Here is a 114,014-nt window from a genome sequence, read left to right on the forward strand (position 1 = left end):
TACAGGGTGTACCGTAACCTGTAGGAGCAACCCATGGCCGCGATGGAGATTCCGCCCCATGCACATCCGCCCCTTCCAGCCCGCCGACACCGAGGCCGTGGTCAACCTCTGGCAGTCCTGCGGTCTGACCCGCCCCTGGAACGATCCCTACCGCGACATCCAGCGCAAGCTTGCCGAGCAACCCGAGTTGTTCCTGGTGGGCGAGGTGGACGGCATCCTCATGGCCAGCGTCATGGTCGGCACCGACGGCCATCGTGGCTGGCTCTATTACCTGGCGGTGGCACCGGAGCATCAGCGGCGTGGCCACGCCCGGCGGCTGGTGGCGACTGCCGAACAGCTGCTGAGCGAACGCGGCTGCCCCAAGCTGCAGCTGATGGTGCGGCGGGACAATGCGGCGATCATCGGCTTCTATGCGGCCTTAGGTTATGTAGAAGCCGAGGTCATCACCCTGGGCAAGCGGCTGATCGCCGACGATTAGGGTGGAAGGTGGCGAAGCCCTGTTCGCTGGCGATACTCGACGCCCAGTGGAAAACGCCCAGCGGTTATCCACGCTATCGACTGACAGCGTCCGTAGGGTGGGTAACGGCGCAGCCTTACCCCCGCGGAGTCGAACCTGCTGTGGAAATCCCTGGACGGTTTTCACCGCGTGTAGCCGGTGTAGAGTGGATGGACAGGGAAGACCCTGTGAGGAGACGGGCTTCCGTCTTCCCTGTCAGCGAGGCCGTCAGGTCCCTGTCACCTCGCTGTCAGGCTGCTGTCGGGTTGTCGTCGTGTCGGACAGAAGGCCTTGCGGCTAGGCTTTTGCTCGTCCACCACCGCTGGAGAAACCGAGATGCAACTGCCCAACAAAATCAAGGAACACCGCCTGGCCCGAGCGTGGTCGCAAGAGCAGCTGGCTGAACTCGCGGGCATCAGCACCCGTACGGTGCAACGCATCGAAAATGGCGAGCAGGCCAGTCTGGAGACCCTGAGCGCCCTGGCTGCCGTTCTGGAAATCAGCGTTGCCGACCTGACAGGTCAAGCCACTCAAGCAGTGGGATCCGCTGCAGACGAGCGAATCGCGAATGCCCGTGAACAGGTCGCCGCCGAGATCGGCTTCTATTGGCAGGTGCTGCGCGGCCTGGTCATCTGGGTCTTTCTCTATGTGCTCAATCGCGCGACCTCGCCTGAGAGCCACTGGTCCCTGTGGGTCGCCGCCATCTGGGGAACTCTGTTGCTGGGTCGTGGCATCCAGACCTTCTTCCTGCGCGACAGGATCGCCCTCTGGCAGCACGCCCGGCTGCAAAAGCTCTTGCGGAAGTAGGAAAGGCCACCGATCGGCACCAGCGTTAGGCGCAGCTGAACCGCCTAGCTGGTCATGGCGCTGCTACTGCGCAGCCAGACCTTCGAGGCAGGCGGCGCTGTTGGGCTTCGCTGCGCTCAGCGCCAACCTACGGGTGTGTCATCAAACCGCCGTAGGTTGGGCCGAGACGGTTCCTGCGTCGAAGCCCGACATGTCCGCGCCGGGTAGAGGAGCGTTAGGCTTCGCTGCGCTCAGCGCCAACCTACGTCAGCGGGGCAGGAGGTCCGCCAATGGCCCTGGATGCTGGCGCACCTCGGCGTAGGGCACCAGGGTGCCACCGGGTTCGTCGCAGCTGCGGGCGGCGCGGAAGAAGGTCGGGCCCAGGTAGAGGCCCTTGGGCGTCAGATACCAGGGCGCGAATTGCCAGACGTCGGCGCTGCGATAGTCGCAGCCATCACCGTCGGCCGGCGCCTGCATCAGCTCCGGATACAGCCGGGTGAACAACCGCACCACCCAGGGCGCCAGGGTTTTTTCCCGATAGTCCGCCAGGGCCTGGGAATAGCGATCCTCCGGCGCCGGACGAAGCGGCTGGCCATGGCCCAGCCAGAGGAAGTCTTCCAGCGCCAGCTCCTGGCCGGTCTGCAGATCCAGGGTCAGGGGCGCGCTGCCGAAATCCGGATGGGCCGCGCCGCTGCAGCTGTATTGGCTGAACAGATTGACGCTGAGCACCCGCTCGCTGAGCAGTTGCGGAGTCACCTGCAGGCTGTGCTCGCCGTCAGGGCCGATACAGCTCAGATGGGCGTCCACCTCCGCCCAGAGTCGGTCGCGCAGCACGGCATTGGCCGCCTCGCTGGCGCCCGCCACGGTGAACAGCCGCATGCCCGACACCGGCTCGCGCCACCAATGCAGCTCACGACCCATGAAGGTCTGGCGCTCACCTTGCTCCAGGGTCAGCCCCTGCAGGCGGCGGAATTCGTAGGGATCGTCCTGGCGCAGTGTCTGGCGATAGCGATCCGCCGCCGCGGACTGTTCCAGCTGCAGCGGCGCCAGGGCGAGCGGCAAGGTCTTGCCGGCACCGCTCCAGGTACCGCTCCAGCGACCGTCCTTGCCGCGCGTCAGCGACCAGCTGGCCTTGGGGCCGTCCTGCCAGGGCGCACCCTCCTCCAACCTGAGCTGGTCGCCCGATTGCGCCGGACCGCTCAGGCGCAGATCGCGGCGATAGCGGTCATAGAAGTAGCGGCCAGAGGCTTCGTCATTGGCGGTGGGATCCACCTCCACCACCACCCGGGACTGGCCGAGAGTGCCTTCCAGCAGCAGCTTTTCGGCATGGGCGGCGCTGGTGATCATCAGCAGGGTCAGCAACGGTCCGGACAGGCGAAATTTCATCAGGGCTCCAGCGGCCAGCGTGTCGGTGATGGGCCCAGAGTAGAGCAGTAGCGCCGGACTGTCGCGCAGAGACCAGCGGACAAGACACTGACGCGCCCTGGTCCCGCCATGGGACAATGACGTTTTGCCAATCCCTGGACGCCCATGGACCTTCCTGCCCTGCTCACCCGCCTGCACGCCATCCGCGATGCCAACGCCTGGCGGCGCTATCACAACCCCAAGAATCTGGCGATGGCGGCCAGCGTCGAGATGGCCGAGCTGGTGGAGATCTTCCAGTGGAAAAGCGATGCCGAGGCCCGCGAGCTGAGCGCCGCCGAGCGCGAACACGCCGGCCAGGAAATCGCCGACGTGCTGCTCTATCTCCTGCAACTGGGCAGCGAACTGGAGCTGGACGTGGAGCAGGCGGTGCTGGCCAAGCTGGCCGACAACGAGAGGCGCTTCCTGCCGTGAGCGATACCTTCTTCGACGACCGCGCCACCCGTTTCGCCGCCAACATCTATGGCGGCACCAAGGGCGCCATCCGCCTGGCGGTGCTGCAGGCGGATCTCGCCGAGGTACTGCCCGGGCGTCCCCTGCGGGTGCTGGACATCGGTGCCGGCCTGGGCCACATGAGTCTCTGGCTGGCCCAGCAGGGCCATGCCGTGACCCTGGCCGAGCCGTCGGCGCCCATGCTGGCCGGCGCCCAGGAGGCCTTTGCCGCGGCCGGGGTCAGCGCCGCCTGGCTGGCGCTGCCCTGGCAGGAATTGCCCGCCTTCGCCGAGCCCTTCGACCTGGTGCTCTGCCACGCGGTGCTGGAATGGCTGGAGACGCCCACGGCGATCCTGCCGACGCTAGAGCGCTGCCTGGCCGCGGACGGCTGGCTGTCCCTGGCCTTCTACAACCGCGACGCCCTGATCTATCGCAACCTGCTCAAGGGGCATTTCCGCAAACTCAGGCAGGGCGATTACGCGGGCGCCGGCCAACGGGGCCTCACCCCGCAACGGCCCCTCGATCCGCGCGAAGTCGAGGCCTGGCTGGCGCCGGACTGGCGGATCCAGGCGCGCAGCGGCGTACGGGTCTTTCACGACTACATGCCGCCGGAGTTCCAGGCTCGCGCCAACGGCGAGGAGCTGGTGGCCATGGAGTTGGCCCACCGGCGGCACCCGGCTTTCGCGGGCCTGGGGCGCTATCTGCATTGGCTCTGCCAAGCTAAGGCAGGATAACGCCGGGCGCAGTATGCTCTGGCCAGCATTCCTTCGAGGAACGGTCATGCGTCGCCCCCTGCTCTGCCTGTCGCTCGCGCTGCTCGCCCTGGCCGGTTGCCAGACGCCCAATCCCTATGTCGCCGGCAGCCTCCCGGAGGCCGCGGTGCCGGTACTGCCGCAGCAGGATCCGGCGGCCTATCCGCCAGCGCCCCGCGACTGGAGTCGCTATCGCACCTGGAGTTGGGCACCGGGTGCCGCGGTGGTCAGCGGTGGCCTGGATGGCCAGACCGTGCAGCAGGCGGTGGCCGATGGCCTCGACCAGCGCGGCTTGCGACCGGCCATCGGCGGTGCCCGCGCCGATCTCCAGGTGCGTGCCCGCCTCACCCAGCAGCAGCGCAGCGAGCAGTACACCGACTACTACGACACCAGCTACGGCTACGGCGGCTACGGGCCCTATGGCTATGGCCCCGGCTATGGCGCCACGGTCGGCCAGGCGCGGACCCGCACCCGGACCTTTGTGGTCGATGTGCTGGAGGTGGAATTGCTCGATCCCGCCACGGGGCGCGTGCTCTGGCATTCGGCCGCCGAGCAGGCCACCGGCGGCAACAGCGGCGAACGCGCACGCACCCTGAGAGACACCACCCGCCGCCTGCTGGCCAACTATCCGCCGAGCTGAGGGGATAAGTGGCCCTCAAGCCAGTCCAAGCAGACTACTACCCTCACCGCCGAGGATCGCCCATGAAACGTTGCCTCCTGCTGCTTGCGGTCCTCCTGCTGACGGCCTGCGCCGAACGCGGCCCGCGCAATCTGGACTATGACGCCAGCCGCGACTTCGCCGCCTATCGCAGCTGGAGCTGGGCCGATCCAGCCATCGAGTACCGACCCAACGATCCCCGGGTGCGCAGCGATCTTACCGAGCAGCGCCTGCGCGACTCGGTCAGCGGCGGCCTCGACCAGCGTGGGCTGCGCCCCGCCGCGACAGGCACGCGGCCAGACCTCAGGATCAAGCTCTATGTGATCCTCGATCAGCGCCAGCAGAGCTACAGCTATGCCGACCCCTACTGGGGTCCGGGCTGGGGTGGCCCCTGGGGCTCCGCCTGGGGCCCGGGCCCCTGGGGACCGAGCTATGTGCGCACCCAGACCGTCACCTACCCAGTGATGACGGTGCAGCTCGACATGCTCGACGGCCGCGATGGCAAGCTGGTCTGGCGTGCCAGCGAAGAACGGCTGCTGGACGACCAGAACGCCACGCCCGCCCAACGCAGTGCCGGCTTTGGCCGCCTGATCAACGAACTGCTGATCGGCTATCCGCCGCGTCCTTGAGCGGTCGACCGTCCGGGCAGCTCAGCGCTGCCCCTGGTCCGATGATGAGCAGACGTCTGTTAGCCAGTCACCGATAATGGCACCTGGCCAGATATTCCTCGCGCCGTCTTTGGCCACCGCGCAGGAAACCTGACCGTCGTCCAGCGCCGCCCAGGTCCCTCATGTCGTCAACCCCCATCGCCACCCGTCGCAGCCACGCCCTGTTGCTGCGCCTGTTTCCGGTCATTTGCGCCCTGCCGATCCTGCTCGGCATCGGCTGCTACCTGCTGATCAAGACCGCCTCCAGCCAGGACGCCGATGTCCAGCAGCGGGCGCGGACCTATATCACCCGCACCCTGGAGCAGGTGGAAAACGAGATCGGCCATAACATCATCAACTATGCCAAGTGGGGCGAGGCCTACAAGCACCTGCACCTGAAGGTCGATCGCTTCTGGGCCAACGAGGAGCGTAACGTTGGCGACATTCCCTATGAGCTCTATGGCTACAACGGCGTCTTCGTGCTGGATCCCCAGGACCGTACCGTCTATGCCGTGATCGACGGCCAGCCAACGGAGCGCACGGCCGCGCAATGGCTGGAAGGGGATCTCACTGCCCTGCTGGCGGCGACTCGCAAGCGACCTGGAGAAACCGAAAGCCTGGTGCGGATCCTGAGTGTCGGCGGTGTCCCTGCGCTGGTCGCCGCCGCCACCATCACGCCGGGCGCGAGCTATGGCGTCACGCCGGGCGCCGGCGAGCCCTCGGTGATGCTGTTCGTCAATGTGCTCGACTCCGCGACCCTGGCTCATCTCAGCGACACCTACGGGCTGCCGACGCTGCAGGCCTCCCGGCTGCCTCTGCCCGATCATGAATCCCTGCGCCCGCTGGATTCACCGCTGTTGCTCAACTGGCAACCCCCACGGCCCGGCGCCCAGTTGCTGCGCCGGACGCTACCGGTGTTCCTGGCCGGGGTGCTGTTGCTCGGCCTGGTGCTGGCGCTGCTGATCCGCCATGCGCTGAATTCGGCCCGGCAGCTCGACCAGCAGTTCGATGCCCTGGTCGCCAGCCAGACGGAGCTGAGTCGCAGCGAACGCCGCTTTCGCGAGCTCGCCGAGGCGGCCTCCGACTGGCTCTGGGAAAGCGATGCCGAAGGCCGCATCGCCTATCTGTCCGAACGCTTCGCCCGCATCACCGGGCATGCGCCTGGCAGCTGGCTCGGTCGGCCGCTCGCGGAGCTGTTCAGCAGCGAGACGACCCGCCTGGCTGACTGGCTCCTGGACAAGGCTCGCCAGCTCGACGAGCGCCAGGTGCTGCGCTGCCATTATCGTGACCGTCTCGGCCATTCCCGGGTCTGCGAGATCACCGCGCGGCCCCTGCCCAAGGACGCCGGCTTCCGCGGGACCGCCAGCGACATCACCGCCGCGGTCAACGCCCAGGCCGAGATCGAGCACCTGTCGCAACACGACAGCCTGACCGGCCTGGCCAACCGGTTGCAGTTGCAGCACTACCTGGCCGCTCAACTGGCGCAACCCAGCACGCCGCTCACCCTGCTCAGTCTGGACCTGGATCGCTTCAAACCGATCAACGACAGCCTCGGCCACGCCGCCGGTGATCGGGTGCTGCAGGAAATCGCCCGGCGTCTGCAAGCCAGCCTGAGGCCCGGCGGCCTAGTGGCGCGCCTAGGGGGCGACGAATTCATCGTGGTGCTGCTCGGCCACCTGGATGTGGCGACGGTCGACCAGATCTGTGCGCGCCTGGTAAGCGCCATCGGCCGGCCGATTCCCCTGGAGGAGCAGACCGTCAGCGTCGGCACCAGCATTGGCATCGCCCAGGCACCGGAGCAGGCCAGCCAGGTCGAGGACTTGCTGCGCCTGGCCGACATCGCGCTCTACCAGGCCAAGGCCGCGGGCCGCAACGGCTGGTGCTTTCATGCACCGGCCATGGACGCCCAGCTCAGCCAGCGTCGTGACCTGGAACAGGAACTGCGCCAGGCCTTGGCGCGCGACCAGGTGCGCCTGGCCTACCTCCCCCGCCGGCGCACGGCAGACGGCACCCTGAGTGGCGTCGAAGCCCAGCTGCACTGGGCCCATCCGATACGCGGAACGTTACCGCCAGAGGCCTTCTTGCCCCTGGCCGAAGAGACCGGACTCAGCGCTCCCCTGGGGCTCTGGCTGTTGGACAGCGCCTGTCGCGCCGCAGCGGCCTGGCCCGCGCCGCTGCGGCTGGTCATTAGCGTGTCGCCTCGCCAGTTCGACGATGCCAAGGCCCTGGTGGAGGTAGTCGCCCAGGCCTTGCAGACCAGTGGCCTGGCAGCGGAACGCCTGGAGCTGCAGCTGCCCGAGGCGCTGCTGCGGGTAGACGGTGATCCGCCGCTCCCTCAACTCCAGGCGCTCAACGCCCTGGGCGTGCGCCTGAGCCTGGCCGATTTCGGCAAAGGCCTCGGCGCCTTCGATGCACTGCGCCAGCCCCTGCTGGAGGGCATCAGCCTCGATAGCCAGCTCATCGCTCACCTGGACCAGCGGCAGGCCGATGCCGCCATCGCCCAGGCGCTGATCGGTCTGGGACGCACCCTGGGGCTCCGGGTGGCAGCGACGGGCGTCGAGACATCAGGCCAGTTGGCGTGGCTAAAGGCGCAGCACTGCGCCGAAGTCCAGGGCCCGCTGTTCGGCCACGCCCTGTCCGACCGCGAACTGGCGGCGCTGCTGGATACTGACCTACGGGCTGGGTGAGGACCTAGAGTCGCTCCAGCCACCCCAGGTCGCCGCCACGGGCCGGTACCGGATAGCAGCCATAGGGCGCATAGCCGTGGCTACAGACCGGATCGGCGCGCAAGGCGGGTTCGCCCACCGGTTGCGCGCGCCAGCCTTCCAGCAGGGCGATGGCGGCCAGGGCCAGCAGCAGGGCGATGAACAGCGCGGAGCGAAGGGTTCTTGTCAGGCGCATGATGACCTCCCGCAGGGCGACTGCCAGGATCGGCAGACAGCGTCCCCGCTCCTTGAGTATCGCCCCGACCAAGAGTTTTCGCCTGCCTGGACCAGCACCCATCGCGCAACGCTGCACTACGGTGGGTGCAACAGTCAGCCGCATAGGCGCGGTGATCACCCGGGCAAGGCGGCGCCGTTGTCCAACTACGTGAATAGCTCCGCGCCACACCGTACCGCCCCCTCTCCCTCCGGGAGAAGAATGGGGTGAGAGAAGGCCAGACGCGAAAGCCTCAGGCGATCTCCACCCGCTCCCCGTTCAGCCGTACCGCCCAAGTGGGCAGCGCCTGCTCGGGGTATTCCAGGCAGCCACCGTCCGCCAGGCGGAAATGCTGCTTGTACAGCGGTGAGGCGATCACCAGGTCCTGGCCCAGTTGGCCGACGATGCCGCGACCGATGACATTGGCACCGGACTTGGGATCGCGATTGCCCACGGCGAAGACCTTCTGCTCGGTCTCGGGTAGATAGAACAGCGCCACCTGCTCGCCCTCGTACAGGGCCACCACACCGGACTGGGGCACCAGATCGGTCAGGTGGCACAGGGGTTGCCAGCGGGGCTCCAGGGCGCGAGCGGTATTGGTCTGGGTCATGGTCAAGCCTCCTCGGTGACGGCGATGAGCTGAAGTTCGTGGTGACGCGCCGGCCGGCGCTGGCCGCGCTCCTTGACGAAGTGGATGTCCGGGTCGTTGCCGCGCTGGTTGACGAAGGTCCGGAAGCGCTTGAGCTTGTCGGGATCGTTCAGGGCATTGGCCCATTCGCATTCGTAGCGATCCACCACCAGCTGCATCTGGGCTTCCAGCTCGGCACTCAGGCCCAGGCTGTCTTCGATGATCACCTGCTTGAGGTAGTCGAGGCCGCCCTCCAGCGACTCGCGCCACACCGAGGTGCGCTGCAGGCGGTCGGCAGTGCGGATGTAGAACATCAACAGGCGGTCGATGTAGCAGATCAGGGTCTCGTCATCCAGGTCGGTGGCGAACAGCTCGGCATGGCGTGGCCGCATGCCGCCGTTGCCGCAGACATAGAGATTCCAGCCGTTCTCGGTGGCGATCACGCCGATGTCCTTGCTCTGGGCCTCGGCGCACTCGCGGGTGCAGCCGCTGACAGCGAACTTGAGCTTGTGCGGCGCGCGCAGGCCCTTGTAGCGGTGCTCGATGTCCAGCGCCATCTTGACGCTGTCCTGCACCCCGTAGCGGCACCAGGTGCTGCCGACGCAGCTTTTCACCGTGCGGGTCGACTTGCCGTAGGCATGGCCGGTCTCGAAGCCGGCGGCGATCAGCTCGCCCCAGATGTCCGGCAATTCGTGCAGCTGGGCGCCGAAGAGATCGATGCGCTGGCCGCCGGTGATCTTGGTGTAGAGGTCGTACTTCTTCGCCACCTGGCCGATGGCGATCAGGCCTTCCGGGCTGATCTCGCCACCCGGAATGCGTGGCACCACCGAATAGGTGCCGTTCTTCTGCATGTTGGCCATGAAGGTGTCGTTGGTGTCCTGCAGCGGCACCAGGTGCGGATCGGTGATAGGCGCGTTCCAGCAGGAGGCCAGGACGTTGGCCACCGCCGGCTTGCAGATGTCGCAGCCATGGTGGCCGCGACCGTGACGCGCCAGTAGCTCGTCGAAGCTCTGGATGCCTTCCACCCGTACTAGGTGATAGAGCTCCTGGCGCGTGTGGGCGAAGTGCTCGCAAAGGCTCTTGTCGACCTCGACGCCCCGGGCGATCAGCTCGTGCTCGAAGACCTGCTTGACCAGCGCCGCGCAGCCGCCGCAACCGGTGGCGGCCTTGGTGCAGCTCTTGATGCCGGCGAGATCGGTGCAGCCGGCGTCGATGGCGGCGCAGACCGCGCCCTTGGTGACGTTGTGGCAGGAGCAGAGGGTGGCGGTGGCCGGCAGGGCATCGGCGCCCAGGGTCGGGGCGCCCTCGCCCACCGGCATGATCAGGCTGGCAGGATCCTGGGGCAGCGGGATGCCGTTCTGGGCGTATTGCAGCAGGGTGTCGTAGTAGCTGTTGTCGCCCACCAGCACGGCGCCGAGCACGTGCTTGCCGTCGGCGGAGACCACCAGGCGGCGATAGCTGGCGCTGGCTTCGTCGATGTAGCGATAGCTACGCGCGCCGGGGGTGGCGCCATGGGCGTCGCCGATAGAGCCCACGTCCACGCCCAGCAGCTTGAGCTTGGTGGACATGTCGGCGCCGGTGAAGGGCGTGCCCTGGCCGTGGCAGAGGGTGGCGGACACCAGGCGCGCCATCTGGTAGCCCGGCGCGACCAGGCCGAAGACGCTGCCATTCCAGGCGGCGCACTCGCCGATGGCGTGGATGAAGGGATCGCTGGTCAGGCAGCCATTGTCCACCGCCACCCCGCCGCGAGGGCCGAGCTCCAGGCCGCAGCTGCGGGCCAGGGCGTCCTGGGGACGGATGCCAGCGGAAAACAGGATCAGGTCGGTCTCGAGGAAATCCTCGCCGGCGAAGTTCATGCGGTAGCGGTACTCGCTGCCGGCGGTGATGTTCTGGGTGGCCTTGGACAGGTGCACGCCCACGCCCAGGTCTTCAATGCGCTGGCGCAGGGCGGCACCGCCCAGGTCGTCCAGCTGCACCGGCATCAAGCGCGGGGCGAATTCCACCACATGGGCTTCCAGACCCAGGGATTTCAACGCATTGGCCGCTTCCAGGCCGAGCAGGCCGCCCCCCACCACTACGCCGCGGCGCGCCTTGGCGGCGGCCAGGCGGATGGTATCCAGGTCGTCCAGGGTGCGATAGACCAGGCGTGAGTCGCCTTCGGCGCCCTCGATGGGCGGCACGAAGGGATAGGAGCCGGTGGCCAGCACCAGGCGGTCGTAGCCGAAGGCGCCGGCGGCCGTCAGCACCTCGCGCTGTTCGCGGTCGATGGCGGTCACCGCGCAGCCCAGGTGCAGCACCAGGCCGGGCACGGCATAGAGGTCGGCTGCGCTCATCGCCAGGGATTCGGCGTCACGGCCGGCGAAGTATTCCGAGAGATGCACCCGGTCGTAGGCGCGCTGACGCTCTTCGCCGAAGACGTGGATCTCGTAGTGGTCCAGGGCGCCGGCCGCCAGCAGCTGCTCGACGAGGTGATGGCCGACCATGCCGTTGCCGACGACGATCAGGCGTTCTTTGCGGGTCACGATGCTGTTCATGGAGGCTATCCCCCGGCCGAGGCCAATCAGGTTGAGTCGCGGCAAATAAAAAGGCGCCTGAAACCTTGCGGTCTCAGGCGCCTTTGCCTGTTCTATGTAGGGAGGAGCCCTGGGCTCTGCTCCGTGCCCGTCGCCTGCAGTGGCTGTCGATCGCCGTTGATCGACCGGGCGACCCGAAAATGCGGGTCTATCAGGGCTTTTGCATCGGCTGTGCCAGTTCTGCCTGATCGCCTGGAGATCCGCCACTGGCGCGGCCTGCAGCCAGCAGAGGGCATCGCCGACTCGCCACTAGCTACCCGCCAGCCGGAACCACAACGGTGCAAGGCAAGGCCTGCCTGCCCCGTCACGGCGCACATCACCCGTGGTTGCCATGACGTCGAGCAGGACTGCCGCCCCTCCGCCGGACCAGTAGTCATGCGCTCCCTGAGCCCGTCGGACCAAGCTGGCGCGGGCCTTGCTAAATACCCAGCATGGAGCGGTCAACGCCGATCGCTCCCTTTCACGACAAAGGCGCCGTGTTCGTCTCCCTCCGGGGAGCACGACCGGCGCCTTTTCGCTTTCTGGTTCTCGAAGGATCCTTGCCATGGCCACTACCCACATCAAGAGCGTCTGCCCCTACTGCGGCGTCGGCTGCGGGATCGTCATGCAGGTGGAAGACGGCCGGGTCACCAAGGTCAGCGGTGACCGCGACCACCCCGCCAATCGCGGCCGCCTCTGCACCAAGGGCAGCACCAGCCACCAGGCGCTGGTGGACAGCGGGCGCATGGCGCAAGCCTACGTCCGCCACGACCGCTCCCACGAACCGGTGCAGACCGCGCTGGACCAGGCCGTCGCTGCCACCGCCGAGCGGTTGCGTGCCATCCTCGACCGCCACGGGCCGGACGCCATCGCCTTCTATGTGTCCGGCCAGCTGTCGCTGGAGGCCCAGTACCTGGTAAGCAAGCTGGCGCGGGGCTTCATCGGCACCAACCAGCTCGAATCCAATTCCCGGCTGTGCATGGCCAGCGCCGGCACCGGCTACAAGCTGTCCCTTGGCGCCGACGGCCCGCCCGGCTCCTACGACGACCTCGACCACGCCGATCTCTTCCTGGTCAGCGGCGCCAATATGGCCGACTGTCACCCCATCCTCTTCCTGCGCCTGCTGGATCGGGTCAAGCGCGGCGCCCGGCTGATCGTCATCGATCCGCGGCGCACCGCCACCGCCGAGAAGGCCGATCTCTTCCTGCAACTGCGCCCGGGCACCGATCTGCTGCTACTCAATGGCCTGCTGCACCTGTTGCACGCCGAGGGCCATCTGGACGAAGCCTTCATCGCCGCCCATACCGAAGGTTGGGCGGCCATGCCCGATTTTCTCGCCGACTACAGTCCCGCGCGCGTGGCCGCCGGGACGGGGCTGGCCGAGGCGGACATCCGCACCGCCGCGCGCTGGATCGGCGAAGCCGGCGAATGGACCAGCCTCTGGACCATGGGCCTGAATCAGAGCACCCATGGCACCTGGAGCACCAACGCCCTGTGCAACCTGCACCTGGCCACCGGCAAGATCTGCCGCCCCGGCAGCGGCCCCTTCTCCCTCACCGGCCAGCCCAACGCCATGGGCGGGCGCGAGATGGGCTACATGGGCGCCGGCCTGCCCGGCCAACGCAGCCTGCTGTCGGCCGCCGACCGCACCTTCGTCGAGCGGGCCTGGGACATTCCCGAGGGCACCCTGCACACCCGTCTTGGCCAGGGCACCGTCGCCCTGTTCGAGGAGCTGGCCGCCGGCACCGTGAAGGCCTGCTGGATCATCTGCACCAACCCGGTGGCCAGCGTGGCCAATCGCGAGACGGTCATCCGCGGCCTGCAGGCCGCCGAACTGGTGATCACCCAGGACGCCTTTCTCGACACCGAGACCAATCCGTACGCCGACATCCTCCTGCCCGGCGCGCTCTGGGCCGAGGCCGACGGGGTGATGATCAACTCCGAGCGCAACCTGACCCTGGCGCCCCAGGCCGTCAATCCGCCCGGCGAGGCCCGCGCCGACTGGCGGATCATCGCCGACGTCGCCTGTGCGATGGGTTATGGCGAGCACTTCAGCTACGCCTCGGCCGCTGAGGTGTTCGACGAGATCCGGCAATTCCACAACCCCCAGACCGGCTACGACCTCCGCGGTGCCAGCCATGCCCGGCTGCGCCAGACGCCGCTGCAATGGCCCTGCCCCAGCCAAGAGAGTGATCCGCGCCAACCGATCCGCTATCGCAACGACGGTCGTAGCCAGACCCTGCGCCTGGGTGAGACCGGCGAACCGACCGCCCTCAACTTCGCCACCGCCAGCGGCAAGGCGCAATTCTTCGCCCGTCCCCACCTGGATCCGGCGGAATTACCCGATGCCGACTACCCCTTCGTGCTCAACACCGGCCGCCTGCAGCACCAGTGGCACACCCTGACCAAGACCGGCAAGATCGCCGCCCTCAATCGCCTCAATCCGGCGCCCTTCGTCGAAGTGCATCCCCAGGATGCCAAGGCCCTGGGCCTGGCGGCGGGCGACCGGCTGGAGATCACCTCGCGCCGCGGCCGTGCCGTGTTGCCGGTGACCCTCAGCGACCGGGTCCAGCCCGGCAACTGCTTCGCGCCCTTTCACTGGGCCGACGTCCAGGGCAACGACCTGGCCATCAATGCCGTCACCAGCGACGCCGTCGATCCGCTCTCGCTGCAACCGGAACTCAAGGTCTGCGCCGTGCGCCTGACCCGCGTCGCCACCATTCCCCACCGCCAATTGCCGGCCGACGAGCCCGTCGCAGAGAGCGCTCAGTTGCCCGCCCTGGCGCGCCTGGCCGAGCTCACCGGGGTCGCGACCGCGGTACGGCCACAGCTCAGCGCGGCCGAACGCACCTACCTGGCCGGCTTCATGGACGGCCTGCGCGATGGCGGGGCCCAGGGCGTGCCCTGCCTGCCGGCCCAGGCGCCGCTGGCCGCCGACACCCGCCTCTGGCTCGACGGCCTGCTCGCCGGGTTGTTCAGCCGCCTGCCGGAAAGCCAGGCCGCCAGCCTGGCCATGGCCGCTACCGCCCCCGCCGATCTGGTGGTGCTCTGGGCGTCCCAGACCGGCAACGCCGAAGCCCTGGCCGAGCGCTGCGTCGCCCGCCTGTGCCAGACCGGTCTCAGCGTGGAATTGCACGACATGGCCGCCTATGCCGTGGAACGCCTGACCGGTGCCCGCCGCGTCCTGCTGGTCAGCAGCACCTTTGGCGATGGCGAAGCCCCGGACAATGGCCAGGCCTTCTGGCAGGGCCTCGATCGGCTCGACGCCTCCCTGGCCGAACTGGACTACGCCGTGCTGGCCCTGGGCGATTCCACCTACGACCAATTCTGCGGCCACGGCCAGCGCCTCGACGCCCGCCTGGCCGAACTCGGCGCCCGCCGCCTCTGCCCGCGCCTGGACTGCGACGTTGATGGCCTCGATGGCGCCGATGCTTGGCTGGCCGCCCTGCAAGGGCAGCTGGCCCCCCAGGCCACCAGCGTGCCCCTGGCGACTGCGGCCACCACCCATCGCCCGAGCACGGTGCCGGCGCGGCTGGTTATCAACCAGAGACTCAACAGCGCCGGATCCAACAAGGAGGTGCGGCTGTTCGGCCTCGCGTCCGAGCAACCCCTGGCCTACCAGGCCGGCGACGCCCTGAGCGTGAAGGCGCGCAACTGTCCGGAGCTGGTCGAGGAAGTCCTCGCCCTCGCCGGACTGAACGGCGAACAACCGGTCGCCGTCCCCAAGGTCGGCGAGCTGTCGCTGCGCCAGGCGCTGGGCGAACACTACGAGATCGCCCGCCCCAACCCCGAGACCCTGGCGCTGATCGCCGAGCGCAGTGGCAATGCCGATTGCCACGCCCTGCTGGGCGACCGCGACGAACTCAAGCGCTGGCTCTGGGGCCGGCAACTGGCCGATGTGCTGGCCCGCTTTCCCGCCCGCCATGACGCCAGTGAGTTGCTCAGCAGCCTCAAGCGCCTGCAGCCGCGGCTCTATTCCATCGCTTCCAGCCCCCTGGCCCATGCCGGCCAGGTGCACCTCACCGTCTCGGCGGTGCGCTACGGTAAGCGCAAGGGCGTGGCCTCCACCTTTCTTGCCGACCGCCTGCAGGACGCCACCACCGAGGTGCATATCCAGTCCTCGCGCCATTTCCGCCTGCCAGACCAGGGCGACGTCCCGCTGATCATGATCGGCCCCGGCACCGGTATCGCGCCCTTCCGCGGCTTTCTCCACGAACGCCGCGCCCGGGGCGACCAGGGCCGCAACTGGCTGTTCTTTGGCGAGCAGCACGCCGCCCATGACTTCTACTACCGTGACGAACTGGAAGCCTTCCAGCGCGATGGCCTGCTGAGCGAACTGAGCCTGGCCTTCTCCCGCGACCAGGCCGAGAAGGTCTATGTGCAGGATCGGCTGCGCGAACGCGGCGCCGAGGTCTGGCGCTGGCTGCAGGACGGCGCCCGCGTCTATGTCTGCGGCGACGCCAGCCGCATGGCCCGGGATGTCGACCAGGCCCTACGCCAGGTGGTGGCGACCCACGGCCACCTCAGCGACGAGGCCGCCAGCGAGTACCTGCGTGGGATGAGCGAGCAGAAGCGCTATCTGAAGGACGTCTACTAGCGCCGCCGGCTACAGCACCGCGCGCGCCAGGCGGGTGAAGGCCTCGATGGCCTCGCGCTCGCCCAGCGCCCCGCGCACCACGGCCGCGGCCAGGGCCTCGCCGGCGCCGACCAGACCAATGCAGCACACCTGCAACTCCGCGGCGGGTCTTTTGCTGTGCGGCGTGAGCACCGCCGCCACCATCTGGGTGCCATGTTCCAGCAACTCCTGGTACACCGCCGTCTTTTCCTCACTCCCCGCCAGCGCCGCCGCCACTACGCCGACTTCACCCTGCATGTCGGTCACGCAGCGGATGTAGCCCTCGGCCAGCGCCGCGCTGGCCTCTTCGGCGCTCTGCTGTCGGGCGGTCATGGCCTGGCGAAAGGCATCCATCTGCGCCAGATCGAGCCAGCGATAGAGCTCGATGAGCAGCCCCGAGCGAGTACCGAAATGCTCGTAGACGACCGGTTTGGAGACGCCCGCCTGCACGGCCAGATAGCCCAGGGTCAGGCGATCCGCGCCTTCTTCCCGAACGATGACCCGTGCCGTTTCCAGCAATTGCTGACGCCGGGCTGCCTTTGAGAGACGCCGTCCGGTCCCTTCGGAGACCGGTTTTTCAGGGATGGATTGCTCTGCCATTGGTCAAGTCTTCTTGCAAACCTACTAAAGGTAGGTTAATTCTGAACTGGAACCTACTCCTGGTAGGTTAATGCGGAGTACAGCCCCTTGCAATCGGCTGTGCGGTCTCCGGAACCTCAGCACTGCAACGAAGAGGACAGCATCATGCCACTGCAACCCATACTCTTTGCCGGCGGTTCGGGCACGGTAGGCCGCCAGGCCATCCACTGGTTTCGCCAGCGCCAGCCTGACTGGCCGCTGCTGGTCGGCGGCCGCAACCTCGCCACGGCCGAGGATGTCGCCCAGGCCGCCGGCCAGGCCTGGGCGGTGCGCCTGGATCTCGACCAGCCGGGGCTGGGATTGGATCCCGCTCTCACCCCGGCAGCCATGATCATGCTGGCACCGGATCAGGCCCTGCACGGCTTGCGCCTCGCCCAGCACCTGGGCATCCCCTATCTCAATGCCAACACCGGCGTCACCGAACTGGGGCCGGAGGTCGCCCAGTTCATGCACCGCCCCAACGCGCATGCCCTGGTGCTGTCCAGCCACTGGGCTTCGGGTGCCGCCCTGGCGCTGGCACTCGATCTCGCCCGCCGCTTCACCCGGGTCGCGGCCATCGGTATAGAGGTTTTGCTGGATGAGGCGGACCCGGCCGGTCCCCTGGCCTGGGAGGACATGGAGCGGGTGCACAGCACGGCGCCCGCTGCCCTGGCATTCCATCATGGACGCCGCGCCTGGCTGAGCGGTGCCGACCTGCAGGGCAGCGTCACCGCGCTGGACGGTCGCACGCTGACCGCCACGGCCTTCGGCTCAATCGATCTGCTCAGTCTCTGGACCACCACCGCCGCCCCGGAGCTCCGCTTCGACATCGCCATGGGCGAGTCCTCCAGCCGGCGGCGGGGCGCGGAAACGGCGGCCGAGATCGCGGTCAGGGTGACCGGTGAAAGGGACGGCCAGACCACCCGTGCACGCGCCGTGCTGGAATTCAACCAGGGGCAGGCCTCGCTGACCGCCCTAGGGCTGGTGCTGTCGCTGGAGCGAGTGCTGGGCCTGGCGGGCGGTGAACGCCTGCCGGCGGGTCTCTATATGCCCGAACACCTCTGGGAGGCCGAGTGGTTTCTGCAGGAGTTGCAACGGGAGGGCGCGGTGATCCATCACCAGACGGATGGGCACTGACGGCGAAAAATGGCGGAAGGCAGTGGGAGTCGAACCCACCCGGGAACGGCTGCCGTCCCCAACCGGGTTTGAAGCCCGGCCACGCCACCGGGCGTGATTGCCTTCCTCTGTTGCGCTAGGCCTCGGCGGCGCGGGCCCAGGCACTGTCCGGGCGGACCCGGCGCTCGTCACCGAAGCGACGGGTGAAACCGATGCGATCCAGGCATTCGAGGATCTGGATGCTGCGCTTGCGACCAATGCCGAGAGCATCGCGGAAGGCCGCGGCGCGAATGATCCCTGCTTCGCGCTCCAGGCGCAATGCCTCGCCGGCCGCGGCTTCCAGGCTGGCCTGGGGATAGAAGAGATCTCTGACCACCTGGGTCAGTTCCCCCAGTCGGGCCAGTTTGCGCAGCAACAGGCGCACCTCGGCCTCGGGCTGACCCAGGCTCTTGGCGAGATCGCGGGTCCAGGGCGGATCGAAGCGCTGGGCCGTGAGCAGCGGCCAGAGCCTGGCCTTGAGCCCCTCCTCTGCCGCGGTGAGGCGTACCCGGTGATCGGGCAGGTGCAACCAGGGACCGCTGCTCTGCAGTCGTCCCTCGGCCAGGGCCGTCTCCAGCAGGGCCAGATAGACAGCCCGCTCCAGTTCCGGCGCGGCGATGCGGCGGAGGCGATCCCGATCCGGCCCCAGCTCGTCGGGTTGTTCCTGGTGAAAGGTGGCGAGCGCTTCGCTCAGGCGCTCGAGCGCTGCCTGCCACAAAGAGGCTGCAAACAACCGCGGGCCGACCCGCGTCTCCACCCTCAGGGTGTCGGCGGGCAGTTGCCAGTCGCCTTCGGGTCGGTTGAACTGGCGCGCCAGCAGCCGTGGATCGAGACCGCCGTCGGCCTGGGCCAGGAGTTCAGGCAGCGCCTCCTCCAGACCGCCCCGACGCAGTGCCTGGAGTTGTGCCAGTCGCTGCGGCGTGCGGCGATGGCGCGCCGGGGCGAAGGGATCGAGCAGCCGGGCCCCGCCCAGGGTGCGCTGGGCGGACTGATCACGTAGCACCAGGCGATCGCCATGCACCCCGTGCAGCGGCGCATTGAGTACCAGCTGTGCCAGGGCCATGGCGCCGGGGGCCAGGCTGTCGCCTTCCAGCAGGGCGACGCGCCCGGTGAGATCCTGGGCGCCCAGGTGCACGTGCACTGGCGTCCAGTGCGCCAGGTTGCGCGCCTCGCCAGGCAGCAGCCGTAGCTCCACATCGATCCGGGTGGTGGGCGCATGCAGCGCCTCGGCCACCAGCCAGTCACCGCGGGCGATACTGTCGGTGCTCAGCCGCTCGCCGGCGAGATTGAGCGACACCCGCTGACCGGCCTGAGCGCTTTCCGCCGCGCGATTCTGGGCGTGCAATCCTCGCACCCGCAGGCGCTGGCCACGCGGGGTGAGGATGAGTTCGTCGCCGACGGCCACTTGACCGGCGAAGGCGGTGCCGGTGACCACCACGCCGGCCCCGGCCACACTGAATACCCGGTCCACGGCCAGGCGAAAGCCGCCGCGGGTATTGCGCTGGCGCACCTGGTCCAGCGCGGCGAGCAAGGCGGCGCGCAACGCGGGGATGCCCGCGCCGCTAGGGCTGGCCACCGGATACAGCGGCGTCCCGGCGAAGGGGCCGCCGGCCAGCAGCGCACTGACGTCCTGACGCACCTGGGCCAGTCGCTCGGCATCCACCCGATCGGCCTTGGTCAGGGCCACCAGCAGCCGGGGAATGCCGAGCAATTCGAGGATCGCCAGGTGCTCGCGGGTCTGCGGCATGACGCCGTCGTCGGCCGCCACCACCAGCAGGGCCAGATCCAGGCCGCTGGCGCCCGCCAGCATGTTGTGCACGAAGCGCTCGTGACCGGGGACGTCGATGAAACCGGTGAGACCGCCGTCGCCCAGATCAGCATAGACATAACCCAGGTCGATGGTGATGCCCCGCGCCTGCTCTTCGCGGCGGCGGTCACCGGCGACCCCGGTGAGGGCCTGGATCAGGGCGGTTTTGCCATGGTCGATGTGGCCGGCGGTGCCGATGATCATGGGGACGGTACCAGGCGGGAAAACAGGGACGTCATGGCGGCTCCAAGCGGCGGACTGGACCTCAGGGTAGCGGCGCCCCGCGTGATCGCCTAGCCGTGACGCTCGCGCAAGAAGGCCACGAAGGCCCGCAGCGGGGCCGGTAGTTGGCGGCGATCCGCATAGTAGAGCCGCGGCCCCGGAAAGGCCGTGGACCAGTCCGCCAGCACTTCCACCAGGCGACCGTCGGCCAGTGGCTCGGCCAGATAGTCGGCGAAGGAATAGATCAGGCCGACGCCGTCGAGGGCGGCCTGCAGTTCCAGGTCGAGCGCCGAGGCCAGCAGGCGACTGCCCGGCGCGACATTGAGGACCTCGCTGCCACGCTCGAAGCTCCACTGCGCCACCAGGCCGCTGGCGAAGCGATGGCCGATGCAGGAATGCCGGACCAGGTCGGCGGGGTGTGCCGGTACGCCGTGTCGTTCCAGGTAGGCAGGGGTTCCAGCCACGGCGAATCTTTGGGTGACCGGGCCCAGCCGTACGCTGATCATGTCGGCCTCCAGGTGCTCGTCGTAGCGCACCCCGGCATCGAAACCCGCGGCGAGCACGTCGATCAGCCGGTCTTCGGCCACCACTTCCAGGCGTATGCCGGGATGCCTGGCCAGAAAGGGCCCGATCAGCGGCGGCAACAGTACCCGAGCGACGATGGTGGGCACATTGAGTCTCAGGCTGCCGACCGGGCTCTCGCCCTCGGCATTGATGGCGTCCAGCGCGCCGCGCACCTCGCGCAGCGCGGGAGTGAGGCGCTCCAGCAGACGCTGGCCGGCCGCGGTGGGGGTCACGCTACGGGTGGTGCGGTGCAGCAGCCGGACATCCAGTTCCCGTTCCAGCCGGCGCACGGCATCGCTCAGGGAAGACGCCGCCACGCCGCGCACATAGGCGGCGCCGCGAAAGCTGCGGGCCTCGGCCACGGCGGCGAAGGCCGCCAGGTCATCCAGATTCAAGGCGCCTCCATTGTACGGCTGAGCGAACAGGTCGTTGTGTCGAGAGCGGATTATCGCACAGCGTCATCCTGGCTAGAGTGAAGCCTCATCCATCTGACGAGGAATCCCTCATGCAACAGCGTCGCTTGGGCCAGCAGGGCCCCTTGGTATCGAGCCTTGGTCTGGGCTGCATGGGCATGTCCGATCTTTATGGCGCCGCCGACCGTGGCGAGGCCATCGCCACCGTCCAGGCCGCCCTTGAACGTGGCGTCATCCTGTTCGACACCGGTGACTTCTATGGCATGGGCCACAACGAACTGCTGCTGGGCGAAGCCCTGCGCGGTCAGCGCGATCAGGCGCTGATCAGCGTCAAGTTCGGCGCCCTGCGCGGTCCGGGCGGCGAGTGGCTGGGCTACGACACCCGGCCAGCGGCGATCAAGAATTTCGTCGCCTACAGCCTCAAGCGTCTGGGTGTGGACCACATCGACATCTATCGTCCGGCGCGGCTGGATCGCCAGGTGCCCATCGAGGACACCATGGGCGCCCTCGCCGAATTGGTGCAGGCCGGCTACATCCGCCATATCGGCCTTTCGGAGGTGGGTGCGGAGACCCTGCGGCGAGCAGCGGCCGTGCATCCGGTCTGCGACCTGCAGATCGAGTATTCGCTGGTCTCGCGCGGTATCGAGGCGGAGATCCTGCCGACCTGCCGTGACCTGGGCATCGGCATCACCGCCTATGGCGTGCTCTCCCGGGGTCTGCTCAGCGGCCACTGGCGCCAGCCCGCCGGCAGCGGTGACTTCCGGGCCCACAGTCCGCGCTTTCAGCCGGGCAACGTGGAGCGCAACCTGGCGTTGGTGGAAGGTCTGCAACAATTCGCCGAACGCCGGGGCACCACCCCTGCCCGGCTGGCGGTCGCCTGGGTCGCCGCCCAGGGCGACGACATCGTGCCCCTGGTCGGTGCCCGCCGCCGCGATCAGCTGGACGAATCCCTCGGTGCGCTGGCGGTGACCCTGAGCGCCGCGGACCGTGCCGAGCTGGAACGGCTGCTGCCGCCAGGCGCGGTGGCCGGCGATCGCTACGGCGAACACCAGCTCCGCGATCTCGACAGCGAACGCTGAGTCACGCCCGCCAGCCAACGGCCCGCCTTGCGCGGGCCTTTGCGTTTCAGCGCTCGGCCGGACGCTCCTGCATCAGCACCCAGGGCGCGACCACCACCGCCCACAGGGCCACCGCCGGCGCTTCCAGTCGGCGGCGCGCCCGGTCTTCGTCGACCTTGGCCAGCTGGCCCTGCTGCAGCCACAGCCCCACCTGGGCGGCATCGTCCTGGGTCACGGCGATGGCCGCCTCGATGAGGTCCAGCTCCGGTGCCACTTCCAGCAGCACGCCCCGCGCAAAATGCGGTTGCAATTCTTCCCAGCCGATGGCGGCAGTCTGCCCGAGCAGGGTGGCGTAGCGCGTTGCGTGATCGGTCATGGTGCGGGCCTCGTGAAAAGGGCGGATTCTACCGGCGCCCTCTTCGCTTGCCGAGCGCCCGGACGCGCGGTCGACAAGTCCGACAAGTTGTCGTCGCCAGCTTTCCAAGACGAACAGACGGTGATTAAACTGCGCAGCGCGTCATATAGAACAAAATCGGCACACTTTCGCTTCCAACTGCCTCATTAATAAAAGCATTCCGAGTGGAGCACTCATGAAAAAGGCAACTCTGCGTTTCTCCCGTCTGATCGCGGCCCTGGCCCTGGCCGGCATGGCCAGCCACACCCTGGCAGCCGACACCCTGAAGATCGGTCTGGCCGGCCCCAAGACCGGTCCGGTCGCCCAGTACGGTGACATGGAGTTCATTGGTGCTCAGATGGCCATCGAGCAGATCAACAAGGCCGGCGGCGTCAAGGGCAAGCAGCTCGAAGGCGTGATCTACGACGACGCCTGCGATCCCAAGCAAGCCGTGGCCGTAGCCAACAAGATCGTCAACGATGGCGTCAAGTTCGTCGTCGGTCACCTCTGCTCCAGCTCGACCCAGCCCGCCTCCGACATCTATGAAGACGAAGGCATCCTGATGGTGACTCCGGCGGCCACCAGCCCCGACATCACCAACCGTGGCTACAAGCTGATCTTCCGCACCATCGGCCTGGACAACATGCAGGGCCCGACCGCCGGCAAGTTCATCGTCGAGCACGTCAAGCCCAAGGTCGTCGCCGTCATCCACGACAAGCAGCAGTACGGCGAAGGCATCGCCACCGCGGTCAAGCAGACCCTGGACAAGGCGGGCATCAAGGTCGCCATGTTCGAAGGCATCAACTCCGGCGACAAGGACTTCTCCTCGCTGATCGCCAAGCTCAAGCAGGCCAACGTCGACTTCGTCTACTACGGCGGCTACCACCCTGAGCTGGGTCTGATCCTGCGCCAGGCGGCCGAGAAGGGCCTGACCGCCAAGTTCATGGGTCCGGAAGGCGTGGGCAACAGCTCCATCTCCGCCATCGCCGGCAAGGCCTCCGAAGGTCTGCTGGTCACCCTGCCGCGCTCCTTCGACCAGGATCCCAAGAACCAGGCTCTGGTACAGGCGTTCAAGGACAAGAAGCAGGATGCGAGCGGTCCCTTCGTGTTCCCCTCCTACGCCGCCGTGCAGGTCATCGCCCAGGGCATCGAGAAGGCGGGCGACGAGAAGCCCGAGGACGTGGCCAAGGCACTGCGCAGCAACACCTTCAACACCCCCACCGGTGAGTTGGCGTTCGACGAGAAAGGCGACCTGAAGAACTTCGAGTTCGTGGTCTACGAATGGCACGCCGACGGCTCCAAGACCGAAGCCAAGTAAGCCCTGCCTGTAACACCGAAGCCCACCGCCAACGGCGGTGGGCTTCGTTTATCCGCCTCCATCCGAGGCCTGGGACCCGCACCAGAAGTGCACTTGGGTCCCCTGGAGACACCCATGCCCGAGTTCTACCATTACCTGCAACAGCTGGTGAACGGCCTCACGGTCGGCAGCACCTATGCCCTGATCGCCATCGGCTACACCATGGTCTACGGCATCATCGGCATGATCAACTTCGCCCATGGCGAGGTGTACATGATCGGCTCCTACGTGGCCTTCATCGCCATTGCGGGCCTCGCCATGCTGGGCATCCACAGCCTGCCCATCGTCATGCTCGCCGCCTTCGCCGCCAGCATCGTCATCGCCAGTGCCTATGGCTACAGCATCGAACGCATCGCCTATCGCCCCCTGCGTGGCGGTAACCGGCTGATCCCGCTGATCTCGGCGATCGGCATGTCGATCTTCCTGCAGAACTGGGTGCTGCTGGCCCAGGATTCCAAGGACAAGTCGATCCCCAACCTGCTGCCGGGCAACTTCATCATCGGCACCGACGCCATGAATGGCGTGGTGATCTCCTATGTACAGGTGCTGATCTTCATCGTCACCCTGCTCACCATGTTCGGCTTGACCTGGTTCATCTCCCGCTCCCGCCTGGGCCGCGCCTGCCGCGCCTGCGCCGAGGACATCAAGATGGCCAACCTGCTGGGCATCAACACCAATGGCATCATCGCCCTGACCTTCGTCATCGGCGCCACGCTGGCCGCCGTGGCTGCGGTGCTACTGGGCATCCAGTACGGCGTGATCAACCCGAGCCTCGGCTTCCTGGCCGGCATCAAGGCCTTTACCGCCGCCGTGCTCGGCGGCATCGGCAGCATCCCCGGCGCCATGCTCGGCGGCCTGGTGCTGGGCGTGGCCGAAGCCTTCGGTGCCGACGTCTTCGGTGACCAGTACAAGGACGTGGTGGCCTTCAGCCTGCTGGTGCTGGTGCTGCTGTTCCGCCCCACCGGCATCCTCGGTCGCCCGGAGGTGGAAAAGGTATGAGTGCCCGTCTGCGAACCGCCTTCTTCAGCGCCCTGCTGGTGCTGGCCGTCGCCTATCCCATCCTCGGCCTCAAGCTGGAAACGGTCGGCGTCAACCTCGAAGTGCACGGCGCCACGCCGCGTACCCTCTGGATCGTGGCCCTGGCCGCGGTGCTGATGTTCGTCTGGCAACTGGTGCGTGATCCGCTCACCGCCGGCTGGCGTAACCGCGGCGGCCTGCAGCTGCCGGTTACCGGCCTGGGCACCAAGCTCACCGAACCCAAGACCCAGCGTTGGGTGATCCTGGCCCTGGTGCTGGTCGCCCTGGCGTGGCCCTTCTACGGCTCGCGCGGCGCGGTGGACATCGCCACCCTGATCCTCATCTACGTGATGCTTGGCCTCGGCCTGAACATCGTGGTGGGCCTGGCCGGTCTGCTCGACCTGGGCTACGTCGGCTTCTATGCCGTCGGCGCCTACACCTACGCCATGCTCTCCCACTACTACGGCCTCGGCTTCTGGGTCTGCCTGCCGCTGGCGGGGCTGATGGCGGCGCTGTTCGGCTTCCTGCTCGGCTTCCCGGTGCTGCGCCTGCGCGGCGACTACCTGGCCATCGTCACCCTGGGCTTCGGCGAGATCATCCGCATCCTCCTGCGCAATCTCACCGAATGGACCGGCGGCCCCAACGGCATCAGCGGCATCGACAAGCCGACCCTGTTCGGCCTTACCTTCGAGCGCCGGGCACCCGAGGGCATGACGCCCTTCCACGAGTATTTCGGCATCCCCTACAACTCCGAGTACAAGGTGATCTTCCTTTATTTGATCGCCCTGCTGCTGGTGCTGCTGACCCTGTTCGTGATCAACCGGCTCTTGCGCATGCCCATCGGCCGCGCCTGGGAAGCCCTGCGCGAAGACGAGATCGCCTGCCGCGCCCTGGGTCTGAATCCCACGCTGATCAAGCTCTCGGCCTTTACCCTGGGCGCCTGCTTCGCCGGATTCGCCGGCAGCTTCTTCGCCGCCCGCCAGGGCCTGGTGTCGCCGGAGTCCTTCACCTTCATCGAATCGGCCATCATCCTGGCCATCGTGGTGCTGGGCGGCATGGGTTCCCAGCTCGGCGTGATCCTCGCGGCCATCGTGATGATCCTGCTGCCGGAGCTGATGCGCGAATTCAGCGAATACCGCATGTTGATGTTCGGCCTGCTGATGGTCGTGATGATGATCTGGCGTCCGCAAGGCCTGCTCCCGATGCAACGCCCGCACCTGGAGTTGCGCAAATGAGCCAAGCCCTTCTCGATGTTTCCGGCCTGTCCATGAGGTTTGGCGGCCTGCTGGCCGTCAACGGCGTCAACATTCGCGTGGAGCAGGGCCAGGTGGTCTCGCTGATCGGCCCCAACGGCGCCGGCAAGACCACCGTGTTCAACTGCCTGACCGGCTTCTACCGTCCCAGCGGCGGGGAGATCCTGCTCAACGGCGAGGCCATCCAGGGCCTGCCTGGGCACAGGATCGCCCGCAAGGGCGTGGTGCGCACCTTCCAGAACGTCCGCCTGTTCAAGGAAATGACCGCGGTGGAGAACCTGCTGGTCGCTCAGCATCGCCACCTCAACACCGGCTTCCTGGCCGGCCTGTTCAAGACCCCGGCCTTTCGCAAGAGCGAGGCCGAGGCCATGGACTACGCGCGCTTCTGGCTGAAGCAGGTCAACCTCACCGAATTCGCCAACCGCAACGCCGGCAACCTCGCCTACGGCCAGCAGCGCCGCCTGGAAATCGCCCGCTGCATGATGACCCGCCCGCAAATCCTCATGCTCGACGAGCCGGCCGCCGGTCTCAACCCGCGCGAGACCGAGGACCTCAAGGCGCTCATCGCCCTGCTGCGCGCCGAGCACGGCGTGACCGTGCTCTTGATCGAGCACGACATGCACCTGGTGATGAGCATTTCCGACCACATCGTGGTGATCAACCAGGGCACGCCCCTGGCCGACGGGACGCCGGAGCAGATCCGCAACAATCCCGACGTGATCAAGGCCTACCTGGGCGAATCCTGATGGAGACCTCCATGCTGCAGTTCGACAACGTCTCCACCTTCTACGGCAAGATCCAGGCGCTGCATGGCGTCAGCGTGCAGGTCAACCGGGGCGAGATCGTTACCCTGATCGGCGCCAACGGGGCCGGCAAGTCCACCCTGCTGATGACCCTCTGCGGCACGCCGCGCGCCCATGGCGGCAGCATCCGCTACGAAGGCGAGGAACTGGTCGGCCAGGAAACCGCGCAGATCATGCGCAAGGGCATCGCCGTGGTGCCGGAAGGCCGCCGAGTGTTCGCCCGCCTGACCGTGGAAGAGAATCTGGCCATGGGCGGCTTCTTCACCGACAAGCACGCCTACGACCGCCAGCTGGAGAAGGTCCTTGGCCTCTTCCCACGGCTCAAGGAGCGCTATGCCCAGCGCGCCGGCACCATGTCCGGTGGCGAACAGCAGATGCTCGCCATCGGCCGGGCGATGATGAGCGAGCCGCGCCTGCTGCTGCTGGACGAACCCTCGCTGGGCCTGGCGCCCATCATCATCCAGCAGATCTTCGAGATCATCGAACAGCTGCGCCAGGATGGGGTGACGGTGTTCCTGGTCGAGCAGAACGCCAACCAGGCGCTCAAGCTGGCCGACCGCGGCTACGTGCTGGAGAACGGCCGCATCGTCATGCAGGACAGCGGCGCCGAGCTGCTGGCCAACCCGGACGTGCGCAAGGCCTATCTGGGCGGTTGAGTCCTTCTCCAATCGCGGCCATGGCGGTCCGCTGATGCGACCGCTCTTGCTGTGGATCTCATCGCGGCCATGGGCCGCTCCTACGGTTGCCTGTAGGAGCGGCCCATGGCCGCGATAGCACGTAGGTTGGGTTGAGACGGCTCCCTCGTCGAAGCCCAACGATGCCTGCTCGAATTCCGGCTCTGTTGGGCTTCGTTGCGCTCAAGCCAACCTACGACACGTCGACCGTAGGTTGAGTTGAGACGGCTCCACCGTCGAAGCCCAACGGTGCCAGCTCGAAGCCATTGTTTGTTGGGCTTCGCTGCGCTCAACCCAACCTACGAGGGTAAGCCGGCGCTGGCGTGACAACCCCCTACCCCAACGCCTCCAACCGCTGCCGACTGCGCTCGAACCAGTCGCTCAGAGCTTCTGCCACTACCCGCGTTCGCTTGGGCAGGCCGCCCTGGTAGGGGTGCACCAGAAACAGCGGCTGGCTGGGCGTGCGCCAGTCCCTGAGCAGCCAGACCAGGGCGCCACTGGCCAGCTCTTCGTGCACCATGAACGAGGGCAGCCGGGCGATACCCTGCCCGGCCAGGGCCGCCTGCTTGAGCAGGCTGTAGTGATTGCAGGCCAGGCTGGGCGCCACCTGGACACGACCGAGGCGGTGATCGCGGTGATAGAGCCAGACCTCGCCCTCGGCATAGTGATTGTTCACCAGGCAACGGTGATCGAGCAGCTCCTCGGGCACCTGCGGCAACTCATGCGCGGCCAGGTAGGCGGGCGCGGCGCAGGTCACCTCCTGCATGGCGAACAGTGGGCGGGCGACCAGGCGCTCGTCCGGCTCCACACGCGCACGGATCGCCAGGTCGAAGCCCTCGGCCACCAGGTCGCGGTAGCCATTGTCCAGCACCAGGTCCAACTGGATGGCGGGATGGGCGGCGCGGCAGGCCAGCAGCACCTCGAAAAAGGTGTAGCCCAGGGACACCGGCACGGTCAGGCGTACCGGACCGACGGCCTCCTCCTGCAGCCGGGCCACGCTCTGCAGGGCCCGCTCACGCTGGCGCACCAGGGCCTGGGCCTCGGGCAGCAGGGTGCGCCCGGCGGCGGTGGGATCGAGGCGGCGGGTGGTGCGGTGCAGCAGGCGGGTCTCCAGCCGTACCTCCAGCGCGCGGATGCGCTTCGACAGCTGCCCCTTGCTGCAGCCCAGGCGCTCGGCGGCACGGGTGAAGCTGCCGCTTTCACAGAGGATGGCGAAGGCGGCGAGATCGGCGAAGTCGTCCTGCATCGTTTCCTCCAGGAAACACTGGATTGCCATTCCGGTGATTTATCAAGGCAATGCGCCATTCTAGGCTGAGGACTCCTTTCCCTTCACGGAGTCGTCCCATGAAAATCATCCTCGTCGGTGCCAGCGGTACCCTGGGCAACGCCATCGCCGAACGCCTCGGTAGGCGCCACGATTTGGTGCGGGTCGGTCGCCACTCGGGCGATCTCCAGGCGGACATCACCCAGCCGGACTCCATCCGTGCCCTGTTCGCCAAGGTCGGCCGCTTCGATGCCCTGGTCAGTGCTACCGGCGCCCTCGCCTTCGCACCTGTGACCGAATTGACCCAGGCCGACTTCCAAGTCGGCCTGAGCAGTAAACTCATGGGCCAGGTCAACCTGGTGTTGCTGGGCCAGGCCCAGGCGTCCGACGGTGCCTCCTTTACCCTCACCAGCGGCATCGTGAGCGAACATCCCATCCACCAGGGCAGCGCGGCGGCCATGGTCAACGCGGGGCTGGAAGGTTTCGCCCGAGGTGCCGCCATCGAGCTACCACGCGGCCAGCGCCTGAATGTGGTCAGCCCCACCGTGGTAGAAGAGTCCCTGGCGCACTATGGCGACTTCTTCCTCGGCTTCAAGGCCATTCCCGTCGCCGAAGCCGCCCGCGCCTACGAACGCAGCGTAGAAGGACGAGAAACCGGCAAGACTTATCGCGTCTGGTAAGTCCTTGAGCTCCCGACGTTGTCTGAGTAACGTGTGCCCACCTCAGTCGGGAGTCCCGCGATGCCAGCGCCGCGTTCCATCTTTCCCCTTGCCCTGCTCGGCCTCCTCGGCGGTTGCAGTCTGTTCCAGAGCGACGACACCCCGCGTGCACCGGGCGGCGAACGCCTGCAGGGCGATCTGCGCTGGAGCGGTGACCAGCTGCTGTTCCGCCCCTGCCAGGAACAGCGCTTCTTCGACGTCACCGACGCCAACAACACCGCCATCCTGCGTGATGCCCACGAACTGGCCGCCGACAGTGGTGCCGCGTCGCTGTTCGCCGATCTGCGCGGCAAGCTCAAGTCCGGCGGTCGCGATGGCGCCCAGGGTGTGTTCGCCGTCACCGACGTCTATCGCGTGCAGTACAGCGGTCCGGGTTGCAGCGATCCCAACTTCAAGCGCACCGCCATGAACGCCGGTGGCCATGGACCGGACTGGAGCGTCCAGGTCAGCAATCAGGGCATGCTGGTCAGCACCGCCGGCCAGCAGCGCCGCGCCCTGCCCTTCGTGCAGGAAGAATTGCCCGGCGGCATGCGCGCCCTGTCCACCGAGGCCAATGGCGAGAAGGTCGAGCTGTGGATCAATCCCCGGCGCTGCGTGGATGGCCGGACCGGCACCGTGCAATCGCTGCAGGCCGAATTGCGCATCAATGGCCAGACCTGGCAGGGCTGCGCCTTCTACGGCGGTGCCGGCAACCCCACCTAGCCCGGGTGTTCGCGCGTTGCTTAGCGCGATCCCCTTGGCATCTCGCGCTTTACGTTTAGCGTCGCGCGCCCTCAGGGGCTAGTCTAGCGACGGCAAGGATTCACCCGCTTCGCTTGGCCGCCCCCGGGTCCGATCAGGCGAAGGCACAGGAACGCTCATCTAGCCAGGGTCCAGGCATGCCTACCTCTCCAGCGTCCCGTAGCGCCTCTCCGCGCCGACGGGGCCATACCGTCCTCCTGCGGCTGTTCCCAGCGCTTTGCGTACTGCTCCTGGGCCTTATCGGCCTGGGCTGCTACCTGCTGGTCGACAATGCCGTGCGCCAGGATGCCACCGTCGCCCAGCACACCGAGCGTGCCGTCGGCCGCACCTTCACCCGGCTCGACGAAGAGGTGGCCCGCAACCTGATCGACTACAGCAAATGGGACGAGGCCTATCGCCGCCTTCACCTGGAGCTGGACCACGACTGGGCCTACGACCAGGGCAATCTCGGCGAATCGCTGTATCGGGTCTATGGCTACGAAGGGGTGCTGGTGTTCGACAGCCAGGATCGGCCCCGCTATCGCCTGCTCGAAGGGCAACTGGCCGATCCCGCTACGCCCTGGCTGCAGGGCGACATCGCTGGTCTGCTGGCGGCGGCGCGCAGCGTCGATGCCCGCGCCGGCAGCGTGTCTGGCGTCCTCAACGTGGCCGGCACGCCAGCGCTGGTGGCCGCCGCGGCCATCACCCCAGGCGACCAGCCCGGCATCCGTTCCCTGGATGCGCCGGCTTCGGTACTGGTCTTCGTCAATGTGTTGAGTCCCGCCCGGCTGGCGACCCTGAGCGAAGCCAACAACCTGCCACCGCTCGGCATCACCACCGATCCGGTCGGGAGTCGCGCCAGCTGGCAACTGCCCGGCTCCAGCTATCAGTTGACCTGGCGTCCGCCGCGTCCAGGGCTGTGGCTGATGCAGCAGACCCTGCCGCTGTTCGGCGGCGGGGTGTTGATCCTGCTGCTGGGACTGATCTGGCTGTTTCGCCAGGCGCTGCTGTCGATGCGCCAGCTGGATACCCAGTACGATGACCTGCTGGCCAGTCGCAGCGAACTGGCCATTGGCGAGCGACGCTTCCGCGACATCGCCGAGGCCACCTCGGACTGGCTGTGGGAGGTCGATGCCGGTCTGCGCCTGGTCTATGTCTCGGAGCGCTTCGCCGAGGTCACCGGGGAAGCCGCCGACCGCTGGCTGGGACGGCCGCTCAACGAACTCCTGACGCCCCACGCCGATACCCTGGCGCACTGGCTGGCCGGCCATGCCCACGACCGCAAGGCGAGACCGCCGCTGGTCTGCCACTACCTGGACGGTAGCGGCCGCGAGCGCACCTGCCGGGTGGCCGCCCGGGCCATTCCCGAGGGTGGCTATCGTGGCACCGTCACCGACCTCACCGACGAGATCGAGGCCCTGGCCCAGGTCCAGCACCTGTCCTGGCACGATCCCCTCACCGGCCTGCCCAATCGCCACCGCCTGCACCAGTTTCTCGCCACCCACCTGGAGGGCCCGGAGCCCCGCCCCCTGGCCCTGCTCAGTCTCGACCTGGATAGGTTCAAGACGGTCAACGACGCCCTCGGCCATGCCGCCGGCGATCAGGTCCTGCAGGAGGCGGCGCAACGTCTGCGGCAGAACGTGACCGCCACCGACCTGGTGGCCCGTCTGGGCGGCGATGAATTCTGCGTGGTGCTCAGTGGCGAACGCGAGCCGGGCGCCATCGCCGACCTCTGTCGGCGCCTGGTGGAGCAGTTGCGCCAGCCCTTCCGCCTCGGCGAGCAGCGCATCTTCATCGGCAGCAGCCTGGGCGTGGCCCTGGCACCGCGGGATACCGGCATCCCGGCCGAGTTGTTGCGCCTGGCCGACATCGCCCTCTACCAGGCCAAGGCCGCTGGCCGTGGCACCTGGCGCTTCCACGAACCGGCCATGAACGAACAGGTGCTGTTGCGCCGGCAACTGGAACAGGACCTGCGCCAGGCCCTGCGCGACGACCGTCTCAGTCTCTACTACCAGCCGCGGCGCAGCCTCGCCGACGGCAGCCTGCGCGGCTTCGAGGCGCTGGTGCGCTGGGAACATCCGACCCAGGGCTTGTTGGAGCCGCTGGACTTTTTGGCCTTGGCCGAAGACGCCGGACTCGCCCAGCGCCTCGGCCGCTGGGTGCTGGAGACCGCCTGCCACGACGCCCAGGGCTGGCCGGAACGGCTCTCGGTGTCGGTCAACCTGTCGCCGCAGCAATTCCACGCCAACGAGGATCCGGTGCAGACCGTGGCCGAGGCGCTCTACCAGAGTGGCCTGGCCGCCCCGCGCCTGGAGCTGGAACTCACCGAACGCACCCTGCTGGACCCCGCGGCCGATGTGGCCAATACCCTGAGCGCGCTCAAGGGCCTGGGCGTACGGCTATGCCTGGACGACTTCGGTTCCGGCCTCTGCTCCCTGGCCTATCTGCGCCGCTATCCGCTGGACGGCATCCGCCTGGATCGCAGCCTGATCGCCCGGCGCAACCACGCGCCGGAAGACAGTGCCCTGGTCCGCGCCATGATCGATCTCGGCCGCTCGCTGGGGCTGACGGTGACCCTCAAGGGCGTGGAAGACGCCGAGCACCTGCGCCAGCTGCAGCACCTGCCGGCGGACGAGATCCAGGGCTTCCATTGCGGCGCGCCCTTGCCGGCCGATCGGCTGGGCGCCTGGCTGGACGAAGGGGTGGCCGAGCCGCTGTGAGCTGAAGGGGGTGCGCCGGGCGCCTAGCGCTCGGCCACCATGCTGCCCTCGCCCGCCGCGCCACGGCGCTGGTTGCGGTCGTCGCGGGGGGTGACGCCAAAGAAGTTGCGATAGGCGCTGGAGAAATGCGGTCCCGACGAGAAGCCGCAGGACAGGCCGATCTGGATGATGGACTTGCTGGTCTGGGTGAGCATCTTGCGCGCCCGGTTCAGGCGCAATTCCAGGTAGTACTGGCTGGGCACCCGCGCCAGGTATTGCTTGAAGATCCGCTCCAGTTGCCGACGGGACACGCAGACGTGCTGGGCGATCTCGTCGGTGGTGAGGGGCTCTTCGATGTTGGCCTCCATCAGCATCACCGCCTGGGTCAGCTTGGGATGACTCGACCCCAGCCGGTTCTTCAGCGGAATGCGCTGCCGCTCGCTGCCTTCGCGCAGGCGCTCGACGATCAGCTCCTCGGCGATGGTGCCAGCCTGCTCCGCGTCGCGATCGCGGCCGATCATCGCCAGCAGCAGATCGAGAATGGCCAGGCCGCCACAGGCGGTCAGGCGATCGCGGTCCCACTCATAGAGGTGGTGAGTGGCGATGACCTTGGGGAACTGCTCGCTGAATTCCTCCAGCCAGCGCCAGTGCACGGCGGCGCGATGACCGTCGAGCAGGCCGAGCTGGGCGAGGATGTGCACCCCGGCGGAAAAGCCTCCCAGCACCACTCCGGCCCGGGCGGTCTGACGCAGAGCCGCGGCCAGGGGTGGCGGCAGCGTCGGCGAAGGTTCGTCGGCCAGCACGAAAAGGCGATCCAGGCGCTCCAGCTGCCCTTCCCAATGGCCACCCGGCAGCCGCGGCTGCAACTCGCTGCCGGCCTGCAGAAAGCGCACCTCGTAGGGTGTATCGCTCGAATGGCGAGAGGCGAGTTCCAGCGCTTCCTCGACCAGGCCCACGGTCAGCGGACGAACGTCGGGCCACAGCAGAAAGGCGATGCGGATGGTCATCTAACGTCTGGCTTCCTGTCGAGAGCGGCGGGGGCGGACCGATCCGGGACCGCGCGCCATGAAACCCTTGTGGGGTGGCACGCATGGTACGCCGGAGTACTGCCCCTGTCCCAGCCTTTGCCCGGGTAGCGGACCGATGCGCCCTCCGGTCCGCCGGCTGGCGCGATTCTAGCCCCGCCTGGCTGACCAGGGCTTCTGCCCTGGCGACAAGTCTTTACAGGGATGCCAAAAACGAACCGCCCGCGACCGGAGGCGGACGCGGGCGGCTGCTGGTGGAAGATGATCAGGCGACGGCCTGGCTCATCTGCTGGTGGGTCCCGACCAGATGCTGCACCACCCCCGGATCGGCCAGGGTGGAGATGTCGCCGAGGGAGTCGTATTCACCCACGGCGATCTTGCGCAGGATGCGTCTCATGATCTTGCCGGAACGGGTCTTGGGCAGCCCCGGCGCCCACTGGATGACGTCGGGGGTGGCGATGGGGCCGATCTCCTTGCGCACCCACTGCTTGAGCTCCTGGCGCAGGGCCTCGTTGCCCTCCTCGCCCTGATTGAGGGTGACGTAGACATAGATGCCCTGGCCCTTGAGGTCATGGGGCATGCCCACCACCGCGGCTTCAGCGACCTTGGGATGGGCCACCAGGGCGCTCTCGATCTCGGCGGTGCCCATACGATGGCCGGAGACGTTGAGCACGTCATCGACGCGGCCGGTAATCCAGTAGTAGCCGTCTTCGTCGCGGCGGGCGCCGTCACCGGTGAAGTACATGCCCTTGAAGGTCTTGAAGTAGGTGTCGACGAAGCGGTCGTGGTCGCCATAGATGGAACGCGACTGGCCCGGCCAGGAATCGAGGATCACCAGGTTGCCTTCCACGGCGCCGTCGAGCAGGTTGCCTTCGTTGTCCACCAGCGCCGGCTGGATGCCAAAGAAGGGACGGGTCGCCGAGCCGGGCTTCTGGCCGATGGCGCCGGGCAGCGGGCTGATGAGGATGCCGCCGGTCTCGGTCTGCCACCAGGTGTCGACGATGGGGCAGCGTTCCTGGCCCACGGTCTTGTAGTACCAGTGCCAGGCCTCGGGATTGATGGGCTCGCCCACCGAACCGAGCAGGCGCAGGCTGCTGCCGTCGACGCCCTGCATGGCGGCATCGCCCTGGGCCATCATGGCGCGGATGGCGGTGGGCGCGGTGTAGAGGACGTTGACCTGGTGCTTGTCCACCACCTGGCCCATGCGGGTGACGTCCGGGTAGTTGGGCACGCCCTCGAACAGCAGGGTGGTGGCGCCATTGGCCAGGGGGCCGTAGACGATATAGCTGTGACCGGTGATCCAGCCGACGTCGGCCGTGCACCAGTAGACCTCGCCGGGGCGATAGTCGAAGACCCGCTCGTGGGTCAGGGCGGCATAGGTCAGGTAGCCACCGGTGGTGTGCAGGATGCCCTTGGGCTTGCCGGTGGAGCCGGAGGTATAGAGGATGAACAGCGGCGCCTCGGCGGACATCTCCTTGGGCTCGCAGTGTTCCGGGGCCACCGAGGTGATCTCTTCGTACCAGACGTCGCGGTGGCGGTGCCAGGCGATGTCGGCACCGGTGCGCTTGCAGACGATCACCTTGTGCACCGAATGGGTGGCCGGATTGGTCAGGGCTTCGTCGACATTGGCCTTGAGCGGGATCTTGCGACCGCCGCGCACGCCTTCGTCGGCGGTGATCACCAGCTTGGACTGGCAGTCGCTGATGCGGCCGGCCAGGGATTCGGGGGAGAAGCCGCCGAACACCACCGAGTGCACCGCGCCGATGCGCGCGCAGGCCAGCATGGCGACCACGGCCTCGGGGATCATCGGCATGTAGATGGTCACCACGTCGCCGCGGTGGATGTCCTGGCCGCGCAGGGCGTTGGCCAGCTGGCAGACCTCGCGATGCAGTTCGCGGTAGGTGATGTGACGGCTGTCGGCCGGATCGTCGCCTTCCCAGATGATGGCGGTCTGGTCGCCACGGGTTTCCAGGTGGCGATCCAGGCAGTTGTAGGAGGCGTTCAGGGTGCCGTCGGCAAACCACTGGATGTCGACGCGATGATCGTCGAAGGAGGTCTGCTTGACCCGGCTGAAGGGCTTGATCCAGTCCAGGCGTTGGGCCTGTTCGCGCCAGAAGCCATCGGGGTTGAGGATGGACTGCTGGTACAGGCGACGATAGGTGACTTCATCGGTCAGGGTCCGGGAAGCGACTTCCGCGCGGACCGGGTAGAAGGCGGCACTCATGGGACGATCTCCTCGGCGGGAAACTGTTGTTCTTGTTGCCTTCCGTTGTACGGCGCGCACCGATTTCGGACCATTCGACCATGGTCGGACGGGGCGCCGGGAGCTGACCGACGGGTCTGTTACCCTTGCCCCTTCATGACTTTCTTCCCCCAAGGAGCGCCCCATGGCCGATCTTGCCCACTCCCATTGCGTCCCCTGCCGCTCCAGCGAGCCGGCCCTGAGCGCGGCCGCCAGCAGTGAATTGCTCAAGGCCGTGCCGGGGTGGACGCTGGTGGAACGCGAGGGGATTGCGCGCCTGGAACGCCGCTATGCCTTCGGCAACTTTCTCGAAGCTCTGGACTTCACCAACCGAGTCGGTCGGGAAGCCCAGGACGAAGACCATCACCCGGCCCTGCTCACCGAGTGGGGCGGCGTGACGGTGAGCTGGTGGACCCACAACATCGGCGGCCTGCACCGCAACGACTTCATCATGGCGGCGCGCACCGATGCCGTCGCCCTGGCGGCCAACGTCTGAGCGAGGGACTGCCGGATCGCCGGATCGCACGCTAGTCGCAGGCGGCGGCGAGCCCCCCGGCATGCACGAAACACAGCTTGTTGCCTTCCGGATCCCGGCAATAGGCGGCATAGAAGTCCGCACCGTAGCCAGGGCGCACCCCGGGTGCGCCTTCGTCGCTACCGCCCGATTGCAATGCCCGGTGCCAGGCGGCCTCCACGGCCTGGCGCGACGGCGCGGCGAAGCTCACCTGCACGCCATTGCCCCAGGACGCGGGCAGGCCGTTGAAGGGAATCTGCACATAGAATTGCGGCCAGGGGCGACCCTGCCGCTGCCAGCCGCAGCCAGGAGGACCGCCATCGTCCTCGACGGGCATCCGCACGAAACCGAATTCACGCAGAACGGCATCGTAAAAATCGACCAAGCGTTCCAGGTCGCGTGCACCCAGCTGGATGTGACTGAACATGAGCGGTACCCGTTGACTTCCCATCCGCCAACACCATACCGCTCTTGCGAGTCCGTCAAGCTACGGCGATCAAGCGCTCACCTTGAACCTGTTGGCGAGCCGCTCCAGTGTGCACACTGCCCCACCGGTCAACTGCGCACTCTGATGCGCCGCGGTACTGGACTGATGAACACTGGCCGCCAGGCTGCCCATGACCCTGAATCGCTGCCCGTTCTCCAGAGTTCCAGCGGTGAGCTTGTCGATGGTGATGAACAGTTGTTGCAACACCTGTTGAACCTCCTGCCTGTCTTCTGCAGCGGCCAAGGCCAATTGCAGGCCCGATTTCAGCTGTTCAATGCTGCTGTCCATGATGGCCACGGCGTCCTCGGTTCGACGCTGCATGTTGCTGATCATGTCGGCGATCTCTCCCGTGGAACGTGAGGTGCGATCGGCCAATTGCCGGACTTCATCGGCAACCACGGCGAAGCCCCGGCCACTTTCGCCCGCACGCGCCGCCTCGATGGCGGCGTTGAGGGCAAGCAGGTTGGTCTGATTGGCGATGGCGTTGATTACCGTCACGACCCGGCCGACTTCACTGGCGCTGTCTTTCACCTGCTTGATGGTGACGGTGGCCTCCTGTACCGAACGCTGGATATCGCTGCTGCTGCTCTGGACCTCCTGAAACTGCTTACGCGCCTCCTGTGCAGCGGTTCGTACCTGGGCGCGCATGACCTCCACCTCCGTCCCCGCCTCTTCCAATTCCTTCACCTGACTGCCGAGCGTCTGCATGCCCAACTCAAGTAACGAGCGCAGCCGCTGAGACTCATTCAATGAACGCTGGCTGGTTCCCTGCAGCTGGCTGTTGGCCTGTTCGATGTCACTACTGGTCATGACCACCTGCCCCACCATTTGGCCAAGGCTGTCGATCAGGCTGTTGATCCACTGGGCCACCAACGAGATTTCGTCGGGCCGCTCGTTTTGGGCCGGCAACCGCTCGGTGAGATCGCCGCCGCCTTCGGCGATGGTTCGCAGCATTTGGCTGGTCTTCCTGAGTCTGCTTATCAGCGGTCTGCTGACGCGCGCACTGAACAGGACCGTACCCGCCATCGCGCTCGTGACTACGGCTGCACACTGCGCGACCAGCCCCAGGTTCAGTTTGGAACAAGCCAGCAGCGGTAGCAGACTGCAGCAGAGCGAGGTCACCAAGAAGTGCAGGTTGAGGCGGTATCTCAGGCTGTGATAGCGAAAGACTTCCTCCAGATCCGCTTCGCACATCATGCCCCAACGATCAGGCGATCCTGGCAGTGAAAAGGTGATGCCTCGTCCGACCACGGGCACATGACGGTAATCGGCATACCCCGGATAGTCGACGAAGAGGTTTTCACCGTGGCGGATGGTCTCGCGAATGCCGGGATGGAGCTGACCCGTGGCGGGATCGTTGAAGACGATCTCGAATTCGGTATGGTTGCGGATCCGGACGTCACCGAAGGCAGTGCGGACCCCACTCTTCAGATTTTCCCCCTTGGAAAAGGTCGAATCCTCGAACCGCGAACGCGACAAGGCGATACCCGGCTTCAGGTTAGGATCGAACCGCGATTCGACCATGAAGAGATAGTTGTCGCCTGAATCCTGATAGATATGCCCCGCTTCGCGCTGGATCAGATCACCGAGCACATCATTGGGAATACGCACGATCAATGCACCCTGCTGATCTCCACAGCGGGCCGGCTCGTAGAACATTAGGGTGACCGCATCGTGAAACTTCGAGGACGTCCGCCCTAACGCCTCCGTCACCGGATCCACATAAGGGCCATGGAGGAACCGCTGGGTCAGTCCGTTGCGCACCGCATCCTTGTGCAGATCGCAACTACCAATGCGGCTGGTCTTGGTGGAAATTATCACCTCGCCTTGGGCATCGATGAACGCTATCTCGCTCGCGTCCCGGATAACCTGTTGCTTGGCCGCCAGCAGGGCGGGTACCTCTTCCACAGACAGGTCTGTGATGGCCGCCTTCAAGGTCCGTAAATGTTCCCAGATGCTTTCCGCCCAGGTCTGCAGTAGATCGCGACGAGTGTTGGCGAAGCTGACGAATGTGGCCTCCAATTCAGATTGGCGATCCCGGTTCAAGCAAGCGGCCCACCTGCGCACAAGCTTGCTATTGGTACCCAGCCAGGGCAACCAGGCGCGCTCCTCGGGTGTCAGCGCCATGGGTTTGGAATATTGCGTGGAGCTATGCATACAGACACCTCCTCGAGTGGGACATCATCGCGAGATGCAGTGCAATCAAAAGGCCATCAATCGAAACCGCCTGTCTCCTGTTTGAATCCGCTCAGCCTGGATGTGTAGGATCCGCAAGGCGTCTTGGGTGCCAAAGTGGTGCGAATCGAGATTTCCACGGTGAAATGAGACCTACATCGATGCACAAAAAACCTCTTAAACCCTTGATATAGAGCCTTTCTAAGCCTGAACGGCCACTACTGGAGTCCTCCTCTCCGTGATGGATAAAAAGCTAAGTCGCCTGACCAAGATAGGTCTGGTCTTCTTCATCCTCGGCCTGCTGGGCGTGGCCTTCGCCCTTTACGGTCTCTACCAGGGGCCCCGCCCTGCCGACCCCGGCGCGATCCGCAGCCTGCTGTTCGCAGCGGGGCTGCAGTTGACCGGCTACGTGCTGCTCAATCGCAATCGCTTCCGCTTCATGTTCGGCCGGCGCAAGGACTGAGCATGGCCATCCAGTGGATCTGCCGCGCCGCCCCGGCGCTGACTACCGCCGAGCTCTACGCCGCCCTGGTCCTGCGCGCCCGGGTCTTCGTGGTGGAGCAGCAGTGCGTCTATCCCGATCCCGACGGCCTGGATCTGTCGGACGACGTCTGGCACCTGTTCGGTTGGCGCGACGAGCAGTTGCACGCCTACCTGCGCCTGCTGGGCTCCGTACGCGATGAAGTGGTGATCGGCCGGGTGATCGTCGCCCCCGAGGGCCGCGGCAGCGGTCTGGGCCATCTATTGCTGGCGGAAGCCTTGCGCGTCTGCGCCGAGCGCTGGCCCGGACGTTCGTTGTTCCTCTCCGCCCAGGCTCATCTGCAGGCCTACTATGGCCGCTATGGCTTCACGCCCTGTTCAGGGGTGTACGACGAGGACGGCATCCCCCATGTCGACATGCATCGCGCGGCGGACTAACGGCGACGGCGCAGCGGATCGAGCAGCGGCTTGAGGCCGTTGTGGTCGATCTCCTGCATCAGCGCCAGCAGCCGGCCCAGTTCACCGGGCGGAAAGCCGCTGCGGGCGAACCAGTTGAGGTAGTGGCCCGGCAGGTCGACCAGCAGGCGGCCGGCGTACTTGCCATAGGGCATGGTCCAGGTCACCAGGGCTTCCAGGTCAGCGGGTTGCATCGCTTGTCTCCTCCAGACGGCCTGGCGATTATGCCATGCCGTCAGGGGTCAACCGTCGGCCGCGGGGAGCACCAGCTCTCCGCGACGATCCCAGCTACACCAGGTCTGCAGAGGATTTCCGCATGAGCAATGTTACCCGGCCCCTGGCCGCCGTCACCGGTGCCTCCAGTGGCATCGGCTTCGAACTGGCCAAGCAGCTGGCCCGCCATGGCCACGATCTGCTGCTGGTCTCCCGCGGTGATGGGCTGGACGCCGCCGAGCGCGAATTGCGTGCCCTGGGGGTCAAGGTCTGGAGCCATGCGGCCGATCTGCGCACCGCCGTAGGCGTGGAAGAGACCTATAGATTCCTGCGCCGCCAGGGCCGTCCGCTGGACGTCGTGGTGCTCAACGCCGGCGTCGGCCTGGGTGGCGCCTTCGTTGGCCAGACGCGGCTGGAAGACGAGATGGCGCTGATTCAGCTCAATGTGATGTCCACCGTGCACCTGGCCAAGCTGGTGTTGCCGGACATGGTCGCCGCCGGTCGCGGCCGGGTGCTCTTCACCTCGTCCATCTCGGCCACCGCGCCGATTCCCTTCGAGGCCGTCTACGGCGCTTCCAAGGCCTTCATCAATTCCTTCGCCTTCGCCCTGCGCAACGAACTCAAGGACAGCGGCGTGACCCTCACGGTGCTCATGCCCGGCCAGACCGATACCAACTTCTTCCACCGCGCCGGCGAGGACGACACCAGTGTGGGTGCCGGGCCCAAGAACGATCCGGTCCAGGTGGCCGCCCAGGGCTACGCCGCCCTGATGCAGGGCCTCGACCATGTCTATGGCGGCGGCCCAGAGGTGCAGCACGAGGGCGAGGTGCTCAATCGGGTGGAAAGCGAAGCCCAGAAGGCCGAGCGTCATCGCGCCTGGTCGGAGCCGGGCTCGGCGGAAAAGGACTAGCGGCCCTCATGCCAGGCGCTGGCAGACGCCGCTGGTGACGTCAGGCGAGGCGTCACGGCCAAGGCCCCGCCTGACATCCAGATAGCCGCCTCTAGTTGACCGGCGTGGCCCCAGGTGTGCCGCACTTGGCGAACCTGCCCTGGCTGTCCTTGCATTGCGCCGCCTTGGTCTTGGCTGTGTCGCATTTGACGAACTTGCCGTGAGCGTCGCGGCAGGGCGCCGCCTGGACGCTGGCGGCGGCGAAGAGGGTCAGGGCTACCGCGGTGAGCAACGCTTTGAGCATGACGATCACCTTCAGGGCCGGGAGTGGCCCCTTGAAGCGTAGCGGAAGCCAGTGCAGTCGCCACCTGCCCGGCCAAAGCCGCGGCCAGGACCACTGTATGCCTAGATCCGGTCGCGACTGCGTCTCTTCAGAGGCCCTGCCTGCCAGGCAAGATAAGCCCTCGCGAATAACGGGAGACACGCCATGCGCACCCTTGGCCTGCTGGGCGGCATGAGCTGGGAAAGCTCGGCTCACTACTATCGCATCCTCAATGAAGAAGTCCGGCGCCGGCTGGGCGGCAGTCATTCGGCAGCCTGCCTGCTGCTGTCGGTGGATTTCGCCGAGATCGCCGCGCTGCAGCATGCCGGCGACTGGACGGCGCTTGGTCAGCGTCTACAAGGCCATGCGCGGCAACTGGCTGCCGGCGGCGCCGAGGCGCTGGTGCTCTGTACCAACACCATGCACTGCCTGGCAACGGAGATCGAGGCAGCCACGGCGCTGCCGTTGCTGCACATTGCCGACCCCACGGGTGCGGCGATCCGCGCCCGGGGCCTGCGGACTGTCGGCCTGCTGGGCACCGCCTTCACCATGGAACAGGCCTTCTATCGCGAGCGGCTGACGGCACACTTCGGTCTGGAGGTCCTGGTGCCCGAAGCGACCGCGCGCCAGACCGTGCATCACGTCATCTATGACGAGCTGGTACGTGGCGAGGTGCGCCCCGAGTCGCGGACAGCCTATCGCGCGATCATCGCCGAGCTGGTCGCCCAGGGGGCCGAAGGCATCGTGCTCGGTTGCACCGAGATCATGCTGCTGGTGGATCAGCGCGACAGCGCGGTGCCGCTGTTCGACACCACGCGGCTGCATGCGCAGGCCGCCGTGGACTGGGCGCTGGACTAGCCCTGCAGCCGCTGCGCCACCTCGGCCAGCAGGGGGCGCGCATCAAGATCGGGTTGCTGGCACTCCGCGGCCAGGGCCGCCAACGCCGGATCGACCGGCTCGCTGCACCGCGTCAACCACTCTTCCAGCAGGATGCCGAAGGCACGACTCTCGAAGCGCTGCAGGCGCGCGGCCTGCGCAGCGTCCTCAGGGAGCAGCGAGGCGCCCCCGAAGTCGCCCAGCAGGCAGCGCGCGCCACCGTCCCAGAGGATGTTGTGGGCATAGAAGTCACCGTGGACCAGGCCATGTCCGTGCAGGTGCGCCAGGGCGCTGGCCATGCCGCCGGCCATCTCACGTACGGCGGCGGCGGTAAAGCGGGTGTCTTCCGGATAGACGTCACGGCTGCACGTAGTGAAGCTGGGCGGCCCGGCCAGGTTGCCGAAGGCCGGCTCCACCAGCTCCAGCACCAGGCCACTGCGCTGCTCGGGATGCTCGGCCAGATCGCCGAGGGCGCCGATCAGCCAGGGATGGGTGCCGGCGCTGAGGCTGGCGGCGCTTTCGCTTTCTGGGGTGCCATCGCTGGTCATGCTGCCCTTGAACAGCTTGACGGCGACCTCGCGCGGCCCCGTGGGCGACTGCCAGCGCGCCTGGTGGATGATGCCGGAGGCGCCCTCCCCCAGCCGCTCGCCCAGCGTCAGGTCGCTCCAGGCGATGCGTTGTTGCCGCGCCGCCTGGGTGCGCACCGCGCGCTCGCGCTCGGCCCCCAGGGGATTGTCGCCATAGGCCAGCCAGGTCAGCCGGGGCAGCGCGAGAATGGCCGGGGGCAGCGCCGCGAAGCGATTCGCCGACAGCCGCAGCAGCTCCAGCTGGTGCAGGTCGGCCATGCTCGCCGGCAAAGCCTCCAGCCGGTTGCCGGCCAACATCAGTTTTTGCAGCGCGGGTCGTTCACCCAGGGCGGCGGGTAACTCGGCGATGCGGTTGTCGGTCAGGATCAGCCAGCGCAGGCGCGGTGGCAGGGCCGCAGCACTCACTCGCTCCAGCTGGCAGGCCTTGAAGCCGATCATCTCTAGGTTGGGTAGCGTACCCAGCACCTCGGGCAACTCGGTGAAGGGATTGCCCGAGCAGAAGAGAATGCGCAGCTGGTGCAGCCGGCCCAGGTCGGCGGGCAGGCGGGTCAGCCGATTGCCCGACAGGTCGAGGATTTCCAGGCTGTCGGCCAGGCTATAGAGCTCTTCGGGGAATTCGGTCAGGTCGGCGCGCAGGGTCAGGCGCGTGGCCCCGGCCAGTTCGCCGGCACGCAGCCGGGCTAGGGTATCCGTCATGGCAAAGCGACTCTCACGGTCTGGAAAAACCGGCATCCGGCCGGTGATGGCGCGGACGTTAGCACGCCGGGCCGCTAGCTGCGGTCCTCGTGCACCAGAATGCGCGCCACTGCCTCTTGCAGCGTGCCGGCGGTCACCAGGGGCGGCGCCAGAGGATTGGCCACCTGGTCGGAACGCCGCTGCAGCAGGGCACCCCTGAACCCGGCAGCCTGGGCGCCGGCGATGTCCCAGGCATGGACGGCGATCAGCCACAGGCGCTCGACCGGCTCGCCCAGGTTGGCGGCGGCCTGGCGATAGGTGGCCGTGGCGGGCTTGCTGGCACTGGCGTCCTCGGCCGAGAGGATGTCGGCGAAAGCATCGCTCAGGCCGGCGTATTCCAGCTGCGCCTGGGTGGCGGCGCGGGCGTTGTTGGAGAAGGCGATGCAGCGCACGCCCTGCGCCCGAGCAAAATCGAGGCCCGCGCGGACATCGGCATGGGCGGGCAGCCGTTTGAGCGCATCGGCGACACGTTGCTTGTCCGCTGCGGCCAGCGTACGCCCGAGCCGCGCCGCGATCATGTCCAGCGCCGCCTGGCCCTGGACCTCGAAGGGCGCGTGCCGGCCGCAGAGCTCGGCGGTCATGGCGTTCTGCAGGGTCTGGGCGAACCACAGCGTACGGCTCTGGGGGTCGCCGAACAGCTCGGTGAACAGGCCGTCCAGCGCGGACAGGTCCAGCACGGTCTCGTTGATGTCGAACAGGCAGGTCAGGGTCATGGTCGCTACTCGGCGGAGGTTGTGCGTTCGACCAGGACTCGCGATCGACGTGCAGCCGCGCTAAGGTTTGCAGGACGTGCAGACGCGAGAAACAGCTAAAGTCTTATGATTTGCAGCCGATACCCTCAGTCAGCCCGCCTCTTGTCAGCCGCTCGTCCGGCTCTACTGGCGCTCCGGTCTTCCAAGCTGTGCCTGGGTCTCCTGCCAGGCCTGTCGATTCTCTTGAGCTAGTCCGATGGCCGATCCCTTGAAGTACGAAGATGACCGCCTCAACGCCTTGCATGCCCTGGAGCTGCTCGACTCGGCGCCGGCGGAGGAATTCGACCGCCTCTGCGAACTGGTCGCCAGCAGCTTCAATGTGCCGACCGCGCTGATCAGCCTGGTGGATCGCGATCGCCAGTGGTTCAAGGCCCGCGTCGGCTTCGACCTGGTGCAGATGCCCATCGAGGACGCCTTCTGCGCCCACACCATCCAGGCCGCGGATGGCCGGATGGAGATCAACGATGCCCGCTGCGATACCCGCTTCAGCCACAATCCCCTAGTGGTCAAGGCGCCGCTGGTGCGCTTCTATGCCGGCTCGGCCCTGGTCACCGAGGGCGGCTATGCCATCGGCAGCCTCTGCATCCTCGACAACCAACCACGCGAGCTGACGGCGACGGAACGCAAGCGCCTGGACGATTTCGCCGCCCAGGTGATGAGACTCATCGTCCTGCGTCAGCACCTGCGCCGGCGCGATCCGGTCAGCGGTCTGCCCAATCGGCAGCAGTTCCAAGCCGATGTGGCCCAGTTGACCGAACTCCATCCCGGCGAGGCGCGCCTGCTGGTGCTGGTGGATCCGCTGGAAACCCACTGGAAGGAGCAGCTGGTGCTGGCCCAGGGCATGTGGCCCTTCGAGACCTTTCTGCGCAGCCTGGCCCTGCGCCTGTGCGACGCCCTGAGCGAGCGGGCCAAGGTCTATCACGTGGACACCAAGAGATTCGCCTTTCTGTTGCCCGCGAACTACGACTACCCGCCGCTGCTGGAAGCCCTGATCGCCCAGTTGCGGACCCCGGTCCAGGCCGACCGGATTCCCATCGATCCGCCGGTAAAGGCCGGCGTGGTGCCCTTCGAGCTCAAACCGGGCGAGGTGCGCGATCTGCTGCGCAAGGCCATGGTAGCCGTCAACCAGGCCGCCCTGAGCCCCCGCCACTGGGGACTCTACGAACGCCCCCTGGACGAAGCCTTCCAGCGGATCTTCCAGCTGGTCCGGCAGCTTCCCGAGGCCCTGGAGCGCGGTGACTTCAGCCTGGCCTTCCAGCCGCGCCTGGCCCTGCCTGGGCGCCGGCTGTGCAGCGCCGAAGCCCTGCTGCGCTGGACGCACCCACAACTCGGGCCCATCGCGCCGGGCGACTTCATTCCGGCGATCGAAAAGACCGCGCTGATCCACAGCGTCACCCGGTGGGTGATCCGCACCGCCATCGGCCAACTGGCGCGCTGGGACAGCCGCTACCAGGGACGGCTGTCGCTCAACCTGTCACCGCGGGATTTCGACGAAGGCGATCTGGTCGAGTTGTTGCGCGAGACCTGCCAGCGCCAGGGCGTCGATCCACGACGGCTGGAGGTGGAGATCACCGAAGGCGAATGGCTGAGACGTAATCCGGAGGCCATCGCCCAGCTGCATGCCCTGCGCGAGCTGGGCCTGGAAATCGCCATCGACGACTTCGGCAGTGGCTACAGCAACTTCGCCTACCTCTACGAATTGCCGGTCACCAGCGTCAAGCTCGATCGCTCGCTGATCCACGACCTGCCCGAAGATCCACGCAAGCAGGAGGTGGTCCGGGCGCTGCTGGCACTGATCGGCAAGCTGGGCTATCGCAGCGTCGCCGAAGGGATAGAGACCCCCGAGGTGCTGGCCTTCCTGCAGGAAGCCGGCTGCGATGAGGTCCAGGGCTATCTGCTGGCCCGCCCCATGGCCCTGCCCGCCTTCGAGGCCTGGTACGCCGAACAGGCTTAAGCCATACAGATGAGGTCATTTGACTGACAAATTCATTCCAGGCTCTACACTGGTTCAGGTCGTAGTTTCCCGGGAGTGAGGACATGAGGGAATCAGGTACCGAGTTGTTGGATGTCGTTGGCCTGGATACCGGCACCCTGAGCAGCCAGGGCTGCATCGACAAGGTGCTGCACGCGCTGCGCACCCATCTGGATATGGACGTGGCCTTTCTGGCCGAATTTCGTCAGCAGGATCGGGTCTTTCGCAACGTCGATGCCGCGCCTGATGCACCGATCAAGGCGGGCGACGCCCTGCCGCTCAGCCAGGGCTATTGCCAGCAGGTGGTGACCGGCCATCTGCCTGAACTCATCCCCGACACCCGCGCCGTCGGCGCCACCCGCTTGATTCCGGAAACCCGCGCCGTGCCCATCGGCGCGCACCTGAGCGTGCCCGTCCGGCTCAACGATGGCGAGCTCTATGGCACCTTCTGCTGCTTCAAGTACCAGCCTGATCCAACCTTGAGTCCCCGTGACCTGGAACTGGTGCGGACCTTCGCCGAACTGGTGGCCGATCGCCTCAGCCTGGACGTCTCCAGTCGCCGCGGCCAGGTCGAGATGCGTCAGCGCATCCAGGGCGCGGTAGCTGCGCACCAACCCAGCATCGTCTACCAGCCGATCTATCATCTCGCCGATCTGCGCATCGCTGGCTGGGAGTCGCTGTCGCGTTTCCACTGCCCGCCGCAGCGCAGCCCGGACCTGTGGTTTTCCGAAGCCAGCGCCATCGGTCTGGGCGACGAGCTCGAAGAATGCGCCATGCGCTTTGCCCTGCAGGGGCTGCAGAGTCTGCCCGACGACAGCTACCTGACCATGAATTGTTCACCGCAGACCATCCTGGCCGGCCGCCTGCCCGTGCTGCTGGCGGGCAATCCGCCGGGCCGGCTGGTACTGGAGATCACCGAGCACGCCGAAGTCGACGACTACGACGCCCTCCACGCCCAGCTGCGACCGCTGCGGGCCCAGGGCGTGCGCCTGGCCATCGACGACGCCGGCGCCGGCTATTCGAGCCTGAGGCACATCCTTAGGCTGCGTCCGGACATGATCAAGCTGGACATGAGCCTGGTCCGTGACATCGACAGCGACGCCGAGCGCCGGGCGCTGGCCTCGGCGATCATCGCCTTTGCCCGCGAGACACGTAAGGAAGTGATCGCCGAGGGCGTGGAGACCCTTGCCGAACTGCAGACGCTCAAGGCCCTGCAGGTGGACAAGGTGCAGGGCAACCTGTTGAGCCGCCCGTTGCCGCGCGACGACGCCCTGCGCCTGCCCCGACATCGTCAGCTGGAAGGCCGGCAGGACAGCTGATCCAGAAAGGATCGGCGACCATTCAAGTCGTCGATCCTTTGGCCGATACGCAGAGGCGAATGATCGCTTCATCTGACGCCAGACAAGTTCTCGGCTGATCTTTGTCCTGCAGGAGTTACCGGTGCGCTCCATCCTGGTCATCGAAGACAGCCCCATGGTCCTCAAGATTCTGGCGCACCTCTTTCGTCAGCAGCGCGACTTCGAGCCGGTGTTCTGCGCCACCCTGGCCGAAGCCGAGCTGATGCTGGACACCTCGGCCAATCTGTTCTTTGCCGCCCTGGTGGATCTCAACCTGCCCGATGCGCCCAATGGCGAAAGCGTCGACCTGGTGCTGCGCTATCGCCTGCCCTGCATCGTCCTCAGCGGCTCCTACGACGAACGCCGGCGCGATGACCTGCTGACCAAGGGCGTGGTCGACTACGTGCTCAAGGAAAGTCAGTACTCCTACGAATTCGCCTTCCGCCTGCTGCGCCGGCTGGACAGCAATACCGCGGTGAAGATTCTGATCGCCGAGGACTCCGACGCCACCCGCAACTACATCCGCCACGTGCTGACGCCCCACCGCTACCAGTTGCTGGATGCCTGCGACGGCAACGAAGCCCTGCGCCTGCTGGAGGAGCAGCCGGACATCGACCTGCTGGTGGTGGACCACAGCATGCCCGGCCTGAGCGGTTTCGAACTGGTGCAGCTGCTGCGGCAGAAGCTGCGCCGCCACGACCTCAGCATCATCGGCCTGTCGGCCGACGAAAAGGGCTCGCTCAGCGCCAAGTTCATCAAGCAGGGCGCCGACGACTTCCTGCGCAAGCCCTTCTGCCCCGAGGAGCTCAACTGCCGGGTGGTCTCGACCCTGGAGCGGCGGGATCTCATGCGCGCCCTCACCCATGCCGCCCAGTACGACTCCCTCACCGGGCTGCGCAATCGGCGTGCCTTCCAGGATCAGGCCCAGGAGTGGTTTCGCCAAGCCGAGCGCGAGGGTCACACCCTGAGCGTGGCCATGCTCGACCTGGATCACTTCAAGCGCATCAACGACGAACACGGCCATGCCAGTGGCGACAGCGCCCTGGTGGTCTTCGCCCAGGCGCTGGCCCGCACCCTGCCCCAGGACCTGACCGGGCGCCTGGGCGGCGAGGAATTCGCCCTGGTCAGCCGCATGCCGCCAGAGCAGTTGCTGCAGGCGCTGGACCTGTTGCGACGTTATTGCCAGTCCCAGGCCTATGCCCCGGGCGCGCCGCCGCTGTCGTTCAGCGCGGGGGTCTTCAGCGGCCTCGCCAACGATCTCGAAGGGTTCCTGCACGAAGCCGATCGCCGCCTCTATCAGGCCAAGCGTCAGGGCCGTGGCCGTACCTGCCTGGTGCTGGACGCCGAGTAGCGCGGATCCCGGGTTGGCGCCCTGCGCCACAAGACATATGATGTCAGACGATTGATCTGCTGCCGCAGGTCGATCCGCATAGCCTCGTCTGAACAATAACAATCAAGGACCTGCACCATGCATGACTCTTCCCCGGGGCTCGCCCGGCCGCTGTCGCGTCGTCGTCTGCTTCAGGGCGGCCTGGTCTGCAGCGCGGCCCTCGCGCTACCCACCCTCGCCCGCGCCGCCGAATTCCTGAGCCAACGCTATCCCGATCCGCTCATCGAGATCCTCGACGACCGCTTCCTGGAATTGCGCCTGTTCAACGCCAGCGTCGAGCGCCTGGCCACCGGTCTGCGCTGGGCCGAAGGGCCGGTGTGGATCGGCGACGGCAACTACCTGCTGATGAGCGACATCCCCAATAACCGCATCGTGCGCTGGGATGAAGTCAGCGGCCGGCTGGACACCTATCGCGCCCAGTCGAATTTCTCCAACGGCCTGACCCGCGACCGCCAGGGTCGACTGATCGCCTGCGAAGGCTCCACCACCCACGGTCTCGGTCGGCGGGTCACCCGCACCGAGCACGACGGGCGCCTCACGGTGCTGGCCGATAACTTCGAAGGCAAGCCGTTCAATTCGCCCAATGACGTGGTGGTCAAGCGCGACGGCTCCATCTGGTTCAGCGATCCGCCGTTCCAGGCCAACAGCGACTATGAGGGCCACAGGGTCAAGACCGAGCAGCCCGATGCGGTCTATCGCATCGACGGCGAAAGCCTGGCGGTGACGCGGGTCATTGGCGATCTTAACGGCCCCAATGGCCTGGCCTTCTCACCGGACGAGAAACTGCTCTATGTGGTCGAGGGCCGCGCCAAGCCCAATCGCCTGGTGTGGGCCTATACCGTCAAGGACGACGGTAGCCTGGGCGAACGCCGCAAGCATATCGAGGCGCTGGAGTATGGCGCCCTGGATGGCATCAAGTGCGACGTGGCGGGCAATCTCTGGTGTGGCTGGGGCAGCAGTGGCGCCCCAGCGGCCAAGCCCGAGGTGCTCGATGGCGTGCGGGTGTTCGATCCCAGCGGCAAGGCGCTGGGGCATATCCACCTGCCGGAGCGCTGCCCCAACCTGTGCTTTGGCGGACCTGAGGGTAATCGGCTGTTCATGGCCGGCTCCCACTCGCTGTATAGCCTCTACGTCAATATCCGCGGTGCCGGGCTCTAGCCGCTAGCGGGACTCGGGCGGCGACTGCTCGACCAGGGTGGTCAGGGAGTCGAGCACGCTGTCCAGGGCATAGGCCGCTTCGAAGCGCGCCAGATTCTGGGTGAGGTCGGCCAGGCTGGTAGTGATCCCCAGCCAGTTGCCCAGGCCGATCTGGCGCGCCGCTTCCGGCAGCGAGCAGCCGCCGTCGCGGCGTTCCAGCCAGGCCAGCACCAGTTCGGGCGGGGTATCGGCCTCGAGGCCCAGGGTGCGCAGCAGGCGCAGGGCCTTGGCCTGTTCGCGGGGTGGCAGCCGATGGCGGGCCGAGGGGGTGGGCTGGTCGACGACGAGCGTCAACCGGGAGCCGGGGATATCGGTCATCTGGACCTCTAGGGACTACACCAGAACCGTACGGCACGAGGCCGCTTCATCTCCTCATGGTAGGGCAATAGTCTGGCCAATTGCCATAGGTCGCCCCGGCCCTCATCGTCCGGAAAGCGCCGTTCGGCCCCTGCCCCGCTCAGCGGGCGGCGCGGCCCCGGCAGCGCTGCCAGCGCTCTTCCACTCGCTGGGCGAACCAGGCGGTGGTCAGGGTGCGGGTGATCTTGGGGCTTTCCAGGGTGATGCCCGGCAGCATGGCGCGCGGCAGGCTGCGTCCGGCCTTGCGCTCGGCCAGCGCATAGACCTTGGCATAGAGATCGGTCTTGGCGAAGTCTTCGGACTCCCCCGCCTCCAGGTCATGGCGGATGGCGATGTCGCTCATGCCCAGGGCCGGCGCCAGGCGATTCACCGCCCGCTCGGTCTCGCCTTGGGTGCGCGAGCCGGGCACCACCAGATCGCCGTCCAGCGCCAGCTTCATCCCGGTAGCTCGACTCACCGCACTCTGGAAGGCCGCGTTGCGACTGGCGTACCAGCCAGCGTTGAAATCGGCGAAGCGATACAGCGGCGTGGAATAGTCCGCTGGATAGCCCAGCAGATGCGCGGTGCCGAAATAGAGACCGCCCCGGCGGCTGAACACCTCGTGGCGGATGGACCCGTCGCGGTCATAGGGATAGCCGCGGGCATGGGCTTCGGCGAAGTCGATGCTGACCTGCATGGGGCCGCCGGTGCGTACCGGATTGAAGCGACCGAACAGCTGGCCGCCCAGGGGCACCATGGCGATGAAGTCTTCGAAGATCAGACTCAGCTCGCGCTCGGTACGGGCACTGTCCAGGCGCTGAGCGTAGGTCTTGCCGGTCGGTGAGTCGAGATTGAGCGCGGTACGCACCAGCAGCTGGGGCACATAGGCCCGCGCCGCACGTCTGTCGATCTCCTCCCGAGCGATGCGTCCCAGCCCCGGCACCGGCGGATCGACCTGGTAGGTGGATTCCTGCTCCGCCACCGCCAGCACAGCGCAGAGGTTGTCCGTCGAGGGCTCGAGGCCCTGGGCGCTGAAGGCGATCTGGATGTCACTGGCCCAGCCCTGACGGTCTACCACCTTGGCGGGCAGCAGGCGCAGGAGCTCGGCACGCACCTCGGCTGGCGAGCGGGTGGGTCCCTGGGAGGTGGGCGTCAGGCTGCAACCGGCCAGGACCAGCGCAGCGGCGAGGACGGTCCAGCCGCGTAGTCGCGACAGCCTGGGCAAAACGGGAACGGACAGGGCGACAGCAGCGGACACGGCGACTCCAGAGGATTCCTTTGGCCGCTTTGACCACATCCCAGGGCAAACGGCTGCCCTGAACCATCAATAACTTCTAGCTATATCGATGTAACCTTTTCATTCAACCAGAGCAGGGTAGTCGCTGGGATTCCCCGACAAGTCCTACTAAAATTGTCGGACTTTAGTTCGAATATACCGGAACCCTAATGCAGCAGACTTCCACGCTCTCCTCTCCTCAGCTGCCCTGGGCGGCGCTCTGGGCCACCGGCCTGCTCGCCGTGGGCATGGTCTTTCTTAACCAGGCCGTGGGCGGTCGTCAGGCCCTGCTGCTGCTGCTCGGCGGCGCCCTGGGCCTGACCCTCTATCACGCCGCCTTTGGCTTCACCTCGGCCTGGCGAGTGTTCATCCTCGACCGTCGCGGCGCCGGTCTGCGGGCGCAGATGGTGATGCTGGCCCTGGCGGTGCTGCTGTTCTTTCCCGTCCTCGGTGCCGGCAGCCTGTTCGGTGAGGCGGTCCGTGGCAACGTCTCGCCGCTGTCCACCTCGGTGGTGATCGGCGCCTTCCTGTTCGGCATCGGCATGCAACTGGGCGGTGGCTGCGCCTCCGGCACCCTGTTCACCGCCGGCGGCGGCAATGCGCGGATGCTGGTGACCCTGCTGTTCTTCGTCATCGGTTCGCTGATCGCCACCCAGCACCTGGGCTGGTGGTTCGCCCTGCCCAGCCTGCCACCCACCTCCCTGGTGACCCGCCTGGGCGTGCTGCCCGGCATCCTGGTCAGCCTGGCGCTGTTCGCCCTGATCGCCGCGGCCACGGTGGTGCTGGAGCGCCGTCGCCATGGCAGCCTGGAAGTCACGGTACCCGGTGAACACCAGGGCGCAGCGCGCCTACTACGCGGCAACTGGCCGCTGGTCTGGGGCGCCATCGCCCTGGCCGTGCTCAACTTCGTCACCCTGGCCCTGGCCGGTCGCCCCTGGGGCGTCACCTCGGCCTTCGCCCTCTGGGGTGCCAAGGGTGCCGGCCTGCTCGGGCTGGACGTCTCCGGCTGGGCCTTCTGGCAGCAACCGGCCAATGCCCGAGCCCTGGCCGAGCCCTTCTGGTTCGACGTCACCAGCGTGATGAACCTCGGCATCATGCTGGGCGCCCTGGCCGCGGCGGGCCTCGCCGGGCGCTTCGCCCCGAGCCTGCGCATCCCCACGCGGTCGCTGGTGGCGGCGGTGCTGGGTGGCCTGCTGCTGGGCTATGGCGCGCGGCTGGCCTATGGCTGCAACATCGGCGCCTACTTCAGCGGCATCGCCTCGGGCAGCCTGCATGGCTGGCTATGGCTGGTAGCCGCCTTTTTCGGCAACAGCCTGGGCGTGCGCCTGCGGCCCTTCTTCTTTCCCGGCGAGCGTCGGGTGGAACGCCTGACCGGCTGCTAGACCGGCAAGACCTGGCGACCGGGCGGCAGCGCCCCCGGTCGCTCCGACAGACTCACCACCCCGTACTGGGGCGCGCCGTGGTAGGTCTTCAGCGCCTGCATGACGAAGAGCAGGGCCGCGGTGCCCTGGTATTCGAACAGGCCCTGCAGCGGCCAGATGGTCATGAAGGCGAGAAACACCGCCAGGGTGAATTCCAGGTCACGGCTCAGTTTGCGCGCCACCAGGTAGTGGATCGCCAGGCCGATGGGAATGACCAGGATGGACAGGAAGCCGAAGCGGAACACGGTGCCGAAGATGCCCACGTCGGAGAGGAAGAAGTAGTCGCCGAAGATCGGCTTGAAGCCGTCGTTCCACATCAGGCTCAGGCTGCCGCTGGGCAGGCCGTTGTACAGCTGCAGGTGGTTGATGATCTGGGAAATGGTGTTTTCCCGGACGTTGTCGGTGGGGCCTTCCTGCACCGAGCGTGCATAGAAATCCAGGTTGAAGCCGAGGGTCTCCAGCAGGTGCGGATAGAGGATCAGCGGCGCGATGATGATGGCGCCGAACAGTGCCGGTCCCACCAGGCGCGCGCGCAGGGCGAGGATGGTGAACACCAGGCAGACCACGATCAGCTGGCGGGTCTGCAGCACCACCACGATGGTCGCCAGAAAGAACAGCGCCAGCAGGCCGTGACGCAGCTTGGGCCGCAACTGGCCGTCGATGAAGGAACGCCCGCGACCGGCGAAGTAGATGCAGATGAAGTAGCCGAAGAAGATGGCGCCCGCGCCCGTGGACGCCCGTCCGGGGCGGCTGAGATCCTTCACCTCCTCGCGTAGATCGGGCAGCATCTTGAAGTAGGACAGCCAGCACAGCAGCGCCGAGAGCAGCCCCACCAGGATGATCAGATTCTCGAACTGGGTGGCGTTCAGCCGCTTGGCCAGGTAGAGCACCAGAAAGGCGCTGAAGCAGTAGAGCACGCGCCGCTCCTCGATGAGGCCATAGACCAGCGGCTGCCCCCAGAACAGCTGGGCGAACACCGCCGGGAGGCCGACGAACACCGCCGTGGAAAACAGGCAGAAGCCCATCAGCAGGCGATAGTCGCGCTGGGGCCGGTGCCAGGTGCTCAGGGTGAAGAGCGCGAAGAAGCCCAGGCAGATCGCCAGGTACATTTCGCCCACGTAGCGGATGCCCACCGGATTGGTCGGGCTCTGTTCGAAGACGCCGAACTGCAGGACCATCAGGCCACCCAGGGCCAGAAAACTCAGTCGATTGATCAGCGTACCCGGCATGCCCGGTTTCCTCGCAGCGTGTTCATGGATAAGGCATTCATTGCAGGCGCCAGTCACCCTCGACCTTGGCGTAGGTCAATTGGCGGCCGTCCGCCAGACTCAGGCGGGCGCGGGTGTATTCGGGCAGGTCGACGCGAAAATCCCGGCCTTCCAGATAGAGTCCGCCACAGGCCCCCGGCTCGCCGTGGTAGTCCAACGGCTGGCGCTGCAATTCGTGGATGCTGCGGTGGAACAGCAGGTTGGCGTAGCCGCGCACCGACATGTCGGTGGAGATGAGGGTGCAATCCAATGCGACTTGGCCCTGCACCAGACCGACCAGCGCCTGGTTCTGCCGGTCGATGGCGCTCCAACCGGCATAGCCGGCGAGATCCTGGCGATAGGTCTGGCCATTCTGCAGAGCGGCCGCCACCAGCAGCACCGCAAGCAGGGCGCGCCCCGGAGTCTTGAGGGCAACAAAGGCCAGCCCCAGCAGCAGCGCGGCCGGAAAGATGAACTTTAGGCGGTCGAAGGAAAACTGGGTGGCGTGCTGCAGCAGCAGCAGATTTTCCAGCAGCGGCACGCTGGCGGCCGCCAGCAGCAGGCCGGTGCTGCGTGGCCAGCTCAGGCTCCGGCGCTTCCAGACCAACACCCCCAGGGCAATGGCCACGGCCGCCAGGAACAGGCCGAAGGACAGGCCATAGCCGGCAAGGAAGTCAGTCATATGAGCATTGTTCGGACTGCGGGCGAGAAAACGTCGGGCAAAGGCCTTGAGCGTCGGCAACAGGCCCGCCGCCAGGCTGTAGTGCAGCAGCACCAGCAGCCCGGCCAGCGCCGTGGCGAAGGCCAGGCGCCAGGCCAGGCGCTGGCCTTCCGGCAGCTGCCGGCGCTGCAGCCAGAACAGCGCGACCAGCCCGCCGCCGAAGACATAGCCGGTCCATTCGGTCAGGGCGCCAAAGCACACCAGCCCGGTCAGCAGCCAGCCCAGCCGGCTGCGCTGGCGCGCTGGCGCCTGCAGGTAGTGGAAGAGCGTCAGCAGGCTGGCCAGCAGCAGCACCTGGTAGAAACTCTGCACCCAGTAGAGCAGGCCCTGGGACAACAGCGCCTCGCGGCTGAATATCGCGATCAGGCAGCTCAACACCGCGCCGGTGGCGGCCAGGGCGCGGGTGGCGCCGTGGCTGCGCAGCACCAGATAGAGCAGGCGAAACAACAGCAGCGCCGTCAGGGCGCCGAGGGCGGCGTTGAACAGCGCGAGACTGTGCAGCGAAGGCGCGAGGCCCGCGGCCTTGAGGCCGACATAGGCCGCCAGGAAGCCGTAGCTGCTGAAGCTGGTGTAGACATAGTCGCCGCTATGGGTAGGGATGGTCGCGCCCCAGGACACCTGCCGGTCGTGACTGCCGCCGAGGGTCACCGTGGGCAACCACCAGTGCCGGGCCACGCCGGATTCGTCCAGGGCATTGAGGCTGAGCAGGACGTGGTAGCTGGCTTCGAGATTCTGCGCCCCGGTGCCGTCACGGAAATCCGGCAGGCGCCACAGCAGGGCCAGCAGCAACAGCAGGCCGACCGCTAGACCGCCCAGCCAGAACGGCCACCGTCCCACCCCGACTCCGGGATGGGTAACGTCAGATACCACGCTCATTGTCCTGTCTCCTGACAGCCATGCAGTCGAGAACGCCGTCCAGGGCAGTGAAGAACCAGGCGCCCTCTTCCGCAGGCCTGGTACAACCGGTGCAAGACCGCCCACGCAGACCAAGGAGGCCGCGCGGGCGGGTAACCGGGCTTCAACCGCTGACTACATTCAAGAAGCCGTCAGGAACACGGCGTCGCAAGGGGCGACGCCGCTCAACACGAAGACTGGCTCGACGACCCCGCGTGGGGACGACGAACAGGACCTGCCAGGGTGCGTCGTCGGCAGGCATGACAGGTCGCAAAGAAGACTGCCTTAGCACCTTGACGCTGCCAAGCCGGCATCCGTCGCGTTCTGCACGGGGTGTCACATTTTTGGCTTTTGCTTTCGCTTAGAGTCGACGCAGCACTCCAGCCGACAAGGTGCGGATCCCCGATCCAGCGTCTGGCGTTTCCAGCTGTGCCCAGCCTGGTGTGAAGATCCTGACTCCGGTTCGCCGATCGCTGTCTTTCTGGACAGGCATCGGCCGCGACGGCTGTCCTCTTCCGTACCTGCCCAAGGCCCGCTCCTGCATGGACCAGTCGCATCAGTCTCCACCCGCCGCCGCCCAGGCCGCGGACATCGGTTTCGCCCGCTATTGCGCCGCCCTTTGGCGCCATCGCCGCAGCCTGCTGGCTTGCGTGGCCCTCTGCACCCTGCTCGGTGTGGCCTATACCCAACTCGCCGCGCCGCGTTACCAGGCGGTGGCGACCGTGCAGATCGAATACCAGCGCGGCATCGTGCGCCTGGACGAGTCCGACAATGGCCGCCCCCTGCCGCCGCCGGAAGCCATCACCGAGATGCAGCTGCTCACCTCGCGGCGGGTGGTCGGCGAGGTGGTGGACGCCGAGGGCCTGGACCTGAGCGTCACCCCGCGGCGCCTGCCGCTGCTGGGCGACTGGCTGGCTCGCCGCCACGAAAGGACCAGCGACGCGGTGGCCCCGCCGCGCTTCGGTCTCGCCCGGTTCGGCTGGGGCGGTGAGCAGTTGGCCATCGCCAGCCTGAACGTACCCGCTGCCCTCTATGGCCAGCCGCTGATCCTCACCGCCGAAGCCCCGGATCGCTTCCTGCTGAGCGATGCCCAGGGCAAACGCCTGCTGGAGGGCCGCCTGGGCCAGCCGGCCAGCGCCGGCGAGCTACAGCTGGACATCGCCCAGCTGCACGCCTATCCGGGCACCGAATTCATCCTGGTCAAGCAGCGCCGTGGGGTCGCCATTCAGGCGCTGCAGGAGCGCCTCATGGTCAGCGAACGCGGCAAGCGCTCGGGGATCCTCTCGATCAAGCTGCAGGGTACTGATGCGCAGCAGGCGCAACGTATCCTGCGCGGCATCACCGAGGCCTATGTGCGCCAGGACGTGACCCGTAATGCCGACGAGTCGACCCAGCAACTGGCCTTCCTGCGCCAGGAGCTGCCACGGGTGAACCAGCGCCTGAGTGCCGGTCGCCAGGCCCTGGACGGCTACCAGCGGCAACGGGGCTCCATCGCCATCGGCGCGGAGGGACGCAGCCTGCTGCGTCAGGCGGTGGAGCTCGACGGTCAGCTGTCGGCCCTGGAGATGGAGCGCCTCGGATTGGCGCTGCGCTTCACCACTACTCATCCGCTGTACCAGACCCTGCTGGCGCGCCGCCAGGTGTTGAATCGCGAGCGCCAGGTCCTGCAGCGGCGCCTGGGCCAGCTGCCGCAGACCCAGCAGGAGGTGCTGCGCCTGCAGCGCGAAGTGGAGGCGGCGGACAAGGTCTATGCACTGATCAGCAAGCGCATCCAAGAGTTGTCGGTGGTGCGGGCGGGCACGGTGAGCGACGTGCGCATCATCGACAGCGCCTACACCCAGATTGCGCCGGTCTACCCGAAGAAGCCCCTGCTGATCCTTAGCGCCCTGCTGTTCGGCTGCCTGGCAGGCGCCGCCTGGGTATACCTGCGCGCCAGCCTGGAGCGCGGTATCGAGGACGCCGAGGGCCTGGAGAATCTGGGCCTGCCGGTGCTGGCGCAACTGCCCCTGGCGCCAGGCCGCCAGCTCGGCGGACCGTTGCAGACGCCGCTCGACAGCGGCTACCAGGAAGCCCTGCGGATCCTGCGCACCAGCCTGGCCTTCGCTCGCACCGAGGCGCGCAACGACCTGCTGCTGATCACCAGTGCCAGTCCCGCCGCCGGCAAATCGTCGGTGGCCGTGCAACTGGCCCGGGTGCTGGCCGAAGGTGGAACGCGAGTGCTGCTGGTGGATGCCGACCTGCGCCGTGGGCGCCTGCACCGCCGTCTGCAGCTGGCTCGCCGCCCCGGCCTCGCCGAGGTGCTGGCCGGCTTGGCGACCCCCGAGCAGGCGATTCAGCCCACGGCGATACCTGGCCTGGATTGCCTGGCGGGCGGCATCCGCCCGCCGAACCCGGCCGAGTTGCTGATGAGCGCACGCTGCACCGAGCTGTTGCGCGGCCTGCAGCAGGACTACGAGCTGATCATCCTCGACACCCCGCCGGTGCTGGCGGTGACCGACGCCGTGCTGCTGGCCGCCCAGGCCGGCACCTGCCTGCTGGTGTCACGCCACGGCTGCAACACTGCCAAGGAGATCGAGGCGACCCAGCGCCAGTTCGCCCACAGCGGTCTGGCGTTGCAGGGCGCGGTGCTCAATGCCGTCCCGCCACCGCCGTTCACGCGCGCAGCTCTGGGCGTGCTGACCGGCTGACCCACCCCCTGGCCAGGCCCAGCGCGATGCTGGCGCCTGGCCACCTCCTGTCATCAAAGCTCAACACGGAGCCCCTAGGCTGCATCGACCTCCCGAGAACGGATTCGTATCGATGTCGTCCGCTCCCCTGCCCTCCGCGCGCTCCGCCACCCGCCCCGGCCAACGCTGCGCCCTCGACCTCTGCACCCAATGGCCCGCGGTCGAGGCCGAGCACACCAACGCCATGGTCATGGACCTGTTCAACGAACGCCGCGAGATCACCAGTCTCGCGGTGGTCGAGCACGACCGGCCGATCGGGCTCATCAATCGCGACATCTTCCTTTCGCAGATGAGCAAGCCGTATCACCGCGAAGTCTATGATCGCAAGAGCTGCATCGCCTTCATGGACAAGGAGCCGCTGGTGGTGGACGCCGGCCTGTCCATCGAAGAGCTGACCCGCCGGACCGTCGAGGTGGGCGAAAAGGTGCTGGCCGACGGCTTCATCGTCACCCGCGAGGGCCGTTTCGTCGGCCTCGGCCTGGGCGTGCAGCTGATGCGCATCGTCTCGGACCTGCAGGCCGAGAAGAATCGCCAGATCATGCACAGCATCGAGTACGCCAGCGTCATCCAGCGGGCCATGCTGCGCAGCTCGCGCGAGGCCCTGGCGGTGATGGAGCAGGACGCCACCCTGGTCTGGGAACCGCGCGACGTGGTCGGCGGCGACTTCTATCACTTCGCCCAGCATGAGGACGGCTGGTTCGGCGCCATCGCCGACTGCACCGGCCACGGCGTGCCGGGCGCCTTCATGACCCTGATCGCCTCGGCGTCCCTGACCCAGGCCCTGCAACAGCTGGGGCCGCGCGATCCCTCGGCGCTGCTGGCGGCGATCAACGGCAGCGTCAAGGCGATGCTGGGGCAGTCCGGCGGCATCTCCGAGTCCAACGATGGCCTGGATCTGGCCTGCTTCTGGGTGGATAGCCGCAGCCATAGCCTGACCTACGCCGGCGCCCGCATGCCGCTCTACCTGCTGGCGCCCGACGCCGCCGAGGTACTGACCCTGGCGCCGCTGCGCCTGGGCATCGGCTACGCCGACAGCCCACTGGAGCAGTGCTGGCCCGCCACCACCCTGCCATTGCAGCCGGGCAGCCTGCTGTTCGCCACCACCGATGGCCTGATCGACCAGATCGGCGGCCCGCGGCGCACCTCCTTTGGCAAGCGCCGCGCCCTGGCCCGGTTGACCGAATCGCGCACGGCGCCCACCGCCGTCTTCTGCGAGCAACTCAGCGCGGACCTCGCCCGCTGGCAAGGCGACGAACTCCGCCGCGACGACCTCACCTTCCTTTGCATTCGCGTGGCCTGACCGACATGACCGCCTCCTTTACCGCGAACGGCGCCTTTCTCGAAATCGCCCAACAGCAGCACGTGATCTTCTATCACCACGGCTATTTCTCCCATGGCATCGTCGCCGCCATGGCCGAGGTGGTGAAGCTGCAACTGGAATTCGAAGGGATCAGCGGCGCCACCCGGCGCAAGCTGTTTTCCTCTTTCATCGAACTGTCACAGAACGTCCTGCACTATTCCGCCGATGCCCTGCCCCCGGACGCCCTGGCGGACGCCAAGCTGGGTCAGGGTTCGGTCTGTATCACCCGCCAGGACGGCAACTACCAGATGCTCTGTGCCAATCCCATCGCCAGCGACAAAGTCGACGCCCTGCGCGCACGGCTCGAGCCGCTGTGCAGCATGTCGCTGGAACAGATCAAGCAGGCCTATCGCGAATCCCTGCGCGCCGAGACCCCGGTCGACAGCAAGGGTGCCGGCCTCGGCTTCCTGACCATGGCGCGCGATGCCAGCGCGCCCCTGGAGTTCGCCTTCCATCCCTCCACGCAGACGCCGGGCACCACCCTGTTCTGCCTGAAAGCCATCATCTGATCAGGGGCTCCAACTTCGTATGGACACCATGTTCATCGCTCCCACGCCCACCTCTCCAGAGGTGGATTTCCGTTTTACCGAGGACGAACTCTGGCTCAAGGGCGAATCCTTTCCGGAAAACGCCGCGGCCTTCTACCTGCCGGTGATCGAATCCCTGCGGGCCTATCTCGACCAGCGCCAGGGCGTCAGCATCCGAGTGCATGTCGCCCTCGCCTACTTCAACAGCTCCAGCACCAAGATGCTGTTCACCCTGTTCGACGCCCTGGACCAGGCGGCCCAGGCCGGCAATCGGGTGGAGCTGCACTGGTACTACGACGCCGAGGACGAGACCATCCAGGAATTCGGCGAAGAGCTGCGACTGGATTTCCAGGCGCTGACCTTCGTCGAGCATCCCGAGCTGCCGGCATGACCGCCAGCGTCAGGCGCTACAGCCCGGCCGACCCCGGACCCGACCTGTTCGAGCAGGAGGCCGGGGTGCTGCAGGCCGCGCGCGCCCTCTATGTGGCCGACGATGCCGACGCCGAGCGCTACCGGGCGGCGCTGGGCGACCTGACGCTGCATTTCGAACGCCTGATGCGCGAGACGCGCCGGCTGATCGCCCGCAGCGACCGCGCCGAACGCGAGATGAACGCCCTCAACCAGCAGTTGCAGACCCTCACCCAGCAACTGGAATACCGGGCCACCCATGACGCCCTCACCGGAGTGCTCAATCGCGGCGCGGTCATCGACCAGGCCGGTCAGGCCCTGCGGCGGAACGGCGGCGCCATGATCGTGCTGGACATCGACCACTTCAAACGCATCAACGACGAATTCGGCCATCCCGCGGGCGATCGGGTGATCCAGGCCATCGCCCGCTGCCTGCAGGAGCTCGTCCAGGCGCCGGCCATCGTCGGCCGGGTGGGTGGCGAGGAATTCACCGTGCTGCTGCCGACCCTGGCACGGGACGAGGCCCTGACCATGACCGAGCGGCTGCGCCAGCGCATCGCCCAGGAGGCGACCGGCCCGGCGCCGGTGACGGCCAGCTTCGGCCTCAGTCTCAATCCACCGGGTACCGAATTCGAGCTCGCCTATGGGCTGGCCGACGCGGCGCTCTACCGGGCCAAGCGCGGCGGCCGTAATCAGGTGGTGCTGGCCGACTGACGAGCTCCGCCGTCTCGCCAGCCGTCCGGCTCCCGGACACAAAAAAGCCGCTGCGCCGAAAGGGCGCAGCGGCTTTTTCATAGCGGTCGCTTAGGACTGCTTCCAGTCCGGATAACGGCGCTGGTCGGCGGCCGGCGGGAAGTACTGGTACAACCAGGTCTCGCTCAGAGCGCGATCCTGGGTGCGGATGAAGGCGCGCATCTGCACCGGATCGGCCTTGTCGCTGGTGGGGTACCAATCGAAGATCACCCGGTAGCCGCCGATCTCGTCGATCTTGAGCACGTGGAAATCCTGCACCTTGCCGTCGGTGACGGTCACCACCGGCTCGATGCCGGTGCCTTCGGGCAGGAACGACAGGCCGCCGCCATTGAAATCGATGGCGAAGCGCCGTGCCCAGACCTTGGGCCAATGCTCACCGGGCGCCCAGCCCTCGGGGAAGCCGCCGATCCCGGAACGGGTGGCGTTGACCCGCGCCAGCGGCGTGCTCACCGGCGGCAGCGCGCTCCAGTGCAGCTTGTAGCCATAGTGCAGCGACTTGCCGGCGGTGATGGTCTCGGCCGGGGCCCAGAAGGCCACGATGTTGTCCAGGGTCTCGCCGGTGGTGGGAATCTCCAGCAGCTGGATGGCGCCCTCGCCCCAGGCGGAGGTGGGCTCGACCCACAGGCTCGGCCGGCGGTCGTAGCGGACCATGACGTCCTGGTAGCTTTCGAATTCGTGGTCGGTCTGTACCAGGCCGAAGCCCTTGGGACTGTCGTCCTTGAAGGCGTTGAACTGCAGCTTGGGCGGATTGTTCAGCGGGCGACAGATCCACTCGCCGTTGCCCTTCCACATGGCCAGGCGGTCGGAGTCGTGGATCTGCGGGTGGTAGGTGTTGCAGGTCTGGCGCTCGTGGGTGCCGCAACCGAACATGCTGGTCATGGGCGCGATGCCCAGTTGCTTGATGTCGCGGCGGGCATTGACGTTGGCGTCCACGTCCATCACCACCCGGTCGTTCAGGCAGTCAATGTCGAAGCGATAGGCGCCGGTGGCGCTGGGCGAATCCAGCAGCGCATAGACCACGAAGCGGGTGCTGTTCTTGTTCGGGGTGACGAACCAGAACTTGGTGAAGTCGGGGAATTCCTCGGGCCGCTCGGCATAGGTGTCGATGGCCAGGCCGCGAGCCGAAAGGCCGTACTGGCGGGTCTTGTCCACGGCGCGGAAATAGCTGGCGCCGAGGAAGGAGACGATGTCGTACTGGGCCAGGTGCGGCGCCTTGAACAGCTTGAAGCCGGCAAAGCCCAGGTCACCCTTGAGCTGGCTCTTGTCGACGCCGCTGTCGTTGTAGTTGAACAACTCGGGGCGGAAGTGGACTTCCTTGGCCTCGTTGGTCTTGGGGTCCACCGAATACATGTGCACCGAGGTCTTGAAGCCCATGCCGACGTGGAAGAACTGCACGTCCAGCTGACCCTTGAGGTCATGCCAGAGCGAATGCTGGGCATCGTAGCCGATGGCATTGAACTGCTGGGGCGTCATCTTCGCCAGGGTGTCGGGCAGTTGCTGGGCGGTGGGCTGATAGGCCTTACCGGCCAGTTCCTTGGCGTGCTGCTTGAGCCAGTCGAAATCGAAGGCCTGGCCGTCGCCATTGGCCGGATTGGCAAAGGCCTGGAGGGCGAACAGCCCGGTGGAGGGAATGCCGGTGTAGGCCGCCAGGGCCAGGGACGCTTTGAGCAGGTGTCGACGCTGCATGGATCAACCTTGGTCACTAAGGATGAAAAGATTCGGCCCAGCCGAACCGCCAGAGAGAAAAAGAATGCACGATACCCGGATAGGTTCGCCATCGCACCGGTGAACTGCAGCCTAGCGCACGCTCTGGCCTGCCAGAGGGGTTACCAAAGCTTTCCGGATCACAGTTCGGGTTGCCGGGCAGCGCCAAAGGTGTACCCCGGCGCTCAGCCCCACCGCGCTTTCTACGCCTGTCGAGTACCGCCATGTCCATCGATACCGTCGCCTTCGGGCAACCCAGCCCCATCCTGCGCAGCTTCGATGACGAAAAGGCGCGTGAATTCTACTGCCACTTCCTGGGCTTCCGCCTGGTCTGGGAGCATCGCTTCGAGCCGGGATTGCCGCTCTATGCCGAAGTCGAGCGCGCCGGCCTACGCCTGCACCTATCCGGCCACCATGGCGACGCCTGTCCGGGCTCGACGGTCTTCGTCCGCATGACCGGCATCCGCGCCTTCCAGGCCGAGTTGCTGGCCAAGGACTACGGATTCGCCCGGCCAGACATCCAGGAATTGCCCTGGGGCCTGGTGATGGAGATCGCCGATCCCTTTGGTAATCGATTGAGGTTTTGCGAGGAGACGCCGGAGGCCTAAGCAACGGCTGTACGGTGATCGCGGCCATGGGCCGCTCCTACAGGCTCGATGATGGAGATGACCGCCTGCGCGGATGGCTCCCTCTCCCCTCGGGAGAGGGTTGGGGTGAGGGCGCCCTCGCCACGAAGTCCCCAGTGGAAAAGGCTGCGCCGTTTTCCACGCTACGGCTCTACAACTGGTGCACCCCAATAACGGCTAAGGCAGTTGCTCCTACAGGCTCGATGTAATCGTAGGAGCGGCCCATGGCCGCGATCAACAAAACACCGGAGTGCCATAGGATCAGTTGCATCGGCGGGCGGCCATGACCTCGGTAGCCTTCAAGCGGGCGCAGGTTCGCCCGTGGGCACCACCCCCTCCTCTACCTGCCACCAGGTCGGCAGCAGTGCCCTGACCTCGGGTTGGGTGAATCTATCGTCGATGAGGTAGAGGCAGCCGCGGTCCTGCACGGTGCGGATCACTCGGCCGGCGGCCTGGATGACCTTTTGCAGGCCCGGATAGAGATAGGCGTAGCGATAGCCATCGCCGAAGCGCCGTTGCAGGCGCTGGCGCAGCTGTTCGTTGACCGGATTGAGCTGGGGCAGGCCCAGGGTGGCGACGAAGGCGCCGATCAGGCGGTCGCCGGGCAGGTCAATGCCCTCGCCAAAGCTGCCACCGAGCACGGCGAAACCGATACCACGGCCATCGGCCTGGAAGCGGTCGAGAAAGGCTTGGCGCGCGGCTTCGTCCATGCCGCGTGACTGGCGCCACTGGGGCACGTCGGGCGCCAGTTCGGCGAGGGCCTCGGCGACCTGGTCGAGGTAGTCGAAGCTGCTGAAGAAGGCCAGGTAGTTGCCCGGTCGCTGGCGATAACGGCTGGCGATCAGGGCGGCGATGGGCGCGCGGGAGGCGGCGCGATCGGCGTAGCGGGTGGAAAGCCGTACCAGGCGCACCTCCAGCTGCTCGGCGGCGAAGGGCGAGGCCACGTCCACCCAGGCGCTGCCGACCGGCACCCCGAGCAGGTCGCGGTGGAAGTGCTGGGGGATCAGGGTGGCCGAGAACAGGGTGCAGCTGTGGGCCGCCGCCAGCCGCGGACCGACGAAGGGTGCCGGCACCAGGTTGCGCAGGTTGAGTTGCGACTGGGCCTTGCCGCGGCCCTTGAGCAGGGTGACATCGAACAGCGAATGATCGCCAAAGGTCTCGCCCAGGCGCATGAACTGCAGCAGGTCGAAGAACAGCGTCTGCAGCTCCGGTGCCGGTGGCTGGCCGGGTTCGCCGAAATGCTCGGTGAGCAGACCCACCACCCGTTGCAGGGCGGTCAGGAAGGCGGCGGGCAATTCCGGCTGCACCTGATAGTCGACCTGCTGCTCCTTGTGCAGGCGGTTCCATTCGCGATTGAGCGCCTGCAGGCCCTTGGCGATGGCCGGCGGCGCCACGCTCTTGCCGGCGGCCAGGCGGCGCTGGTCGAGGCTGGCGCTGTACATGCCGCGGGCGCGGTCGAGCAGATTGTGGGCCTCGTCCACCAGCACCCCGACCCGCCACTCCTGGGTCTGGGCCAGGGCATGGAGCATGGCGCTGCCGTCGAAATAGTAGTTGTAGTCGCCCACCACCACGTCGCTCCAGCGCGCCAGTTCCTGGGCCAGGTAGTAGGGGCAGACCTCATGGGCCAGGGCCGTCTCCCGTACCCGCGTCCGGGTCAGCTGCGTGGGTTCGGCCAGGGCCGCGGCGCGGGCGGCCGGCAGCCGGTCATAGAAGCCGCGGGCCAGCGGACAGGACTCGCCATGGCAGGCCAGCTCCGGATGCTCGCAGGCCTTGTCGCGTGCCACCAGTTCCAGCACCCGCACCGGCGCGGCCAGGGATTCCAGGCCATGCAGGGCCAGGGCGCGACCAGGGGTCTTGGCGGCGAGAAAGAACAGCCGGTCCAGGTGCTGCCGCGGCATGGCCTTGAGCAGCGGGAACAGGGTGCCCACCGTCTTGCCGATGCCAGTGGGCGCCTGGGCCAGCAGGCAACAGCCGACGCTGGCGGCCTTGTAGACGGCTTCCGCCAGGGGCCGTTGGCCGTGGCGAAAGTCGGGATGGGGAAAGGCCAGGGTCGCCAACGCCTCATCCCGCGCGGCGCGATGAGCCAGCTCCTGGCGCGCCCAGGCGAGAAAGCGCGAGCACTGCAAGGCGAAGTGCTCGGCCAGATCGGCCGCCGTCCAGGCTTCGGTGAAGACGGTCTCGGCGCCCGTGCCGATATCGAAATAGACCAGCGCCAGGGTCAACTCCGCCAGCGCGCGGCTCTGGCACAGCAGATGCCCATAGACCTTGGCCTGGGCCCAGTGCAGGTGACGGTGGTTGCCCGGCTGGCGCTCCAGGCTGCCCCTGTGGGTCTTGATCTCTTCCAGGCGATTGGCGGCGGCGTCGAAGCCATCGGCGCGACCACGCACCTGCAGGTCCTCGAAGTCGCCCTGCAGGCTGACCTCGCGCTCATAGCCGGGACCGCGCCGCGCCGCCACCCGCTGGTGGCCTTCGATACCTTCCAGGGCGGTGGGCGACGGGGTGAACCTGAGGTCCAGGTCGCCGGCCTTGGCGGTGAATTCGCAGAGGGCGCGAACGGCGATGCGATAGCTCATGCGGAGGTCGCGGCCACCTGCCACTGCACGTGGCAGACGCTGACCGGGATGTCATGGGCGGCGAAGAAGTCCAGCCAGCGGCGCTGGTTGTCCTGCAGGCGGTCGCCCGGGCCCTTGACCTCGATCATCCGGTAGCGGCCTTCCGCCGGCCAGAACTGGATCAGGTCGGGCAAGCCGGTACGGTTGTTGTCCGGATCTTCCAGCAGTCGCTCGAAGCACAGCCGCAGGTGCCGCGCTGGCAGGCAGGCCAGGGCCTGGTCGAGCAAGTCGCTGCAGAGGATGCCCCAGGCGACGAAGGGCGAGGCCAGACCGCGCTTGGCGGCGAAACGCTCGCGGATCACCGCCGCGTAGGAGCCGTCGTCCAGCCGCGCCAGGCAGGCGGCGAAGGCCTCGGCCCGGCGTTCGCGAAAGCCCGGCAGGCGCAGGTCGGCCGGTTCGCGCTGATAGGGGTGGAAGAAGGCGCCGGGGATGGCCAGGAAGATGGCGTCCCAGCACAGCAGGCCGAAGAGGCTGGTAAGCAGGGTGTTTTCCACATAGTGCACCGGCGCCTCGTCGCGGCCCAGGTGCTCGCGCACCAGCCACTCGACCCGGCGCAGGCCGTCGTTGACCAGCTCGAAATCGAGGCGCTCCACCGGGCTGGCGGGGCGGCGTTTGTTGGGCGGGCCACCCTGCTTGCGCACCAGCCGCGGCAGGATGCGCGCCACCTGCTGGCGTTCGGCGTCATGGGCCGGCGCGGCGACGATGGCTTCCGCCAGCGCCTGGGCGGCGGGCCAGTCCTCCAGGCGTTCGAGCATGCGCAGGGCGCGGATACGCGACTCGGGATGCGCCGAGGCGGCATAGAGCGCCTGCGCCTGGGCCAGTTCACCGAGGCGTTCGTGGTGCTGCGCCAGTTCGTGGAGCAGCTTGCCCCGACGCAATTCCAGCCAGGTGTTGGCAAAGCGCTCGGCGGGCAGCAGTGGCAGCAGCTCGGCGGCCGGTAGCCCATCGCGCAGCGCCTGGCGACAACGCTGGATGTGGAGGTAGGCGTCCACCTCATGGCGCTGGCCAAAGGCGCGGGATTCGGCGCTGAAGGCCACCGTCTCGTACTGGAAGATGCCCAGGTCGGCCAGCACGAAGTCGGTCCAGTCCTGGTGCAGGTTGCCAAAGAACAGCAGGCGCAGGCGGTCGCAGAGGTCCATCAGCGTCAGGCGCCAGACGCCCTCCTCCACCAGCTCCGGCACCGTGCCGGCCCAGCCGCTGAAGGCCAGTGGCGTGGCCTGTTCGGCTTCCAGGCGGGCCAACCAGTCTTCCTTGCGGCCGGCCTTGGGCAGGCGGCTGCCGAAACAGCCGAGCAGTTCTTCCTTGCGCAGGAGGGCGAAGAGTTCGATCAGGTGCAATTCGGGATCGGAAAGCAGCCAGCCAAGCTCCACCAGCGGCAAGGCGGCGGCACGCGGGCAGCCGATCTCGCCGTAGACCAGCTTGCTGGCGCGGAACACCTCGCCCTTGCGCATCACCAGGCGTACCAGCAATGCCCGCGAAGGCTGTGGCAAGTCGGCGAAGGCCGCGATGAAACCCTGCTCGTGATCGTCGAGCAGATCGGGATAGCGCAGGGCGACCCAGTCCAGTACCCGCTGGAAGTTGTGCAGATAGTAGAGGGGATCTTCGAGCGGAGCGTTCATGACGACACGGGCAATAGGCAAGCGGCTGGCTATTTATCCAGCCCCAACCGGAGCGGGCAACCCTCAAGCGATGCGCGGTCGTTCGCCCGGGCGTTCGTGCGATTTCCAGGTTGAAGAACCCGACCAGTAGTCATACGATGACTGACAAAGACCGCCTTCATAATTACAAGTCCAGGAGTCTGAGCGTGAAGATCAAACGCATCAAAGTCACCCCCATCGCCTTTCGCGATGCCCCGCTGCTCAACGCCAGCGGCATCCACGAACCCTATGCGCTGAGATCCATCATCGAGGTGGAGGGCGACAATGGCCACATCGGCCTCGGCGAAAGCTATGGCGACGCCCCGGTGCTGGCAGTGCTCAAGGCCATGGAAGGCAGCCTGGTCGGCCTTTCCGCCTGGGACCTCAATGGCCTGCGCGCGCGGGTGGTGGAAACCGTCGCCAGTCTCGCCGGCGGCGTGGTGGCCGGCGCCGAACTGGCGCCCGGCTCCCATCCGAGCAAGCAGGTGGCCAATGCCTATTCCGCCTTCGAAGTGGCTTTCCTCGATCTGCAGGCGCGCTCCCTGGGCATTCCGCTGGTGGAGCTGCTCGGCGGCGCGGTGCGCCGCGAAGTCCCCTTCAGCGCCTACCTGTTCCTCAAGTACGCCGAGCACATCGACGCGACCTACAAGCCCGATCGCTGGGGCGAGGCCATCAGCCCCGAGCAGGTGGTGGCCCAGGCCGCGCGGATGATCGAGGAGAACGGCTTCCAGAGCATCAAGCTCAAGGCCGGCACCCTGCTTGGCCCGGATCACGAAGCGGCCTGCATCAAGGCGCTGCGCCAGGCCTTTCCCGAGGCACCGCTGCGCATCGACCCCAACGGCAACTGGTCGCTGGAAACCTCCCTGCGCATCGCCGAGGTCCTGGCGGGCGACCTCCAGTACTACGAGGACCCGACCCCGGGTCTGGACGGCATGGCCGAACTGCATCGGCGCACCGGCATTCCCCTGGCCACCAACATGGTGGTCACCGACTTCGACGAATTCCGCCGCAGCGTGGCCCAGAACAGCGTGCAGATCGTGCTCGCCGACCACCACTACTGGGGCGGCCTGCGGGATACCCAGATCCTCGCGCGGATGTGCGACACCTTCGGTCTGGGCGTCTCCATGCACTCCAACTCGCACCTGGGCATCAGCCTCATGGCCATGACCCATGTGGCCGCCGCCGTGCCCAATCTCGCCTATGCCTGCGACACCCACTACCCCTGGCAGGAAGAGGACGAAGAGGTCATCCAGGGCGGCAAGCTGCCGATCCGCAACGGCTGCGTGGCGATCACCGACGCCCCCGGCCTGGGCGTGGAGCTGGATCAGGACCAGTTGGCCAAGCTGCACGAGCAGTTTCTCGCCATCGACATCCGCAGCCGCGACGACGTGCGCCAGATGCGCAAGTACCAGCCGGACTGGGAGACCCGCAAACCGCGTTTCTAGGCCTCGTCCGCCCTCCCCTACGCCCCTGACGACCGGCTCTCCCGCCGGCCGTCAACGGCTCCGCATCCCGGCTTCCCGGCTGTACAATCCCCTCGGCACAAGGGTGCTCAAGAACAACGAGAAAGTACGCACAGGGAATCCGGGGAAGATGTCGAACGCACCACGCCTCACCGCACTCATGCTCGGCCTGGGCCTGGCCATCGGCGCCACCCTCGCCCCGGCGCAAGACGCCGATCCGGCACGCGCCTACGTCGACGCCCTGCTGGCGAAGATGACCCTGGAGGAAAAGATCGGTCAGCTCAATCTGGTGAGCGTCGGGCCGGACTATCCCAAGGAAGCCATCATGGCGGACATCCGCGCCGGTAAGGTGGGCGCCATGTTCAACACCGTGACCCGTCCCGACATCCGCCAGATGCAGGACCAGGTCGTGCACAGCCGGTTGAAGATCCCGCTGTTCTACGCCTATGACGTCATCCATGGCATGCGCACCATCTTCCCCATCAACCTGGGCCTGGCCAGCACTTGGAATCTCGACGCCATCGCCACCAGCGGACGCATCTCCGCCATCGAGGCGGCCGCCGACGGCCTCGACCTGACCTTTTCCCCCACCGTCGACATCACCCGCGAACCGCGCTGGGGCCGTGCCTCCGAGACCTTCGGCGAAGACACCTGGCTGACCTCGCGCATCGGCGCCACCCTGGTGCACGCCTACCAGGGCAACGACCTGCGCGCCCCCGACAGCCTCATGGCCAGCATCAAGCACTTCGGCGGATATGGCGCCGTGGAAGCCGGGCGCGACTACAGCAACGTCGACATGAGTCCGCAACGGCTGATGCAGGACTACCTGCCGCCCTATCGCGCCGCCGCCGAGGCCGGAGCCGGCGCGGTGATGGTGGCCCTGAACAGCATCAACGGCGTTCCGGCCACGGCCAATCGCTGGCTGCTGCAGGACCTGCTGCGCAAGGACTGGAACTACCAGGGCCTGTTGATCAGCGACCACGGCGCCATCAACGAACTGGTCTTGCACGGCGTGGCCAAGGACACCCGCGACGCCGCCGAGCAGGCGCTCAAGGCCGGTGTCGAGCTGAACATGCACGACGACGTCTATGGCAAGCAGCTGCCCGCCCTGCTGGCGGCCGGCAAGGTGACCCAGGCCGAGATCGACCAGGCCGTGCGTGACATGCTGCTGACCAAGTACCGCCTGGGCCTGTTCGACGATCCCTATCGTCGCCTGCAGGGCCAGGACCCGGTCGACACCAACGCCGAATCGCGCCTGCACCGCGCCGAGGCACGCCAGGTGGCGCGCGAGAGCCTGGTGCTGCTGAAGAACGAAAAGGCCGTGCTGCCGCTGCGCAAGGGCGCCACCCTGGCCGTGGTCGGTCCGCTGGCCGACAGCCCGCGCGACGTCATGGGCAACTGGTCCGCCGCTGGCGTGGCCGCCCAGGCAGTCTCCATCCGCCGTGGGCTGGAAAACGCCGTGGCCGGCCAGGGCAAGGTGCTCTATGCCAAGGGCGCCAACCTGCTGGACGACCGCGATGTGCTGGCCTACCTCAACTCCTATGAACCCGCGGTCGCGGTGGATCCGCGCAGCGCCGGCGAGCTGATCGCCGAAGCCGTGGCCGCGGCACGCCAGGCCGAGGTGGTGGTGGCCGTGGTCGGTGAGTCGCAGGGCATGGCCCACGAGGCCTCCAGCCGCGCCCGCATCAGCGTGCCCGACACCCAGCGCGAGCTGATCAAGGCGCTCAAGGCCACCGGCAAGCCGCTGGTGCTGGTGCTGATGAACGGCCGCCCGCTGGCCCTGGAATGGGAACAGGAGCAGGCCAACGCGCTGCTGGAAGCCTGGTTCCCCGGCACCGAGGGCGGCAACGCCGTGGCCGATGTGCTGTTCGGCGACCACAACCCGTCCGGCAAGCTGACCATGACCTTTCCCCGCGAAGTGGGCCAGGTGCCGCTGTACTACAACCACCTGAGCAGCGGCCGGCCCTTCGACGCGGCCAAGCCGAACAAGTACACCTCGCGCTACTTCGACATCGTCAACGGTCCGCTCTACCCCTTCGGTTACGGCCTGAGCTACACCACCTTCGACGTCTCGGCGCCGCAGCTGTCCAGTGCCACCCTGAAGAAGGGCGACACCCTGACTGCTCGGGTCACGGTCAAGAACACTGGCAATCGTGCTGGCGCCACCGTGGTGCAGCTCTATCTGCACGACGTGACCGCCTCCCTGGCGCGACCGGTCAAGGAGCTCAAGGGCTTTCAGAAGGTGATGCTGCAACCGGGCGAAAGCCGCAAGCTGGACTTCCCCCTCACCGAGGCGGACCTGCGCTTCTACAACAATGACCTCAAGCTGGTCTCGGAACCGGGCGAATTCAAGGTGATGGTCGGCCTGGATTCGGAGCGGGTGCGTGAAGGGAGTTTCACACTGCTGTAAGGACCGCTTTCCTCCCTCTCCCCCTGGAGAGGGTTGGGGTGAGGGCGAGCGCCTTGAATCTAGCCTGTTGGGCTTGGCTACGCTCAACCCCAGCTACGAAGCGCTATCTACACCGACTGGTCATCGAGCACCGCGCCGAGCTCAACCGTGTAGCCGGCCCCGAAGCGGATCTCCGCTATAGCGTTGATTAGCGACATGAATAATGATTTCCACACGCCTTCGGAGTCCCGGTGAATGCGCTCAGCCTAACCCTCGCCGCTGCCCAATCCGCGTCAGTCGCCGGCGATCTCGCCGCCAATCTGCGAACCCATCTGGCGTTCGTCGCCGCGGCCGCAGCGGCTGGGGCGGATCTCCTGCTGTTTCCCGAGTTATCTCTGACCGGCTATGAACCGGCGCTGGCAACGGGTTTGGCGCTGGAACCCGACGATACGCAGCTGCTGCCGCTGCGCGAAGCCTGCAGCAAGGCCGGGCTTACGGCCGTGGTCGGGGCGCCGGTCCAGAGTGCGGCAGGATTGCAGATAGGCGCCTTGATCCTGGGCACGGACGGTGGCTGTCGCGTCCATACCAAGCAATACCTGCATCCGGGCGAGGCACCGCCCTTCGTGCCCGGCAACGGCGGGGAGTTGCTGGCGGTGCAGGGCCTGCAAGCCGCCCTGGCCATCTGCGCCGACAGCAACCATCCGGCCCATGCCGATGCCGCCCGCGCCCGGGGCGCCGATCTCTATCTGGCCTCGGCGGTGATCGGCCCGACCGGCTATCCCAGCGACAGCGCCCTGCTGGCCGGCCACGCCCGGCGGCTGGGCATGCCGGTGCTCATGGCCAATCATGGCGCACCCACCGGTGGCTATGCCTGCGTGGGCCGCAGTGCCTTCTGGCAGGCCGACGGCCAGTGCCTGATCGCAGCGCCGGGAGACGGCGCCTGCCTGGTGATCGTGCGGCGGGTAGCGGACGACTGGCAGGGTGAAGTCTGCGCCTTGCCGGCCTGATGCGTGCAGGAAGATCCGCTGACTGCAACGCGGCTGGCGGGTCACGTTGTGACCCTGGTAGCGATTTGATATCTCACCCCTTCCTGCGACTAAAGGTCACACATCAGACGCCGATAAGGCTCTGACATCCTTTTTCAGAACGGCGCCAAGGATGCCTTTCGCAGCGTGAACGACGCTGTAACCGCAGGAGCGACATCATGGCCTTGAACACCATCCGGACCCGCTACACCCTGATCTTCCTGGGCTTCATCGGCGCGACCCTCGCGGCCACCATCATCGGCATCCGCCTCTGGGTGACCCCGGACCTGGTCGCCGCCGGCGAGTCCGCCGTGCTCACCCGGGTCAACGAGGTGGGTATCCGCATCTATCGCGAACTCAATCAGATCCAGGCGCAGCAGCGCTCCATCACCCAGACGATACCGCTGCTGGACAGCACCGCCATCGACCGGGTACTGCCTGGCCTGGTGGACCAGTATGGCGATGCCAAGGTGTTCGGCGGCGGCATCTGGCCGCTGCCCAACCAGCGCGAACAGGGCCGCGACAAGTTCAGCACCTTCTATCACCGCGATGCCAGCGGCAAGCTGATCGTCAACACCCACTGGAATTCGCCCGAGTCGCTCAACTACTGGGAGCAGCCCTGGTTCCAGGCCGGCCTCAAGGGCCCCGCCGGCCAGTGCGTCTGGGCCGCCGCCTACAAGGACGCCGCCAGCGCCGAGCCGCGCACCAACTGCGCCATGGCCATCCAGCGCGACGGCAAGGCCTTTGGCGTCTCGACCGTCGACCTGACCCTGGGCTTCTTCAACCCGCTAGTGGAGCAGCTGCGCAAGGAACTCGACGACACCGACATGATGATCGTCGAGGCCGATGGCAAGATCCTCAGCAACCTCAGCGAACTCGGCGATTCGCAGATCCTGAACAACGTCTCGGCCTATGCCGCCCGTTCGCCCTTCGTCGCGGCGATCCAGCAGAATCTCGGCAAGCTCAAGGGCGAAGCCGTGGTGCGCGACACCTATGTCGACGAACACGGCACGCCCCACACCTTCTTCCTGCGCCCGCTGGCCGGCACGCCCTGGCTGCTGGCCACGGCGCTGCCCACCTCGCTCATCGCGGCGACCAACACCGGTATCCTCAAGACCCTGGCGGCGATCCAGTTGCCGCTGGTCCTGCTGCTGGTGGGCATCATGGTGCTGGCGCTCGGCAAGCTGATGGGGCGCCTGGGCCTGCTGCAACGCAACATCGAATCCCTGTCCGCCGGTGATGCCGACCTGACCCGACGCATTCCGGTGCACGGCCACGATGAAGTGGATGCGGTGGCGGGCGCGGTCAACGGCTTCATCGGTTATCTGCAGCGGCTGATCGGCGAGGTGGGCGACGCCACCGACCGCATCGACACCGGCCTCAAGCAACTTCATGGCCAGGCCCAGCAGAACGGCGCCATCCTGGCACGGCATGCCAGCGAGACCGACCAGGCGGTGACCGCCATCACCGAGATGAGCGCCACCTCCGATTCCGTGGCACGCAGCGCCAGCGACACCGCCACCCTCACCCAGGCCGCCAATGGCCAGGCCGAGCGTTCCCGCGCGGTGGTCCAGCAGGCCTCGGCCAGCGTCCTGGCCCTGGTGGATCAGGTGGAAGACGCCACCCTCAAGGTGCAGGCCATGCAGAGCGATGCCCAGCGCATCAACGATGTGCTCGGGGTGATCGGCGAGATCGCCGGCCAGACCAACCTGCTGGCACTCAACGCCGCCATCGAGGCAGCCCGGGCCGGTGAGCAGGGTCGGGGCTTCGCGGTGGTGGCCGACGAGGTGCGCGCCTTGGCTGGCCGTACCCAGCAGAGTACCGCCGAGATCAACGAGATGCTCGGGCGGCTGCAGCAGGGCGTGAGCTCCGCCGTGGCGGCCATGGAAGTGACCAAGAGCAGCTGCCAGAGCACCGCCGAAAAGACCCGCGAGGTCACCGCTGGCCTGGACGAGATGAACGGCTCGGTGGTGCGCATCAGCGACCTGTCGACCCAGATCGCCGCGGCGGCCGAAGAGCAGAGCGTGGTGGCCGGCGAGATCAACCAGAACATGGTCGCCGTGCGCCACATGGTCGACGACCTGGTCACCAGCGGTCAGCGCACCGCCGAGAGCACCGCGGCGGTGCAGTCGTCCAACGAGCAGTTGATCGCCGTGGTCCGGCGTTTCCGGGTGAAATAGAAAAAGACCGCTGCCAGGTCGGCAGCGGTCTTCGGGTATCGGCGGACCGGGCGCAAGGCCCGGTTCGCGTTTCAGCCCACCAGATGCAGGAAGTGCATGTGGCGTTCGTACTGGTCGAGGATGTCGCCGATGACGTCCTCGCGCGACCAGCCCATGACGTCATGGTCCTGACCGCCTTCGCGCAGATAGACCTGGGCGCGGAAGTACTTGCGCTCCTCCCCCGGCTCGCTGCCCATGACGAAACTGGGCATGGCATAGGCATGGGGTCTTACCTGATAGACGAACTCGGGCTGCTCGACCGGACCGATGTACAGCCGCACCCCACCATCGTCGCGGTCTTCCACACCGCAGACGTAGCCCTGCTTGCGCCATTCCTCGGCCACCGCCAGGCAGGCCGGCTTGGCGACCTCGCCAATGAAGCGCACCACGTGGCTGCGCCGGGGAAACATCGCCAGGCCGCGCAGGCGCCGCTGCCAGCCACCCGGCGTGCGGGTGGTGGGCGGAGTGAGACTCAGCGACTGATGGCGCAGGCCACGCTTGGTGGCGTCCAGCTTGAGGGCCTTGAGCAGGCCGTGCATGCTGAACAGCAGGGCGATGGTGAACGGCAGCGCACTGGCGATGGTGGCGGTCTGCAAGGCTTTCAAGCCATCGGCCAGCAGCAGCGCGATGGCCACCAGGCCCATGCTGGCACCCCAGAACACCCGCTGCCAGACCGGCGTCTGGTCCTGGCCACCGGAAGCCAGCATGTCCACCACCATGGCGCCGGAATCGGCCGAGGTGACGAAGAACACCACCACCATGACGATGGCCACCATGGAAATCACGCTGGCGAAGGGGAAGTGTTCGAGAAAGGCGAACAGCGCCAGGGAGCTGTCCTGGGATACCGCGGTGGCCAGATCGGTGATGCCCTCGGTGAGGATCATGTGGATCGCCGTGTTGCCGAACACCGTCATCCACAGCAGGGTGAAACCGGCCGGTACCAGCAGCACGCCGGAGACGAATTCGCGGATGGTCCGCCCGCGCGAGATGCGGGCGATGAACAGCCCGACGAAGGGCGACCAGGCCAGCCACCAGCCCCAGTAGAACAGCGTCCAGCCACCGATCCAGTCGGTGGGTCGATAGGCGTTGAGATTGAGGGTGCGGCTGACGATCTCGCTGAGGTAGCCGCCGGTGTTCTCGACGAAGGTCTGCAGGATCAGCACCGTGGGGCCGAGGATGATCACGGTGAGCATCAACAGCACCGCCAGGCCCAGGTTGAGTTCCGACAGGCGCCGTACGCCCTTGTCCAGGCCGGAGACCACCGACAGGGTGGCCAGCGCCGTGGTGATCACGATCAGACCGATCTGCACCGGGGTGGACACCGGTACGCCGAACAGCACGTTCAGGCCGGTGTTGATCTGCGACACGCCAAAGCCCAGGGAGGTGGCGACGCCCAGCACGGTGCCGATGATAGCGAAGATGTCCACGGCGTGGCCGATAGGTCCGTAGATGCGCTCGCCGATCAAGGGATAGAGCGCCGATCTCAGGGTCAGCGGCAGGCCGTGACGGTAGCTGAAGTAGGCCAGGATCAGGGCGACGATGGCGTAGATCGACCAGGCGTGCAGGCCCCAGTGAAAGAAGGTGATGCGCATGGCCTGGCGGGCGGCGTCCACCGTCTGGCCATCGGCATAGGGCGGATTGAGAAAGTGCATCACCGGCTCGGCGACACCGAAGAACATCAGGCCGATACCCATGCCGGCGGAAAACAGCATGGCGAACCAGGTGGTGTTGGCGTAGTCCGGTTCGCTGTGGTCCGGGCCGAGCTTGATGTCGCCATAGCGACTCATGCCGAGAAACACCACGGTGCCGAGGATGATGGCCACGGCGAGGATGTAGAACCAGCTGAGGTTGGTGATGATCCAGCCCTGGATGGCGGCGAACAGCCATTGGGCATTGGCCTGGAACAGACTGGCATAGAGCACCAGCACCAGTAGCAGCAGCGTCGAGGTCCAGAAGACCGGAGGACTGAAGGTGGGACGAGCGGCAGATTCTCCCTGGCCGGTCATAGAGGGCTCCTGTTTATGAAGTGCGCACAGGTTGACTGTCCTCGGCCCTGATCGTTTCGCTGGCGGCGCCCATTGAACAGTGCATGCCGCTGAACGAGACCGTCGTGATCGTTGCGGCGCTAATGGCCGGGTGCACTATCCGTAGCAGACGCGACGGGCGGTCTGGCCAGTTCACGAAACCAGCGGGCTGGAGCCATTCCGAAGGCCTGACGGAAATGTTTCGTCATGTGACTCTGGTCGTAGAAACCTGCCGCCACGGCGGCCTCGGCCAGCCCTCGACCCAGACGTACCTGCAGCCGTACCCGATCGAGGCGCCGCAGGGTCAGGTAGCGATGGGGACTGGTGCCGAAGTAGGCGCGGAAATCCCGCGTCAGACTCCAGCGATCTCGGCCAGCGCAGCGGGCCAGATCATCCAGGGAGACGGCCTGGTCGAAATGGTCCTCCAGGTATTCACGCGCCCGCAGCGCGGCGGCGAAATCCACCCGCCCGCGACTGGGCCAGGTCTGGCAGACCTCGGCGAGAGTGGCGACCAGGCCATAGAGGGCATCGTCGCGCCCCAGGGCATCGGCATGCTCGTCAAGGGTGGCGAACACCGCATCGGTGGCCCGCGCCAGCCGTGGATCCAGGGAAACGCCCTCGCGGTGGAAGGGCAAGGGCCGTCCGCCGAGGACGTCCTGCACCAGGGCCGGCGGTACATAGAGCATCCGATAGCGAAAGCCGCAGGCGGCACCGGCGCGGCCGTCATGGACCTCGTCCGGGTGAAAGACCATGGTCTCGCCCGGCAGGCTGCTGGCCTTGGCACCGCGATAGGAAAAGCTCTGCACCCCGGCCAGGGTACGCCCGATGGCATAGGTCGCATGGCGATGGGGATCGAAGGCATGACCGCTGAAAAAGGCCTCGATGGATTCCAGGCGGTCATCCAGCGGGGCATGCCGGACCCAGTCGCGGGGCGAAGGCAGGGCGGATGTCGAAGTCATGGCCAACCTCCCGGGCGGCGATCAGCTGAGCAGGTCGCGGTAGGCATCGTGGAACAGCAGCAGGGCACAGCCTACCAGGCTCAACCCCAGCAGCCGATTCACCCAGCGCAGGCCCCGTCCGCGCAGCAGGGTGCGACCCAGCAGGCTGCCCAGCAGCGCATAGCAGGCCGGCGCCCCGCCAGCGGCGATGGCCAGCGGCAGCGAGCAGAGGGCGATCTTGACGCCGGTCACCTGGGCCGCCGGAAACATCACCGTGGCGATGGGCAGCACAGCCAGCCAACCCTTGGGATTGAGTCCCTGCATCAGCAGTCCGCCCAGAAAGCTCAGCCGCGCATCCTGTGTCCCCTCGGCGTCGGTCGCGACCGTCGGCGTCGCCCTGGCGAGACGATAGCCCAGGTACAGGCTGTAGGCGCCGCCGGCCAGCGCCAGCCACGGCAGCACCCGGGCAGACACCAAGGCAGCACCGCCATAACCCAGGCCGAGAAACAGCAGCAGCATGGCGCAGCCAACGCCGAGATGGAAACCCAGGGCGCGCCGGGCCTGGCCCCGCAGACCGGCACTGAGGCCCAGGGCGTTGACCGGGCCGGGGCTGTACATGACGCTCAGGGCATAGAGGACGATTTCCAAGGGGCACCTGCCGGAGTTTTAGGGAGAGGCCCAGGCTAGCCAGCGCGCCCTGCCCTGGCTTGTACGTTTGTGGCTCGTCCGCCTTGAGGGTCATCGTACGACTTGGCAGAATCCCGCTTTCCCTCGCCTGTCGTGGAGATCTCCCTTGTCCAGCGATCGCAACACCCTGCCCTGGAGGGGCCGTCCCGATGGCAAGCCGCCGACCCTCAAGGACGTGGCCCGCCTGGCCGGGGTCTCGCCGATCACCGTTTCGCGTACCCTCAACCAGCCGGAGATCGTCCGTCCGGCACTGCGCGAAAAGGTCTTTCGCGCGGTACGCGAGAGCGGCTACCAGCCGGCCATGCTCACCGCCGGCAGCGCGCCCCAGGAGAGCCGGCTGATCGCCATCCTGGTACCCACCATCGTCAACTCCATCTTCGCCGACACCGTGCAGGCGCTCATGCAGACCCTGACCAGGGCCGGCCACCAGACCCTGCTGGGCCTGACCGACTATTCCGCCGAACGCGAAGAGCAGCTAGTGGCCGCCCTGCTGCGCCGCCGTCCCGACGCCATGGTGCTCACCGGCACCCTGCACACCGCTGCCAGCCGGCTGCGCCTGTCCCAGGCCGGCATTCCGCTGGTGGAGTGCTGGGACCAGGGCGAGCGACCGCTGGACATGCTGGTGGGCTTTTCCCACGAGGCGGTGGGCCAGGCCATCGCCCGACAGCTACTGACGCGTGGCTATCGCCACTTCGCCAGCCTGACCCTGGACGATCCCCGGGGACGGCTGCGCCGCGATGCCTTTCGTGCCGAACTGGCCCGCCAGGGACTGGCCGCGCCAGCTGACGTGAGTCTCCCGCCACCGGCCACCCCGGCGTTGGGGCGCCAGGGTCTGACCCGCCTGCTCGAGATCGGCGCCCGTCCCGAAGTGGTGGTCTGCAGCTCCGACACCCTCGCCCACGGAGTACTCGCCGAAGCCCATGCCCGCGGCCTGCGCGTACCGGCGGAGCTGGCCGTGATGGGCTTTGGCAACCTGGCCAGCGCCGCCCATCTGCTCCCAGCGCTGAGCACCGTCGATGTCCGCGGTGCCGAAATGGGCACCCATGCCGCCGCGGCCCTGCTCGCCCGCCTGGCGGGTGCGGAGGCCCCGCGAAAACGGGATACCGGCTTCGAACTGGTCATGCGCGAGAGCACTCGCTGACGCTTGAATGATTGCGTAATCAGCTTAGCGTCCTCCTGCAGGTGCCGGCCTCGCCGCCGGCTTTGCCCGCTGAAAAGGACAATAACAATGCGCACTTCCCCTGAGCCGTCGCGGCGTACTCGCGTCCGCTATCTCGTCCTGGCGATGATCTTTCTGGTGACGGTATTCAACTACGTCGACCGCGCCACCCTCTCCATCGCCGCACCGGCCATGCGTCACGACCTCGGTTTCGACGCCGTGGCTATGGGGCTCGCCTTCTCGGCCTTCGGCTGGGCCTACACCGCCATGCAGATTCCCGGCGGCATCGTGCTCGATCGCTTCGGCTCCCGGCTGGTGCTGGGCGCCAGCCTGATCCTCTGGTCGGCGCTGACCTTCCTGCAGGGCTACGTCGGCCTCTTCTCCTCGGCCCTGCTGGCGCTGTTCGTGCTGCGCTTTCTCATGGGCGTGGCCGAGTCGCCGGCCTTTCCGGCCAACAACCGCCTCACGGTGATGTGGTTCCCGCGCCAGGAGCGCGGCCTGGCCACCGCCATCTTCCAGTCGGCGCAGTATTTCGCCCTGGCGGTGTTCACGCCACTGATGGTGATCCTGCTCAACCAGTTCGGCTGGGAGCACGTGTTCTTCTGGACCGGCGGCGCCGGCATCCTCATCGGCCTGCTGTGGTTCGCCACCGTGCAGGAGCCCCGGCATGACAGACGCGTCAGCCAGAGCGAGCTGGACCATATCGAGGCTGGCGGCGGCCTGCCCGACCTGGGCGACACCCGGGCGCCCTTCAGCTGGCGCACCTTCAAGGCCATCAGCGGCAATCGCATGATGCTGGGCATCTACCTGGGGCAATTCTGCCTGACCACCATCACCTGGTTCTTTCTCACCTGGTTTCCCACCTACCTGGTCGAGGCCAAGGGGCTGACCATGCTCAAGGTCGGCCTGATCGCCGCCATCCCGCCGGTGGCCGGCTGCCTGGGCGGCGTTCTCGGCGGACTCTGGTCGGACGGCATGCTGCGCCGCGGCTACAGCCTCACCGCCGCGCGCAAGACGCCGATCATCGTCGGCCTGTTGCTCTCCAGCAGCATCGTGGTGGCCAACTACACCCAGTCCATCGCCCTGGTCACCCTGGTGATGTCCATCGCCTTCTTCGCCAAGGGCGTCGGCAACCTCGGCTGGTGCATCGTCGGCGATGTCTCGCCCAAGCGCGCCATGGGCGTGAGCGGCGCGCTCTTCAACTTCTGCGGCAACATCGCCAGCATCGTCACCCCACTGGCGATTGGCCTGATGATCAACCAGCTCGGCTCCTTCGACGTGGCCCTCATCTACGTCGCCGCCATGGGCCTGCTCGGCGCCTTCTCCTACCTGGTCATCGTCGGCCCGCTCAAGCGCCTGGACCTCGGCGAACTCAACGACGAGCCAGCCGCCACCGCCGACGCCCTGCCTGCCACCCGTCCCTGATCCCTCACCCCGGAGACTTCCCCATGACCGATATCGCCTACAGCGCCGACCAGGACCGCATCGCCTGGGTCCGCCTGGCTTCCGTGTTCCTGCCACTGGCAACCCCCATCAGCGACGCCAAGGTGCTCACCGGCCGGCAGAAGCCGATGACCGAGATCGCCATCCTCTTCGTCGAGATCGAAACCCGCGACGGCCAGCGCGGCCTGGGCTTCAGCTATTCCAAGCGCGCCGGCGGCCCCGGCCAGTTCGCCCACGCCCATGAAATTGCCCCGGTGCTGCTCGACGAGAACCCCAGCGACATCCAGAAACTCTGGACCAAGCTCTGCTGGGCCGGCGCCTCGGTGGGTCGCAGTGGTCTCGCCACCCAGGCCATCGGCGCCTTCGACGTGGCCCTCTGGGACCTCAAGGCCCGTCGCGCCAACCTCTCCCTGGCACGCCTACTAGGTGCCCAGCGCGATTCGGTGCGCTGCTACAACACCTCCGGTGGCTTCCTGCATACGCCGCTGGAGCAGTTGTTGGTGAATACCGATCGCTCCCGCGAGAAAGGTATTGGCGGCATCAAGCTCAAGGTCGGCCAGCCTGATTGTGCCCTGGACCTTGAGCGCGTCGCCTGCGTGCGCCGCCACCTGGGCGACAGCTTCCCGCTGATGGTCGACGCCAACCAGCAATGGGACCGACCCACCGCCCAGCGCATGTGCCGGCGCTTCGAGGAATTCAACCTGATCTGGATCGAGGAGCCGCTGGACTGCTACGACGCCGAAGGTCACGCCGCCCTGGCCGCGGCCTTCGACACCCCCATCGCCACCGGCGAGATGCTGACCAGCATCGCCGAGCACCAGGAATTCATCCGCCTGCGCGGTGCCGACTTCCTGATGCCCGACGCGCCACGGGTCGGTGGCATCACGCCCTTCCTCAAGGTGGCCGCCCTGGCCGAGCAGGCCGGCGTGATGCTGGCACCGCACTTCGCCATGGAATTGCACGTGCACCTTGCCGCCACCTATCCCACCGAGCCCTGGGTGGAACACTTCGAATGGCTGGAGCCGCTGTTCAACGAACGCCTGGAAACCCGTGACGGGCGGATGCAGGTACCGACCCGTCCGGGGCTCGGGCTGTCCCTGAGCGAGCGGGTACCCGGCTGGACGGCGCAGGAAGCGGAATTCGGCCGGCGCGCCTGACACCCGCTCTGGCACTCGAACTCCGCCGGGGTGTGGCACTCTATCCAGGCCAAGGCCTGGATAGAGAAATCCCATGTTCGGATCGCTGCGCAGTCGTCTGATTGCCCTGCTGCTGATGCTCGGCGGCATGGCCGTCGGGGTCGGCTGGCTGATGATCCTGCTCCTGCGCCAGTCGGAAAGCGCCCAGCTCGGCCAGGCCACCGTGGAAGCAGAGCAGGCCTGCCAGGCCATCGCCAGCAGCTACCGGTTCTACAGCAATGGCTGGTCCGGACCTACCGCTGGCCTCGTCGATCCGGCGCTGCAGCGCAGTCTCGCCGGCGTGGCCAGTGTCGCCCTGCTGCGCTATCGCGGCATGGCCGGTGGCCTCTGGCAGGAACAGGCCGGGCTCCTGGCCGATGCCAGTCCCTTCACCCTGACCGCCGCCGAACGCCAGCACCTGGCCGATCTCTCCGCCGCGACCCTGGCCGAGGCGCGCAGCCTGAGCGACAGCTTCAGCGCGGACGGCGCCACGGTGCTGGTCGCCGCCTGCCCGCTGTCCGGCCCCATCCCCGATCTCGCCGCCTGGACCCTGACCCGCCTGACCTTCGCCGAGGGCAGCGGTCAGCGCCAGCTGAAACTGGGCCTGGGCCTGCTGCTGCTGGCCATGCTCGCCGCCACCCTGCTGCTCGGTCGACTCACCTGGCAGTGGTCGCGGCATGTGGCGCGAGTCGAGCGCGATCTGGGAACCAGTGCCAGCCACGACCTGCCCACCCTCGCCCTCACCGGCGAACGCGAGCTGGATCGGGTGCTGGCGGCGCTCAACCAGGCCGGCCAGCGCCTGGCCCAGGCCCGCAGCGAAGCCCAGCGGCTGACCACCCAGGTGCATGCCAGTGAGCGGCTGGCGGCCCTCGGTCGGGTGGCCGCCGGGGTCGCCCACGAGATCCGCAATCCGCTGGCCGCCATGCGCCTCAAGGCCGAGAATGCCCTGGCCGGCGACAGCGGCCGTCAGCAGCGCGCGCTGGACGCCATCCTGCTGCAGGTCACCCGCCTCGACAGCCTGCTGCGCCGCCTGCTCGACCTCACCCAGCCGCTGCACCTGCAACCGACCGCCATCGAACTGCCGGTCTTCTGCCGCGAGGTGCTGGCCGGTCACGAAGACCAGGCCGCCCAGCGCGGCATCCGCCTGACCGCCAGGGTGGCCGTCGAGCAGGGCTATTTCGATCGCGACGCCCTGGCGCGTGCCCTGGACAACCTGCTGCTCAACGCCCTGCAGGCCGCCCCGGCCGCCAGCGAGATCCGCCTCGACGCCAGCCGGCGCGGCGACTGGCTGGTGCTGGCGGTGGAAGACGCAGGCCAGGGCCCGCCTGCCGAGTTGCGCGCCCAGCTCTTCGAGCCCTTCGTTACCGGTCGCCCCGAAGGCACCGGCCTGGGCCTGGCCCTGGTCCGCGAGACCGCCCGCGCCCACGGCGGCGAGGCGCGCCTGATCGAACCTTCCGTCCCCACTCGCTTCGAGATCCTCCTCCCATGCCAACCCTGCTGATCATCGACGACGACGCCGGTCTGCGCGACGCCCTGGCGGAAACCGCCGCGGACCAGGGCTACCGGGTGCTGCAGGCCGACGGGGGCGAAGCGGGCCTGCAGCGCCTGGCGCAGGAACCGGTGGACGCCGTGCTGCTCGACCTGCGCATGCCGGGGCTGGATGGCCTGGAGGTGCTGGCGCGCATTCGCGCTCTGCCCGAGCCGCCGGCGGTCACGGTGCTGACCGCCTTCGCCAGCGCCGGCAACACCATCGAGGCCATGCGCCTGGGCGCCTTCGACCACCTCACCAAGCCCATCGGTCGCGATGACCTGATCCGGGTGCTGGCTGGCATGACCGCCCAGCGCGGTCCCGCTGCGGCGCCGCCGGCCACGGTCGAAGGCCACACCCTGGTGGGCGGCAGCGATGCCCTGCGCCAGGTGCAGAAGACCATCGGCCGTCTGGTGGACAGCGAGGCCACGGTGCTGGTCACCGGCGAGACCGGCACCGGCAAGGAACTGGTGGCCCGCGCCATCCACGAGCACGGCAAGCGACGCGGGGCGCCCTTCGTGGCAGTCAACTGCGCGGCCATCCCGCCGGACCTGCTGGAAAGCGAACTCTTCGGCCATGTGCGCGGCGCCTTCAGCGGGGCCACCGCCAATCGCCTGGGCGCCTTTCGCGAAGCCCAGGGCGGCACCCTCTTTCTCGACGAGATCGGCGACATGCCGCTGGCGATGCAGGCCAAGATCCTCCGCGCCCTGCAGGAACGCGAGGTGACCCCGGTGGGCGGCGCACCGGTACGCCTGGACGTGCGCTTGGTGGCGGCCACCCACCGCGACCTGGCCCAGCGCGTCGCCAGCGGCGACTTCCGCGAGGACCTCTTCTATCGCCTGCACGTGGTACCCATCCACCTGCCGGCCCTGCGCGAGCGGCGTGCCGACATCCTGCCGCTGGCCGAGCACTTCCTCGCGCCCAGCGGTCGCGTCCTGGCGGACGATGCCGCCGCCCTGCTGCTGCGCCACCCCTGGCCGGGCAACGTGCGGGAATTGCGCAACGCCATCCAGCGCGCCGCGACCCTGGCCCAGGGCGAGCGCATCGTCGCCGCCGACCTGGCCTTCCTGCAGGGCGAGACGCCGGATGAGTTAGCCATCGACGCCAGCTGGCCGGAGGAGACCCTGGCCGAAGCCACCGCGCGCCTGGAACGCCTGCTGATCGAGCGGGCCCTGCAACGCAGCGGCGGCAATCGCGCCGAGGCGGCGCGGCGCCTGGGCATTCATCGCCAGCTGCTCTACACCAAGCTGAGCCGGCTGGGCCTGGGTGTCGGCGAAGAAGACAGCTCCGCCTAGGCTGTCCGCTTTACCGACAGGGCTGTCCGCAAGCCGGACGCAATGCCTGGCCCGGATAGCCGCTAAAAGTACCAAGCCATTGATTGATAACGAAAATAAAAGTTGGCACAGGCCCTGCAATAGCCTGATCGTCAACCACCGCAGGAGTCATCCATGCCTACCAAGACCCAAACCCTCGTGATCGGGACCTTCGCCCTGCTGTCCGTCAGTGGCCTCGTCCTGGCACAGACCGCACCCGCCGGCAGCGCGGCCACCACCACCGCTGCCAGTGCCCAGATTCCCACCCAGCAGGGCCAGCTCAAGCAGTTCCTGCTCAATCCCCGGGGCGATATCGACGGCCTGATCCTGACCGACGGCACCGAGGTCAACACCCCGCCGCACCTGTCCGAGCAACTGGCCGCCATCTTCAAGCCAGGTGACAGCATCAACGTCGCCGGCCTGCGCGCCGCCAGCCTGCCGCTGGTCCAGGCGGTCTCGCTGACCAATGTCCAGACCGGCAAGACAGTCACCGACGAAGGCCCCGAGCGCAGCGGCAAACCGCGTCCGCCGCCGCCCCGTCCGGGCGCCGAACGCGATAACGACAGCCTCCAGGGCCAGATCGTCCAGCTGCTGCACGGTCCCCGTGGCGACGTGAACGGCGCCCTGCTGCAGGACGGCACCGCCCTGCGTCTACCGCCCCACGAAGCGCTGCGCCTGCAAGCCCTGCTCAAGCCCGGTCAGAGCATCGCCGCTCGCGGTGAGCTGGTGGCCAATGCCCAGGGCCGTGCCTTCCGGGTCAGCGCCCTCGGCGCCGATGCCAACTCGCTGCAGCCCCTGGACACCCCGCCGGCGCCCCGTGGCCCCGGTCGTCTGCCGCCACCCCCGCCCCCTGGCGTCCAGCCGGTCGCCCCGGGTGCCCAACCGCCGGCGCCGCCCGCTCCGCCGGCCGGCTGATCAGGCCAGCAGCCGCCGGGTCGCCTCGGCGATCCGGCGGCAGGCTTCCTCCAGCACCTCCCGCGAGGTGGCGTAGGAAACCCGGAAGTAAGGCGCCAGGCCAAAGGCCGAGCCTGGCACCACCGCCACCCCGCCCTCGTCCATGAGGTAGCGGGCAAAGGCCGTATCGCTGTCGATCACCTCCCCGTTCGGCGTCCGCCGACCCAAGACCCCCGCGCAACTGGCGTAGACATAGAAGGCCCCCTCGGGCCGCCGCGCCGACAGACCCGGCACCGCATTCAAGGCATCCACCACCAGATCCCGCCGCTCGCGAAACAGCTCGCAGCGCTCGCGCACGATGTCCTGCGGCCCATCCAGGGCGGCGATGGCCGCGGCCTGGCTGACCGAGCAGGGGCAGGAGGTCACCTGGCTCTGCACACTGGCCATGGCCTGGATCAGCGCCTTCGGTCCACCGGCGTAGCCCAGGCGCCAACCGGTCATGGCATAGGCCTTGGAGACGCCGTTGATGGTCAGGGTACGCTCTCGCAGCCGCGGCTCCAGCGCCGCCGGGGTGACGAAGCGAAAGCCGTCGTAGAGGATGTGTTCGTACATGTCGTCCACCATCAGCCAGACCTGCGGGTGGCGCAGCAGCACCTCCAGCAGCGGCCGATAGTGTTCCTCGCCATAGGCCGCCCCCGAAGGGTTGGACGGCGAGTTGAGCATCACCCAGCGGGTACGCGGGGTGATGGCCGCCTCCAGGGCCGCGGCGGTCAGGCGGAAGCCATCCTCCTCACGGCACGGCAGCACCACCGGCGTGCCGCCGAGGATGGTGACGATGTCGGCATAGGTCACCCAGAAGGGCGCGGGGATGATCACCTCGTCGCCCGCGTCCAGGGTCGCCATCATGGCATTGAAGATCACCTGCTTGGCGCCGGCCGAGGCGGTCACCTCGTCCTGGGCGAATACCAGGTCGTTCTCACGCGCGAACTTGCGGCGGATGGCCTCCTTGAGCGCCGGGCTGCCGTCGAGCACCGTGTACTTGGTCTGGCCGGCGCGGATGGCCTGGATCGCCGCTTCCTTGATGTGCTCCGGGGTATCGAAATCCGGCTCGCCCGCACCCAGCACCAGCAGATCGGCGCCCTGGCGGCGCAGGGCGTTGGCCCGCTCGGTGATCTTGAGGATCTCGGAGACGCCCACGGAGGCGAGGCAGTGGGCGAGGTGCAGGGTCGAATCGGCGGCCATGACAGGGCTCCAGGCAGAGATGAAAGCGGGTGCCGGCGGCGTCCGGCAGGGTCGTCTCGCACTATCGAACCGCCGTGGCCGGCCTTCAAACGCTATAAAGGACTCACGTCATTCCGCCGGGGCATGGTCTGCTACCGGCCCGGGCGCTAGAGTGGCGGCCATGTCCAATACCCGCTCTCCCCTCGCCGCCTACCGCCAGGCCCTGGCCCAGGGCGACCGCCTGCCCGATACCGCCCAGGAGGCCGCCGCCCAGCAGCTGGAAGCCTGCCATGCGGCGCTGCTGGCGGGCCGCCCGGCACGCGGTCTCTATCTCTGGGGTCCGGTCGGCCGCGGCAAGACCTGGCTGCTGGACCTGTTCCACGCCAACCTGCCGGTGCCCGCCCGCCGCCAGCACTTCCATCACTTCATGCGCTGGGTGCACCAGCGCCAGTTCCAGCTCAGCGGCACCCGTGATCCCCTGCAGGCGCTGGCCCGGGAACTGGCCGCCGAAGTGCGGGTGCTGTGCTTCGACGAACTCTTCGTCAGCGACATCGGCGACGCCATCCTGGTAGGCGGCCTGCTGCGCGCCCTGCTGGACCAGGGCCTGGTGCTGGTGGTCACCTCCAACCAGCCGCCGGAGCAGCTCTATGCCGACGGCTTCAATCGCGAGCGCCTGTTGCCGGCCATCGCCGCGCTCCAGGCGCAGCTGGACGTGCTGGAGGTGGACGGCGGCCAGGACCACCGTCTGCATGAAGGCCAGGCCGAACCGCGCTATTGGGTGGACGATCCCACCGCCCTGGCCGCGACCTTCGCCCAGCTCACCGTCGGCCAAGCCGCGACCGATGAGCCCCTCACCCTCGGCGAGCGCCTGTTGCCGGTTATCCAGCGTGCACCCGGCGCGATCTGGCTGGACTTCGCCACCCTCTGCCAGGGCGCCTGGGCGACCACCGACTACATCGATCTCTGCACCCGCTTCCCTGCCCTGCTGCTGGGCGGCGTGCCCTGCCTGTCCGGCGATCCCCGCGCGGGCCGGATCGCCCGCGGCACCGAAGACGGCGCGACGCGCGTCCTCGCCGGCGATCGCGAACTGCCCCGCCTGGCGCCCCAGGACGACGCCGTGCGCCGCTTCATCGCCCTGGTCGACGAAGCCTACGACCGCCGCCGCCCGCTCTACCTGAACGCCGCCGTGCCCCTGGAGCGGCTGTACACCCGCGGCTTTCTGGAATTCCCTTTCCGCCGCACCCTGAGCCGGCTACGGGAGATGCAGCAGGCGCGGTACTAGGCGGAGCCGAACGATCGCCCTGCGGCGACGAGGCACGCCACGGGGCAGCAGGGCTCCGTGTTAAGGTGGGACGCCCTTTCTCTTCACGAGGCCCGGTCATGACTCCGCGCATCGAACCCTTCTTCGACGCCACCACGTCCACCTTCACCTATGTGATCTACGAGGCGCCCGGCAGTCGCTGCGCCATTGTCGATTCGGTGCTGGACTACGATCCGCATTCGGGCCGCACCGCCACCTTGTCGGCGGATCGCGTCGCCCGCTTCGTGCGCGATCAGGGACTGACCGTGGAGTGGCTGCTGGAGACCCACGCCCATGCCGACCACCTCTCCGCCGCGCCCTATCTGCGCCGGCAACTGGGCGGTCGCATCGCCATCGGCGAGGGCATCCGCCACGTCCAGGGCGCCTTCAAGGAGGTCTTCAACCTGGAGCCCGAGTTCCGCCTCGACGGCTCCCAGTTCGATCACCTGTTCCGGCCCGACGAGGTCTTCCATATCGGTGCCCTGACCGCCCGCGCCCTGCACGTGCCCGGCCACACCCCGGCCGACATGGCCTATCAGGTGGAAGAAGAACACGTCTTCGTCGGCGATACCCTGTTCATGCCCGATGTCGGCTCGGCCCGTTGCGACTTCCCCGGTGGCAGCGCCCGCGACCTCTATCGCTCGATCCGCCGCCTGCTGACCCTGCCGGAGGCCACCCGTCTCTATCTGTGCCACGACTATCCGCCGGCGGGCCGCGAGGCGCGCCACGAGACCACCGTGGGTGAAGAGCGCGCCCTCAACGTCCACGTCCGCGATGGGGTGGACGAAGACGCCTTCGTCGCCCTGCGCACCCGCCGCGACGCCACCCTGTCCATGCCGACCCTGATCCTGCCGGCGATCCAGGTGAACATCCGCGCCGGTACCCTGCCGCCGGCCGAGGCCAATGGCCGGCGCTACCTGAAGATTCCCATCGACGGTTTCTAGCGCAGGCGCCATCCGTCGTACAAGCCAATAGCCACAGGAGTTGGACGCAGCGACACCGCTGCGTCCAGGCTTTTCCGGGCGGGGCAAACCTGGCGCACCTTGCAACCCAGCGGCCAGGTTGGACAGGCCTTCGGCCAAAGCTAGATACGGTCCAGACAGTGGCTCCTGGCCAGCGACCGCCCATCCTCCGACCGGGAAACCTTGCCGCGTTCGCCCCTCCATACCAAGGCAGGCAATGCGTTCTGCACTACATTCCCACGAGAGGTAGAGCGACCATGACCACCAAGCAATCGAATTCCAATCCAGGCAACTTCGCCAATGATCGCGAGAAAGCCGCCGAAGCCGGCAGCAAGGGCGGTCAGAACAGCGGCGGCAGTTTCGCCAATGACCGCGAGAAAGCGTCCGAGGCCGGTCGCAAGGGCGGTCAGAACAGTGGTGGCGGCCAGCGGTAACCCGGCGTCATTCAGACCATGACCAAGGGCAGGATCATCCTGCCCTTCCTGCCTTTCACCTCTCGTTACTTCGCTCCGGGCTCGGGTATCACCGAGATCTGCCCGTTCTTCTCCAGCACCGCGAAGCGGATCTGCTCCAGCCGCTCCAGCCCCTGACTCTGCCGCGCCGCTTCGAGGATGTCCTCTTCGGTCAGGCGGGCCTTGCGCAGCCGCGCGGTCAACGGCTTGCCGTACTCCACCACGATCAGCGGCACGCCATCGAGAAAGCGCCCCACCTTGGGTGAGCGCTCCTTGAACAACGAAAGCAGGATGTCGATCAGCACCAGGGTGGCGATCACCACGAAGGCGTTGATCACCGAAAAATCATCCCCCAACAGCGCCTGCTGGGTCGCCTCGCCGATCACCAGCAGCAGGACGAAATCGAAAGTGGTGATCTCCGACAGCGCCCGGCGCCCGGTGATGCGAAAGAGCACCAGCAAGAAGACGTAGATCGCGGCGGCGCGCAGGACGGATTCCATGGCAGTTCCTAGGGATAGACGAAGGCAGAGAGTTCCAGGGGTGGCTGGCCGGGTCGCAGGATGCGCCAGTCGACCGTGCCCAAAGCATCCGGACGCAGCGCCAGGTGCACGCGATTCGACCCCGTACCGCCGGCCAGTTCCAACCAGAGCACCCCGTCGCTGCTGGTCATGCGCAGGGGCTGCGGATAGAGAGCTTCCACCGTCCAGTCGGCCACCAGGCGTTCGTCGAGGCCGACGCGGTTGACGCCGGGCGCAAGTTCCAGGGTCAGGGTCGCCGCTGCCCCGCGGCGCTGGAAACGCTCGTAGTCGACCCTGAGCTGGCCATCGTCGCTGATCCGCGTCGCCTTGGCCCAGGGCCCGCCACTGGCGAACAGCCCGGCCAGGGCCAGCGCCACGAACAGGGCCAGCAGTACCCAGCCCAGCCGCTCGCAGCGCCAGATCCAGCGTTGCAGGCCCGGCTCCTCGCGGATCGGCAAGCGCTTCTCCAAGGGTGACGCCATGACGGTTGCTCCGGAATGCGATAGCCCTTGGAGCCTGACCGAAGGTCGCCGGTTCGACCGCTTCGCCCCACCCTGGGGCATACTGCGCGCCCCCTTTCGCCTGGAGTCCTGTCGATGCCCGTCTGGTGGCTGCTCGTCCTGCCCTTCATCGCCGGTGCCTGCCTGCCGCTGCAGGCCGGCATCAACGGTCAACTGGCCCGCCAGCTGTCCAGTGTCTTCGCCGCGGCGTCCATTTCCTTCCTGGTCGGGCTACTGGCCCTGCTGGGCCTGACGCTCTGGCAGCGCGGTGTCCCCACCCTGGGGGCCTTGCGCGAGCTGCACTGGTGGCACTGGTGCGGCGGTCTGCTGGGCATGTTCTTTATCGCCATGGCCGCCTTTGCCGGTCCGCGCATCGGCGCCACCCTGTTCATGGCGCTGGTGATCGCCGGCCAGCTGGCCATGTCCCTGAGTCTGGATCACTTCGGCTGGGCCGGCTTTCGCCAGGACCCGGTCACCCTGGGCAAGCTGGCCGGCGTGGTGCTGATCGGCGCCGGCGTCTGGTGCATCGCCCGGGCTTAGTAGAGATCGCGGCGGTAGCGATCATCCTCCAACAGCCGCTGGACCTCGGCCTCGCCGAGCAGCCCCTGCAGGGTGGCGTGCACGCCACGCCCCAGCCCTTGCAGACTGCCGCAGACCATGATCACGGCATCCGCCGCCAGCCAGTCCAGCAGCAGGTCCGCCTGCGCGCTCAGGCGCTCCTGCACGTAACCGGCGCCGTCCCGCGAGAACACCTGGTCCAGCCGGGCCAGTTCGCCTTGCGCCTGCCAGGCATCCAGCTCCGCTCCATAGAAATCGTCGTGCGCCGCCGTGCGTTCGCCAAACAGCAGCCAATTGCGCCGGTGTCCGGCGGCGATGCGGGCGACCAGCAGCGGGCGCACCCCGGCCAGGCCGGTACCGGCAGCGATCAGGATCAGTGGGCGCTCGTCCAGCGGCGGTCGGAAGCCGGGATGGGCGCGTAGCCGCGCCTGCACCTGGTCACCGGGTCGTAGCGCCGTGGTCAGCCAACCGGAGGCGATGCCCAGGCGGCCATCCGCCTTGCGCTCCTGGCGTACCAATAACCGCAAGGTGCCTTCGCCGGGCAGCGAGGCGATGGAGTACTGACGTACGGCGAGCGGTTTCAGGGCGTCGACCAGGGCCTGGGCGTCCAAGCCCGGCAGCGCGGTCTGGTCTTCCGGCAGCAGACGGGTTTCCAGAGCCGTCGCCAAGGTGAGCGTCACACCCCCGATCTCGACCCTGCTGTCAGCGGCCAGGCCCAGGGGCTGCAGCCAGGCCGCCACGCGCTCGGCGCGCTGGCGCGGCGCGATCTCCAGCAGGTCACCCGGTGCCCAGTGGCTTCCAGGCGGTGGCCGCAGCTGCAGCTCGAAGGCAGCTCCGCCGGGGCTGCCGGCGTTGAGCCGCTGCACCGCCGCCAGCTGCCAGGACTGCAGCGGACGCTCGGGCGGTGGCTCGGCACACGCAGCGCCCAGGGCCTGCAACTGCCCCTGCCAGACGGCGAGCGCCAGGGGATCGCCATTGTCCACCTCCACCGGGGCGAACAGTGATCGGGCGCCCTGCCCAGCCAGCCAGGCGTCCAGCCGGCGGGCGAAGGCGCAGTAGGCCGGATAGCGCTGGTCGCCCAGGGCCAGCACCCCATAGCTCAGACTTGGCAGCGTCGCCGCCTGGGTCAGCATGCGCCGCTCGAAGCCGCGCGCGGCATCCGGGGCTTCGCCGTCGCCGTGGGTGGCGACGACGAACAGCGCCCGGGTGGCCTGCTGCAGTCGCTCCACCGAGAGACGCCCCAGCGCGACCACCTCGGCGCTCAGCCCCGCCGACTGCAACTGGCCGGCGGCCTGCCAGGCCAGCGCCTCGCCCTGGCCACTCTGGCTGGCATAGCCGATCAGCCAGTCGGCGCTCCCTGCCGCGGCCGGAGTGAACCCGATCTGCGCCTGGCGCGCCTGGCGGCCTTTGCGCCGGCGATCCAGATAGAGCCAGAGCCCGGTCACCATGAACAGCGGCATGGCCAGGCTGGCGAGCAGCAGAGCTATCCGGCCCCCCAGGCCGAAGTACTCCCCCGAATGCAGGGCATAGACGCTGAGCAACAGCCGGGCACCCAGCGGCTGCTCGCGGTAGCGGCGATGGTCGAGCACCCGCCCCTGCTCATCGAAGACGATGCGATTGAGGGCGCGGAGGTGCTCGGCATCCTCGGGCAGGTACCAGAGGGTGGGATGGCTGACCTTGCGCGCCGGATTGGGCAGCAGCAGGCCGTAGCCCTCGATGCGTCCACCGGTCTCTGCGCGGAAGCTCTGCCAGAGCGCGTCCAGATCCACGTCCTGGCGCGCCACCACCCCCGCAGTCTGGGGCTCCGGGGCGGCGCCGAGCAGGCGCTCGCTGGCCTCGCGGTACCAGTCATAGGACCAATAGAGACCGGTCAGCGCCGCCAGCAGATAGAGCAGCAGGCACCAGGTGCCCGCCACGGCGTGCAGGTCCCAATGGAAGCTGCGCCCCCGGCGGCCCCAGTCCAGGGTCAGCCAGGTGCGCCAGCGCCGGACCTGGCGCGGCCAGCGCAGGTAGAGGCCGGACAGACAGAGCACCAGCAGGATCAGGGTGGCCGCGCCGGTCAGGGCCTTGCCCACCGGTCCCAGGGCCAGGGAGCGGTGCAGGTCAAGGATCAGGCGAAAGAACGCCTGGCCACGGGGCGACGTCAGCACCTCGCCGGTGTAGCGATCGAACAGCTGCACCTCGCCACGGCCCTGACCCTTCGCCGGTGCCAGACCGAGCAGGCCGTAGCCCTCCCCCGCCATGCTGGAAACGAAGCTCAACTCCCGGCCCGGAGGAACGAGGCGCTGCCGCACCTCCGGCAGCGTCAGCGGACGCCGGTCCGCAGTCGCGGCGCTTGGCGGCGGATTGAGCAGCTCCAGCAATTCCAGCTGAAAGCTATAGAGCGCACCCGTCACCCCTAGCACCACCAGTACCAGGCCAGCCGCCAGCCCAAGCAGGCTGTGCAGCTGGAAGAGGCCCCTGCGGATCAGGGCTGAGCCCATTGTCGCAGGAGGTTGTGATAGACGCCGGTCAGTTGCAGGCAGGCCTCATGGCCCTGCCCCAGCTCGGCGGCCACCCGCTGGATGCCCTGGTCGAGTTCGAACAGCTGACTGCGCTGACCGGCATCGCGCACCAGGCTCTGGATCCAGAAGAAGGAACACAGCCGCGCGCCTCGGGTGACCGGCAGCACCCGGTGCAGGCTGCTGGCCGGATAGAGGATCAGGTCGCCGGCCGCCAGTTTGACGCTGTGGGCGCCATAGGTGTCTTCCACCACCAGCTCGCCGCCGTCGTACGTGTCCGGCTCGCACAGGAACAGCGTGGCCGACAGGTCGGTACGCAGATAGCCGCTGCCATCCGGCAGGGCCCGTAGCGCATTGTCCACGTGCAGCCCGAAGGACTGGCCGCCCTGATAAAGATTGAACAGCGGCGGAAACACCCGCGCTGGTAGCGCCGCGGCGACGAACAGCGGATGCCGCGCCAACGCCTGCTGGATCAGTTCACCCACCGCCCGCGCCGCCGGCTCATCCGCCGGCAGCTGCAGATTGTCCTTGGCCATGGCCGACTGGAAGCCGGCCGTGTGCCGGCCATCGGCCCAGGCCGCCGCTTCCAGTCGCTGGCGGCACTCCCCTACCTGCTCGGGCGTGAGCACACCCGGAACGCTGATCATCATTGGCGCTGTTCTCCTCAAAGCCGAAAGCCCCGCGGGTGCAGGGCTCGGCGTCTGGCGGACGACCTTAGAAGCTGTAGGTCGCGGTCAGGATGGCGGAACGGGCATCGCCGTATTCGATGGCCGACGACCTCGTGCTCACGCCCAGTTGCGAGCGGACCCGCTCCACATAGTCCTTGTCGAAGACGTTGTTGACGTTGAGTTGCAGGTCGACGTTGCGATTGACGCGATAGCCGACCATGGCGTTGTGCAGCCAGTAGTCGTCGAGTTTGGCGCCGTCGTTGCTGGAGGTGACGTTGCGCTCGCTGACGTAGCGGGCACCATAGCCCACCCGCCAACCGGCCGGCAGCTCATAGGTGGTCCAGAGATTGAGCGAACGCGGCGGGGTGTTGGCCAGCGCCTGGCCTTCGCGATTGCGTCCATCCAGGGTATCGGCGGCCTTGAGCGTCTCGCTGTCGAGGAAGGTGAAGTTGGCGTAGACGTTCCACTGCGGGGTGATCCGCCCGGTGGCGCCCAGCTCGATGCCCTGCACGCGCTGCTCGCCGGCCAGGGCGGTGCTGCCGTCGGCCAGGGTTTCCCGGGCATTGCTCTTCTCGACGCGGAACAGGGCGCCGTCCAGCTCCAGGCGCCTGTCGAGGAACTCCCACTTGGTACCCAGCTCCCAGGTCTTGTTCTTTTCCGGACCCAGATCCTGGTTGGCCGCGCTCAGGCCGGCGCCGGTGGAGGTCAGGCTTTCCGCCGAGGGGTTGAAGGAGGTGCCATAGGCCACATAGACCCGGCCGTTCGGCGCCGGCTTGAATACCAGGCCAGCGCGCCCGCTCAACTTGGCGTCATCGGAACTCAGCTGAGTCTTGGCGCCACGTACGCCGTTGGCGACCGGGGTGGTGTCGCTGTCACCGTCGAACCAGTCGTAGCGCAGCCCCAGGTTCAGATCCCAGTACTGATTGAGCGCGATGGTATCGAAGGCATAGATGGCCTTGTCGGTCAGCACGTTGTTGGCGATGGCCGAGGTCTGCTTGTCGGTCGCGCCGTCGTAGCGCTCCGGCGGTGCAGCCAGGGAGTAGCCGGCGGCCGGGAAGGTCAGGCCATAGCTGTAGGTGTCGCGGTCGTAGTCCTCGCGGGAGAATTCGGCGCCCAGGACGAAGGAATGCCCCAGGCCGAAGGTATCGACAGTGCCGGTCAGGTTGGTCTGGTTGATCCACATCTCCGAGGTCACGTCGCGGCCATAGCCCTGGGGACCGGCCGGACGATAGCGGCCCGCGGCCACGCCACTCAGGTTGACGTGGGAAGCGGAGATCACCGCGTCGCGTTCGATGCGGCTGTAGCGGGTCAGGTTCTGCAGACTCAGGTTGTCGTTGAAGCGATGCTCCAGCTCCACGGTGAAGACATTGTTATTGATGTCTTCCTTGTCGATGTTCTTGAAGCCGAAATAGGCATCGCGATCCACCCCGCCCAGGCGCTTGCCGTTGAACGCCGGCACCCCGTAGTCGGGCTGGTTGTCGTCGGTCTGGTGGAAGTAGCTCAGGGTCAGGCGGGTATCATCCGACAGGCCCAGGGCCAGCGACGGCGCGATGCCCCAGCGCTCGCGGTCGATCTGGTCGCGGCCGGGCACGTCGTTCTCGTGGGCCATCAGGTTGAGGCGAAAGGCGCTGTCGGTACCCACGCCCTGCAGCGGCTGGTTGGTGTCCAGGGTCAGGCGGCGATAGCTGTCGGTGCCCAAGCCTCCGCCAATGCGGGTGAACTGGCGCTCCTGGGGCTTCTTGCTGATCAGGTTGATGGAGCCACCCGTGGTGCCGGCGCCGCCGAACACCGAGTTGGGGCCCTTGATGACCTCGACCGATTCCAGGTTGAAGGTGTCGGTACGGTTGGTCTGGGTGCTGTCGCGCAGGCCATCGATCTGGATATTCGAGTTGGCGCTGAAGCCACGGATGTTGATGCTGTCGCCGGAGCCGCCACCGCCCTCACCGGCGTTGAAGGTGATACCGGAGACGTTGGACAGCACCGATCTCAGACTCAGCGCCTGCTGATCCTGGATCACCTGCGCCGGCACCACGGTGACGGTCTGCGGGGTATCCAGCAAGGGAGCGGTGTACTTGCGCGAGGCGGATTGCTCGGCCTTGAAGCCTTCCTGCTGCGCCTGACCCTCGATGGTCAGACTTTCCAGCCGGGTCACCGGCTCCTTGGCGTCCTGGGCCTGTACCCCCAGGGATAGCGAAGCGACGGCGACACTGAAGGTAGAAACCAGCAAACGGCGCTGGGACAGCGAGGAAAGTTCCTTGGACATGATGGCGAGCCGCCTCCTTTTGTGAATGCGGCGCGATTCTATTTGCAAACGATTATCAAATCCATAGCGAATGTAAACTATTCTTAACAAATTCTGACGTTGCCTGACAGGCGCCCTGGCGACAGGCATGAAAAAGCCCGCGTCCCTTGTGGGACGCGGGCTCGATCGACACCCAGAGGCCTTAGAGGTAGAAGGCCTTCAGCGGCGGGAAGCCGTTGAATTCCACCGCGCTGTAGCTGGTGGTGTAGGCACCGGTGGACAGCCAGTACAGGCGGTCACCGCTGGCCAGGTTCAGCGGCAGGCCGTACTTGTAGTGCTCGTACATGATGTCGGCGCTGTCGCAGGTCGGCCCGGCGATGACGACTTCTTCCATCTCGCCCTTCTTCTCGGTCCAGATCGGAAACTTGATGGATTCGTCCATGGTTTCGATCAGGCCGGAGAACTTGCCCACGTCGGTATAGACCCAGCGCTCGACGGCGGTACGCGACTTGCGCGCCACCAGCACCACTTCGCTGACCAGGATGCCGGCGTTGGAGATCAGCGAACGGCCCGGCTCCAGGATGATTTCCGGCAGTTCGTCGCCGAAGTCTTCCTTGAGGAAGCGGATGATCTCCTCGGCATAGGTCTCCAGGCTGTTGGTGCGCTGGATGTAGTTGGCCGGGAAGCCACCGCCCATGTTGATCATCTTCAGGGTGATGCCGTCTTCTTCCTTGAGGCGCTCGAAGATCACCTTGACCTTGGCGATGGCGGCGTCCCAGACGTCGATGTCGCGCTGCTGGCTGCCGACATGGAAGGAGATGCCATAGGGCTCCAGGCCCAGCTGGCGGGCCAGGATCAGCAGATCCAGGGCCATGTCGGGCTGGCAGCCGAACTTGCGCGACAGCGGCCAGTCGGCCGAGTTGGAGCCCTCGGTGAGGATCCGCACATAGATGCGCGAGCCCGGAGCGGCCTTGGCGATGTTGCGCAGGTCGGCCTCGGAGTCGGTGGCGAACATGCGTACGCCCTTCTCGTAGAAGTAGCGGATGTCCTTGGATTTCTTGATGGTGTTGCCGTAGCTGATGCGCTCCGGACCGACACCGGTGGACAGCACCTTGTCCAGCTCGTAGATGGAGGCGATGTCGAAGTTGGAGCCCTTGTCACGCAGCAGCTCGGTGATCTCGATGGCCGGGTTGGCCTTGACCGCGTAGTAGATCTTGGCGAACGGGAAGTTGCCAACGAGATCGTCATAGGCCCGCGCGATGGTGGCGGTGTCGATGACGACGAAGGGGGTTTCATGCTGGTCGGCGAAGGCCTTCATCTTCTGGAAGGTTTCGCGAGAATAGTAATCTTCGACCTTGATGGACATGCGTCGGACTCCCGATGGGCAGAACAAATTGAAGGAGGGGGTGTTCTGAACGCCTAATCCGTTTCCCCACTTTGGTTCGCCTACTTCCCAAGGCACATCGCCGAAAGCAAAAAGGTCAACGCGTACTGGCGTTGACCTCGCTGTCTCGTCGTCGGTACTTGAGCCGGATGGATCGTTTCCAGCATGGACGTTCGGGCGCGAACTTTAGGGCCAGACGCCCTGAAGATCAATGTTAAATCCGTGATCTTTACCGAACGGTGACGCGCGCGGACTCACCCCCACTCCTGCAACCGACCGGAGCGGGCGACGAGATGTTCCGGAGGGGCGATGACAGGGGGTTTCCCGAGCGGTCTACGCGCGGCCTCGCCCCTCTTCATTACCCTGGCCGGAAACGGCCGGTCTCGCGTCCGCTGCCTCCCCATACTCACTCGCAGGCATTCAGCGACCGAGGGGAAGGGAAATGGGCAAAGGAGATGGACTGCGGCTGGCACTACTGGCGGCGATCTGGGGCGCGAGTTTTCTTTTCATGCGGATCGCGGTACCGGCCTTCGGTGCCTTGAACACCGCCTTCCTGCGCGTGCTGCTCGGCGCCCTGGGGCTGGCCGCTCTGTCACTGCTATTGAAATCCGCCTGGCGCTTCGACGGCAAATTCCGGCGGGTGGCCCTGCTCGGCATCGTCAATTCGGGCCTGCCGTTCCTGCTGTACTGCCTGGCGGCGCGCCACCTCCCGGCTGGCTATTCGGCCCTGCTCAACGCCACCACGCCACTGATGGGCGCCCTGATCGGCTTCGCCTGCTTTGGCGAGGCCCTGAGCCGACGCCAATGGTTGGGCGTAACCATCGGGTTCCTGGGCGTGGCGCTGATCCTGCCCCGAGGCGAGCTGGATACGAGCGCGGCCATGCTGGTCGGCATCGGCGCCTGCCTGCTGGCAACGGCCTGCTACGGCATGGCTGGCTACCTGGCGCGCCGCTGGATCAGCGAGCGTGGGGGGCTCGATGCCACCCTGGTCGCCCTTGGCAGCCAGCTGGGCGCGACCCTGTTCCTCTTGCCGTTCAGTATGGCGGTCTTGGTCATGAATCCCCTTCCCGACATGCCTCCCATGAGCGCCTGGCTCAGCGTCCTGGCGGTGGGCCTGCTGTGTACGGCGTTGGCCTACATCCTGTATTTCCGGCTGTTAGCCGACCTGGGGCCGTTACGCACCCTCAGTGTGACCTTTCTGGTTCCTCCGTTCGGCGTGCTCTGGGGCTATCTGGTGCTGGGGGAAACCCTGGCACCCAACGCCTTGCTGGGCGCCGTTGTGATAGGTCTGGCGGTCTGGCTGGTGTTACGTGGCGAGGTGAAGACGCGGGCCTAGGTCTGCTGACCATCGCGACCGCTCCGATAGAAATGCGATGTTTTGCTGATCGCGGCCATGGGCCGCGCCTACAGGCACGGAAGCAACCGTAGGAGCGGCCGCATCGGCGGACCGCCATGATCGCGATCAGCCCCCTGGCACCGTAGCGTGCCCTCACCCCAACCCTCTCCCAGGGGGAGAGGGAGTCATCCGAGTGCTGCTAGACCACCTTCGATTCAGGCGCCTCGCCGTAGGTTGGGTTGAGCGCAGCGAAGCCCAACACGCCCAACCCCAGCGCCTTACCGGAACGGCGGCTCGTCGAAGCTGCGCAGCTTGCGCGAGTGCAGGGAGTCGAGCTGGGTACGCAGCTGGTCGAGGGCGGCGATGCCGATGGCCAGGTGCTGGCTCACCGCGCGGGCATAGAAGGCGTTGGCCGAGCCGGGCAGCTTGATCTCGCTGTGCAAGGGCTTGTCGGACACGCACAGCAGGGTGCCGTAGGGCACCCGCAGGCGATAGCCCTGGGCGGCGATGGTGCCGCTCTCCATGTCCACCGCCACGGCGCGCGCCAGGTTGATCAGCGGGCGTTCCTGAGCCCAGCGCAACTCCCAGTTGCGGTCGTCGTAGGTCAGCACGGTACCGGTACGCAGGCGCCGCTTGAGCGCTTCCCCACGTTCGCCGGTGACGCTGGCGGCGGCTTCCTGCAGGGCCACCTGCACCTCGGCCAGCGCCGGGATGGGAATGTGCGGCGGCACCACGCGGTCGAGGATGCCGTCGCGTCTCATGTAGGCGTGGGCCAGCACGTAGTCGCCGATGGTCTGCGACTGCCGCAGGCCGCCACAGTGGCCGATCATCAGCCAGCAGTGCGGACGCAGCACCGCCAGGTGGTCGGTGATGTTCTTGGCGTTGGACGGGCCGACGCCGATGTTGACCAGGGTAACGCCATGGCCGTCGCTCGCTATCAGGTGGTAGGCCGGCATCTGGAAGCGGTGCCAGGCGATGGCGGCGATGACCGCCTGGGCCTCGGTGGGGTCCATGTCACGTTCGATGATGACGTTGCCCGGCAGCACCAGGCGCTCGAAGCGCGGATCGCTGCGCAGTTGCTCCAGGCCATGCTGGATGAACTGGTCGACGTAGCGATGGTAGTTGGTCAGCAGGATCCAGGGCTGCACGTGGCGCCAGTCGCTGCCGGTGTAGTGAACGATGCGTCTCAGCGAGAAGTCGGTACGGGCGGCATCGAACAAGGCCAGCGGCAGCGGATCGATGCGCTCCCAGTCGTAGTGGCCGTCGGCGATGTCGTCGTGGGCGGCGGAGAGATCGGTGCTGGGAAAGACCCGCGCCAGCTCGGCGGCGGTCACGCCGCTACCGGCCAGTTCGTCGCCCTGCTCTACCACATAGGGGTAGGGGATGTCCTGGCGACTGCGACCGACCTCGACCTGGACGTCATAGTCGCGCATCAGGGGTTCGAGCTGCTCCAGCAGATAGCCGCGAAAGGCCGCCGGATGGGTCACGGTGGCCACATAGGTGCCGGGCAGCTGGATCTTGGCGTAGGCGCGGGTGGTGGCCGGCGGCACGCCGGGCGCGCGATAGCGGATGCGGATCTCGGGATAGCGGAACAGCTGGCGCTCGGCGGCGCTGGGTTCGACGCGATCCTTGAGATAGCGCTTGAGCGCCGCATCCAGGGCCTGGGTGGCCTCCTGGTGCAGCGCCGCGAGCCGGTCGACCGCCTCGCTGGCGGTGGCGACGACGGTGAAATCCTCGGATACGGAGGTCATGCAGGTTTCCTTGTTGGGGCGCTGGCTATAGCTGACACCCTAACACCCCTGGGTGACAACGGCTGTGACGGCTCATAGGGGTTTGTCACCCTGGGCATGCTGCTCCCACAGCCGGCGATAGTGGCCGTCGGGCCGCTGCAGCAGCGATTCGTGACTACCCTCCTCCACCTTGCGGCCGTCGCGCAGCACCAGGATGCGATCGGCATGGCGGATGGTGGACAGCCGGTGCGCCACCACGATCAGGGTGACCTGGCCACGCAATTCGTCCAGCGCCCCCTGGAGCCGCGCCTCGGTGGCGCTGTCGATGCTGGCGGTGGCCTCGTCCAGCAGCAGCACCTTGGGTTCGCGCAAGAGCGCCCGGGCCAGCGCCAGCAGCTGCCGCTCGCCGGTGGACAGGGTGAAGCCACGCTCGCCCAGCAGGGTATCCAGGCCTTCCGGCAACCGTGCCACCAGGTCATCCAGGTGGGCGGCGGCCAGGGCCTCGCGCAGGCGCGCATCCGGCACCTGGCTACCCAGCAGCAGGTTGTCCCTGAGACTGCTGGAACGGATGAAGGGCTCCTGGGGCACGCTGGCCAAGGCGGCGCCCAGCACTTCCGGAGTCAGCGTGCCCAGTTCGCGACCGTCCAGGCAGAGGTGGCCGCCGGTGACCGGTTGCAGTCCGGCGAGCAGGTCGAGCAGGGTCGACTTGCCGCTGCCGGTGGGGCCGACGATACCGAGAAAGGTGCCCGGAGCGATGTCCAGGTCGATGCCGTGCAGAGTGTCGTGCCCGGCGCCGGCATGGCGGAAGCGCACGGCGTCGAGATGGAAGTGCGCGGTCGCGATGGGGCGGTCATCTTCGCCGCTCAGCGCCGGCTTCTCTTCCAGCAGGTGCAGCAGCCGGGTGCCGGCCACCGTGGCCTGCTGGAACAGGTTGAATCTCTGGGTGATGTCCATCAGCGGCTCGGTCACCCGGCCCAGGTAGGTGACGAAGGCATAGAGCACGCCGATCTCGGCGCCGCCCTGCAGATGCCCCATACCGTAGACCAGCAGCAGCACCGCCAGCACCGCCACGCTGACCAGATCCAGCGCCGAGCGCAGCAGCAGGCCGGAGACACGGATGGTGCGCATGCGCGCGCCGTACTGGGCCTGGTTGAGCCGCTGGAAATCCTGGCGGAAGCGCTCGGTCTGGTTGAAGGCCTGCAACAGACCCATGCCGCCGATGGCCTCGCCCAGCCGGGCGCTCTGCTCGGCGCGCAGCATCCGCACCTCCATGGCCGCCGCGCCGCTGTATCGCTGGTAGGCCCAGACGATCAGCACCGCGGCCGGGATCAGCAGCACGGCGATGGCCATCAGGCGTACGTCGAGCAGCGCCATGGCCACCAGGATGCCGATCAGCAGCACGATGTTGCCGACCATGTTGCCGAGGAAGGCCACATAGAGTTCGCGCAGGGCATCGGTGTCGTTGGTGACCCGCGCCACCAGTTCGCCGGTGGCGGTACGATCGTGGAAGCTCTGCGGCAGGCTCAGCACATGGCGGAACAGCCGGCGCCGCTGCAGGAGCACCACGTCCATGGCGATCTCGGCGAATCTCAGGGATTGCAGATAGCGGCCATAGGCGGCCAGGCCTTGGGAGACCACATAGGCGGCGACTAGGCCCACCAGCGGCCAGAGGCGCAGGTCGTGGGGCACCAGGTAGTTGTCCAGGTAGTGCTTGGTCAGCCAGGGCCCCAACACATCGAACAGGGTCGCCACGACCAGGATCGCCAGGGTGCCGGCCAGCTTGCGCGGATTGGCCAGCACCGGCTTGAGCAGCAGGGAAAGCACGCGGGTCTTGGTCATTGGCCGGCCTCCTCCGCCTGCTGCAGATTCCAGAGTCGGGCATAGAGACCACCGGCGGCGAGCAGCTCGCCATGGCGGCCCCGCTCCACCAGGCTGCCCTGGTCGAGCACGATGATCTCGTCGGCGTGCTGCACGGCCGAGAGGCGGTGGCTGACGATCAGGGTGGTACGCCCCTGCAGCCTGGCCAGCGTCTTGAGCAGGCGGGCTTCGGTGGCGGTATCCACCGCCGAGAGGGTGTCGTCCAGCAGCAGGATGGGCGCCGGAGAGAGCAGCGCCCGCGCCAGGGCCACCCGCTGGCGCTGGCCGCCGGAGAGGGTCAGGCCGCGCTCGCCCACCGGGGTATCCAGGCCTTGCGGCAGGGCCGCCAGGTCGGTGCCGAAGGCAGCAGCGTCGAGGGCTTCGCGGATCTCTCCGGCGGTGGCGTCGGGGCGACTGAGGGCGACGTTTTCGCCCAGGGTACGGGCGAACAGGAAGGGATCCTGGGGCACATAGGCGAACTGGGCGCGCAAGTCGCCCAGCCGGTAGTCCTCCAGCGGCACCCCACCCAGGCGAATGCAGCCCTGCTCCAGCGGAAACTGGCGCAGCAGCAGGCGCAGTAGGGTGCTCTTGCCGCTGCCGGTGGCACCGACGATGCCCAGTGTATCGCCCGCGGGCAGGTCGATGACCACGTCCTGCAAGGCCGGCTGGCGTGCCTGGGGATAGGTGAAGGCCGGGATATAGACCGACAGATCCGCCTGGTCCGGCGGCGTCTGGGTGCCTTCGTCACGGATGCGCTCGGTGACGGCGAACACCTCCTCCAGCCGACGGGCACCCGCTTCGCCGCGCTGCAGCAGGTTGAAGCACCAGCCGATGGCGAACATCGGCCAGATCAGCTGCACGAGATAGAGGCTGAAGCTGGTCAGCTGGCCCAGGGTGATGTGGCCGTCGAGATAGCGCCAGCTGCCCATGACCAGGGTCAGCAGGGTGGCGAGACTCAGGGCGACGAAGATGATCGGCTCGTAGCGCGCCTCGGTGCGCTGCACCTGGTAGTCGGCCTTGGCCACGCTACGGGCGCGGGCGTCGAAGTCATCCAGCTCGGCTTCGATCAGGGCATGCTGGCGCAGCATGCGCAGGCCGCTGAGGGCTTCCTGGGTACGGTCGTTGAGGGCGGAAAAGCCGGCCAGCGCCAGGCCGAAGCGCTGCTGCACCCGCCGCGCCACGCGATAGAAACCCCAGGCCATGAAGGGAAAGGGCAACAATGCCAGGGCGGCCAGGGGTGCGTCGATGCCGATGAACATGGCCAGCAGCACCAGCAGCAGGGTCAGCATGCCATCGAAACTGGCCAGCACCCCTTCGCCGGCGGCGGTCTCCACGGCGTCGATGTCCTGGGTGGCTCGGGCCAGCAGGTCACCGGTACGACTGGACTGGAAGAAGCCGGGATCCAGCCGCGCCAGCTTGGCGAAGAAGGCATCGCGCAGCTCCACGCCGACCTGGTAGGAGGTGCCGAACAGGCGCACCCGCCACTGATAGCGGAGCACATAGAGGCCACAGCCGACCGCCACGATCAGGGCGACGCGCCAGAGCAGGCCGGTCTGATCCAGCTCGCCGGCACGCAGGGCGTCGATGGCCTTGCCGATCCACCAGGGCAGGGTCAGGTTGAGCAGACCGACGCCCAGCAGGCAGAGGATGGCGGTCCCGTAGGCACGCCGTTGGCGCAGGAAGAAATCACGCAACAACCGCCACAACGCCATAGAACCGCCTTACCCGAGCAAAGGTGCAGTATATCGGCTACCCAACCGGCAGCGGAGTTCCTTCGTCCCGATCCGGGTCCCATGTCAACGGGTGGCGCGGGGCGCGAGGTCGTTGTAGGGTGCCACTCCCTGCGGCGCCCGGCCGCTGCGCCCCTTTTCCCTTTGCTAGGCTGACGTCCATGACCCTCGAACCCCAACGTCCCGTCGTCCTTTGCCTGTCCGGCCACGATCCGAGTGGCGGTGCCGGCCTGCAGGCCGACATCGAAGCCCTGCTCGCCCAGGGCTGCCATGCCGCCCCGGCGGTCACCGCGCTGACCGTGCAGGACACCGTCGACGTGCTGAACTTCCGGGTGCTGGATCGCGAGTGGGTGCTAGCCCAGGCCCGGGCGATCATCGCCGACCTGCCAGTGGCGGCGGTCAAGCTGGGCATGCTCGGTTCGGTGGAGATGGTCGAGACGGTGCTGGAGATCATGGAAGCGCTCCCTGGCGTACCCCTGGTCTGCGATCCGGTGCTGCGCGCCGGTGGTGGCGGCGCGCTGGGCAAGGACGAGGTCGGCTACGCCATTCGCGAACGCCTCTTGCCGCGCGCCACCATCGCCACCCCCAACCTGCCCGAGGCGCGCATCCTCGCCGAGTTGCCCGAGGGCACCCCGGAGCAGTGCGCCGAGCGCCTGCTGCCCTTCTGCGCCCACCTCCTGATCACCGGCGGCCATGGCGAAGAACACGAGGTGCACAACCGCCTCTATGACCGTGCCGGTGGCTGCGAGACCCATGTCTGCCAGCGCCTGCCCGGCAGCTACCACGGCTCCGGCTGCACCCTGGCCAGTACCCTGGCTGGGCGCCTGGCCCTGGGCGAAGCCCTGCCCAGCGCGGTACGCAGCGCCCTGGACTACACCTGGCGCACCCTGAGGGACGCCGAGCGCCCCGGTCGCGGCCAGTACGTGCCGCGGCGCCTGCCACTGGACTTCTGCTCATGAGCCCCCTACGCGGCCTCTACGCCATCACCGACAGCGCTCTGCTCGCCGAGGGTCGCCTGCTGCCCTATGTCGAAGCTGCCCTGCAGGGCGGTGCCCGCCTGGTGCAGTACCGCGACAAGTCAGGGGATGCCAACCGTCGTCATGACGAAGCCGCGGCTCTTGCCGACCTCTGCCGCCAGCATGGCGCCCTGTTGATCATCAATGACGACCTCGCCCTGGCCCGCCAGCTGGGCGTCGGCCTGCACCTGGGTCAGGAAGACGGTTCCCTGGCCGCGGCCCGCGCCGAACTGGGTGCGGAAGCCATCCTCGGCGGCACCTGCCACGCCAGTCTGGAGTTGGCCGAGGCCGCGGTCCAGGCCGGCGTCAGCTACCTGGCCTTCGGTCGCTTCTTCGCCTCCAGCACCAAGCCGGATGCCCCGCCAGCGCCCCTGGAATTGCTCGACCAAGCCCGCAGTCGTTTCGCTCTGCCGGTCTGCGCCATCGGCGGTGTCACCCTGGACAATGCCCCACATCTGCTCGCCCACGGCGTCGACCTGATCGCCGTCGTCCACAGCTTGTTTTCCGCCGCCAGCGCGGGCGAGGTGGAGCGCCGCGCGCGCGCCTTCGTCCGGCTATTCACGGCCTGATCCCCTTCAAGGAGACCCCTATGTCCCGCTCCGCGCAACTCTTCGACCAGGCCCAGCGCCACATCCCCGGTGGCGTCAACTCGCCGGTCCGCGCCTTCAAGAGCGTCGGCGGCACGCCGCTGTTCTTCAAGCACGCCCAGGGCGCCTATATCGTCGACGAGGATGACAAGCGCTATGTCGACTACGTCGGTTCCTGGGGACCGATGATCCTCGGCCACAGCCATCCCGACGTGCTCGACGCCGTGCGTCGTCAGCTGGAACACGGCCTCTCCTACGGCGCCCCGACCGCCCTGGAAACCACCATGGCCGATCTCATCTGCGAGATCGTGCCGTCCATGGAAATGGTGCGCATGGTCAGCTCGGGCACCGAGGCCACCATGAGCGCCATCCGCCTGGCGCGCGGCTACACCGGGCGCGACACCATCATCAAGTTCGAGGGCTGCTACCACGGCCACTCCGACAGCCTGCTGGTCAAGGCCGGTTCCGGCGCCCTGACCCTGGGCGTGCCCAGCTCTCCCGGCGTGCCGGCGGCCTTCGCCCAGCACACCCTGACCCTGGCCTACAATGACCTGGGCGAAGTGGAAGAAACCCTGGCCAAGGTGGGCGACCAGATCGCCTGCATCATCGTCGAGCCGGTGGCCGGCAACATGAACTGCGTACCGCCGGCGCCGGGTTTCCTGGAGGGGCTGCGCAGCCTCTGCGATCGCTACGGCGTGGTGCTGATCTTCGACGAGGTCATGACCGGCTTCCGCGTCGCCCTGGGTGGTGCCCAGGCGCACTACGGCATCCGCCCGGACCTCACCACCTTCGGCAAGATCGTCGGCGGCGGCATGCCGGTCGGCTGCTTTGGCGGCAAGCGCGAGATCATGGAGAAGATCGCCCCGCTCGGCCCGGTCTACCAGGCCGGCACCCTGTCGGGCAATCCGCTGGCCATGGCCGCCGGCCTTACCACCCTGCAACTGATCCGCCGTCCCGGCTTCCACGCCGAGCTGACCGACTACACCACGCGAATGCTGCAAGGCTTGCAGGACCGCGCCGATGCCGCCGGTGTGCCCTTCGTCACCACCCAGGCAGGCGGCATGTTCGGTCTCTACTTCAGCGGCGCCGAAGACATCGTTACCTTCAGCGATGTCATGGCCAGCGATAGCGAGAGGTTCAAGCGCTTCTTCCACCTGATGCTGGACGGTGGCGTCTACCTGGCGCCCAGCGCCTTCGAAGCCGGCTTCACCTCCATTGCCCACGGCGACGAGGAATTGCGCATCACCCTGGACGCCGCCGAGCGCGCCTTCGCCACCTTCAAGGACTAGGACCCGTCTGACAGGTGTCATTCGTCTCGCCTGTGGAACCTCTCTGCCCCGCCGGCCTCACACACTAGTTGAGTGGCCGGCGTCACGGGTAAAAAAGTTCCGCCGTTGCGCGTAAAGGTTTTGAAAGCGTGCGTCGGCTTGACCCATAATGAGATGTCGGCGCGTTTCGCCGACCGGGTTCTCCGAACCTGCCTCGCTCGTGGAGGCGCTTCATGCACCGCGCTGGTCGTACCCTGTGCGCAGCCCTGATCCTGATGCCCCTGGCCGCCCTGGCCGGAGGCAATTCGCTGCTCGTCCCCAGCACCAGCCGTTGCAACCTGAATCTGGCCAACGAAGCCCTGGCGCAGGCGATCGCCCGCTGCCAGCAGATCGCCCACGAAGGCGATTCCCAGGCGCAGTACGAACTCGGTGACTTCTACTACGAAGGCAAGCAGACGCCCAAGGACCTGAACCAGGCGCGTCAGTGGTTCGAGCAGGCCTCGCTCAAGGGTAATGCCGATGCGCAGAATCGCCTCGGCAACATGTTCTTTCGTGGCGAGGGCGTACCGCCCAACAACATCCAGGCCTATATCGTGCTGAAGATGGCCGCCATCAATGGCAACGACGAAGCCATGGACACCGCCGACCTGGTCAGCGCCCAGATGCGCCGTGACGAACTGGAGATGGCTACCCAGGTGCTGGGGCAGATCTTCCGCGACTATCTGCAAGACATGCAGACCGCAGGCAATCTCAATCCCTTCCAGCCGCCGCAGAACTGACGGCGAGCCCGGCAGAGCCTGTTCAAAGTCTCGCGAGCTAGAGACAAACAAGGCGAAAATGGCTTAGGAAGCGGAGTTTACAAGTCGTAAATGAGCATTCCGAAGCCATTTTCAACGCCGTTTGGCCGACGCGCAGCAGACTTTGGCCAGGTTCTCAGGGCTTGTCGGGCATTGGCATCGGAAACGGCATGACATTGGTGCCACCCTTGGCTTCGCTGATCTTGGGCTGCCCCAGGCGCTCCACCTCGTCGATGCGGATGATCGAGTGCATGGGCACGAAGCTGCGCACTACGCCTTCGAATTGCGCCTTGAGCTTTTCCTCGCTCGGATCCACCACTACCTGGGTGCGCTCGCCGAACACCAGTTCCTCGATTTCCAGGAAGCCCCAGAGATCGCTCTGGAAGATCTGCTTGGCATAGATCTCGAAGACCTGACCCTGGTTGACGAAGATGACCTTGTAGATGGCCGGCTTGCTGGGGGATGAGCTCATGGTGGACGCGGGTTTCGCCGAGGAAAAAGGGGGTAGCGAGCATAGCACGCCGGCCCCGGCAGCCGTCAGCGTTCGCCAGGGGTTTCCAACCAGGCCCGCTCGGCCACCACGGCTGTCACCCAGTCGATGAAGACCCGCAACTTGGCGCTGACATGACGATTGGGTGCGAAGGCCAGATACAGCGGCAGGGGTGCCACCTGCCAGTCCGCGAACAGCCTGACCAGTTCGCCACGATCGACCGCTTCCGCTGCCAGGTAGTGCGGCAGGCAGACCACCCCCAGTCCGGCCTGCCCCGCCGCCAGACAGGCATTGCCGTCGTCCACCTCCAGACTGTGGCGGCCCTGCAGCTCCAGGCGCTCGGCGCCGCGCTGCAGGGCATAGGGAAAGCCCTTGCCCCTACCCCAGAGAAACCGCACCACCCGGTGCGGCGTCTCGGCCAGCTCGGCGGGATGAACCGGCACACCCTGGGCGGCGAGATAGGCCGGTGCGGCATAGCAGCCCAGTTGCAGCGCCCCTAGCGGCCGGGCCACCAGGTACTGCTCGCGGATGCGCCCGCCGCGGATCACGCAATCGACGTTGTCACCGATCAGATCCACCTGGCGATCGCTGACGCCCAGCTCGAGCTGGATATCCGGATAGCGCTCGAAGAAGTCCGGCAGAGCCGGGATCAGGATCAACCGCGCCAGCGGGCTGGGCACGTCCACTCGCAGGCGGCCACGGGGCGTGCGGGTGGCGACCGAAAGCCCCGTTTCGGCATCGTCCACCGCTGCCAGCACGCCCAGGCAGCGGTCGTAATAGGCCGCGCCGTCGGCGGTGACCTGCACCTGCCGGGTGGTGCGATTGAGCAGGCGCACCTGCTGGGTGACGCGGGTGCGGCTGCTGCCGAGGGTCTCGGCCGCGCGGGTGAAGCTGCCGGCTTCCACCACCCGCACGAAGGTCTGCATCGCGGCGAACAGATCCATGCCGATTCCTGAACAGGGGATTGTTTGGATTGTACAAACAATGCTGACCGCCTGGCCGGGTTTATCCCCTGGCGAGCGGCGCCTAAGGTGGCTCCAGCGATCCCTACCGGAGCCCCAGCATGACCCGCGACGTCGTCTTTCCCGCCCAGCGCCACGCTCTCTACGAACAGCACCGCTATTCGCCAGCCATCCGTTCCAACGGCTTTCTCTTCGTCTCGGGCCAGGTCGGCAGCCGCGCCGATGGCTCACCCGAGCCGGAGCTGGAGGATCAGGTCCGCCTGGCCTTCGCCAATCTCGACGCCGTCCTCGCCGCGGCCGGCGCCACCTTTGCCGACGTGGTGGACGTCACCCTGTTCATGGTCGATGCCGAAGCCAGCTTCGAGCGGATCTGGCCGGTGCTGCTGGAGCACTGGGGCACGGCGCCCTACCCCACGGTGACCGCGGTCGGCGCCACTTGGCTGGCCGGCTTTCGCTTCGAGATCAAGGTCATCGCCCGGCTGCCGGAGGACGCTGCCCAGGCCTAGACCGACCGCCTTCCGGGCGGCTCTTCCCCGTGCGGAAGGCCATCATTATAATGCGCGGTCCACTCGCCACCGACTCCCTGCCGCGCATGTCCAAGAAGCTCTATATCGAAACCCATGGCTGCCAGATGAACGAATACGATTCGTCGCGCATGGTCGACCTGCTCGGCGAACGGGAGCCGCTGGAAGTCACCCAGAATCCGGCCGAGGCCGATGTCATCCTGCTCAACACCTGCTCGATCCGCGAGAAGGCGCAGGAGAAGGTGTTCTCCCAGCTCGGTCGCTGGCGCGAACTCAAGCTGGAGAATCCCGATCTGGTGATCGGTGTCGGTGGCTGCGTGGCCAGTCAGGAAGGCGCTGCCATTCGCGACCGCGCGCCCTATGTCGACGTGGTCTTCGGACCCCAGACCCTGCACCGCCTGCCGGAGATGATCGACGCCGCGCGCACCACCCGGGCGCCCCAGGTGGACATCTCCTTCCCCGAGATCGAGAAGTTCGACCGCCTGCCCGAGCCGCGCATCGACGGCCCCAGCGCCTTCGTCTCCATCATGGAAGGCTGCAGCAAGTACTGCACCTTCTGCGTGGTGCCCTATACCCGTGGTGAAGAGGTCAGCCGGCCGCTGGACGACGTCCTCGCCGAGATCATCCACCTCGCCGAGCACGGGGTACGAGAAGTGACCCTGCTGGGCCAGAACGTCAACGGCTATCGCGGCGCCACCGGCGACGGCCGCATCGCCGACTTCGCCGAACTGCTCTATGTGGTGGCGGCGGTCGACGGCATCGACCGCATCCGCTACACCACCTCGCACCCGCTGGAGTTCTCCGACGCCCTGATCCAGGCCCACGCCGAGATCCCGGAACTGGTGAAATTCGTCCACCTGCCGGTGCAGGCCGGTTCGGATCGCATCCTGGCCGCCATGAAGCGCAACCACACGGCGCTGGAATACAAGTCGCGCATCCGCAAGCTCAAGGCGGCGGTGCCCGACATCTGCATCAGCTCGGACTTCATCGTCGGCTTCCCCGGCGAGACCGAGAAGGACTTTGAACAGACCATGAAGCTGATCGAGGACGTCGGTTTCGACTTCTCCTTCTCCTTCATCTACAGCGCCCGTCCCGGCACCCCGGCGGCGGACCTGGTCGACGACACCCCGGACGAGGTCAAGAAGCAACGCCTGCAGATCCTGCAGACGCGCATCCACCAGCAGGGCTTCGAGATCAGCCGGCGCATGGCCGGCAGCGTCCAGACCATCCTGGTCAGCGATTTCTCCAAGCGCGATCCCGGCATGCTGCAGGGCCGCACCGAAAACAACCGCATCGTCAACTTCCGTTGCAGCGAAGCCAGCCTGATCGGCCAGTTCGTCCAGGTGCACATCGACGAAGCCCTGCCGCACTCCCTGCGCGGCACCCTACTGGCCCCCGTCGCCAGCGGTGCGCGCCCGCCCGTCGCCGTCGCGCTGGCCTGATGGATGGTCGCACGCGCCCTTTGCCAAGGGCGCGACCCAGGTTACTCTCACGCTACGTCAAGTTTTCGTAAAGCCAATCCAAAGGGTTTCCCAGCACACCTTGAATACCCCCCAGACGCTCCAGCACTTCACCCTCGAACCCTTCGATGCCGACCGTTTCGCCAACCTGTGCGGCCAGCTCGATGAAAATCTGCGCCAGATCGAACGCCGTCTCGGCATCGAGATCCGCAATCGCGGCAACCAGTTCGAACTGGTCGGCGAGCCCGAGCGCACCCGCGCAGCGCAGAATCTCCTGCAGCGCCTCTATCGCGAAACCGCCAGCGGCACCGCGGTGGCTCCGGAACTGGTGCACCTCTATCTGCAGGAATCCGGTCTGGAAGCCCTGCAGGAAGAGCACCGCAGCGGTGGCGACACCAGCGTCGCCCTGCGCACCAAGAAAGGCATGATCCGCCCGCGCGGCGCCAACCAGCAGCGCTACGTCAAGTCGATCCTCGATCACGACATCAACTTCGGCATAGGTCCGGCCGGTACCGGCAAGACCTACCTGGCCGTGGCCTGCGCCGTGGACGCCCTGGAGCGAGAGCAGATACGCCGCATCCTGCTGGTGCGTCCGGCGGTGGAAGCCGGCGAGAAGCTGGGCTTCCTGCCCGGCGACCTGGCACAGAAGATCGACCCCTATCTGCGACCGCTGTACGACGCCCTCTACGAGATGCTCGGCTTCGAGCAGGTGGCCAAGCTCATCGAGCGCCAGGTCATCGAGGTCGCGCCGCTGGCCTACATGCGTGGCCGCACCCTCAACAATAGCTTCATCATTCTCGACGAGAGTCAGAACACCACCCTCGAGCAGATGAAGATGTTCCTGACCCGCATCGGTTTCGGCTCCACCGCGGTGATCACCGGTGACGTCACCCAGGTCGACCTGCCGCGCGGCACCAAGTCGGGCCTCAAGCACGTCATCGAGGTCCTGCGCGACGTGCCCGGCATTGGTTTCACCCACTTCGAGTCCAAGGACGTGGTGCGCCATCCGCTGGTGCAGCGCATCGTCGAGGCCTACGACCGCTTCGAGGCGCTGCAGGACCAGCCGCGCGCGTCTGGAGAGGATCGCCATGGCGATTGAACTGGACGTCCAGGTCGCCAGCGAGGCGGCCGACCTCCCCGAGGAGCCGGACTT

General features: G+C 67.2%; 94 protein-coding genes, 1 tRNA gene and 4 pseudogenes (1 of these 99 running past the window's edge). 58 read left to right on the plus strand and 41 right to left on the minus strand.

Annotation, left to right across the window (positions count from 1 at the left end):
• Positions 1–58: 58 nt before the first annotated feature.
• Positions 59–478: a GNAT family acetyltransferase gene (locus NRG74_RS11350; protein ID WP_257706537.1), complete on the plus strand. Its 420-nt coding sequence runs from the start codon at positions 59–61 to the stop codon at positions 476–478.
• Between the two features lie 354 nt (positions 479–832).
• Complete coding sequence (locus NRG74_RS11355) at positions 833–1,303, plus strand: helix-turn-helix domain-containing protein (protein WP_257706538.1); 471 nt, start codon at positions 833–835, stop codon at positions 1,301–1,303.
• 246 nt (positions 1,304–1,549) lie between these two features.
• Here the strand turns inward: NRG74_RS11355 and NRG74_RS11360 are convergent, their stop codons facing one another.
• Positions 1,550–2,668 (minus strand): hypothetical protein, encoded by a 1,119-nt coding sequence (locus tag NRG74_RS11360; protein WP_257706539.1) that lies wholly within the window; start codon positions 2,666–2,668, stop codon positions 1,550–1,552.
• Positions 2,669–2,812: 144 nt separating this feature from the next.
• Between NRG74_RS11360 and NRG74_RS11365 the strand changes: the two genes are divergently transcribed.
• From NRG74_RS11365 to NRG74_RS11385, 5 genes are all read left to right on the plus strand, one after another.
• Entirely contained in the window at positions 2,813–3,118 is a 306-nt protein-coding gene (locus tag NRG74_RS11365; RefSeq protein ID WP_017642406.1) for a nucleotide pyrophosphohydrolase, read from the plus strand.
• Entirely contained in the window at positions 3,115–3,870 is a 756-nt protein-coding gene (locus NRG74_RS11370; RefSeq protein ID WP_257706540.1) for a methyltransferase domain-containing protein, read from the plus strand. Before NRG74_RS11365 ends, NRG74_RS11370 begins: the two co-directional genes overlap by 4 nt.
• 46 nt (positions 3,871–3,916) lie before the next feature.
• Positions 3,917–4,528, plus strand: coding sequence for a DUF4136 domain-containing protein (locus tag NRG74_RS11375; RefSeq protein WP_068383761.1), 612 nt, complete (start codon positions 3,917–3,919; stop codon positions 4,526–4,528).
• A gap of 62 nt (positions 4,529–4,590) precedes the next feature.
• Positions 4,591–5,175, plus strand: a complete 585-nt coding sequence (locus tag NRG74_RS11380) for a DUF4136 domain-containing protein (protein WP_257706541.1) — start codon at positions 4,591–4,593, stop codon at positions 5,173–5,175.
• A 161-nt stretch (positions 5,176–5,336) separates the two neighbouring features.
• A complete protein-coding gene (locus NRG74_RS11385) occupies positions 5,337–7,880 on the plus strand; it encodes a bifunctional diguanylate cyclase/phosphodiesterase (protein WP_257706542.1) in 2,544 nt (847 codons plus the stop codon).
• A gap of 4 nt (positions 7,881–7,884) precedes the next feature.
• Here the strand turns inward: NRG74_RS11385 and NRG74_RS11390 are convergent, their stop codons facing one another.
• The 3 genes from NRG74_RS11390 to nirB all read right to left on the minus strand — a co-directional run bounded on the left by NRG74_RS11390 (position 7,885) and on the right by nirB (position 11,274).
• Positions 7,885–8,094 carry a hypothetical protein gene (locus NRG74_RS11390; protein ID WP_143075228.1) on the minus strand — a complete coding sequence of 70 codons (210 nt, stop codon included), beginning with the start codon at positions 8,092–8,094 and terminating at the stop codon, positions 7,885–7,887.
• Between the two features lie 271 nt (positions 8,095–8,365).
• Complete coding sequence (nirD, locus tag NRG74_RS11395; RefSeq protein WP_017642412.1) at positions 8,366–8,722, minus strand: nitrite reductase small subunit NirD; 357 nt, start codon at positions 8,720–8,722, stop codon at positions 8,366–8,368.
• 2 nt (positions 8,723–8,724) lie between these two features.
• On the minus strand, positions 8,725–11,274 hold the full coding sequence (nirB, locus tag NRG74_RS11400) for a nitrite reductase large subunit NirB (RefSeq protein ID WP_257703884.1): 2,550 nt from the start codon (positions 11,272–11,274) through the stop codon (positions 8,725–8,727).
• Positions 11,275–11,857: 583 nt separating this feature from the next.
• Between nirB and NRG74_RS11405 the strand changes: the two genes are divergently transcribed.
• Entirely contained in the window at positions 11,858–15,889 is a 4,032-nt protein-coding gene (locus NRG74_RS11405) for a bifunctional nitrate reductase/sulfite reductase flavoprotein subunit alpha (protein ID WP_257703886.1), read from the plus strand.
• 9 nt (positions 15,890–15,898) lie between these two features.
• Here the strand turns inward: NRG74_RS11405 and NRG74_RS11410 are convergent, their stop codons facing one another.
• Positions 15,899–16,507: a TetR/AcrR family transcriptional regulator gene (locus NRG74_RS11410; protein WP_257703887.1), complete on the minus strand. Its 609-nt coding sequence runs from the start codon at positions 16,505–16,507 to the stop codon at positions 15,899–15,901.
• A 144-nt stretch (positions 16,508–16,651) separates the two neighbouring features.
• Between NRG74_RS11410 and NRG74_RS11415 the strand changes: the two genes are divergently transcribed.
• Entirely contained in the window at positions 16,652–17,662 is a 1,011-nt protein-coding gene (locus tag NRG74_RS11415; protein ID WP_257703888.1) for a hypothetical protein, read from the plus strand.
• Between the two features lie 10 nt (positions 17,663–17,672).
• Here NRG74_RS11415 and NRG74_RS11420 read toward each other — a convergent pair.
• The 3 genes from NRG74_RS11420 to NRG74_RS11430 all read right to left on the minus strand — a co-directional run bounded on the left by NRG74_RS11420 (position 17,673) and on the right by NRG74_RS11430 (position 20,668).
• Positions 17,673–17,768: transfer RNA gene (locus NRG74_RS11420), tRNA-Sec, on the minus strand.
• A 9-nt stretch (positions 17,769–17,777) separates the two neighbouring features.
• Positions 17,778–19,691: a selenocysteine-specific translation elongation factor gene (gene selB / locus NRG74_RS11425; RefSeq protein ID WP_257703889.1), complete on the minus strand. Its 1,914-nt coding sequence runs from the start codon at positions 19,689–19,691 to the stop codon at positions 17,778–17,780.
• Positions 19,692–19,780: 89 nt separating this feature from the next.
• Positions 19,781–20,668 (minus strand): LysR family transcriptional regulator, encoded by an 888-nt coding sequence (locus NRG74_RS11430; protein ID WP_257703890.1) that lies wholly within the window; start codon positions 20,666–20,668, stop codon positions 19,781–19,783.
• Between the two features lie 110 nt (positions 20,669–20,778).
• Here NRG74_RS11430 and NRG74_RS11435 point away from each other — a divergent pair, with 110 nt between their 5' ends.
• A complete protein-coding gene (locus tag NRG74_RS11435) occupies positions 20,779–21,765 on the plus strand; it encodes an aldo/keto reductase (RefSeq protein WP_257703891.1) in 987 nt (328 codons plus the stop codon).
• 46 nt (positions 21,766–21,811) lie between these two features.
• Here the strand turns inward: NRG74_RS11435 and NRG74_RS11440 are convergent, their stop codons facing one another.
• On the minus strand, positions 21,812–22,120 hold the full coding sequence (locus NRG74_RS11440) for a DUF2288 family protein (RefSeq protein ID WP_184291551.1): 309 nt from the start codon (positions 22,118–22,120) through the stop codon (positions 21,812–21,814).
• A gap of 214 nt (positions 22,121–22,334) precedes the next feature.
• Between NRG74_RS11440 and NRG74_RS11445 the strand changes: the two genes are divergently transcribed.
• From NRG74_RS11445 to NRG74_RS11465, 5 genes are all read left to right on the plus strand, one after another.
• Positions 22,335–23,456 (plus strand): branched-chain amino acid ABC transporter substrate-binding protein, encoded by a 1,122-nt coding sequence (locus tag NRG74_RS11445; RefSeq protein ID WP_017642421.1) that lies wholly within the window; start codon positions 22,335–22,337, stop codon positions 23,454–23,456.
• 114 nt (positions 23,457–23,570) lie between these two features.
• Positions 23,571–24,494, plus strand: a complete 924-nt coding sequence (gene livH, locus NRG74_RS11450) for a high-affinity branched-chain amino acid ABC transporter permease LivH (RefSeq protein ID WP_017642422.1) — start codon at positions 23,571–23,573, stop codon at positions 24,492–24,494.
• The gene (locus tag NRG74_RS11455; protein ID WP_064307298.1) at positions 24,491–25,747 is read left to right on the plus strand and encodes a high-affinity branched-chain amino acid ABC transporter permease LivM; all 1,257 of its coding nucleotides are present in this window, start codon (positions 24,491–24,493) and stop codon (positions 25,745–25,747) included. Before livH ends, NRG74_RS11455 begins: the two co-directional genes overlap by 4 nt.
• Complete coding sequence (gene livG, locus NRG74_RS11460; protein ID WP_257703894.1) at positions 25,744–26,511, plus strand: high-affinity branched-chain amino acid ABC transporter ATP-binding protein LivG; 768 nt, start codon at positions 25,744–25,746, stop codon at positions 26,509–26,511. The genes NRG74_RS11455 and livG overlap by 4 nt, the downstream gene beginning before the upstream one ends.
• An 11-nt stretch (positions 26,512–26,522) precedes the next feature.
• A complete protein-coding gene (locus tag NRG74_RS11465; protein ID WP_007159574.1) occupies positions 26,523–27,224 on the plus strand; it encodes an ABC transporter ATP-binding protein in 702 nt (233 codons plus the stop codon).
• A gap of 352 nt (positions 27,225–27,576) precedes the next feature.
• Here NRG74_RS11465 and NRG74_RS11470 read toward each other — a convergent pair whose 3' ends face one another.
• Positions 27,577–28,488 (minus strand): LysR family transcriptional regulator, encoded by a 912-nt coding sequence (locus NRG74_RS11470; RefSeq protein ID WP_064307300.1) that lies wholly within the window; start codon positions 28,486–28,488, stop codon positions 27,577–27,579.
• 98 nt (positions 28,489–28,586) lie between these two features.
• Here NRG74_RS11470 and NRG74_RS11475 point away from each other — a divergent pair, with 98 nt between their 5' ends.
• From NRG74_RS11475 to NRG74_RS11485, 3 genes are all read left to right on the plus strand, one after another.
• Positions 28,587–29,186, plus strand: coding sequence for a short chain dehydrogenase (locus NRG74_RS11475; RefSeq protein WP_257703900.1), 600 nt, complete (start codon positions 28,587–28,589; stop codon positions 29,184–29,186).
• A gap of 60 nt (positions 29,187–29,246) precedes the next feature.
• Complete coding sequence (locus NRG74_RS11480) at positions 29,247–29,927, plus strand: hypothetical protein (protein ID WP_093250385.1); 681 nt, start codon at positions 29,247–29,249, stop codon at positions 29,925–29,927.
• A gap of 176 nt (positions 29,928–30,103) precedes the next feature.
• The gene (locus NRG74_RS11485) at positions 30,104–32,665 is read left to right on the plus strand and encodes a bifunctional diguanylate cyclase/phosphodiesterase (RefSeq protein WP_257703902.1); all 2,562 of its coding nucleotides are present in this window, start codon (positions 30,104–30,106) and stop codon (positions 32,663–32,665) included.
• A gap of 23 nt (positions 32,666–32,688) precedes the next feature.
• On the opposite strand, the gene NRG74_RS11490 is transcribed toward NRG74_RS11485, so the two are convergent.
• Both NRG74_RS11490 and acs read right to left on the minus strand, forming a co-directional pair.
• Positions 32,689–33,651, minus strand: coding sequence for a GlxA family transcriptional regulator (locus tag NRG74_RS11490; RefSeq protein ID WP_017642430.1), 963 nt, complete (start codon positions 33,649–33,651; stop codon positions 32,689–32,691).
• Positions 33,652–33,934: 283 nt separating this feature from the next.
• The gene (acs, locus tag NRG74_RS11495) at positions 33,935–35,893 is read right to left on the minus strand and encodes an acetate--CoA ligase (protein ID WP_017642431.1); all 1,959 of its coding nucleotides are present in this window, start codon (positions 35,891–35,893) and stop codon (positions 33,935–33,937) included.
• Between the two features lie 163 nt (positions 35,894–36,056).
• Between acs and NRG74_RS11500 the strand changes: the two genes are divergently transcribed.
• Entirely contained in the window at positions 36,057–36,407 is a 351-nt protein-coding gene (locus NRG74_RS11500) for a 4a-hydroxytetrahydrobiopterin dehydratase (RefSeq protein WP_231356644.1), read from the plus strand.
• A 31-nt stretch (positions 36,408–36,438) separates the two neighbouring features.
• On the opposite strand, the gene NRG74_RS11505 is transcribed toward NRG74_RS11500, so the two are convergent.
• The 3 genes and pseudogenes from NRG74_RS11505 to NRG74_RS24630 form a co-directional block, all read right to left on the minus strand.
• A complete protein-coding gene (locus tag NRG74_RS11505) occupies positions 36,439–36,852 on the minus strand; it encodes a VOC family protein (protein ID WP_257703906.1) in 414 nt (137 codons plus the stop codon).
• A gap of 69 nt (positions 36,853–36,921) precedes the next feature.
• Complete coding sequence (locus NRG74_RS24625; protein WP_437181189.1) at positions 36,922–37,740, minus strand: methyl-accepting chemotaxis protein; 819 nt, start codon at positions 37,738–37,740, stop codon at positions 36,922–36,924.
• Positions 37,741–37,806: 66 nt separating this feature from the next.
• A pseudogene (locus tag NRG74_RS24630) lies at positions 37,807–39,069 on the minus strand (methyl-accepting chemotaxis protein); the annotation flags it as partial.
• A 259-nt stretch (positions 39,070–39,328) separates the two neighbouring features.
• Here NRG74_RS24630 and NRG74_RS11515 point away from each other — a divergent pair.
• Together NRG74_RS11515 and NRG74_RS11520 are read left to right on the plus strand one after the other, a co-directional pair.
• Positions 39,329–39,550, plus strand: a complete 222-nt coding sequence (locus NRG74_RS11515; protein WP_017642435.1) for a hypothetical protein — start codon at positions 39,329–39,331, stop codon at positions 39,548–39,550.
• A 2-nt stretch (positions 39,551–39,552) separates the two neighbouring features.
• On the plus strand, positions 39,553–40,005 hold the full coding sequence (locus NRG74_RS11520) for a GNAT family N-acetyltransferase (RefSeq protein ID WP_257703909.1): 453 nt from the start codon (positions 39,553–39,555) through the stop codon (positions 40,003–40,005).
• Here the strand turns inward: NRG74_RS11520 and NRG74_RS11525 are convergent.
• The gene (locus NRG74_RS11525; RefSeq protein WP_017642437.1) at positions 40,002–40,217 is read right to left on the minus strand and encodes a DUF3820 family protein; all 216 of its coding nucleotides are present in this window, start codon (positions 40,215–40,217) and stop codon (positions 40,002–40,004) included. The two genes, NRG74_RS11520 and NRG74_RS11525, sit on opposite strands and share 4 nt — an antisense overlap.
• Positions 40,218–40,339: 122 nt before the next feature.
• Between NRG74_RS11525 and NRG74_RS11530 the strand changes: the two genes are divergently transcribed.
• Positions 40,340–41,146: an SDR family NAD(P)-dependent oxidoreductase gene (locus tag NRG74_RS11530; protein ID WP_017642438.1), complete on the plus strand. Its 807-nt coding sequence runs from the start codon at positions 40,340–40,342 to the stop codon at positions 41,144–41,146.
• 91 nt (positions 41,147–41,237) lie between these two features.
• Here the strand turns inward: NRG74_RS11530 and NRG74_RS11535 are convergent, their stop codons facing one another.
• Positions 41,238–41,429, minus strand: a complete 192-nt coding sequence (locus NRG74_RS11535; protein WP_017642439.1) for a hypothetical protein — start codon at positions 41,427–41,429, stop codon at positions 41,238–41,240.
• A 183-nt stretch (positions 41,430–41,612) separates the two neighbouring features.
• Here NRG74_RS11535 and NRG74_RS11540 point away from each other — a divergent pair, with 183 nt between their 5' ends.
• Positions 41,613–42,305 carry an aspartate/glutamate racemase family protein gene (locus tag NRG74_RS11540; protein WP_257703910.1) on the plus strand — a complete coding sequence of 231 codons (693 nt, stop codon included), beginning with the start codon at positions 41,613–41,615 and terminating at the stop codon, positions 42,303–42,305.
• On the opposite strand, the gene NRG74_RS11545 is transcribed toward NRG74_RS11540, so the two are convergent.
• Positions 42,302–43,606: a leucine-rich repeat-containing protein kinase family protein gene (locus NRG74_RS11545; protein WP_257703913.1), complete on the minus strand. Its 1,305-nt coding sequence runs from the start codon at positions 43,604–43,606 to the stop codon at positions 42,302–42,304. The genes NRG74_RS11540 and NRG74_RS11545 overlap by 4 nt on opposite strands.
• 74 nt (positions 43,607–43,680) lie before the next feature.
• A complete protein-coding gene (locus tag NRG74_RS11550; protein WP_257703914.1) occupies positions 43,681–44,358 on the minus strand; it encodes a haloacid dehalogenase type II in 678 nt (225 codons plus the stop codon).
• 235 nt (positions 44,359–44,593) lie between these two features.
• Between NRG74_RS11550 and NRG74_RS11555 the strand changes: the two genes are divergently transcribed.
• From NRG74_RS11555 to NRG74_RS11570, 4 genes are all read left to right on the plus strand, one after another.
• Entirely contained in the window at positions 44,594–46,351 is a 1,758-nt protein-coding gene (locus NRG74_RS11555; RefSeq protein WP_257703916.1) for a putative bifunctional diguanylate cyclase/phosphodiesterase, read from the plus strand.
• Between the two features lie 83 nt (positions 46,352–46,434).
• Positions 46,435–47,688 carry a sensor domain-containing phosphodiesterase gene (locus NRG74_RS11560; protein WP_017642444.1) on the plus strand — a complete coding sequence of 418 codons (1,254 nt, stop codon included), beginning with the start codon at positions 46,435–46,437 and terminating at the stop codon, positions 47,686–47,688.
• A gap of 121 nt (positions 47,689–47,809) precedes the next feature.
• The gene (locus tag NRG74_RS11565) at positions 47,810–49,057 is read left to right on the plus strand and encodes a GGDEF domain-containing response regulator (protein WP_257703918.1); all 1,248 of its coding nucleotides are present in this window, start codon (positions 47,810–47,812) and stop codon (positions 49,055–49,057) included.
• A 117-nt stretch (positions 49,058–49,174) separates the two neighbouring features.
• On the plus strand, positions 49,175–50,254 hold the full coding sequence (locus NRG74_RS11570) for an SMP-30/gluconolactonase/LRE family protein (protein WP_257703919.1): 1,080 nt from the start codon (positions 49,175–49,177) through the stop codon (positions 50,252–50,254).
• Positions 50,255–50,257: 3 nt separating this feature from the next.
• Here NRG74_RS11570 and NRG74_RS11575 read toward each other — a convergent pair whose 3' ends face one another.
• Positions 50,258–50,611, minus strand: coding sequence for a hypothetical protein (locus NRG74_RS11575; protein ID WP_017642447.1), 354 nt, complete (start codon positions 50,609–50,611; stop codon positions 50,258–50,260).
• A 139-nt stretch (positions 50,612–50,750) separates the two neighbouring features.
• Positions 50,751–51,845 (minus strand): DUF1615 domain-containing protein, encoded by a 1,095-nt coding sequence (locus tag NRG74_RS11580; RefSeq protein WP_307774104.1) that lies wholly within the window; start codon positions 51,843–51,845, stop codon positions 50,751–50,753.
• 230 nt (positions 51,846–52,075) lie between these two features.
• Between NRG74_RS11580 and NRG74_RS11585 the strand changes: the two genes are divergently transcribed.
• On the plus strand, positions 52,076–53,287 hold the full coding sequence (locus NRG74_RS11585; protein ID WP_257703920.1) for a YeeE/YedE family protein: 1,212 nt from the start codon (positions 52,076–52,078) through the stop codon (positions 53,285–53,287).
• Here NRG74_RS11585 and NRG74_RS11590 read toward each other — a convergent pair.
• Both NRG74_RS11590 and NRG74_RS11595 read right to left on the minus strand, forming a co-directional pair.
• On the minus strand, positions 53,284–54,555 hold the full coding sequence (locus NRG74_RS11590) for a hypothetical protein (protein WP_017642450.1): 1,272 nt from the start codon (positions 54,553–54,555) through the stop codon (positions 53,284–53,286). The two genes, NRG74_RS11585 and NRG74_RS11590, sit on opposite strands and share 4 nt — an antisense overlap.
• Before the next feature lie 37 nt (positions 54,556–54,592).
• On the minus strand, positions 54,593–56,170 hold the full coding sequence (locus NRG74_RS11595) for a hypothetical protein (RefSeq protein ID WP_257703922.1): 1,578 nt from the start codon (positions 56,168–56,170) through the stop codon (positions 54,593–54,595).
• Positions 56,171–56,730: 560 nt separating this feature from the next.
• On the opposite strand from NRG74_RS11595, the gene NRG74_RS11600 reads away from it, so the two are divergent.
• From NRG74_RS11600 to NRG74_RS11620, 5 genes are all read left to right on the plus strand, one after another.
• Complete coding sequence (locus NRG74_RS11600; RefSeq protein WP_257703924.1) at positions 56,731–58,875, plus strand: polysaccharide biosynthesis tyrosine autokinase; 2,145 nt, start codon at positions 56,731–56,733, stop codon at positions 58,873–58,875.
• Between the two features lie 112 nt (positions 58,876–58,987).
• Positions 58,988–60,214 (plus strand): SpoIIE family protein phosphatase, encoded by a 1,227-nt coding sequence (locus NRG74_RS11605; RefSeq protein WP_017642453.1) that lies wholly within the window; start codon positions 58,988–58,990, stop codon positions 60,212–60,214.
• Between the two features lie 5 nt (positions 60,215–60,219).
• Positions 60,220–60,783, plus strand: coding sequence for a SiaB family protein kinase (locus NRG74_RS11610; RefSeq protein ID WP_026084006.1), 564 nt, complete (start codon positions 60,220–60,222; stop codon positions 60,781–60,783).
• Positions 60,784–60,802: 19 nt separating this feature from the next.
• A complete protein-coding gene (locus NRG74_RS11615) occupies positions 60,803–61,192 on the plus strand; it encodes a DUF1987 domain-containing protein (protein ID WP_307773948.1) in 390 nt (129 codons plus the stop codon).
• Complete coding sequence (locus tag NRG74_RS11620) at positions 61,189–61,923, plus strand: GGDEF domain-containing protein (RefSeq protein WP_184291600.1); 735 nt, start codon at positions 61,189–61,191, stop codon at positions 61,921–61,923. The genes NRG74_RS11615 and NRG74_RS11620 overlap by 4 nt, the downstream gene beginning before the upstream one ends.
• 90 nt (positions 61,924–62,013) lie before the next feature.
• On the opposite strand, the gene NRG74_RS11625 is transcribed toward NRG74_RS11620, so the two are convergent.
• Positions 62,014–63,648, minus strand: a complete 1,635-nt coding sequence (locus NRG74_RS11625) for a glucan biosynthesis protein D (protein WP_257703932.1) — start codon at positions 63,646–63,648, stop codon at positions 62,014–62,016.
• Between the two features lie 242 nt (positions 63,649–63,890).
• Between NRG74_RS11625 and NRG74_RS11630 the strand changes: the two genes are divergently transcribed.
• Positions 63,891–64,274 carry a glyoxalase superfamily protein gene (locus NRG74_RS11630; RefSeq protein ID WP_257703934.1) on the plus strand — a complete coding sequence of 128 codons (384 nt, stop codon included), beginning with the start codon at positions 63,891–63,893 and terminating at the stop codon, positions 64,272–64,274.
• A gap of 317 nt (positions 64,275–64,591) precedes the next feature.
• Here NRG74_RS11630 and NRG74_RS11635 read toward each other — a convergent pair whose 3' ends face one another.
• On the minus strand, positions 64,592–66,865 hold the full coding sequence (locus NRG74_RS11635; protein WP_257703936.1) for an ATP-dependent DNA helicase: 2,274 nt from the start codon (positions 66,863–66,865) through the stop codon (positions 64,592–64,594).
• Positions 66,862–68,523 carry a VRR-NUC domain-containing protein gene (locus NRG74_RS11640; protein WP_257703938.1) on the minus strand — a complete coding sequence of 554 codons (1,662 nt, stop codon included), beginning with the start codon at positions 68,521–68,523 and terminating at the stop codon, positions 66,862–66,864. The genes NRG74_RS11635 and NRG74_RS11640 overlap by 4 nt, the downstream gene beginning before the upstream one ends.
• Before the next feature lie 185 nt (positions 68,524–68,708).
• On the opposite strand from NRG74_RS11640, the gene NRG74_RS11645 reads away from it, so the two are divergent.
• From NRG74_RS11645 to NRG74_RS24640, 5 genes and pseudogenes are all read left to right on the plus strand, one after another.
• Entirely contained in the window at positions 68,709–69,986 is a 1,278-nt protein-coding gene (locus tag NRG74_RS11645) for a glucarate dehydratase family protein (RefSeq protein WP_257703940.1), read from the plus strand.
• A 148-nt stretch (positions 69,987–70,134) separates the two neighbouring features.
• Entirely contained in the window at positions 70,135–72,414 is a 2,280-nt protein-coding gene (gene bglX / locus NRG74_RS11650) for a beta-glucosidase BglX (RefSeq protein WP_257703942.1), read from the plus strand.
• 230 nt (positions 72,415–72,644) lie between these two features.
• On the plus strand, positions 72,645–73,400 hold the full coding sequence (locus NRG74_RS11655) for a carbon-nitrogen hydrolase family protein (RefSeq protein WP_257703944.1): 756 nt from the start codon (positions 72,645–72,647) through the stop codon (positions 73,398–73,400).
• A gap of 197 nt (positions 73,401–73,597) precedes the next feature.
• Positions 73,598–74,689, plus strand: a pseudogene (locus NRG74_RS24635) (cache domain-containing protein); the annotation flags it as partial.
• Positions 74,690–75,025: 336 nt separating this feature from the next.
• Positions 75,026–75,598, plus strand: a pseudogene (locus NRG74_RS24640) (methyl-accepting chemotaxis protein); the annotation flags it as partial.
• A 71-nt stretch (positions 75,599–75,669) separates the two neighbouring features.
• Here NRG74_RS24640 and NRG74_RS11665 read toward each other — a convergent pair.
• The 3 genes from NRG74_RS11665 to NRG74_RS11675 form a co-directional block, all read right to left on the minus strand.
• Positions 75,670–77,643: a BCCT family transporter gene (locus NRG74_RS11665; RefSeq protein WP_257703945.1), complete on the minus strand. Its 1,974-nt coding sequence runs from the start codon at positions 77,641–77,643 to the stop codon at positions 75,670–75,672.
• Positions 77,644–77,762: 119 nt separating this feature from the next.
• On the minus strand, positions 77,763–78,620 hold the full coding sequence (locus tag NRG74_RS11670) for an AraC family transcriptional regulator (RefSeq protein ID WP_257703947.1): 858 nt from the start codon (positions 78,618–78,620) through the stop codon (positions 77,763–77,765).
• 21 nt (positions 78,621–78,641) lie between these two features.
• Entirely contained in the window at positions 78,642–79,247 is a 606-nt protein-coding gene (locus NRG74_RS11675) for a LysE family translocator (RefSeq protein ID WP_257703948.1), read from the minus strand.
• A 145-nt stretch (positions 79,248–79,392) separates the two neighbouring features.
• On the opposite strand from NRG74_RS11675, the gene NRG74_RS11680 reads away from it, so the two are divergent.
• The 6 genes from NRG74_RS11680 to NRG74_RS11705 all read left to right on the plus strand — a co-directional run bounded on the left by NRG74_RS11680 (position 79,393) and on the right by NRG74_RS11705 (position 86,819).
• Entirely contained in the window at positions 79,393–80,427 is a 1,035-nt protein-coding gene (locus tag NRG74_RS11680; protein ID WP_257703949.1) for a LacI family DNA-binding transcriptional regulator, read from the plus strand.
• An 87-nt stretch (positions 80,428–80,514) separates the two neighbouring features.
• Positions 80,515–81,870 (plus strand): MFS transporter, encoded by a 1,356-nt coding sequence (locus NRG74_RS11685; protein WP_257703950.1) that lies wholly within the window; start codon positions 80,515–80,517, stop codon positions 81,868–81,870.
• 23 nt (positions 81,871–81,893) lie between these two features.
• Positions 81,894–83,045, plus strand: a complete 1,152-nt coding sequence (locus tag NRG74_RS11690) for an L-talarate/galactarate dehydratase (protein ID WP_257703952.1) — start codon at positions 81,894–81,896, stop codon at positions 83,043–83,045.
• A 73-nt stretch (positions 83,046–83,118) separates the two neighbouring features.
• Positions 83,119–84,564 (plus strand): sensor histidine kinase, encoded by a 1,446-nt coding sequence (locus NRG74_RS11695; RefSeq protein WP_257703954.1) that lies wholly within the window; start codon positions 83,119–83,121, stop codon positions 84,562–84,564.
• Entirely contained in the window at positions 84,549–85,886 is a 1,338-nt protein-coding gene (locus tag NRG74_RS11700) for a sigma-54-dependent transcriptional regulator (RefSeq protein ID WP_257703956.1), read from the plus strand. Before NRG74_RS11695 ends, NRG74_RS11700 begins: the two co-directional genes overlap by 16 nt.
• Positions 85,887–86,039: 153 nt before the next feature.
• On the plus strand, positions 86,040–86,819 hold the full coding sequence (locus NRG74_RS11705) for a hypothetical protein (RefSeq protein ID WP_257703958.1): 780 nt from the start codon (positions 86,040–86,042) through the stop codon (positions 86,817–86,819).
• On the opposite strand, the gene NRG74_RS11710 is transcribed toward NRG74_RS11705, so the two are convergent.
• Positions 86,820–88,040 (minus strand): pyridoxal phosphate-dependent aminotransferase, encoded by a 1,221-nt coding sequence (locus NRG74_RS11710; protein WP_064308524.1) that lies wholly within the window; start codon positions 88,038–88,040, stop codon positions 86,820–86,822.
• A gap of 160 nt (positions 88,041–88,200) precedes the next feature.
• On the opposite strand from NRG74_RS11710, the gene zapE reads away from it, so the two are divergent.
• From zapE to NRG74_RS11725, 3 genes and pseudogenes are all read left to right on the plus strand, one after another.
• Positions 88,201–89,301 carry a cell division protein ZapE gene (gene zapE, locus NRG74_RS11715; RefSeq protein WP_257703961.1) on the plus strand — a complete coding sequence of 367 codons (1,101 nt, stop codon included), beginning with the start codon at positions 88,201–88,203 and terminating at the stop codon, positions 89,299–89,301.
• A gap of 98 nt (positions 89,302–89,399) precedes the next feature.
• A complete protein-coding gene (locus tag NRG74_RS11720) occupies positions 89,400–90,263 on the plus strand; it encodes an MBL fold metallo-hydrolase (protein ID WP_257703963.1) in 864 nt (287 codons plus the stop codon).
• 302 nt (positions 90,264–90,565) lie between these two features.
• Positions 90,566–90,715 (plus strand): annotated as a pseudogene (locus NRG74_RS11725) (general stress protein); the annotation flags it as partial.
• A 65-nt stretch (positions 90,716–90,780) separates the two neighbouring features.
• Here NRG74_RS11725 and NRG74_RS11730 read toward each other — a convergent pair.
• Both NRG74_RS11730 and NRG74_RS11735 read right to left on the minus strand, forming a co-directional pair.
• On the minus strand, positions 90,781–91,233 hold the full coding sequence (locus NRG74_RS11730; protein ID WP_017642480.1) for a DUF421 domain-containing protein: 453 nt from the start codon (positions 91,231–91,233) through the stop codon (positions 90,781–90,783).
• Between the two features lie 8 nt (positions 91,234–91,241).
• Entirely contained in the window at positions 91,242–91,733 is a 492-nt protein-coding gene (locus NRG74_RS11735; RefSeq protein WP_160923663.1) for a hypothetical protein, read from the minus strand.
• 108 nt (positions 91,734–91,841) lie between these two features.
• Between NRG74_RS11735 and NRG74_RS11740 the strand changes: the two genes are divergently transcribed.
• Positions 91,842–92,291, plus strand: coding sequence for a DMT family transporter (locus NRG74_RS11740; RefSeq protein ID WP_231893078.1), 450 nt, complete (start codon positions 91,842–91,844; stop codon positions 92,289–92,291).
• Here NRG74_RS11740 and NRG74_RS11745 read toward each other — a convergent pair.
• The 4 genes from NRG74_RS11745 to NRG74_RS11760 form a co-directional block, all read right to left on the minus strand.
• Positions 92,288–94,792: a sulfite reductase flavoprotein subunit alpha gene (locus NRG74_RS11745; RefSeq protein WP_257703969.1), complete on the minus strand. Its 2,505-nt coding sequence runs from the start codon at positions 94,790–94,792 to the stop codon at positions 92,288–92,290. The two genes, NRG74_RS11740 and NRG74_RS11745, sit on opposite strands and share 4 nt — an antisense overlap.
• Positions 94,777–95,460, minus strand: coding sequence for a Fe2+-dependent dioxygenase (locus NRG74_RS11750; protein WP_257703971.1), 684 nt, complete (start codon positions 95,458–95,460; stop codon positions 94,777–94,779). Before NRG74_RS11750 ends, NRG74_RS11745 begins: the two co-directional genes overlap by 16 nt.
• Positions 95,461–95,524: 64 nt before the next feature.
• Positions 95,525–97,741 (minus strand): TonB-dependent receptor, encoded by a 2,217-nt coding sequence (locus NRG74_RS11755; RefSeq protein WP_257703973.1) that lies wholly within the window; start codon positions 97,739–97,741, stop codon positions 95,525–95,527.
• A gap of 181 nt (positions 97,742–97,922) precedes the next feature.
• Entirely contained in the window at positions 97,923–99,086 is a 1,164-nt protein-coding gene (locus NRG74_RS11760; RefSeq protein ID WP_257703975.1) for a type III PLP-dependent enzyme, read from the minus strand.
• 460 nt (positions 99,087–99,546) lie between these two features.
• Between NRG74_RS11760 and NRG74_RS11765 the strand changes: the two genes are divergently transcribed.
• Complete coding sequence (locus NRG74_RS11765) at positions 99,547–100,440, plus strand: DMT family transporter (RefSeq protein WP_257703976.1); 894 nt, start codon at positions 99,547–99,549, stop codon at positions 100,438–100,440.
• Between the two features lie 278 nt (positions 100,441–100,718).
• Here the strand turns inward: NRG74_RS11765 and amn are convergent, their stop codons facing one another.
• The 3 genes from amn to NRG74_RS11780 form a co-directional block, all read right to left on the minus strand.
• Positions 100,719–102,191, minus strand: a complete 1,473-nt coding sequence (gene amn, locus NRG74_RS11770) for an AMP nucleosidase (RefSeq protein ID WP_017642486.1) — start codon at positions 102,189–102,191, stop codon at positions 100,719–100,721.
• Positions 102,192–102,263: 72 nt separating this feature from the next.
• Complete coding sequence (locus tag NRG74_RS11775) at positions 102,264–104,009, minus strand: ABC transporter ATP-binding protein (protein WP_257703980.1); 1,746 nt, start codon at positions 104,007–104,009, stop codon at positions 102,264–102,266.
• On the minus strand, positions 104,006–105,739 hold the full coding sequence (locus NRG74_RS11780) for an ABC transporter ATP-binding protein (protein WP_160923656.1): 1,734 nt from the start codon (positions 105,737–105,739) through the stop codon (positions 104,006–104,008). The genes NRG74_RS11775 and NRG74_RS11780 overlap by 4 nt, the downstream gene beginning before the upstream one ends.
• Positions 105,740–105,918: 179 nt before the next feature.
• On the opposite strand from NRG74_RS11780, the gene NRG74_RS11785 reads away from it, so the two are divergent.
• From NRG74_RS11785 to NRG74_RS11800, 4 genes are all read left to right on the plus strand, one after another.
• The gene (locus NRG74_RS11785; protein ID WP_257703983.1) at positions 105,919–106,716 is read left to right on the plus strand and encodes a bifunctional hydroxymethylpyrimidine kinase/phosphomethylpyrimidine kinase; all 798 of its coding nucleotides are present in this window, start codon (positions 105,919–105,921) and stop codon (positions 106,714–106,716) included.
• Positions 106,713–107,342, plus strand: coding sequence for a thiamine phosphate synthase (gene thiE / locus NRG74_RS11790; RefSeq protein WP_257703984.1), 630 nt, complete (start codon positions 106,713–106,715; stop codon positions 107,340–107,342). Before NRG74_RS11785 ends, thiE begins: the two co-directional genes overlap by 4 nt.
• Positions 107,343–107,362: 20 nt before the next feature.
• Positions 107,363–108,649, plus strand: coding sequence for a glutamate-1-semialdehyde 2,1-aminomutase (gene hemL / locus NRG74_RS11795; protein WP_064308514.1), 1,287 nt, complete (start codon positions 107,363–107,365; stop codon positions 108,647–108,649).
• A 212-nt stretch (positions 108,650–108,861) separates the two neighbouring features.
• Positions 108,862–109,407 (plus strand): tetratricopeptide repeat protein, encoded by a 546-nt coding sequence (locus NRG74_RS11800; protein ID WP_093250526.1) that lies wholly within the window; start codon positions 108,862–108,864, stop codon positions 109,405–109,407.
• Positions 109,408–109,561: 154 nt separating this feature from the next.
• Here NRG74_RS11800 and NRG74_RS11805 read toward each other — a convergent pair whose 3' ends face one another.
• Positions 109,562–109,897, minus strand: a complete 336-nt coding sequence (locus NRG74_RS11805; RefSeq protein ID WP_007159644.1) for a DUF1820 family protein — start codon at positions 109,895–109,897, stop codon at positions 109,562–109,564.
• A gap of 65 nt (positions 109,898–109,962) precedes the next feature.
• Positions 109,963–110,859 (minus strand): LysR family transcriptional regulator, encoded by an 897-nt coding sequence (locus tag NRG74_RS11810; protein ID WP_257703988.1) that lies wholly within the window; start codon positions 110,857–110,859, stop codon positions 109,963–109,965.
• Between the two features lie 119 nt (positions 110,860–110,978).
• Here NRG74_RS11810 and NRG74_RS11815 point away from each other — a divergent pair, with 119 nt between their 5' ends.
• The 4 genes from NRG74_RS11815 to ybeY form a co-directional block, all read left to right on the plus strand.
• Positions 110,979–111,383 (plus strand): RidA family protein, encoded by a 405-nt coding sequence (locus tag NRG74_RS11815; RefSeq protein ID WP_160923651.1) that lies wholly within the window; start codon positions 110,979–110,981, stop codon positions 111,381–111,383.
• A gap of 86 nt (positions 111,384–111,469) precedes the next feature.
• A complete protein-coding gene (gene miaB / locus NRG74_RS11820) occupies positions 111,470–112,843 on the plus strand; it encodes a tRNA (N6-isopentenyl adenosine(37)-C2)-methylthiotransferase MiaB (protein ID WP_257706588.1) in 1,374 nt (457 codons plus the stop codon).
• 100 nt (positions 112,844–112,943) lie between these two features.
• Entirely contained in the window at positions 112,944–113,960 is a 1,017-nt protein-coding gene (locus tag NRG74_RS11825) for a PhoH family protein (protein ID WP_064308511.1), read from the plus strand.
• On the plus strand, positions 113,950–114,014 hold the start of the coding sequence (gene ybeY, locus NRG74_RS11830; protein ID WP_017642497.1) for an rRNA maturation RNase YbeY. Its footprint extends 391 nt past the window's final position; 65 of the gene's 456 nt are visible here — the first part of the coding sequence; it begins with the start codon at positions 113,950–113,952; the stop codon falls past the right edge of the window. Before NRG74_RS11825 ends, ybeY begins: the two co-directional genes overlap by 11 nt.

Source organism: Pseudomonas oryzihabitans, assembly GCF_024652905.1.
Lineage (GTDB): Bacteria > Pseudomonadota > Gammaproteobacteria > Pseudomonadales > Pseudomonadaceae > Chryseomonas > Chryseomonas benzopyrenica.

Coding starts and splice junctions, on each gene's coding strand:
- NRG74_RS11735 (WP_160923663.1), bottom strand. CDS start 91,733: ATGGCGTCACCCTTGGAGAAGCGCTTGCCGATCCGCGAGGAGCCGGGC.
- hemL (WP_064308514.1), top strand. CDS start 107,363: ATGTCCCGCTCCGCGCAACTCTTCGACCAGGCCCAGCGCCACATCCCC.
- NRG74_RS11695 (WP_257703954.1), top strand. CDS start 83,119: ATGTTCGGATCGCTGCGCAGTCGTCTGATTGCCCTGCTGCTGATGCTC.
- NRG74_RS11500 (WP_231356644.1), top strand. CDS start 36,057: ATGGCCGATCTTGCCCACTCCCATTGCGTCCCCTGCCGCTCCAGCGAG.
- NRG74_RS11585 (WP_257703920.1), top strand. CDS start 52,076: ATGCAGCAGACTTCCACGCTCTCCTCTCCTCAGCTGCCCTGGGCGGCG.
- NRG74_RS11700 (WP_257703956.1), top strand. CDS start 84,549: ATGCCAACCCTGCTGATCATCGACGACGACGCCGGTCTGCGCGACGCC.
- NRG74_RS11365 (WP_017642406.1), top strand. CDS start 2,813: ATGGACCTTCCTGCCCTGCTCACCCGCCTGCACGCCATCCGCGATGCC.
- nirB (WP_257703884.1), bottom strand. CDS start 11,274: ATGAACAGCATCGTGACCCGCAAAGAACGCCTGATCGTCGTCGGCAAC.
- NRG74_RS11600 (WP_257703924.1), top strand. CDS start 56,731: ATGGACCAGTCGCATCAGTCTCCACCCGCCGCCGCCCAGGCCGCGGAC.
- NRG74_RS11665 (WP_257703945.1), bottom strand. CDS start 77,643: ATGACCGGCCAGGGAGAATCTGCCGCTCGTCCCACCTTCAGTCCTCCG.
- NRG74_RS11590 (WP_017642450.1), bottom strand. CDS start 54,555: ATGCCGGGTACGCTGATCAATCGACTGAGTTTTCTGGCCCTGGGTGGC.
- bglX (WP_257703942.1), top strand. CDS start 70,135: ATGTCGAACGCACCACGCCTCACCGCACTCATGCTCGGCCTGGGCCTG.
- NRG74_RS11615 (WP_307773948.1), top strand. CDS start 60,803: ATGGACACCATGTTCATCGCTCCCACGCCCACCTCTCCAGAGGTGGAT.
- acs (WP_017642431.1), bottom strand. CDS start 35,893: ATGAGTGCCGCCTTCTACCCGGTCCGCGCGGAAGTCGCTTCCCGGACC.
- NRG74_RS11685 (WP_257703950.1), top strand. CDS start 80,515: ATGCGCACTTCCCCTGAGCCGTCGCGGCGTACTCGCGTCCGCTATCTC.
- miaB (WP_257706588.1), top strand. CDS start 111,470: ATGTCCAAGAAGCTCTATATCGAAACCCATGGCTGCCAGATGAACGAA.
- NRG74_RS11390 (WP_143075228.1), bottom strand. CDS start 8,094: ATGCGCCTGACAAGAACCCTTCGCTCCGCGCTGTTCATCGCCCTGCTG.
- NRG74_RS11375 (WP_068383761.1), top strand. CDS start 3,917: ATGCGTCGCCCCCTGCTCTGCCTGTCGCTCGCGCTGCTCGCCCTGGCC.
- NRG74_RS11535 (WP_017642439.1), bottom strand. CDS start 41,429: ATGCTCAAAGCGTTGCTCACCGCGGTAGCCCTGACCCTCTTCGCCGCC.
- NRG74_RS11485 (WP_257703902.1), top strand. CDS start 30,104: ATGCCTACCTCTCCAGCGTCCCGTAGCGCCTCTCCGCGCCGACGGGGC.
- NRG74_RS11765 (WP_257703976.1), top strand. CDS start 99,547: ATGGGCAAAGGAGATGGACTGCGGCTGGCACTACTGGCGGCGATCTGG.
- NRG74_RS11760 (WP_257703975.1), bottom strand. CDS start 99,086: ATGTCCATCAAGGTCGAAGATTACTATTCTCGCGAAACCTTCCAGAAG.
- NRG74_RS11625 (WP_257703932.1), bottom strand. CDS start 63,648: ATGCAGCGTCGACACCTGCTCAAAGCGTCCCTGGCCCTGGCGGCCTAC.
- NRG74_RS11475 (WP_257703900.1), top strand. CDS start 28,587: ATGAAAATCATCCTCGTCGGTGCCAGCGGTACCCTGGGCAACGCCATC.
- NRG74_RS11540 (WP_257703910.1), top strand. CDS start 41,613: ATGCGCACCCTTGGCCTGCTGGGCGGCATGAGCTGGGAAAGCTCGGCT.
- NRG74_RS11605 (WP_017642453.1), top strand. CDS start 58,988: ATGTCGTCCGCTCCCCTGCCCTCCGCGCGCTCCGCCACCCGCCCCGGC.
- NRG74_RS11490 (WP_017642430.1), bottom strand. CDS start 33,651: ATGACCATCCGCATCGCCTTTCTGCTGTGGCCCGACGTTCGTCCGCTG.
- NRG74_RS11355 (WP_257706538.1), top strand. CDS start 833: ATGCAACTGCCCAACAAAATCAAGGAACACCGCCTGGCCCGAGCGTGG.
- NRG74_RS11545 (WP_257703913.1), bottom strand. CDS start 43,606: ATGACGGATACCCTAGCCCGGCTGCGTGCCGGCGAACTGGCCGGGGCC.
- NRG74_RS11350 (WP_257706537.1), top strand. CDS start 59: ATGCACATCCGCCCCTTCCAGCCCGCCGACACCGAGGCCGTGGTCAAC.
- livH (WP_017642422.1), top strand. CDS start 23,571: ATGCCCGAGTTCTACCATTACCTGCAACAGCTGGTGAACGGCCTCACG.
- NRG74_RS11690 (WP_257703952.1), top strand. CDS start 81,894: ATGACCGATATCGCCTACAGCGCCGACCAGGACCGCATCGCCTGGGTC.
- NRG74_RS11455 (WP_064307298.1), top strand. CDS start 24,491: ATGAGTGCCCGTCTGCGAACCGCCTTCTTCAGCGCCCTGCTGGTGCTG.
- NRG74_RS11775 (WP_257703980.1), bottom strand. CDS start 104,009: ATGACCAAGACCCGCGTGCTTTCCCTGCTGCTCAAGCCGGTGCTGGCC.
- NRG74_RS11710 (WP_064308524.1), bottom strand. CDS start 88,040: ATGGCCGCCGATTCGACCCTGCACCTCGCCCACTGCCTCGCCTCCGTG.
- NRG74_RS11630 (WP_257703934.1), top strand. CDS start 63,891: ATGTCCATCGATACCGTCGCCTTCGGGCAACCCAGCCCCATCCTGCGC.
- NRG74_RS11465 (WP_007159574.1), top strand. CDS start 26,523: ATGCTGCAGTTCGACAACGTCTCCACCTTCTACGGCAAGATCCAGGCG.
- NRG74_RS11640 (WP_257703938.1), bottom strand. CDS start 68,523: ATGAACGCTCCGCTCGAAGATCCCCTCTACTATCTGCACAACTTCCAG.
- NRG74_RS11445 (WP_017642421.1), top strand. CDS start 22,335: ATGAAAAAGGCAACTCTGCGTTTCTCCCGTCTGATCGCGGCCCTGGCC.
- zapE (WP_257703961.1), top strand. CDS start 88,201: ATGTCCAATACCCGCTCTCCCCTCGCCGCCTACCGCCAGGCCCTGGCC.
- NRG74_RS11560 (WP_017642444.1), top strand. CDS start 46,435: ATGAGGGAATCAGGTACCGAGTTGTTGGATGTCGTTGGCCTGGATACC.
- NRG74_RS11805 (WP_007159644.1), bottom strand. CDS start 109,897: ATGAGCTCATCCCCCAGCAAGCCGGCCATCTACAAGGTCATCTTCGTC.
- NRG74_RS11800 (WP_093250526.1), top strand. CDS start 108,862: ATGCACCGCGCTGGTCGTACCCTGTGCGCAGCCCTGATCCTGATGCCC.
- NRG74_RS11435 (WP_257703891.1), top strand. CDS start 20,779: ATGCAACAGCGTCGCTTGGGCCAGCAGGGCCCCTTGGTATCGAGCCTT.
- NRG74_RS11405 (WP_257703886.1), top strand. CDS start 11,858: ATGGCCACTACCCACATCAAGAGCGTCTGCCCCTACTGCGGCGTCGGC.
- NRG74_RS11575 (WP_017642447.1), bottom strand. CDS start 50,611: ATGACCGATATCCCCGGCTCCCGGTTGACGCTCGTCGTCGACCAGCCC.
- NRG74_RS11780 (WP_160923656.1), bottom strand. CDS start 105,739: ATGGCGTTGTGGCGGTTGTTGCGTGATTTCTTCCTGCGCCAACGGCGT.
- selB (WP_257703889.1), bottom strand. CDS start 19,691: ATGATCATCGGCACCGCCGGCCACATCGACCATGGCAAAACCGCCCTG.
- NRG74_RS11470 (WP_064307300.1), bottom strand. CDS start 28,488: ATGCAGGACGACTTCGCCGATCTCGCCGCCTTCGCCATCCTCTGTGAA.
- NRG74_RS11720 (WP_257703963.1), top strand. CDS start 89,400: ATGACTCCGCGCATCGAACCCTTCTTCGACGCCACCACGTCCACCTTC.
- NRG74_RS11730 (WP_017642480.1), bottom strand. CDS start 91,233: ATGGAATCCGTCCTGCGCGCCGCCGCGATCTACGTCTTCTTGCTGGTG.
- NRG74_RS11440 (WP_184291551.1), bottom strand. CDS start 22,120: ATGACCGATCACGCAACGCGCTACGCCACCCTGCTCGGGCAGACTGCC.
- NRG74_RS11480 (WP_093250385.1), top strand. CDS start 29,247: ATGCCAGCGCCGCGTTCCATCTTTCCCCTTGCCCTGCTCGGCCTCCTC.
- NRG74_RS11415 (WP_257703888.1), top strand. CDS start 16,652: ATGCCACTGCAACCCATACTCTTTGCCGGCGGTTCGGGCACGGTAGGC.
- NRG74_RS11755 (WP_257703973.1), bottom strand. CDS start 97,741: ATGTCCAAGGAACTTTCCTCGCTGTCCCAGCGCCGTTTGCTGGTTTCT.
- NRG74_RS11815 (WP_160923651.1), top strand. CDS start 110,979: ATGACCCGCGACGTCGTCTTTCCCGCCCAGCGCCACGCTCTCTACGAA.
- NRG74_RS11705 (WP_257703958.1), top strand. CDS start 86,040: ATGCCTACCAAGACCCAAACCCTCGTGATCGGGACCTTCGCCCTGCTG.
- NRG74_RS11360 (WP_257706539.1), bottom strand. CDS start 2,668: ATGAAATTTCGCCTGTCCGGACCGTTGCTGACCCTGCTGATGATCACC.
- NRG74_RS24625 (WP_437181189.1), bottom strand. CDS start 37,740: ATGGTGGGGCAGGTGGTCATGACCAGTAGTGACATCGAACAGGCCAAC.
- amn (WP_017642486.1), bottom strand. CDS start 102,191: ATGACCTCCGTATCCGAGGATTTCACCGTCGTCGCCACCGCCAGCGAG.
- nirD (WP_017642412.1), bottom strand. CDS start 8,722: ATGACCCAGACCAATACCGCTCGCGCCCTGGAGCCCCGCTGGCAACCC.
- NRG74_RS11595 (WP_257703922.1), bottom strand. CDS start 56,170: ATGAGCGTGGTATCTGACGTTACCCATCCCGGAGTCGGGGTGGGACGG.
- NRG74_RS11810 (WP_257703988.1), bottom strand. CDS start 110,859: ATGGATCTGTTCGCCGCGATGCAGACCTTCGTGCGGGTGGTGGAAGCC.
- NRG74_RS11670 (WP_257703947.1), bottom strand. CDS start 78,620: ATGACTTCGACATCCGCCCTGCCTTCGCCCCGCGACTGGGTCCGGCAT.
- NRG74_RS11550 (WP_257703914.1), bottom strand. CDS start 44,358: ATGACCCTGACCTGCCTGTTCGACATCAACGAGACCGTGCTGGACCTG.
- NRG74_RS11750 (WP_257703971.1), bottom strand. CDS start 95,460: ATGATGATCAGCGTTCCGGGTGTGCTCACGCCCGAGCAGGTAGGGGAG.
- NRG74_RS11520 (WP_257703909.1), top strand. CDS start 39,553: ATGGCCATCCAGTGGATCTGCCGCGCCGCCCCGGCGCTGACTACCGCC.
- NRG74_RS11785 (WP_257703983.1), top strand. CDS start 105,919: ATGACCCTCGAACCCCAACGTCCCGTCGTCCTTTGCCTGTCCGGCCAC.
- livG (WP_257703894.1), top strand. CDS start 25,744: ATGAGCCAAGCCCTTCTCGATGTTTCCGGCCTGTCCATGAGGTTTGGC.
- NRG74_RS11505 (WP_257703906.1), bottom strand. CDS start 36,852: ATGTTCAGTCACATCCAGCTGGGTGCACGCGACCTGGAACGCTTGGTC.
- NRG74_RS11745 (WP_257703969.1), bottom strand. CDS start 94,792: ATGGGCTCAGCCCTGATCCGCAGGGGCCTCTTCCAGCTGCACAGCCTG.
- thiE (WP_257703984.1), top strand. CDS start 106,713: ATGAGCCCCCTACGCGGCCTCTACGCCATCACCGACAGCGCTCTGCTC.
- NRG74_RS11635 (WP_257703936.1), bottom strand. CDS start 66,865: ATGAGCTATCGCATCGCCGTTCGCGCCCTCTGCGAATTCACCGCCAAG.
- NRG74_RS11610 (WP_026084006.1), top strand. CDS start 60,220: ATGACCGCCTCCTTTACCGCGAACGGCGCCTTTCTCGAAATCGCCCAA.
- NRG74_RS11530 (WP_017642438.1), top strand. CDS start 40,340: ATGAGCAATGTTACCCGGCCCCTGGCCGCCGTCACCGGTGCCTCCAGT.
- NRG74_RS11525 (WP_017642437.1), bottom strand. CDS start 40,217: ATGCAACCCGCTGACCTGGAAGCCCTGGTGACCTGGACCATGCCCTAT.
- NRG74_RS11380 (WP_257706541.1), top strand. CDS start 4,591: ATGAAACGTTGCCTCCTGCTGCTTGCGGTCCTCCTGCTGACGGCCTGC.
- NRG74_RS11555 (WP_257703916.1), top strand. CDS start 44,594: ATGGCCGATCCCTTGAAGTACGAAGATGACCGCCTCAACGCCTTGCAT.
- NRG74_RS11385 (WP_257706542.1), top strand. CDS start 5,337: ATGTCGTCAACCCCCATCGCCACCCGTCGCAGCCACGCCCTGTTGCTG.
- NRG74_RS11410 (WP_257703887.1), bottom strand. CDS start 16,507: ATGGCAGAGCAATCCATCCCTGAAAAACCGGTCTCCGAAGGGACCGGA.
- NRG74_RS11620 (WP_184291600.1), top strand. CDS start 61,189: ATGACCGCCAGCGTCAGGCGCTACAGCCCGGCCGACCCCGGACCCGAC.
- NRG74_RS11515 (WP_017642435.1), top strand. CDS start 39,329: ATGGATAAAAAGCTAAGTCGCCTGACCAAGATAGGTCTGGTCTTCTTC.
- NRG74_RS11570 (WP_257703919.1), top strand. CDS start 49,175: ATGCATGACTCTTCCCCGGGGCTCGCCCGGCCGCTGTCGCGTCGTCGT.